The following is a 115,343-nucleotide window of genomic DNA, read 5'->3' on the forward strand; positions in this document are numbered from 1 at the left end:
GTTCGCGCACTGGAAACACGGTGCATTGCCTACCGGTTCAACAGCGGGAGCCGTGTAACGGGAGACTGTTAAGCACGGTTCTGAGAGCGGCGGCGGGTGAGATTCCCGCCGCCGACTCACCTCGTAGGCATCGCCCACCGATCCGATCGAGGGAACCATGCCCGAGAGCAGCAGCGTTTCCCCGAGCCGCAGCGACGTGTATTGGGCGGATTCAACTGGTTGTCGCAACACATTTACGTTCGAGCGATTGTAGGTGATGGTCCATCGCTTCGGCCGGAGTGCGCCAGCCGAGAACCTTTCGTGGTCGCGTGTTGAGCGTGTGCGCGACTGCCGCGAGATCTCTCGCAGTCCAGCGAGATAGGTCTGTTCCCTTCGGAAAATACTGCCGCAGAAGACCATTCGTGTTCTCATTGGTTCCGCGCTGCCAAGGGCTATGCGGGTCAGCGAAGAACACCGCGACACCGGTCTTCGACGTCAGCGCCAGGTGGGCCGACAGTTCCTTTCCCCGGTCCCAGGTCAGGGTCTTGCGCATCGACTCGGGGACCTTCTTCAACGCCGCCGCGAGCGCCTTGTTCATCGACAACGACCCGTAGCCGCTGAGCGCGGTGCCGTTCTTGATCGGCGCCGCTTTCCCCCATCCGTCTTCGCGGGGCAGGTGAACGAGGACGGTGAATCGAGTGGACCGGTCGACGAGGGTTCCGATCGCGGAGCGCTCGGTGCCGATGAGCAGGTCGCCCTCCCAGTGGCCCGGATTCGCGCGGTCCTCGGCCTCGGCCGGCCGCTTGCTGATCAGCACCTCGGGCGTGACATGCGCCCAGGCCACCCGCTTGGCGCGGGCCCGCGGCATGCGCAATGACCGACCGGTCCGCAGATTCAAAATCAGTTCACGATCGAGGACACCGCGGCCGTCGATGTAAAGAGCCTGATAGATCGCTTCATGACTGATCCTCATGGACTCATCGTCGGGGAAGTCGATCCTCAGCCGCCGCGAGATCTGCTCAGGACTCCACGCTTGCGTCCATTGCCGGTCCGAGCGGTGCGGCTTGTTGCGGCCGGTCCATGCTCCTGTCGCCGGGCCGACGGCGACCCTGCCGCTCGCGTCGGCGATCCGTCCCGACAGTCGCTGTTGAACATAGGTCCGAAGTTGTTGATTCTCCAGGAGTTTCGACTTCTTCGGGCGTCTGGCGAACAACTCGGCCTTCCACTGAGCAACCGAGGCACGGTAGTCGAGCTTGCCACTGCGGGTCGCGGCGTTTCGCCGCAACTCACGCGAGATGGTCGACGGGCTGCGGCCCAGCGCCTGGGCGATCTGCCGTACTCCCTTGCCCTGCACCCTGAGTAGCGCGATCTCCTCACGCTCTGCGAACGACAGGTAACGGCCGCCCGGCCGGCTCCAGGAATACGGTGACATCCCGCCAGCTTCCCGGAACCAGCGAGACCCCGCGACCGGTGAAACACCAACCGCGACACCGGCTTCCGTCGGAAGCATGCCATCGTCGATCCGGTCCCAGAACAGCCGCTCCACCGAGCGCTGGTGCCCGGGAGCCCCTGGCGACCTCATCGGCGCTCGTCCGGTGACTTCGCGCATCCACTCCGACGGCCGACCCATAACACCCTCCATGACCTCGGGTGTTGCATCCACCGGTTGAACCTGAGTTGCGACCCGGCATCTGAATGATGAATCGTGTTGCCCTCCAATGGATGTCCTTCCCTGGCCCGCAATGCCGCCGCCTGGCGGATCGCGGAGTTGACGAACGCGGCCTGTTTGCTGGTCGAGCATTCCCAGCCCAGGATTCGCCCGGCATAGGCGTCGATCACGAACGCGGTGTAGACGAACACGCCCGTGATCAGTCGGACATAAGTGAAATCGGCGACCAGCAGCATGTTCGGGGCAGGCACCCGGAACTGGCGATCGACGAGGTCCGGTGCCCGCGAGGCAGCCGGATCCGCTTCGGTGGTGCGGATCTTCTTGCGCCGCACCACCCCTTTCCAGCCGTTGGCCCGCATGAGCCGCTCCACCGTGCAGCGGGCGACCGGGATCTTCTGGTGTTGCAGGTGCGCCCACATCTTCTCGGCCCCGTAGAGCGACTCCGGTGCGCGCCGGCCCTTTTCGTCGGGTTCGTAGTAGCCGGCCAGGATCTCGGTGACCGTGGTGTCCCACAGCGCCCGTTTCGACGGCGCCCGCTTCGCCCAGGCGTGGAAGGTTCTCGGGGCGATCTTGCAGCCGTGCGCGGTCAGCGCACGGCAGATCGGAGCGACCCCGAACCGAGCACGATGCTCGGCGATGAACGCGCAGATTACCGGTGTCGCGGGTCGCTCGCCCGCGCGAAGAAACTTGTTGCGGCCTTGAGAATTTCGACTGTCTGCTCCAACTCGGCGATCTTGCGGTCCTTCTCCCGCAATAGCCGCGCGGTCTCGGTCGTGACCCCCTCGACCTCACCGGTGTCGATCTCGACCTGGCGCACCCACTTACGCAGCGTCTCCGCGGTCATTCCCAGCCGCGCCGAGACCGCTTTGATCGCGGCCCACTCACTGTCGTAGTCGTCACGGTGATCGACGACCAGCCGGATCGCCTTCGCCTTGGTCGCTTCGTCGTACTTCGCAGGCATGATGAGCCCATCCTTCCCAAGAAAGAAGGTGAGCACCAAACCCGGGACGATTCACCGGACCAAGGCAAATAGCCGCGACTATCCGCTCATACCGCGTACCGCGTACCGCGTACCGCGCTGACCGAACCGGCCAGCGCGGGGCATCGGAAGATCTACTGGCCGTGCCGATCCAAGGCCCGCGGAACGTCCGCAACTGCCGAATTGAGTGCGCCGCGCGTTCGAACTTCGCAGTCGTATCGTGGCACCGTCGCGGCGTCAGATGAGCCCGACGACGAGGAGCGCAAGCCCAATCGCCGTGCACAGGATGCTCACCGACAGCGGTAGGAACCAGAGAAGGTGGCCGTTTGGTCTGCCTTCGACACGGAATCGCTCGGGCTCGCTGGAAAGATATCTGACCTGCACGACTTCACCCAATTCCCACGACCTGCCCTGCCACTGCCCGCGCTGGGAATTGGCGACGAACTCGCCATTCTGACGAGTAGCTACCGTGCGAACTACCGCGACGATGGCCGACTCTCGCATTTCACGTCCATCGGCGGTGCGATACGTCACGACAGGAGTCGACCGTTCCTCGATCGTGTCCGAGCCTTCGTCATCGACGACTGTTCGCCGACTCCGCTCGATGTCGACGACCCGGCCAGGAACCACGATGCCATCACGAGCAAAGCGCAAACCGGTTCGAGCGGCTTTGGTGCTCAAAGGCAAACTACCCAGCCCGATCGTGAGAAGGAACAAAACACCGACCCCAGTAACCCACTACCGCCCCCAAAGCGCCTCTGCCGCAAACACAGTGAACCCTATGCTATCGGATCGTATGCTGGACAACACCTCTGTCCCCCAGGGCGCCCAGGAGCGGAGTAGTCCTCCTCGAGGGTCTCAGAGCGGCAGTCGGGAGCCGCTTGCTCTGAACTACAGGTGCCGGCCTACACCGGCTCCGAGTAGGAGGAACTGCACGAATACGCAGGCCGTGAAAGCTGCCGCGCCCAGGCATAAGGCCCGCGATGTACTGTCGCCCCGATCGAGTGCGCTACGGGAGGCGACAAGCGAGGTAATCATCGCCGATACCCAGCCGATGAAGGGGAGCAGTGCGACCGCGGGGAACAAGGAGTCGTTGTGACATCCGCCGTCCCACTCGTCGTCCCCGAACAGGCCATCGGTAACTCCTCCGCAATCCACGCCGAGCGCGGTACCGAGGTATGCGAGAGCGCCCGCACCGAAGAACCCGGCCAAGCCGAATCCGAGGATCCAGATCAGCCAAAACGCCTTCGGGTCAACAGCATTGCCCGTAGTTGAACCATCCGCGACTGGGGGCGTGTCCACACATCGCACAGTAGTTCTCGAGACCGCGCTCCGGTATTCAGCTCGAGTGCGACGGTCTGTTGCCGGATGGAGGGGAGTTGCCTGTGTGGCGTTCGGCGCGGTCCGATTCGGCGTACCTATTCTGGCTCTCGCGCTGAGTCTTTCGGACAGCCGCGCGGACCGCCACCAGCGGAATCTCGAATTCGATCCGACGCGGCGGAACCCGCACGGATGGCAGGGTCGAAGGGCTCATCCCGATTTGCTTTGGCCATTAACGGTTGCGCCGCATCCAGGACCGACGGCTCGGTTATGGCAACAGTGATGTGCCTTTCGGGGCCCCGACAGCTGACTTTCGGCCCCTGTGGTGAGCCGGCATGGCGGGCGATCTTGGATCAGGCAGCGCCGGCGTAGTCGCTGCCACCTCCGGAATGTTCGTGCACATCAGGAGAATCGCATGAGTGACACCACCGCCCAGCCCGCCATCGGCCGCGCCCGGAACGCGGTAGTCTGGCCCGACCCCAGCCCCTTGGACTCTTGGTGGCATAGGGTGATGTACGCCGAAACCAGCTCGGCCTCACAGACACTCCGAACGGCACGCTGACCAGTGATCCTCTGCATGCAAATCGACACCTCGAGCCGAAAAGGAGAATCGGAGATGGTCCGAAAGAAGTGGAATGATCTGAACGTGCGCACTCGCAGGCTGATCGTGGGCGCGGGCGTGATCGACGGCATCGCGAAGATCGCGGCCCTGCTGGATCTGCTCCAACGGCCGCCCGAGCAGATCCGCGGCTCCAAACGCGTATGGGCAACCTCGATCGTGCTGGTGAACTCGATAGGCGCCCTCCCCGTCGCCTACTTCCTCCTCGGACGCCGCGCACCGGGCGACAACGCTTGACCCGCCGCTGTACGTTCCTTTCGATCCCGATGAAAGTCACCGAGAGCGCACTCGATTGCCGATGAGCGATATCAGGGCGAGGGTAAGCGGCTGCGGTCCTACGAGTGCGCGTTCTGCGGCGATACGGTCGATGACATGAGCGCTGACTTTCGTGCCATATCGGTCTCAGGCCCCGAGATACAGGTTTTTCAAGAGCTTTTCGCCACAGGCTCTGCTTGGCCGGTGTGCGCTGCGACCCTCAATTCCACCAACTTATGTCCTCGAAACTACAGTGGTAGACCATAATTGAGCCAGTTTCTCTGTGTTCAGCGGCAGTGGCGACCGCGACCAACGGAGCGAACATCCTCAATTGCCTCCGGTGTCCGAATCGGCCAGCGCGGTGCAGCCGGCAGCAAGACCGACTGCGGCCCAGGACATCCTCTTCGGCCGAGTTGCCGACGATTACCGGCTGTGCCCCGCACTATCCGCCGCCGAACGGCATATTTTGCCAACTCCCCCGCGATAGTGCGGGTTCCTGCCGGTTGATCTTGTTGCCCTTGCACAGTTGACAACGCACTGTCTTGTCGGTGATCGCGCTGACCGAACCGGCCAGCACGACCGCTCGGAAGGTCGGCAGGTAGACCGCCGCACGGCCCGCGCGCAACGCGGTCCCGGCCCGCCTCTGCGGAGTTGCCGCGCACCTGACGCACGCCGCTTCGGGAGGTCCGCGATGATATGGGCCTCCGGGTCGCTCGATTCCACGAACGGATAAGATCGCCTCTGCTGCTCGACCGCTTCATATCTCGTGTTCGTTCACTTTCGGTAAGTGCCCATCGCGTCAGCGCACCTACGACAAGAAGGAGTACGGGGGAGCGGGCCTCTCGAGCGCCGTGATCCCGACCGCCGATGGCCGAGACACCTGTGCCCCATCACATGACCGCCGAGGAGTTTCGTCGTCACGGGAGGGCCGCGGTGGATTGGATCGCGGATTACTGGGGGCGGGTGGAATCGTTGCCGGTGCGGTCCCAGGTGCAACCGGGGTGGGTGCGCGAGCAGCTGCCGCCCGCACCGCCGTACGTGGGTGAGCCCTTCGACGCTGTACTGGCGGATCTCGACACGATTGTGGTTCCGGGACTGACGCATTGGCAGCATCCTGGATTCTTCGCCTACTTTCCGACCAGCACGTCGGGCCCGGCGGTACTCGCGGAACTGCTCGCGTCCGGGCTGGGCGTGCAGGGGATGTTGTGGCAGACCAGTCCGGCGTGCACCGAGTTGGAGCAGCATGTACTCGATTGGCTGGCCGCGATGTTGGCCTTGCCCGAGAAGTTCACCTTCGCGGGCACCGGAGGCGGCGTCATCCAGGACACGGCATCCAGCGCGATACTCGTGGCGCTGGTGGCTGCGCTGCATCGGATCTCGGACGGTCAGGTAGCCCGCGAGGGTATCGAGCGGGGTCGCTATGCCGTGTACACCTCGACGCAGACGAACTCCGCGCTGGAGAAAGGCGTGCGGATCAGTGGTCTCGGCGCGTCGTCGATACGGTTCATCGAAACGCGCTCGGATCTGTCGATGGATCCGGACGCGCTGCGGGCGGTGATGAAAAAGGATGTGGCGCAGGGCATCGTCCCGGTCATGGTGATGGCCACGGTGGGTACCACCTCCACGGGTGCGGTCGATCCGGTCGAATCGATCGGCCGGATATGCCGGGAATCAGAGGTGTGGCTGCATGTGGACGCGGCCTACGCCGGGGTGGCCGCGATGTGCCCGGAGTTTCGGTGGATCCATCAGGGAGTGGCCGCCTACGCCGACTCCTACTCGACCAACCCGCACAAGTGGATGCTCACCGCATTCGACTGCGACGCTTGCTATGTCGCCGACCGGGAGTCACTGGTGGGAGCGTTGTCGGTGCTGCCGGAGTTTTTGCGCAATCCCGCGACGGACTCGGGTGCGGTGGTCGACTATCGGGACTGGCAGGTGCCTTTGGGGCGGCGGTTCCGGGCGCTCAAGCTCTGGGCGGTCATCCGCTGCTACGGGGTCGAGGGTTTGCGGACGCATCTGCGGCACAGTGTCGCGCTGGCACAGCGATTCGCCGCATGGGTGGGTGCGGACGAACGATTCGAACTGATGGCCCCGCATCCGCTGTCACTGGTCTGTTTTCGGCTTCGAGGGGCGGATGAAATCAATCGGCGGTTGCTCGAAGCGCTGAACGCATCCGGTCGAGTCTATCTGTCCCACACCGTGATTCACGGCGCGTTCACGCTTCGTCTGGCGATCGGCGGCACGGCCACCAGACTCGAGCATGTCGCCGCCGCCTGGGATCAGATCAGCCGGCTCGCCGCCGTTTGCGGGTGAGGGTGCACGTGCCGCGAGCAGCCCGATCCGCCGTTGTCCGAGTTCGTGCAACACGATCACCGCGGAAGACCGGCGGGGGCTCGCCACCGTGCGGAGGCTGGGTGCGGTGTCGCCGACGAAGCGTTCGCATACGCCTTCGTGCGCCGCGTATGCCGCGGCGAGTGCGGCATGCAGGCGTTCGACCCCGTGGTACACCGAAGGACTGCCCAGGTCATGCCGACATTGCCGGAGCGCCGCGACCAACGCGCGATGATCGACCGATAACAGTCCGCTGAACCCTGCCGAGGCATGGGGCGGCGCCATGAGCGGGCGTATCTGCTCCCGGTAGACCGTCGCGTTGAAGTTCGCGGTGATGCGCAACGCCGCTGCGCTGGAACGGAACAGGGCCGCGGCGGTATCGAGGCCCGCTGTGGCGGCACTCGGGACACCCCACTGTCCGTGTCGGCAGGCGTGGTGCAGGGCCACCGTCGCCATCTGGGTCAAGACCGCGAAGAGGCGGTGTCCCTGCACCCACCAGTCCAGCGGCGTCCACGGGGTGTCGGCCCGCACGGTCGGCATCTGCGTCAGCGATCGGAAGACCTCCGGGGGCACTGCGGCGGACAATCCAGCGAGAAGGTTCGGTTCGTGCCGGGGCGGGATCTGCGCAGCCAGCCGGGAGGTGAGCTGAGGCAGGCTCCGCCTCAACGCCGTCGACCACAGTGAGGCGGGATCGCGTGATACGCGTTGGATGCCGAAGAACCTGTCGTGCTCGGCCTCGCCCACGGTGATTGGGTGGCTGCCTCCACCCACGAGCGATGCGCTGCCACGGGACCACAACCCCGTCATGGTCTTCGGCAGCATCCCGGGGTGGGCCAGCCACACAGGCTCACGTATCGGTCTGTGCGAATTGTTGCTCATACCGAGGTTGAGCGGGTCCGATCAGAATATGGACAGCGTGCCGGTCAGCGTGGCCTTGGTGACACCCGGACAGGATTGGCCGGATGGGGTCACGGTGTCGTCGTCCGTGGCCGCATGACCGGCGTAGTTGCCCGTGAGAATGGTGATCGGGAAGGCGCCGTGACCTCCGCCGGCGGATTTGCTCTGCACGTTCACGCCGGCGGACATCTCGCTGGCGGAACCGTCCGACCAGGTGATTTCGCCGGTGCCGGAGTGCCCTGACACGTCGCCGTCGCAGGATACGAGTTCGGTTCCGTGTTCACTCAGGTGGACCGGGGTCGGATGTCCTTGATCGACGGCCGGTCCGGTGCAATTGGTGAAGTCGATCCCGGCATTCCACTCGATGGTCGCGGGCACGTTGCCTATTCCAGGGGCAGCCCACGACACCGACCCCGACTCCTGACAGTTCATCGTCGCCTGCGGCACCGGAATGGGCAGTGCCGCACCCTGGGTGATCAGCGGGGGCGTGGCGAGCAGCACGCCGAAAACAGCGACAGTAGCGGCCAGGCGGTGACTCGTAGACAAAGCATGTCCTTTCCACCGGGAAAATACATTCGGTCGGGTTCGGTGCAGCGCTGACGCACCGGTATATGCCGAAGAACGTTCCACATATCCGTCGGTCTGCTCGGAATCCTCGTTGTCGACTGCGCCGGATGAGGATTGCCGGGAGGCGGAACAGCAGACCAGAGGCAATCACGTTAACCCGCCATCCACAGCGCGGTGGGTAACGACGCGGGTCGATCCGGCGCGGCGCGCTGTCTTCGCAGCGCACGGTCAGGAACGTATAGCGTTTCGCTGTCAGGTAATTCGGAGGCTGTAGGTCAGGATGATGGAGGTCCGCCGAGGGCTCACCTGGCGGGGGCTGTCCGACGCGTGCAGGCAATCTGCGGCGAGCTTTGAGACTGCGCGTTGCGCCGTTCCCGAATGTGCGATTTGAGGGACAGTAGACTCGGGATGCTTACCAGAAAGGCTGCGCATGACCATTGATCGGCCTGTCCCGCCCGGGCTGCAAAGGTACTGGAACTCACCAGTCGCACAGTTCGCGCAGATGGAGTGTAACGATTTCGAACCATGGGAGAAAGAGCGCCACAGCATATTTTCCGAGCTTCTATTCGGGCTGATATACGACAAGTGGAACGGCAATAAGTACGGCCCGCTCGGGGACTATGGAAATTGGCGATCCGGTCAGTTGATCGGCAAGTGCGACGGCGAGGGTGTGTCCATCTACGAGGGCGGGACGTACCTCGGTCACAACATCGCGGCGCTCGCGGTGGATCGGGAGGGGCGAGTAATCGACTTCGACTTCAACCATAACGCTGTGTTCGACAGCACGGTCGAGCATGCGGAATCTCGATTGGTACGTCGATTATTTGCCCTGAATCAGATATATGACCCCTGGTACGCGTTGGAGCGCGAGGCGCCCGCGCTCAGGGCGGAGATCCTTCATGCCGAGCGTCCCCGTCAGCGCCGCAGCGTCTTCGCCACCGCGGCCTCCGACCGCTCGGTGCCGTTGCGCACAGGCAGTTATCCCATGATCCAGAATGATGCAGTCCCGCAGGCGCCACAGGAGTATTCGACACTTCTCAAGGACGTGACTATCTATACGTCACTCGAATCTTGCGCCCAATGCTCCGGCATCATGTGCCTCGCAAGCGTGAAGGATGTCGTATACCTACAGTGGGATCAAGGTCAATTCTTGATCGGGAACATGATGCGGAAGGCAACAGCTGGACAGGGCGCGGGCTTCGTTTCTCCGCGTCCGATTCGTGGCGATGAATTCGGCTTTCAATATTTCAACGACCTGAACAGGTTGAGTGAAGAGTTCTCTCGCAATGTGAAATACGAGCCATTCTATGAAGGAGTCGACCGGATAACCGGCCAGGATATCAGAATCACCAGTGGTTCGGTTACTTCTTTTCTTTGCACTGACGAGGCGCGGAATGTTTTCTCGAGGGCTCACGCCGATTTGATGAACCGGAGTCACGCCGAATTTCCCGACGCGAAGCCCGCAGATGTTCCAAACGCCTTCACCAACGAGCAGGTGCTGATCCAAGCGCGCGACTATCTGAGTTGGGTGAAGATGCTGAACAACCGGGGCGCAGCTCATCGGGTTTAGAATTACCCGTTCCGGGAGGATGGTGTGAATGCGCGGGTAAGACGAAAGACGTCAACTGTGGGGACAGGGGGACCGCTATGCCTGCACCCGGTATGGTCCAGTCGGTCACTTCGAGGTATCTCACTATGAGGAATGGGATGTCGAGCTGTGACGACGCCGTCCGGCGCGAGCGGTTCGTTTCTTGGTTATCAGGGAACTTCGAGGACGAGCGGTGACCCTGAGAACCCCGCGGAAAATGGTCCGCGGGGTTCTGTCGTTGCGTGGAGCCACCGTCTTGGTTCTCTCAGTTCTGCATACCGTTGCCGAGCCCGGTGGCTGCGCCGAGCGCGTAACCGACGGCTCCGCCGATGAGCCCACAGGGAATAGCGGTCACTGCACCACCGAGCACACCGCCTACCACAGCACCGACGCCGGCCCCCGCGAGGGCGCCGCCTGCGGCTCCCAAGGGCGCGCCCACCCCCAGGGTCGGAACCGCCATGACGAGGCCGCCCCCGATGCCGCCCACGATCGCACCGATGACCCCCCCGATAATCGCTCCCGGCACGGCCCCGACCACCGCGCCCGGTATAGCGCCGACGGCCGCGCCGATGACGAGACCGGTGTTGCCGCCATCCACCGTCATCCGGGTGACCCTGTCCGAGTAGTTGTCATCGACCGAGTGCAGCCCGCTGCCGATGGAGGCATTGGTTGCGGCTGCGGCGTCTTTCGCCTGATCGAGCACGATGTCGGGGACACTCTCCGGCGCCGGAATGCTGAACGCACCGACCTCCGAGGGCTCGGGCGCGTACAGGTTCTGCGAGTTGATCGCCCGCGTGACCTCCGCATGCGGAATCATCTGGGAGGCCCCGTGGACCATGGAGTCGCCACCGGGCATGCCGCCCGATGCGATCCAGAGCTGTTCGAAGGGCGCGGGAGCCGGGACGCTGGGTCGCGCCGCGGCGTCGCCCGTGGCGCTGAAGCAGGTCACCGCGACGGCCAGCGGTATCGCGCCGACGATCGGCAGTAGGGCGCGTCGCGACGCGCTGGTCTTGGATTCCCTATACCGACGAGTCATGCGACCACCCTCTCGCTGGATTCGACTTGGAACAGCTGCCCTGGCCATCGATCATCGGACGCATGGCGCGTCAAGTGTGATAACTGTCGAGTAACTGTGCCATGCGGATAGGTATGGCGTTCGCATGACATTTGACCATAGGTTGCATCAAACAGCGGTGATAAGCGCGCGATGTGGAGGTTGTCGGTCGTAAGTCCACTGTGTTTGCTGTCCTGCCGCTCTCCTTGTAGGGGTGTCCCTGGCCGCTGACACATCCAGCTTGACGCAGGCCCGGGCGGGTGACCCTCGCCGGTGCGGACCGAGACCCTCAGCTCGCCATCGCGACCCGCCGCGCCGACCGCTGGACTACCGGAATCGGCTCTCGGCGCTCAGAGCGATATGCAATGGTGCGGACATGCTGATCGAATCCGGGGTGTGGGTGGCACGGTTGGCACTGGCGGCGGTTTTCGCGTTGTCGGCCTGGGGCAAATGGACCGATCCGCTCGCGACCAGACAGGCGGTGCAAGACTTCGGCGTGCCGCTCCGCTGGACGCCGCTGGTGGCGATCGCACTGCCCGTGCCGGAGGCGGTGATCGCGGTCGCGGTGCTGCCGCCTTGGACGGCGGTGATTTCCGCGGCCGCCGCAGTGTTGCTGCTCGCGGTGTTCACCGCCGCGGTAGCACGGCTGTTGCATCGGGGACAACGTCCGGTCTGCTCGTGTTTCGGCGCCCTGAGCACGCAACCGATCGGCCCCCGCACCCTGATCCGCAATGTCGTGCTGATTCTGCTCGCACTCGCGGTGTGCTGGGGTTCGGTGCGGTATCCCGGACTGCCGGGCGCCCTCTCGGTCGACCGCTCGATCGGAACCGCCGCGCTGATCGTGGTCCTCGCGATCCTGACCCGGCTGCTGGGTGAGGTCGGCGCGCTGCGCCGCCGTATCGACGAGCTGGCGTTGTCCACGCTCGGCGCCGAGGGCCTGCCGCCGGGTGCGGTGGCGCCGGAGTTCGAACTGCTGAATGCGGCGGGAGGTCGCACCACGCTGGAAACGCTGCTCGGTTTCGGCCGCGCGGTGTTGCTGGTGTTCGTGCACCCGGCCTGTGAGATGTGTGCCGCCCTGGCTCGGGAGCTGCCGCGCTGGCAGGCTCGGACCGAGCGGACGCTCACCATCGCGGTGGTCGGCAACGGCGATGTCGCCGAGCACCTGCGCTGGGGGCGCGAACACGGGCTGGGCGAGATCCCGGTGCTGGTCCAGCAGGGGAACGAGGCGGCATTGCGGTACCGGGTGCGCGGCACCCCATCCGCGGTGCTGATCGATGCCGACGGACGGGTGGCTGCCCCGGTAGCGCGGGGCGCAATGGCGATCCGGGATGTGCTGACGCGAGCCAAGATAGGTACACCTCAGCAACCATCGGACCGAAACGGGCAACGGGTACTGGACGCACGCTGATCCGCGCAATCGCGTACCGCAATGTCTCCCGAAACCGGACATGATTTCAAATTCCCTTGCAGCGCAACATCTTTACCACAACGGGGCATGACGCCTTACCATTGAAGGGCAAGTAGTTCGTTCACCCGACCATCGAGTTAGGGGATCAACGTGGCCTACTTCGCTTTCACCGACTACTCCGGCAAGGAATTCGTCTTCAAGGTCGACAATGAGCAGCGCATCGATGAGGCGCGCCGCATCCTGTCCGGCGAGGAAACGATGTCCGTGCACGTCATGGGCCGAATCAGGAAGCAGCCGGTGCAGTACAACCCCGGCTGGAACTTTCATCTCGATCCGGACACCATCACGTTCTTCACCATGGCGATCGAGGTGTGCGACTCCAGCATCGCCTACACCGAGGACCACCTCGACGAGGTCTGCGGGGCCTTCCTGCCCGGTTGTTTCTGGTGTCCCTGGTCGTCGAAGCTGACGCGGGAGATCAGCGAAAGGGAGGCGGTGCGCGCCTGACACGCACGATTCGGCCGGTACCCCAGCGGTACCGGCCGAATCGGCTCATGACTCCCGTGGCAGTCCAACAACTTTCGCGAGCGAAGCTCGTAGCCACTCCGGAGGTCTTGCAGCGGACCATCTCCAGGCCCCGCCGCCAGCCGTGCACTCGCACGTCAACGTATGCCTCTCCACCGCACCGAATTTCGACGGATGGGTCTTCAGGTGCGGGTAGCGTCGCCGCACCCCACAACCCCGATCTCACAGCACGCCGAATCGTTGCGCGCCTCGGCGATCGAGCCGTCGCGAGATGTACGAAGAAACCCACGAACCGGCCGATGCCGATACATCGTCGTCCAGATCGGCCGACCGCGAGGCGGCACGAAAAGCGCTGTGGGGCAGTCGCGGCCATGAGCGGCGGGCATGACGTTGTGTGTCGGTCCTGCCGTCCGCGGCGCGAAATCCACATCCGGTAGCGGTCGAATACGCGGGAACGCATCCGGATTCCGGCTACAGCGACTCCTTCCTGATTCGTGAGGAGAACGTCGCAGAGGCACGCAGAAGGAGGACGTGGCATGACCGCTGTATCGGTGCGTACCGGCACGTACATATTTCCTTATCCGCCGATGACCGGCGTTCGCGCCGCCGCGCTGTTGATACGGCTGGGTCGGCTCGATTCGCTGTTCGTGTATGACCACGTGCAGGAGTTCTATCCGGCCTGTCTGTGGGACGGGGACTTCACCTGGCTGCACAAGCATCAGCCCAGTCCGCACGAACTCTACGACTACCAAACCCTGCTCAGCGGCCTGGCTTCCAAAGTCGGGCGCATGCACCTCGGCGTCGGCGTCACCGAGTCGGTCCGCCGCCACCCGGTAATGATCGCGCAGGCCGCACTCACCCTGGCGCATGTGGCCAAGCGGGCGCCGATCATCGGCTTCGGCGCCGGGGAAATCCTCAACCTCGAGCCCTACGGCCTGCCAACCGAATACCGTGTCGCCCGCGCGGCTGAGGCGCTCGAGATCATGCGCCTCTGCGTGACCTCGCACGGTCCGATCGACTTCGACGGCAAGTACTTCCGACTCCATCGCGCCGTGCTGGGTCTGCGACCACCACCGGGGCGTATTCCCCAGATCTGGGTCGCCGCGCACGGCCCTCGCATGCTCGAGCTCACCGGCCGCTACGGCGACGGCTGGCTGCCCTGGTCGATTGTGCTCAGCGACCCCGAGCAATACGCCGACAAGCTCGCCCAGATTCGTTCAGCGGCGGTACATGCCGGACGTGACCCCGACGGCATCACCGCCTCCCTGATGGCCCAGATCTTCGTGGCTTCCAGCGAGCGCAAGGCACGCGCCCTACTCAACAGCAAGATCGCACGCTACTGGGCGTTGATGTTCCCCGCGGCCCGCTGGCAGCAACTCGGAGCCGAGCACCCCTTCGGGTCGGCATTCCGCGGCTTCGGCGACGTCCTTCCCGAGAGCTACGACCGCGCCACCCTCGAATCCGCCCTCGCTGCCGTACCGCCCGAGGTAGTCGAGTCCGGCAATCTCGTCGGCACCCCCGAACAGATCATTCGACGCCTGCGTCTGTTCCGTGACGCCGGAATGCGGCACGTGGCGCTCGCCCCGATGTCGTCATATGTGACCAGACGAGACTTCGCCTACACCGCGTGGGCCCTTCAACGCATCGCCCGCTCATTGCGCCGCTGACCCGCGACATCACCCCGTAGCCGATTCGTGTCATCCATCTGGATCGTGATTACAAGAGAGACCGACTTCGCCGGACATCGGGCGGACTGATGTAATTGCTTGGTACCGGCCTGTTTCGGGCTCGAGGTGCGAGTGTGGGCGAGCGGATGGCACGCCGTCGCGCGTCGGTGATCCTCGCGCGCCGACGTGCATCCTTGCCGTTCACCGGTCTCGGGTGCGGGAATCAGCCCAGGCCCTTCCGGAATTCGACGCCCTCCTGGTTCGCTCGTATCGCTTCCACAATGTCGACCACGGGGTAGATGTCATAGTCGGAGAAGAATCCGAATTTGCTGGGAGCGTCGAGCAGGTTGAGCGGATCGTCCGTCTCGACGACCACGAATCCGCCCCTGTTGTCGAGTCGGCCGAGGAATTGGTGGTACGTCAAGCCGGCAACCGGCGTCCACTTGCTGTACGCCTGCAGCGCGCGCTGGATACTCGCTTCGTTCTCGCTTGCGGAGCTGTTCCACTGGTACTGCCAGGAAGCCACGTACTTCATCTCGTCCTCCTGAGGATGCCGCGGACATATAGTGTTGCGGGGATATCGCATCGAGCAGGACCACTTACCGGATCAAGTCTGGATCGCCGGGCGAACTCGCGGCGAGAGCCGAAAGTCCCTTTCGGTTGCCGACGACCCCGCCGATATCTCGGTCGATGCCGTGTGAATCCTTGCCTGTCAGCGACCGCCCCCGCCGCTACCGGCGGACATCACCGATGGCGGTCTCAGCTGACGAGTGCGGCTCAACTGAAACCCGACCCCGGGCGATCGGGCCCCTTCGCACTCGGTATGCTCCGCCCCCGCATGACGAGATCGCCGATCAATGTCGTTCTGCTGTTTCGCGATTCGGTGATAGAGGCAAGGAAAGCAGAAGGTCGACATCGGATACGCGACAGCGCGCCATATCCAGAGGGCTCGAGAGTGACTACCTTTCTCGTCACTGGACCTCGCGGGCCCGGACGCGGCACGGCCGCCGCGCAGGCAGGCGCCAGGATCGCGATTGCCGTCCGAGCGCTCGCTCGTGTGCACGACTCAGGGCCGCGATTGATACCTCATCCGCACGTTCAGCCTCCCCCTCCGGGCGAAGGCTCAACGTAGCGCGGAAGAACGATGGGGACCAACGGACTTCGGACGTCGGGTGCAGAACCGTCCCGCGGAGTCACCCGGGGGACGGTCTGCCCCATCCGTTCCCGCCTGCCGCTGCCGATCGCGTTCGACGATCCGGGCGAACAGCCGGACCACGGCGTCCTCGAGCCGCATGCCGAGGGATTCGGCTCGCAGCGCGGCTATTTCGAGTGCGAACTCCCCGTCGGCGGGAGTGGGGTCGCTGAGGATCTCGTCGAGCGCCATGCCGTCGATGGCCTGTTCCCGGGTCAGATCGCGGCCGGGCAGCCAGCTCAGCGCCCAGGTGCCACCGCCGGGGCCGGGCACCAGGTATGCGGTCTCAGGAGTTCTGTCGCTGGTGATCGCGCGACCGGATATGCGGAGCGCCATGGCCTTTCACCCCCTCGGAGTGTGGGATCACCGAGAAAATTACGGCCGTCGGCTTAACGATCTCTATTGAATTGCTTGCCACCGGCAGCTCGCCTCTGCGAGACTCGCTCGCATTGAGAGAGTCACTCTCACGTACAGAGTCTCCATCTTCGAGGAGGGCCCATGTTGCGGGTTGTCCAGTGGGCTACAGGCGGGGTCGGCAAGGCGGCGATCGAGGCGGTGCGGTCGCATCCCGAGCTCGAATTGGTCGGATGTTACGTCCACTCGAATGCCAAGAGCGGCAAGGATGTCGGTGACATCCTCGGCACAGAGCAGATGGGCGTCACCGCGACCGACGACATCGATGCGATCCTGGCGTTGGACGCGGACGCGGTCGTGTACGCCCCGCTGATCCCGGATCCCGGCGAGGTGGCGCGCATCCTCCGGTCCGGTAAGAACGTTGTCACGCCGGTCGGCTGGTTCTATCCGAGCGATCGCGATGCCCAGCTGGCGCAAGCGTGTCTCGACGGAGGCGTCACCTTGCACGGCATCGGCATCAACCCCGGCGGGACAACCGATCTGCATCCGCTCGTGCTCTCGGCCATGTCATCGTCGGTCACGTTCGTGCGGGCCGAGGAATTCTCCGACATGCGCACCTACGATGCCCCCGACGTGCTGCGCTCGGTGATGGGCTTCGGCGGCACCCCCGAGCAGGCCCGCAAGTCCCCGATGCTCGGACTGCTGAGCGGCGGATTCATCCAGTCCGTGCGGATGTGCCTGGACACGCTCGGATTCGCCGAGGCCGAGATTCGCACCTCGCACGAGCTCGCCGTCGCCACCGCGCCGATCGAGTCGCCGATGGGGGTCATCGAGCCGGGGCGGGTCGCGGCGCAGCGCTTCCAATGGGACGCGGTGGTGGGCGATCGGCCGGTCGTCCGGATCGCGGTCAATTGGCTGATGGGAGAGCGGAACCTGGAGCCGGGCTGGGAATTCGGGCCCGAGGGGGAACGCTATGAGATCGAGATCAAAGCAGACCCCGACACCTTCGTGACCATTCGGGGCTGGCAGCCCGCGAGCGTCGCGGAAGGGTTGAAACGTAATCCCGGCATCGTGGCGACCGCGAACCACTGCGTCAACTCGATCCCGTATGTGTGCGCGGCCGCGCCCGGCATCAAATCCAGCCTGGATCTGCCCGTCGTCGCCGGACGCGCGCACCCCGATCTGGCCGCCCCGCGTGGCTGAATCACTACGCGACAGGCTTCCAGGGTTCCTGCGATCCGATGACCGAAATGCCCGCGATCAGCTGGGATTCGGAGCATCCCCATAGACCGTCAGCCAGATGGCGCGGCCCAGTGACCGGGCCATCTGCTCATCGTCGACGGTGGCCGTGCCCAGCAGGAAGTCGATGGAGCGTTCCACCATGCAGGTGAGAATGATTGCGGTGGAGGGGATGTCGACGCTGTCCGGAATCCGGTCGGCGGTCCGGTCGGCCTGCAGGCGAGTGCATACCAGAGTCACGAAGGCTTCGAGTCGGCCGCGCCAGTAACTGCCCACATCCTGGTCGTAGGCCGCGACCTCCGACAGCGCGCGCAGCAGGTGCGCGTGCGCGCGGGATCCGGCGATCATCTCGCGCATGGCCTGGACTACGCCCGCCTCGCCGTCGGCGTGACTGCTCGTCCACCAGTGTTCGGCCGCGCTGAACTGTTCGTCGGTGGCCAGTTCGGCCATCCGGATCAGCAGCCGGCTCTTGTCGGGGAAGTAGCGGTAGAAGGTTGAGCGGGCGATCTCGGCCTCGGTGGCGATGCGCGCGACAGCGAGTTCGGTGAAAGTCGAGCCACCGGTGAGCAATTGATCGACCGCGGCCAGAACCCGCCGCTCCACCGCCTCGCGACGTTCGTCACGCTGGATCCTGCCGCTCCTGGCGGTGCGCGTCAGCGAGGGCACGAGGACTCCCGGCGTATTGCGAGCCGCAGAGGGTGCACCGCTGTCTCGACCATGTGGCCATTCTGCCGCAATCGGACGCACCCGCAGGGGACACGCGGAATCCATTGACAAGAAAGAGGATTCATCTCACTCTCTTACGTGAGACATAGTGTCCGAACACTGTGTCCCGCGAAGTAGGAGTGCGATGCGCAGCGAAACCGCCGACGTCGTCATAGTCGGAAGCCGATGCGCGGGGGCGGCCGCCGCGATCGAATTCGCCCGGCGCGGCCGTCGGGTGATCGTGCTCGACAGCGCGCGCTTCCCCTCCGACACCCTGTCCACACACCTGCTGTGGCCCACCGGCGTCGCCGAACTGCGCGCCCTGGGCGCACTGCCGCGGGTACTGGAAATAGGTGCGCCACAGTTGAATACGGCACTCGCGGGCGGATCGGGTTACACCGTGCGCACCCCTTTCGCGGCGGTGTATGACATCGACTACGCGCTGTGCGTGCGGCGGATCGGGCTGGACGCGGCGCTGGTGGCCACCGCGCGGGCCCGCGGAGCCGACGTGCGCGAGGGCATGCTGGTCACCGAGCTGGTGTTCGAGGCGGGCCGGGTCGCCGGTGTCCGCTACCGGGATCGCACCGGGGCGACCGCGGAAGTGCTGGCGCCGCTGGTGGTCGGCGCCGATGGTCGTCGCAGCACCGTCGCCCGGCTGGTCGGTGCTGACATCCCGTACCGCAGCGCCGCCAGCGGCCGCGCCTGCTACTTCGGCTACTGGGCCGACGCGGAGCAGGCCTGGCGGAGCACGGCGGCACAATGGCGCACCGGCGAACTGCTCGGCACCGCCTTCCCCTGCGACGACGGGCTGGTGCTGTGCCTGATCCAGCCGCCGGTGGAGCGGGCCGACCGCAGTCCGCGCGCCGCCGCGCGGCTCTACCGCGAGTTCATCGCCGAGATGCCGGAACTGGCCGCGCGCCTGCGGGATTGCACGCCGGTCGGGCGGGTGCGCACCGCTGTCGGTCTGACCTCCTACTTCCGCCGCTCCTCTGGTCCCGGCTGGGCGCTGCCCGGCGACGCGGGCCACTTCAAGGATCCGGTGACCGCCCAGGGAATCCGCGACGCGCTGCGCTACGGCCGCCTGCTCGCCGCGGCCGCCGCACCGGTCCTCGACAATCCGGACCGGTTGGATCGGGCGCTGCGCGACTGGGAATACCGCCGCGAACACGACTGCCTGCCCATGTACCAGTGGACCAACCGGCTCGCCCGGGGCGAGGCGATGACCCCGCTGGAAGCGGAGCTGTACCGCACCGCGGCGAACGACCCGGACCTGGCCGCGCGCGTCCTCGAGGTAATGACGCGAGTGCGGTCCCCGGAGCGGATGCTCCCGCCCGGGCTGTCGGCGACCCTGGCCGTCCGCGCCGCCTGGCACGGGCGCGGCGAGCCGATCACCGTGGCGGACACGCTGTTCCGGGAGGTGCGCGCCACCGCGAGCGAGCGCTACGAACGGTGGACCGCGCGCCGCCACGGCTTGCCGCCCCTGTCGCCATCACCACCCGGGAACGCCGGCGCGCCCGAATAGGGGCTGGTCGCGCGGACTCGTCGGCCCGCGCCGACCCGCGTTCCACCGCCGCCTTCGTCGACCTTCCGTCCTCCGAATCAGCCCGAAGCCGTGCGTCGTCCGCCCGAGGAGATTCCCGTGAACCGCCCCCGCCCCGAACCGTCATCCCACCCGATTTCCCGGCGAACCGTCCTGCGCGGCAGTCTGATTGCCGCCGCCGCGGCTGGGCTGCCCGCGGTGTCGCCGCCGGTGCGCGCTGTCGCCGCCGGCGGCGGTCGCAGCGTGGCCGTCTTCGGCGGCGGCGTGTCCGGGCTGACCGCGGCGCACGAACTGAGCGAGCGCGGATACCAGGTCACCGTGTACGAACCGGTCGCGTTGGGCGGCAAGGCGCGCAGTATGAGCGTGCCGGGAACCGGTGCGGGCGGGCGGCTGGATCTGCCGGGCGAGCACGGATTCCGGTTCTTTCCCGGCTGTTATCAGCACATTCCGGAGACCATGAGCCGAATTCCCTTCCCGGGCAATGCCCGCGGGGTCGCGGACAATCTGGTCCGCGTCCAGGCGGCCACCGTGGCATTCCGTGATCTGCCGCCCGTCGTGACACCGGTCGAGGTCGGCGGCCTCGCCGAGATCACCCCGGAGACCCTGCGCACCACCCTGGCGGCGGCCGTGGGCCTCATCCCGCGCCTGCCGCCCCAGGAACTGGCCCTGTTCACCCAGAAAATGCTGCGCTGGTTCACCAGCAGCACCGAGCGCCGCTTCGGCGAATGGGAGTACCGGTCCTGGGCGCAGGTGATGGAGGCGGACGGCAAATCCGACGCCTACCGCGAGTACCTGGTGAACGCCCTCACCCGAATCACCGTGGCCGCCAAGCCGTATCGCAGTTCGGCCCGCACCATCGGCACCATCGGCGAGGCTCTGGTGCTGGCCGGGACCGGGCTGGTGCCGCAGTACGGGGGCGGCGTGGACCGCATCCTCAACCGGCCCACCAACGAGGCCTGGATCGACCCCTGGGTCGCACATCTGCGCGGCCTCGGCGTGCGATTCGAGCTGGGCGCCAAGGCGATCGGGCTGGAGCTGGACAACGGCCGCATCACCTCGGCCCGGGTCAGCGGTGGCGCGGACGGCCGCGTGGACGCCGACTGGTACATCTGCGCCATGCCGGTCGAACGCGCGGTCCCGCTGCTCAGCGACGACATCCTCGACGCGGACCCGCGCCTGGCCGGAATGAGGGATCTGGAGGTCGACTGGATGGTGGGCATCCAGTACTACCTGACCCGCCCCACCGACCTCCCGGAGGGGCACATCGCGGCGCTGGGCACCCCGTGGGCCCTCACCGCCCTGCGGCAGGCGGCGATGTGGGTGGGGGACTTCGCATCCCGATACGGCGACGGCAGTGTGGTGGAATGCCTGTCCGTCGACGTCTCCGATTGGGACACCCCCGGCATCGTCTTCGGCAAGTCCGCCAAGGATTGCACCAAAGATGAAGTGGCGCAGGAAGTGTGGGCCCAACTGTCGGCCTGGCTGAACAACTCCACCGGCTGGCTCCGCGAGGATGACATCCACTCCTGGTTCCTGGACCCGGGCGTGCACTGGACCGGCGGCGCCGCCACCAACGACACCCCCCTCCTGGTCAACACCATCGGCTCCTGGGACAACCGCCCCGAAGCCGCCACCGCCATCCCCAACCTGTTCTTCGCGGGCGACCACGTCCGCACCCACATCGACCTCGCGACCATGGAAGGCGCCAATGAATCCGGCCGCGCCGCCGCCAACGCTCTCCTCGACGCCGCCGGCGACCCCGGCTCCAGAGCGCCGATCTACCCCCTCTACGCACCCCCGGTCTTCGAACCCCTCAAAGCCCTCGACGCCGACCGCTACCGAGCCGGCCTACCCCACCTGCTGGATGCGTGAGAAACCCTGCCCGAGCGAGAAGGACCGTTCGACGCCGGTCGTCCGCATTGCCGAATTCTTTTCCCCTTTTCTCGAGGTGTGACTCCCCGGCGTTGGGGCGACAGGACCGAGGGCCGCGGAAATGGGCGAGCGCGGCCGGTCGAAGAAAGCGATCGTCACCGGCGAAGGAGACATCGAGATCGGAGGAGCGGACCCATCCCCTCGGAGTAGATGATGCCGGGTGGAACCCGGGGGCAGCGGATCGTGAAGAGGGTCAGCCGGCGGCGTGACCGCAGCGCGGGCAGAACTTTTCCTCTGGATGGTGTTCGAATCCGCAATTCGAGCAGTAGTGTCTCTCGGCATTAGGGTCGACCGACGTCGACGGCTCATGGCCCTCAGCGGGAATCGGTTCGGCCGATCCGACGGTGACCGGTGTCGGATGCGACATCGGCTGTGCGTGGACTGTCTCCGGTCCGCCAACCTGATCGTCTCGGAGACCGGCGGGAGGAACCCGACCCGTAGCGGTAGCTTCGCCGGCCGATGGAGGAGCTGTCACAGGCGGCCGCCGGCGCCGGAACAACAGGGTCGCAGTCGCGCCGGCAATGACCACAGCGGCTACCACCACTCCAGCGACCACCGGAAGGACCGGGAAGCCGCTCTTCGACGCGGGTTGAGTGACCGGTACATCGTGTGAATCCAGGAAGGTCCGTAGATCCTTGGTTTCGGTGATGAAGTTCGTGCCGGCCATCTCCGCACCGGTGCTGGGATTCAGGACGCCGAAGCTGTTGATTCCCACGACCTGACCATTGCTGTTCACGGACGGGCCGCCCGACATGCCTCCTGACATGTCGGTGCTCACCTCGAGCACGGACACTCCCTGAGGCGAAACCTGCTGACTCGACACGGTGCCGGACTTGAACGACGGGCGGGGGATCCGGCCGGGATCGGCGAAGTTCAACACGCTGCCGGGGAACCCGATGGAGGTCAACTGGCTGCCGACCTGCGGAGTCCCATCGGCGATCTGCAGAGCCGGTGTTTCCTTCGACAAGCCCGACGCCTTCAGCAAGGCCAGATCCCCTTGCTCGAACGACCGGAAGTCGACGATCTGAACGGTGGTAGCGGTCGTGAGCACGGCGCCGTTCACAGCCGGCGGCTGAATCGCTTTCACCGCGCGGTCCACCGGCGCCCCTTGCGCGGTCCCCTCCACCTTCCAGTTCATGATGGCGGTGTCCAGCAGGTCGGATCTGCCCTTGGACGAGAGATACTGCTGCAACAGCGCTTTCTTACCGTCCGCCGGATCGACACAGTGACCGGCCGTCATAATCTGGCCGTTCCTGCCGGCGAACCAGCCGGTACAGGTCGAATCCGCCGTCACCTCCTGCGTGAATCCCACGCCCGCCTGATCGTATCTGGGCGGCACGAATATATATCCGTCCCAGCTCGTATCGAGCAGGACGATGGACTTCTCCAGATCGGGTCCGCTGGGCGCACCCGACGCGCTCGCGGCACCGCCGATCACCAACGTGCCGGCCAGCAGAATTGATCCCAGTGGTTTGAGCGATTTATCGACGAACATGATCCGGGTCCCTCCATTTGTGGTGATAACGGCGGTCTGCCGAGGGTGGGGCCTTGCATGGTCGTACCGCCATATTTATTCGGCGTCATGGCGGTCATTGTCTGTAGAATCGCGGGTCCTGTTCGGTCAGGACGTTGATCGTCGTATCCCCATTATGGCGATCGGCGTCTACTGGCAGGTGTTTTCCGGGCGCCTGAACGGTCTTGGGGTCTACGAAATGATGAAAAGGAACAGTCTCCCCGGGTCAGTGCGGCGGTTGGCGGCTGAAGAGCGTCATTTGGGTGTCATTTCCGTTTCGGATTCGCGCACCGGCGGCCGCGACCATCGCAGAGATCATCGACTCGAACTCCGAGGAATATCACGCGTACGGCATGTTCGCCGCGGCGGTCGAGGTTGCCGAGAATGCGGACCCGTTCCTGCGGGCTGTTGCCGCTTCCGGGCGAAACCCGCAGTGGGCGGCGGGCATTCGAGCGTAGTCTCCGATCTCGCATCGCCCGCACCGGCCGCGATCCCCACGGCCGGGCTCAACCGCTTCGCCGACGGCGACCAGGTCGCCGTGCGTACCAGGTATCGGCCCTCATCACGGCGCGACGCCTGAAGCGGTGTGCGCGGTTTTGTCCGCTGGGCTAGGGTATGAGGCGATGACTACCGGGACGGCGTTGCGCCACACACGGATTGGCTACCCGGTGCTCTTCTGAGCATCGCGCGGGCCGGTGTCGGTCCGTTTTTCGATCGAGGAGCCCGCGGTATCGCGCGGGCTCCGCCTCCGTCGTGTTGATCACGGGACATGAACCACGACAGAAGGATTCGACGATGACTACAACGCACGGTATGTCGGTCGACGTGCGGACACCCGATGGTGTCGCCGACGCGTATGTCGCCTACCCCGACGATGGCGCCGCCCATCCGGGAGTTCTGGTGATCCAGGACGGTTTCGGACTGCGGCCCAGCCTGCGGTCGCTGGCCGATCGTATCGCCGCCCACGGCTACACCGTCCTGCTTCCGAACGCCTATTACCGGCACGGGCGTGCGCCCGTGATCGAGCTGCCGGACTTCATCGATCCAGCCGAGCGGCCGGAGATCTTCCACCAGGTCTTCCCGATGATCCGCGAGCTCACACCCGAGCTCTTGCGTTCCGATGCCGGCGCCTACCTCGAGTGGCTGGCGGCGTCGCCGCATGTTGCTGACGGCAAGGTCGGCCTCACCGGCTACTGCATGGGAGCGCGGCTGGCGGTCCTGGTCGCCGCCATGTTCCCCGATCGGGTTGCGGCGGTGGCGGGATTCCATGGCGGACCGCTCGTCACCGACACCCCGGACAGTCCGCACCTGGCCGTCGGAAACATCACGGCGGAGCTGTATTTCGCCCACGCCGGCGAGGATCACCACATGACCGGGGAACACATCGCCCAGTTCGACAAGGCACTCGACGCCGCCGGCGTCCGCCACCGTACCGAGGTCTACGAAGGGGCCCAACACGGCTACACCCAGGCCGATACTTCCGCTTACGACCCTGAAGCCGCCGAACGTCACTACCGTGAATTGCTGGCCCTGTTCGACCGCACTGTGCGCCAGTAGCTGAGGAAATCAAGCCGATCAGCACCCATTGACGGCTCATTCTGGCCGCGTCGATCGGTTCAGGCGCGCTGACGCTCGGCCTGCCGCTGGACCAGCTCCTCGACCGCGGTGGGGAGGGTGGTTTCGAAGTCGATGAGTTTGACCCACGTCGGGGTGATGACAATCCGGACCATGCCGTCGTAGAGCGAGCGGACCTCGGTCTCCCACTCGACGCGCTGCTCGGGGGTCATCTCGTAAGTGCCGTTCATCTGCAGGTACTCCTCCGGGATGCCGTCCACCACGTCCAGCTCCGCTCGACCGCGGATGAGCAGGATCTTCGGCGGGTGTACCTCGGTGTCGATCGTCAGCGCGACCGCGGGGTTGTGCCGCAGGGAGGGCAGCTTCGGGGCGTTCTTCGCGGTGCAGACGACGATCTCCGAGCCATTCCAGGTGAAGGCGATCGGGATGTTGCGGGGCGTGCCGTCCTTGGCGACGTAGGCCATGCGAAGCAGGTCGCGAGCCAGGAGTTCCTGGCTGATCGGAAGGTTCAGGATCGCGGTGATCTCAGTCGGGTGCATGGTGGTCGCTCCTTCGTCGGTGCGGTCGTGCCCAGTTCGGCTGCTCGTATCCTTCGGACGGAGCCGCCCGCGCGTTCTCGACACAGCCGGCGCACGAATTTCCAGATTTTCATAAAACCCGATCGTCGGCCGCTTCGAACGGAGGGTGCCGCGATACCGACGTCGACGTCGCACTGACCGACGCCGATGGTGTCGCGACCCGGACCTGCAGGCTCGTCGTGGGCCTGCGACCGCTGAGGTAACGCGCCGTCCGATACAGGTCCTTCGGAAGTCTGCGCCGACTCCGTTATGGACGATCGGTAGCACTCGAGTCGGCTGGTTGGAGACCGGTGTCAGGGTCGGTCCTGGCCAGGATTCGATCCAGGTGCCCGGGCTCCTGCTTCACCTCGTCACTCGGTGGTGCGGTCGTGAACATGGACGGCGTGGCCGTAGAAGCCTTCGGGCTGCCGAGCCAGGAGTGGAGGAAGCTGGCGAGTCACCGCTGCGACCGGCTCGGAACGGGTGGTCGCGTCGTGTGCTTCCTTATCGATCCACAGCTGTGTCAGCCAGACTGTGTCCGGGTCGTCGAAGGCCGTATTGATGCTGTAGGTGAGCAGGCCGCTGTCATCGCCGCCGGCGCGGAATCCATCGAGGAGCAAGGCGATCAGCTCGTCCCGCCGGCCGGGCAGTGCAGTCATTCGCCCGTAGACGCTGAACATATTGTCGTCGGCCACACTGACGCCCTTTCGCTCGATCGAACCAGGTTCGAGCCTACGCTCCCAACCATCCGAAAACCGCAGGGCTGAAGACACATTCGCCGAACCCGCAGCGGGACTACAGCCAATGGTGTTGGCGCTCGACGTCATTGCCATCTTGACGACCTCGCATACCTAGCCTTCACGCTCGTCGACCATCATCGTCGCGAACCTGACCGGGTGGAGGCGATCGGAAGGGACCGGTGGAAACCGGATACGTTCCTGTCTTCTGGTGCGCGATACTGGGATTGAACCAGTGACCTCTTCCGTGTCAGGGAAGCGCTCTCCCGCTGAGCTAATCGCGCCTGAAAAATCCCCCGTGGAGCGGATGACGGGATTCGAACCCGCGACCCTCACCTTGGCAAGGTGATGCGCTACCAGCTGCGCTACATCCGCGTGCTCGCCCGGCCTTGTGGGCCGATCGGCTTGCGGGACAGAACATTAGCCTATGGGTGGGTGGGTAATGCAAATCGCCAGGAAAATGGGGGATTTCGGGCGTGGCGAAGGTCAGTCGGCGGCGGGTTCCGGGTTGGGCAGGGGAGCGGCCTGGGCGCGGGAAAGGCGCACCGCCGCAACGCACATGACGACGACCGAGGCGGCGACGAAGGCGGTGCCGACCGGACCGGAGCGCAGTCGCTCGTCGAGGACCGTCATGCCGAGGAACGCCGCGCCGAGCGGTTCGGCGACGGTGAAGGCGGGCAGTGATGCCGACAGCGGACCCACCTGATAGCCACGCTGTTGCATGTACAGGCCGAGCATGCCGCACGCGGCCAGGACGTACAGCTCCCAACTGGTCAGGGCGGTGCCGACGCCGACCCGGAAGAGATCGGTGACATTCTCGGTGAGGGCGGCGGAGATGCCGAACAGCAGACCCGCGGCCGTACCCAGCAGCAGAGCTTGCAGGGTGGGCACTCGCACCGTGGTAGCCACCGCGATGCCCGCGAGGATCGCGCCGATCAGCAAGCCCAGTGGGAGCACCCATCGATGCCAGGGCGCGTTGGTCACCCCCGCCGTCGGTTCCCCGATCACCAGGAAGCAGGCCAGCGCGATCGACAGCGCTGCCGCCTGCATCCACATCACCGCCGTCACCCGGCGACCGCTGTAGTGCGCGGCCAGCGGCAGCGCGAACACCAGCGCCGTCACCAGAATCGGTTGCACCACCAGGACCGAGCCCAGCGCCAGCGCCGCCACCTGGAACGCGAACCCGCCCGCATCCCCGATCAACCCTGCCAGCCACCGTGGATTCCGAACCAGCTTGGCCAGCAGGGCATCCCCCTCGGGCACATCCGCCGCCGCCCGCTGCTGCGCCACCGCCGACACCGCGAACAAGATCGCCCCGATGAACGCGCACACCACTGCTGCCACAGGTAGGTTTCCCACCCGGCCAGTCTGCCCGACCAGTCGGTCCCGGTCGTTTGGCAGGGGCTGGTGACCAGCTGAATGTGAGGCGGTCGACAGCGAAGGTCGGCCCGTCACCGTGAAATTCGGGTCGGTGAGGCCCCTACGGTGACGCCGGCGGACGTGGGGCGTCCCTCAGGTGCCTGACCGGTAAGGGCAGCTGTCGACGTGGGAAGCGCGAGTCGGCGACGGATCCCGGCTACGCCCCCCGAATCGCCGTACGCGCGGGTCAGCGATCGATTTCGTCGGCCCAGGCTTGCAGGCCCGCCAGGAAGCCGCGGCGTTCGCCGGCATTCAGGCGGGACATGGCGCGCAGCAGTGCGTCGGAGCGGCGGTTGATGAACGCGGCCACGTCGTCGCGGCGGTCGTCGGGGAGGGAGAGCAGGGTGCGGCGGTTGTCGTCGGGGTCGTTGTCGCGTTGCAGCCAGCCGGCTCGATTCAGTTCTCCCGCAAGCTGACTCGCATTGGTGAGGCTGATGCCGAGGCGGCGGGCGAGGTCGCTCACGCTGAGGCTGCCCGCGGCCAGCACCTGGGCCAGGACCGCGCCGTGCCGGTTGCCCAGCCCGCCCGCCTCGAAGGACGCGCGCAGCGTCGCGGGCATATCGCCGTGCGCGCGGCGGAAATGCGTGGCGATCAGTGGTGCGAGCGCCTCCAGCCGCCGCTGCTCCTCCGCGCTCACCGGTACGCCCGCGGTGTCCGCCGCTCGCTGTGGCCGAGGCACGAACCCTCCGTTCGATGTCGAACTGCCGTCTTGACAGAGTCAGGATACAGGTTCAAAAATCAGAACAGTTCTGAAATCTGAATTATCTGGCAGATGGGCCATGACCTCGCGCCTGGCTCCTGACCGTCCTGGAAAGGCTCACCCATGCGCACCCGCCTGCTCACCGCGGCCGCCCTGCTCGCCACCGGATACCTGTGCGGCGCATTCGGTTACGGCTTGGTCAATGTGGCCCAAGCGTTCAAGACCGTGCCGCTGGACGTCCGCTTCACCTTCCACACCGCGCTGATGAAGGTGAACGGACCCGTCATGCAATCGGCCATGGCACTGGCCGCCCTCACCTCACTGATGCTGGCGATCTACGGTGGCGGGCTCGTCCGCCGTTTGGCCGCAACGTCTTTCGGGTTGGAGGTGACGTCGTTCCTCATCACCCGATTCGGCAATGTCCCCATCAACGGCAAGATCAAGCAGTGGGCCGTGGGCCCCGTTCCCGCCGACTACGCCCAGCTCCTGCACCGCTGGGAGCTGTTCCACATCGCCCGCACGACCACGGCGCTGCTGGCCTTCCTGCTCATCATCACCGCGGCCGTCTTCGCTCATCCGAGCCGCGCGGCTGCGCGTCAGGCAGTTCTGGTGGCCCCCAACTGAATTCGAGCGGCCGGGGCGGCGCCGTGATAGAAGTGCCGCCCCAGCCCCACGGAGAACACCAGGATCCCGTACAGCGCGTGCTCCACCGAGGCGGTGAACAACGACCGCGTCCGCATGTACCGCGCCGCGAACAACCATCCGCCGACACTGCTCGCCGCCACCGAGAACCAGCTCCCGAACACGATGTGCACATACCCGAACGCCGCCGCGCTGGCCGCCACCATGGCCCGCCCGTCCCCGAACACCGGCGCGTACCGGTGGAACAGGAACGAGCGGAAGATCAACTCCTGCGGATACACGCTCAACGCCGGATACAACACCATGACCGCCAGCCAGATCAGCGGATTCCGCCGCGGCAGATCGAAAAGATCCTCCCGCCGCAGCACCGCCGTGGCCGCGGTCAGCGCCAGCGCGTTCGCCCCCGCGGTCATCGCCATCGACCGCGCCTGCTCCGGAAACGCCTCCGCCCGCCACAGCGACCCGCGATCGAACCCCTTCGACCGCCGCAGGTACACCGTCACCCCGGTCCCCAGCACCAGCAACGCCGGAATCGGTGGCTTCCCCCGCAACACCGCGTTGTAGAGAGTCGTCCCACCGAAGAACAACGCCGCGTACTCGGCCGCCAGATACACCCGTCGCCACCGCCGAATCCTCATGGGCTTCACCATAATTTCCCGATCGCGAATGCGCTGATCAGAAGGAACTCTCCCGATTCGGTCTTCGCTGCCGCTGCGGAGAGCAGTTGCTCGAATCGGTCGGGGTAGCTGGGCAATTCGGTCGCCACTTGCGCGATCGACATGATCGGCACCGCCGCCGGTCCGAACGGGATGACATTGATCGGCACGACGGCCGCCACCAACCCGATCCAGGACCGCCACCGCGCGTTGCACGGATGTCCGCTTCGGTTGCACGGCGATGGTCGGCATGAGTGCGCGCAGCGCGGGGCCGAGGATTCCGGCGAACGCTGTCCCGACGCGGCCCGAGAAGAAGCCTCAGTCGGGTAGCCGGCGCATCTCCAGCAGGGTGAGTCCGAGGTTGTCGATGCGGGCGAGAATTCCGCGCATGGCGGTGGGGTCGCTGATCGATCCGAACAGGATCGTCATACCGGGCCGGAGGGGCGCGGTGGACAGCTCGGGAAACGCCGCCAGCGCCCGCTCGGTGAGTTCACCGTCGACAACGAACTGATAGCGAGTCGACATCGTACGGCGGCCTCCTGGTTCCGGTTTCGCGTCATCAGCTCGAGTGCCCCAGGACGACTATCTGCTCGATCGACACCGGATGCCCTCATCCATCGAGGGTGAATTCGGGGGCGCACCCCCTCACAACAGCCCGGTGCGCCGGGCTCGGTCCACCGCATCGACGCGAGAATTGCCACCCAGTTTGGCGTAGATGTTGCGCAGATGGGTCTTGACGGTGTTGATCGAGACCCCCAGATCATCGGCGATCTGCTGGCTGGTGCGCCCCGAAGGCAATTGCCGCAGTACCTTGAACTCGGTGACGGTCAGGCTCGGATGTCGACTGTGCCTGCGCGCCAGGGGATGTCGGCGCAACATCTCGACGAAAGCGTCGTGGTGGCCGAAGCTCCCGGTGAAACGGTCCAGGAGCGCCAGGGTTCCGGGCACATCGAGAAACGGCCTTACGATTCGCTCCTGGGCGGCCCAGCGCACTCCGTTCTCCACACCGGTATGGGCGCCGGTCGTGCCGCCCAGTTCGAAATGCGCGGCCGCATACAGCAGCCATGCGGTGACTCGGTGGACAGGATGCAACGACGTCGAGCCGTCCAGTAGTGGTTCGACCAGTTCCAGGACCCGGCGCGATCTGTGGCCGTCGGAGGCCAGAGCGGCGCGGGCGATGAGGATTTCGGGTATCGCGCCGAAAATCGAACACGCCTGCTCGACCAGCAGTTGCGCCTCGTATGGCTCCCGCACTTCCAGCAACGCCCACACCACGAAGGGAATCAGCCTGGCACTCGTCGTCGCCACCGGATGGAAGGTGAGCAGGCGGGTGAACCCGGTGCGCAGCAGTTGCGCGGCTGCGCTCTTGTCCTCGGTGATCTCGAAGTCCATCAGCGTCCCGATCATGTGCGAGAGCCAGCCGCCGTTCGCGCCGATCGATCCGTCCAGCAGGGTGTTCTCGGCTCGGGCGTAGGCCACGAGTTCGAGGTCGAGGCTGTCGCCTTGCAGATAGGCGCCGAGGACCTCCAGCGCCATGAGCTGCGCGGCCTCCGTCGTTTCGAGCAGGTCATGTTCGCGTGCCACCCGCAGCGCGTGCTCGGCCCGCCGCCGCATCGTCGTGACCGACCCCGTGAGCGCGGACGCCAAGCCGAGCCGGGTCAACGCGCGCAGCCGCAGCTGCGGTAGCGCGCGCACCTCCGCTGCGGCCAAACCCCGTCGCAACCGTTCCTCACCCGCTTCGACCGCGCCGTCGACCAGGAGGACGGTGGCGGTTTCGATCGCGGCGTAGCAGTCCAGATCGGGTTGACCGGTTGCCGGTAGGTGGTGCGATAGACGCAGTGCGTCCGGGGTGAGGCCGGTGGTGGTGGCCAGTTCGCAGTGCACCGCGGCGGTCAGCGCGGTGAGCATGTCGGAGCCGACGAACGATTCGGAACTGCCCGGGGTGTCGGACAGCGTGTCGAAATGTGCGCGGGCGGCGGCGATATCGCTGCGGACCAGAGCGTCGACCACGCGCAGTGTCCGCAGGTAGGGATCCGCTGCCAGCGCCGCGTCCGCCGCGGTCAGGGCGTCGAACAGTGCCGGACCGTATCCCCGGAGAATCAGGTTCAGACCGTGCGCCCGCAGGAAGTCGAGCCTCGCCCGCCGCTGCGGCAGTGCCAGGACGTGGGGCAGCGCCGCGGCGGGTTCTCCGATCGACTGCAGGTGAAGCGCGGTGCGCAGCTGAAGTTCTTCGTCGAGCTCTGGACCGAGCCGGTTGAGCTCCGCGCGGAAATAGGCACGCAGCATCGGATGGTACGCAAACCAGATATGGCCTTTGCGGACAACGGAAGTGAGCGGATAGTTCAGGCGCTCGAGTTCGTGAAGCCGGTGCCCGGCGCCGCCGCCCACCAGATCGTCGGCCAGTTGCTCGGTGAACTCGGCCGGCACACATGTGTAGGTGAGAAACACGCGCAATCCGGGTGGGAGTGCGTCGATGAGTTCTCCGGCCAACAAATCCGACACCGAAGCAGGCAGCCGTGACAGCGCGGTCAAGGCCGCGGCCGAATCCTCGGGCCGGGCCGCGAGAGAGATGGCGGCGATGCGGACCAGTGCCGCCCAGCCGCGGGTCAGCTCCATCAGCATCGTGAGTTCGGGGTCGGTGAGCCGACATCCCTGATCCCTGCACAGGCGGGCGGCTTCGGTGACCGAGAACGCCAATTGTCCAGGGCCCCATCGTCGTAGCCGGGATCCCAGCTCGAGCAGGTGCCAGCGGATCGGCGGCTCGAAGCGTGTCGAAACGACGACGGTGACGCCCGGGGGCACGTGCAGCAGGACGTATTCGAGCCCAGCCAGCGTGAGGGGGGTGGTGATGAGATGCGCATCGTCGATCACCACCAGCGCGGGTTCGCCGCGCGCGGTGAGCGCCTCCACCAGATCGGTGGCGTCGGCGAGCGAGTCGGCCATCGCATTGCGGGCCGAGGGTGCCAGGCCCAGCTGCGGGCGAAGTCGCCGCCAGAGGTTCAGCGCCGGCGTCGCTTCCTGTGCCCGAAGCCATGCCACTCGACCGTGTCGGGTGCGGGTGCGGCGTCGCTCGACCCACTGCGTCAACAGCACCGACTTGCCGGTACCCACGGGCGAGCACACAAGGAGCACACAGCCTTCCGGCGCTTCGGCGGCGGCGTCCAGTTCCGCGATGAGGCCTCGGCGGGAAATCGGGGAAAAGGCCAGCCGTGGAATTCCCGGAACGTCCGTAGCCGGAAGTTGTTCCGGTCCGGGCAATTCCAGGTCGTGCGAAACGGTCATCGCGTCTCCCGTGGCCGGCCGACAGGGTGGTGTGGCGCTCCGATCTGCGCAGTTTAACGGACGAGCATCCTCGAATTGCCAACCGAAATGATCGTGTTGTCGATTCACCGCGGAGGAGACCTCACCCGAATGAGGTGATCCCCGACCCCGGACCACTCGAATACTGTGCACGGCGGTCGCCATTCGAGGCGGCAATTCGATCGAGGCAACCGAGGTGCGCTATGTCATTCTGGGAAGTGCTCTGGCTCATTGTGGTGAGCTTCGCGTTCATCGCCTATCTGCTGATGCTGTTCTACATCGTCGGCGACCTGTTCCGTGATCGAGACACCTCCGGATGGATCAAGGCGATCTGGGTCATTTTCCTGATCTTCCTGCCCATACTCACGTCCCTGGTCTATCTGATCGCCCGTGGAGCCGGCATGCAGGAGCGCGCGACCGCGCGGGCGGAGGAATGGCAGGCCGCGGAAACGGAGTACATCCGCAAGACCGCGGGGACCAATCCCGCCGCGCAGATCGCCGACGCCAAGCGGCTGCTGGGTGAGGGCACGATCAACCAGCAGGAATTCGAACATCTGAAGGCCAAAGCTCTGGCCTGACAACCCGATTCCCGGGGCCGCCACCGTCATTCGGGGGCGGCCCCGGGATGTCCAGTCGGGCCGCGCTGCCGCCCGACTCTCGTAGGACCGAGGTCGAGACTCCCATGGAGCCCGCTGAATCCGGCGCGCTGCCGTGGATCACGATGCGCGGCGCGGCGATCGCGGGGCGCACGTGGAGACGCCGCGCGGTGAGAGAGTCAGCTCAGTTGAACCACCGCGGTGGCACGGCCGAACACCTTGCGGCCCTCGTGCATTGCGGTGATCGCGATCCTGGCCGTGCCGTCCACCGGGTCGACCGACTTGACCTTCCCCGTGAATTCGATGGCCGTGGGCCCCTCGCTGCCGACGTAGACCGGATTGCTCATGCGCACACTCAGCTGCTTCAGCGCACCCGGATCACGCAGCCAGGACGTGACGAAGGATCCGGCATAGGCCATGGTGAGCATGCCGTGCGCGACCACGCCGTGCTTCAGCCCGACCATGCGGGCGGCGTCGGCGTGCCAGTGGATCGGATTCGCGTCACCCGCCACGCCCGCGTAGCGGACCAGATCGCCGATCGTGAGAAAGACCGTGCGCCCGGGTAATTCGTCGCCCTCGGCCACCGCACCGAATGATCGCGACTTGGTGCTCCGGTACCGGGCCACCGGGGGGTTCCAGTCGGCGACCTCGATCCGCTCCGGCGCCCGCTGCACGAACGTCTCCATTCCGCGGTGCACGAGGTCCCCCATCCGTTGCGCGATGTGCGCGCTGTCGTCCGACGACTCCGACCGCGCGATCACACTGGTTGTCCCGACGGCCACGACCTCGCCCCACTGAACGGTCACGACGTTGTCGAAGACGAACATGTCCCCACCGAACGCCTGCCGAAACGACCGCAGCGCCACATTGCTCGTCAACCGATCCCCGACCAGCACCGGCCGATGAATATCCAGCACCTGGTCCGTATGCACCGACACCCGCAGGTCATACCCCGCCAAAATCTCGCTCATCGCATGCAGCACCGGTCCGGCCAGCAGGGACACGAACGTCGGCGACGCAGGCAGCGCCGAATACCCTAGCTCGGCAGCCGCGCCCTCATCCCAATGCGCCATATGGTCGTCCTGCACAGCGGCCGCGTACTCCCGGACCTTCTCCCGGCCCACCTCGTAATACCCCTCGAGCTGGAACCGCCGCCCCAACATCGACTGCGCGTGCTCGATCGCGTCGAGCCCCACTGCCACAGCTCCGTTCATGACCGCGTACCCACCTTCTCCACCGATTCGAACCGAACAATTCCCGAACCATCGATGTCGAGCGACTGCCGCATGACCCGGCAAGAAGAGGTCGAGTGATACGCGTTGCGGCACACGCAGAGTAACCACCCATGCCGTCGTCCTCGCGCAGGACACCCCGAAATACCGGAGCCCCGATCCCGATCCAGGCCTGACCGGCCTGAATCTCGGTGCGCGATACTGAGATCGAGCGCCGCATTGCGGACCGATTTGTCCGGTGAGTTGCGGCCGGGGGTGATTCCCGCCTCGGCCGCGGATATCGCGGTGGCGACACTTCTTGCCCATGCCGCGACCGGCCGCTGGGCCACCGTCATCCCACCGACCTGGCTGCGCACCATACGGCCACCCGGCGGCGACCCGCGACGTGGGGCTGTCGGGCAGCGCGGCCCGCGTCATCCCGATCGCCGCGGCGGTCACGGGTCGGGGTGCAGGCGGTGGTTGGTGACGGCGAGCTGGCGAAGCGTGCTGATGGTGATCTCGGCTACCTGGGCCGGGGTCAACGGTCCGGCCGGTTGACCCCAGTGCAGCGCAACCTGATCGCCGCATCGGGGATCTATCGGGGACCGGCCGTCGAGGGCGATCGTCACTGTCCGAATGCTCGGCGGGCCCAGACTCAGATACCGGCCGTTCCACACGAGCCGACGGCTACGCAGCCGCACCCGTGCGCCGTCGCGCGACATCACGCGGGCGGGTGTGATGCGGCAGTTGTCGAGAATGCTCGAGGCCGTGGACGCCGCAGGCGAGTCGAGCAGCCGACTCCAGGGGTAGACCCCGAAGACATGGAAGGCATGGTTGGGTGCGGCCTCGTCGGCGAGCTGTGGGGTGAGGTGGGTCCAGTAGTGTCCTGCCGCCGGACCCAGGATCGTCAGCAGCCGATCCAGGAAGGCGCTCGGCTCGATTTCCGCGCCGATGCCCCCTCCGTGCCAATACGATTCGACGAGACGTTCATCCAGAGGGTCGGCGATCCCGGTCATCGCGGACATGACCCGCAGGTATGGCCAAGCGCCGGTGAAGTGTTGCGCGGCGGCCCGGATCTGCCGGGCTGATCCGTTCCGCAGCGCCGTCGCGTCCGCCGGCCCGCAATACCCGAGCGCATTCGGCGCATAGGCATACCGCGCGAACATCAGCGTCCCGGCCTCGGGGTCGGGTGAGAGCGTGTCCTGCGCGGAATACGTGTGGGAGCCGGTGATGGCGTGCCTCCGTGTCGTCGGGGAGGAGGTCAGCAGATGCGTGGAAGTTGTTCTCCGGCCGGCAGATCGACGACCCGGGTGCCGCCGAGCGCGGTGTGGGCGGTCACCATGCCGGGGTGTTCGGCGACGCACCGTCCGATGATCTCGGCGCGCACGCCGAGTGGATGGGCGCGCATCGCGGCCAGCACCCGGTCGGCGTCCTCGGCGGGTACGAAAGCCACCAGTTTGCCCTCGTTCGCCACATACAGCGGGTCCAGCCCGAGCAGACCGCAAGCGTCGCGGACCCCCGCGGGGATAGGAATAGTGCTCTCGTCCAAGGCGATTCCCACGCCCGCGGCCCGCGCGATCTCGTTCAGACTGGCGGCCAGTCCGCCGCGGGTCGGGTCGCGCATGGTGTGGACGGTCGCGCCCGTCGCCAGCATCGCCGCGACCAGGCCGTGCAGGGGAGCGGTGTCGCTGCACACGGTGGTCCCGAATTCCAGTCCCTCACGGCAGGACAGCACGGCGACCCCGTGCAGTCCGATCTCCCCGCTGACCAGGACCACATCACCGGGCCGAGCGAGTTCGGGGCGGATGTCCACCCCGGGATCGAGCACACCGATGCCCGCGGTGTTGATGAACACTCCGTCGCCGTGCCCGGCGTCGACGACCTTGGTGTCGCCGGTGACGAGCGCGACTCCGGCGCTCAGCGCGGCGGTGCCCATGGCGGCGGCGACCTCCGCGATCCGCACCAGCGCCGTGCCCTCCTCGAGGATGAAGGCCGTCGACAAGACCAGCGGCCGGGCCCCGGCCATGGCCAGATCGTTGACCGTGCCGTTGACCGCGAGGTCACCGATGGAGCCGCCGGGAAATGTCAACGGCTTCACCACGAACGAGTCGGTGCTGAACGCCAGCCGGACCCCGCCCACCGTGACGATTGCGGAGTCGCCGAGCTCCGCCTGCGCCGCCGCGCCGAACGCCGGCAGGAACAGATGCTCGATCAGTTCGCCGGACATCGCGCCGCCCCCGCCGTGCCCCATCACGATGGTGGGCGAGTCCCGCAACGGCATCGGACAGATCCAGTTCTCGAAATCGATGCCGCCGGAACCGGTCTCGACGATGTCAGGCATGAGCCACCTCCGCGGGAAGATCCAGCCGCCGATACAGGTAATAGGCCGCGCAGGCCCCTTCGGAGGACACCATCGTCGCACCGAGCGGATTGCGCGGCGTGCACTGCTTGCCGAAGGCGGCGCACTCGTGCGGTTTGATCAGCCCCTGCAGCACCTCGCCCGAGCGGCAGATCGGCGATTCCTCGGTGTGCAGGTCGGTGACGGCGAACCGGTACTCGGCGTCGTAGTCGCGGTAGCGCGGTGACAGCCGCCAGCCGCTGTCGGGGATCACCCCGATACCTCGCCAGCCCCGGTCGGTGACCTCGAAGACGTCGGCGAGCATCGCCTTGGCGGCGGGGTTGCCCTCGGCGGTGACCGCGCGCCGGTAGGCGTTGTCCACCTCATGGCGGCCCTGTTCCAGCTGGGTCACGGTGCGCCGGATGCCCTCGAGAATGTCGAGCGGCTCGAACCCGGTGACCACCACCGGCACCCGGTACGTCTCCGCCAGCGGTGGGTACTCGGCGGTGCCCATGACGGTGCACACATGACCGGCGGCCAGGAACGCCTGTACCCGGCAGCTCGGCGATTCCATGATGGCGGCGATCGCCGGGGGCACCAGGACATGCGAGACGAGCAGCGAGAAGTTCCGCACGCCAAGGCGCTTCGCCTGGTAGACGGTCATGGCGTTGGCAGGTGCGGTGGTCTCGAAGCCGATGCCGAAGAAGACGACCTGACGGTCTGGGTTGGCGCGGGCGAGCTCGAGCGCGTCCAGCGGCGAGTACACCACGCGGACGTCACCACCCTCACTCTTGACCCGGAACAGATCCTTCGAACTGCCCGGCACCCGCAGCATGTCGCCGAACGAGCAGAAGATGACGTTGGGCTGGGCAGCGATGGCCAGCGCCTTGTCGATCACCTCGAGCGGAGTCACGCAGACCGGACAGCCGGGGCCGTGGATCATCTCGATCTGGTCGGGCAGCAGCTGGTCGATGCCGTGCCGGATAATCGAATGCGTTTGCCCGCCACAGACTTCCATGATCGCCCAGCGCCGGGTGGTGGTGGCGCGAATCCGCTCGAGCAGCAGCTTCGCCAGCTCCGGATTACTGAATTCATCGAGATATTTCATGGCGTCACCTCCGGATCGTCGGTCGGCGTTGTCTCCGGATTGTCCACCCCGGCCTGGGCCGCGGCGATCGCGAAACCGTCGCCGAATTCCTCTTTGAGCACTCCGAGGTGTTCGAACTCGGCGAGCGTCTGCATCGCCGACTGTTCGTCGAGCCGCTGGATGGCGAATCCGACGTGCACGATCACGTAGTCGCCGACGGTGATGTCCGGAATGTATTGCAGACACACATCTTTCTGGACGCCACCGAAATCGACCACGGACATGCGCGTGCCGTCCCGCTCGTGGACGCTGAGCACTTTGCCGGGGACTGCCAGGCACATCGCTGTTCTCCTTCTGTTTCAGCTCGCCGCGATCGCGAGTAACTGGCCGAACGCGATCCCACCGTCGTTGGGTGGCACGCGATGGTGGGTGAGGACGTGAAAACCATGCTCGCGCAGCAGGTGCAGCGCGGTCGTGAGCAGCAGCGCGTTCTGGAACACGCCTCCGGACAAGGCCACCGGCTGCGCCGGATCGCCGTAGCGCAAGGCCAGATCCAGGACCAGCCGGGCCACGCTCGCGTGAAACCGCGCGCCGATGACGCCTGCGGGCACCCCGGTGCGCACGTCGGCGATCACCGCGGCGAGCACGGGCGCGGGATCGATGGACGCGGTCTCGCCGATGTGGTTCTCGGGCAGGACGAACCGGTATCGGACCTCGCCGGGTGCGGCGTCGCGGGCCAGTCCCTCCCATTCGATGGCGGCCTGAGCCTCGTAGTCGACCTCATGGCGGACCCCGCACAGCGAGGCGACGGCATCGAACAATCGGCCCATGCTGGAGGTGGGAACGCAGCCGAGTCCGGTGTCGAGCTGGTGCGCCAGCACCTGCTGCTCGCGCGGCGGGCACGCACGGACGGACGGGAGATCCGGTGACCAGGTGATGCCCGCGGAACGCAAGTGCGCCAGGGCCATTCGATACGGACGTCGGACGCTGAGGTCGCCCCCGGCCAGCGGCACGTAGCGCAGGTGCGCCAGTCGGCGGAAGCCTTTGTACCCGGCGGCGAGCACTTCACCGCCCCAGATGGCGCGGTCGGGCCCGTAACCGGTGCCGTCGAAGGCGAATCCGAGCACGGTGGCGCCGGCGTCCAGACCGTGCTCGCCCATGACGGCCGCCACGTGCGCGTGATGGTGCTGCACGAGGCGTATCGGCCGGGTCCCCGCGTGTTCCACGGCCCAGGCCGTGGACCGGTAGCGGGGGTGGGCGTCGGCGGCCAGCTGCTGCGGCCGGACCCCGGTGAGCTTCTCCAGATGCCGTTCGGCGGCGGTGAACGCGTGCAGGGTGGTGACGTCGTCCATATCGCCGATGTGCTGGCTCAACCAGGCGTAGCGGCCATCGGCGACGGCGCAGGTGTTCTTCAGGTCCGCGCCCACGGCGAGGGTCGGCGGCGCGGGCATCGGCAATGCCAGTGGCAGCGGAGCGTACCCGCGGGAGCGTCGCAACGGTACCTCGACACCGTCGACCAGCCGGACCACCGAGTCGTCGCACGGCACCAGGATCCGCCGGTCGTGTGACAGTACGGCGTCGGCGAGCTCGGACAGTCGCCGGCCAGCATCGGAGTCGGTATAGCAGATCGGTTCTCCGCCAAGGTTTCCCGACGTCATGACCAGGACCTGCGGACCGGGTGCGTCGCCGGGCAGCCCGAACAGGAGCAGATGCAGCGGTGTGTACGCGATCGTCACCCCGAGATCGCGGTTACGCGGCGCCACCGCCTCCACGGGAGGGGTCGGCGAGCCGGGCTCATCGGGGGCGGACCTGCGGCGGGGCAGCAGGACGATCGGGCGGGCCGGGCCCAGGAGCAGAGCGGCCGCGGTCGAATCCACCTCGGTGATGGCCGCGGCGGTCGCCAGATCGGGCACCATGACCGCGAAGGGCTTGTCGCCGCGGCGTTTCCGGCGGCGCAGTTCGGCCACCGCGCGGCTGTCGGCGGCATCGCAGGCCAGGTGATAGCCGCCGATGCCCTTGACAGCGAGAATTCCCCCGTGGCGCAACACGTTTCGCGCCGCCTCCAGCGGCGCTCCGGTCTCGGGACCTGCGAAGTGCAAGGTCGGCCCGCACTCGTGGCAGGCGATCGGCTGCGCGTGGAAGCGGCGGTCGCCCGGATCGGCGTACTCGCGGGCGCAGGCCTCGCACATCGTGAACTCGGCCATCGAGGTCTGCGGGCGATCGTAGGGCAGTGCGGCGATGATGGTGAACCGCGGCCCGCAGTTGGTGCAGGTGATGAACGGGTGACGATAGCGCCGGTTGCCCGGGTCACGGAGTTCGGCAGCACAATCCGCGCATATCGCGACATCGGGGGAGGCGAGGGTGCGTCCGGACCCCACGGTGGTGCCGGCGATGTGGAACCCCGTCCCGCCGCGGACCGGAATCTCGGTCTGCTCGATCGCCTCGATGACCGCCAGCGGTGGCGGGCGGTCCCGCAGCCGCGCGACGAAGGCGTCCACCTCGGCCGGCGCCCCCTCGATCTCGATGATCACGCCGGAACTGTCGTTGCACACCAGCCCGGTCAGCGCCAGTTCGGCCGCGGTGGTGTACACGAAGGGGCGGAACCCGACGCCCTGCACCACGCCACGGACGCGGATCCGCCGACGGACCCGGGAGGCGTTCACGGCTGCTCACCCGAACCGAGCAGGCGCAGACCGGCCAATGCGGCCGCGGCCCCGGCCGCGTCGGTCTTCTCGACCGCGAAGCCCATGTGGATGATCACCCAGTCGCCGGGTCCGGCCGGATCGTCCTCCAGCAGGCCGACATTCACGGTGCGCTGCTCACCGGAGACCTCGACCAGCGCGATCTGACCGTGATAGCCCTCGACCGGGCCGACGACACGGCCGGGGATGCCCAGGCACATCGCTCACACCTCCTGCCGGTGTCGTAGTGCGGCAACCACGGATTCGACCGCCGCCACCGCGGGGCCGACCGCGGCGGCCACGGGGGCGGTCAGGCCGATACCGTCGGCGACCGAGGCGATCTGGCAGCCCACGATCACCGTGGGCGGAATCGTTCCGCCCAGCGCCCGCACCGCGGCGAAGACCGCCTCCGGGTGCATGGCGTGCGCGTCGAGCCCTCCGGCGCCGTCACCGGGCTCGGCGTGGAAGATGTCCACCTGCCCCGGCGCGCCGCGATCGGGCAGCGCGTCGACGAGCACCAGGGCGTCCCAGCCGTCGAGCAGGTCGTAGGCCAGGTCCATGCCGCCGATACCGTAATCGGTCACGCGCACACCGGGTTCGGTGCTCGCGGACATGCGCCGCACCACCTCGGAGCCGAACCCGTCGTCTCCGAGGAAGATGTTGCCGATGCCGGCGACCAGCACCCGTGTCGTGGGATTCACCTGCTACATGTGCCGCATTCTCAAGTACCGCCGCACATCCGGTATCGAACGGATGCCGACCGCTGCCAGCGCGAGCACGATCAACGCCACGATGATGACGGCGATCACACCTATGGTTTGCATGGCCGGAACTCCTTTCTCGAGATGTCTGGTCCGGGATGCTCAATCGGGTGGGGCGCCGAGCGGCTCGACCTCGTCCGGCGCGAAATACAGGTAGCGGCCATACCATTCGTGCAGTTCGGCGGCGGGATCATCCTCGACGACCACCGCCAGATGCAGGTGCCCGTCGACGTCCTGGTGGACCGAGGCGACGCGTGCGGTGCGGCCCGCGTAGAACAGGTCCTGCGCGTCGGCGCGGCGGGCCGGGCGTAACCGCACCCTGCTGCCCCGGGCGACCGGCGTCCCGGAGATCACGACGGCATCGGAGTCGGGATTCACGGCATTGTCGGCCAGCGGATCCCACCACGGGGTTTCCGGATCGAGGGCCGGCACTACCCGGGCCGGGCCGGGCTCGGCGTCCCGGAGCAGGCCGTGCAGCCCCCGCATCTGCTCGGGTGTCATCGCCTCACAGCGGTCGATCAGCTCCGCGGCGCGGGGATCGGTGGCGCGGGCCTGGTCCTTCTCATCGTCGGTGAGGGTGAGCACGCGCAGGGTCAGGATCTCGTCGATCTCGGTGGAATCGAACAGCGGCCCCTCGCTCTGCTCGGCGATGCGCGGATGGTCGTAGAGGATGATCGGTGAGATCAGCAGCAGGTCATCGGTTCCCGCGGGACCGGCGAGCACGGGAAAGCAGCGATGCCGGGTGCAGGCCGCGGCCGCGGCGGCCGCTTCGGCGGGCGGGTCGAGCAGCGACAGGAAGACGCCGTCGCGCAGTTCGGCGAGCACGTGTGCGCCGAGGAAGGAGCGGGTGAGGGCGTCATCCTTGTCGGCCGCCGGGAACCCGAGATTGCGGACGGTGACGCTGATCCGCTGATAGCGGCCGACCGACTCGACGACTGTCACGACGCTGCCCGTCTGAGGCCGGCGCGTGCGCACCAGGCGGCCGAGGGGCGCGCCGTCGTCGGCCGCGATGTCCTCGGTCTCCACCCCGCCGTCGACGTCGATGCGGAAAGTGTTGTCCGAGAGCGGCATCGGACCCGAGTCGATTTCCTGTTCGACGGCCTCGTCCCACCCCGTCCAGACCCGCGCGCCGGCCCGCAGCTCGGGCACCGTCCGCCCGGCGGCGTCCTCGACCGCGCGCCGCTGCAGTTGCAGAAACCGGACCGTCAGCCGCAGTGTCGCGGTGGGGGCCGCCTCGACCAGGAATTGCGCGCCGAGCTCGGAATCCTCGCCGACGCCCGCCGCGGCCGCGCCTTCGGGGCCCAGGACGCCGAATTGCCAGCGCGACTGATTCTTTCGCGTGTTCGCGTGATACGGATACAACAGGTATCCCTCGTAGAGCACGGCGTCGGCGACCGCGCGGGCCTGGTCGCGCACGCTGCCGGGCACGGGTCCGCCGGTCATGACCGCTCCCGCGACGGGGTGGACAGCAGCTCGGTGACCGCCTGGTCGTAGTCGAGAAATCCGTGGGCGGCCTTGTATGCGGTGAGGTCGTCGACCGTGTCCCGGCGCAGTCGCACCCAGCCGGTGTGCGGGTAATGGGTGTCCATCAGCTGCCGCCACACGGCGACGGGCATATCGAAGCGGTCGTCCCGATCCCACGGAATCTGCTGGACGGCGAAACCCGAAGCGCCCCTGAAGAACACGGTCCCACTGAACAGGAACAGCAGCGGCACCGTACCGTCCCGCAGCGCGTGCAGGTACTTCGACCCGGTCACCTCGAGGTCGAAGGTGCACGGCAGCGGCAGGTCCACCTCGGTGCCGCCGGTGAAGCCGGGCACCATCGTCGTCGTGTGCATCCACAGAAACGAACGCTGAGTGTCGCGCCAGCGCTCGCGGGTGCCGAACAGCTCGAGCAGCCCGCTGCCCTCGGCATCGGTGTAGGGGCGGCGATTGGGTTCGAACCGGACCTGCGCCCGCAGGGCGATGGCATGCACCGGTTCCTCGGCCAGCGCCGCGATGCCCACGCGGGCCGACAGCGCCGGGCCGATCGCGTAGGGCTCGGGACGGATGCCGAGCACCGCGAAGGTGATCGAGTAGGCCGGGCTCATGGCCGCCCACCGCCCCCGGCGCGGGCGTTCATGGCGGCGAAGAAGTCGTCGATGTAGCGACGGGCCTCGGCGCCGCCGTCGAATCCCTTCCACAGCAACCGCATCCGGCCCACGAACTCGTAACAGGTGTCGATGGGCAGCAGCAGGCAGTCGCCGGGGCTGTCCCGTCCGGCGCTGCCGGGCATGCGGATCAAGAGGGCCTCGACATCATCGGCGAGGACGTCGAGCTCGGGATGACTGCGCAGCAGCTCCCGCCATCGCTCGGGCGGCAACTCGGACTCGGTCGCCCCGGCCGGGCCGGGATAGAACGCGACAGTCCGGTCCTGCGCGGAATTGGCGAAGAGGAAGGCCAACCCCACCGGGATCTCGAGTGCATCCCATTCCGCGGTCGTGATCGCGGTCTGCCCGAACGCCACATACCGGTCGGGAACCGCGCGGTAGCGCAATCCCGCCGCCGGTTCGGTGAACAGCAGATAGCAACTGCCGCAGACGCAGTGCAGGTGACGGCTGCCGACATCGACGACATGCCGATGCGGTTCGCCGATGGGTTCGGCGCACATGTCGCAGCGCTCCCCGGCAGGCCGGGGATCCGGCCGGGCCGCGAGTCGGCGCAGCACGGAGAACGAGGCGTTCATCCGGTGGGCTCCAGAGCCGGAACCGCCACCGTGGGCAGGCCGTCGCGTACCAGTACCGGCAGCGGCAGCAAATGACCGTCGCCGTCGAGACGGTCACCGGCGTGCACGGCGTCATAGTGCGCGCGGCAGGTCGGGCAGCGCAGCACGGCATCGCCGACCGGATGACCGGGCCGCCGATGCAGCTGGGCGCCGGCGAGCGAGCGACCGCACGCCGGGCAGCTATCGCGGTACACCAGCAGGTTCTCACCGACCCGGCAGGCCAGCAGGGCCTGCCCCGCGACCACATATCCGGCGACTTCCCCCGGCCTCAGCTCCGCCAGTTCGGGCACTTCGACCCAGCTGGCCGCGGGCCCGGCGTGCACCCGGGTGAACAGGGTCTCGGCGGGAATCACCTGCGATGTCGAACCATCCTGTGCGGCGACGACTTCGATCCGGTCGATCTCCGGCGCCGAAGCGCGGACGGCTTCCTCGACGGCCAGTTCCAGGGTCACCGAAGAGGACGGGCAGCCGCGACAACTGCCCGAGAGTTCCAGCCGCACCACACCGTCCTCGACCCCGACCAGGCGGACATCGCCGCCGTGCGAGCCCAAGTAGGGGCGGACGCTGTCGAGCGCGGACCGCACCCGGGTGGGAAGGTCGTCGGGGTGCAGTCCGTGCACGATCAGCAGGCTGGCCACCAGTTCATCACCGGCCAGGCGGGCCACTGCGGCATCATCGAGCAATTCGACGACCCGCCGCAGTCCGGCGCCGTAGAGCTCGACGAGCTCACCGACGAGTTGCTCGGCGCGCTCGCGGGCGACTGGTCCGCCCGCGGAGCTGGCGTCGAGGAGATCCTCGATCCGATCGCCGGCGTGCCGCCAGTGGTCGTCGCGTGCCGCCGGGCGATCGTCGACCATGGGTTTCTCCCCTCACGGATCGGGCCGTTATCACTGGGCGACGGGGGTCTGGGTGGGCGAGTGCAGCAACTCCAGCGTCTTTCCCCCGCCGAGATACATGTGCACACCGCACGGCAGGCACGGGTCGAAACTGCGCACGGTACGCATGATGTCGATGCCCTTGAAATGCTCCCGGTCGTTCTCCTCGAAGATGGGCGTGCCCTGCACCGCGTCCTCGTACGGACCCGGGGTGCCGAAGCTGTCGCGCGGGTTCGCATTCCACGGTGTCGGCGGGTAGGGGTGATAGTTCGCGATCTTGCCGTCGCGGATCACCATGTGGTGCGACAGCACCCCGCGTACCGCCTCGGTGAAACCACATCCGATGCCCTCGTCGGGTACCTCGAACGTCTCCCAGGTTTTGGTGCGCCCGGCCCGGATCTCTGCGAGCGCCTGTTCCGCGAAGTGCAGGGCAGACGCCGCCGCGTAGGCCTGGAAGTAGGTGCGAGCCCGGTTGCGTTCGATGGTGTTAGAGCCGAAAGCCGGTATCTTCCATTCCAATTCGACCGGACCCCGCAACGCGGTCCGCGGCAGGTTGATCTGCACGCTGTGTCCGGTGGATTTCACGTATCCGGTGTCGACCAGCCCGGCCAGCGCGGTGGCCCACAGCCGGGCCAGCGGTCCGCCGCCGGTGTCGAGGGCCAGATGATCGGTGCCGTCGAACCAGCGCGGCGACATCACCCAGCTGTACTTGTCGTCGAGATCGCGTTTCTGCGGTTTGGGATTGGTGTGCTGGTTCCATGGGTGGCGCCGATCCACCGGATTCCCCAGCGGATCGGTCGTGACGAACATCTCCTGATCGGTCCAATCCTCGTAATAGGAACTGCCCAGCAGGATTCGGATCCCGAGATTGATATCGACGAGGGAGGTGGTGACCAGCTTGCCGTCGACCACCACGCCCGGCGTGACGAACATGCGCCGGCCCCACTCCTCCATGTCACGGTAGGAGAAGTTGCAGGCCTCCGGGTCCTGGAAGGAACCCCAGCAGCCGAGCAGGGTGCGCCGCAGGCCCACCTTGTCGTACCCGGGCAGGGCCTGGTAGAAGAAGTCGAACAGGTCGTCGTGCATGGGCACGACCTTCTTCATGAACTCCACATACCGCATCAGCCGTGACATGTAGTCGGTCATCAACTGGATGGTCGCCACGGTTCCCACGCCACCGGGATACAGCGTCGAGGGATGCACGTGCCGTCCCTCCATGAGGCAGAACATCTCTCGCGTGTAGCGGCTGACCTGCAGCGCCTCCCGGTAGAACTCACCGGTGAAGGGATTGAGCGCACGCATGATGTCGGCGATCTTGCGATAGCCGTGCGCGTCCGCGTGCGGGGCGTCGGTCTTCTCCGCCAGCGCGAGCGCGCTCGGATTGGTCTCGGAGACCATCTTCTCGCAGAAGTCCACGCCGACCAGGTTCTCCTGGAAGATGTTGTGGTCGAACATGTATTCGGCGGCCTCGCCGAGATTGACGATCCATTCGCCGAGGTGCGGTGGTTTCACGCCATAGGCCATGTTCTGGCAGTAGCACGAGCAGGTGGCGTGATTGTCTCCGCAGATGCCGCAGATTCGGCTGGTGATGAAGTGCGCGTCGCGAGGATCCTTGCCGCGCATGAAGATCGAGTAGCCGCGGAAGATCGACGAGGTGCTGTGGCATTCGACCACTTCGCGATTGGCGAAATCGATTTTGGTGTAAATACCCAGACTGCCGACAATGCGGGTGATCGGGTCCCACGCCATCTCCACCAGCGAGCCGGGCTCGATGCGGCGATGCGAGGGTTCCGGAATGATCTGAGTCATCGGAATTCTCCTACCAGGTGCGTCTCGCACCGGTCTCGAGCTCGGTGCCCCGATGCCGCCAGTGCGGCTCCTTGTCGACGGTGCGCGCCGTGATGTGGCGCAGACTGCGGATCACCGATCCGTACAATTCGGACGCGGTCGAGGACAGCTTCCCGCCCGGCGGTTCGTCCATGAACGGCATGAACTTGTCCGGGAAACCGGGCATGGTGCAGCCGATGCAGATGCCGCCGACGTTCGGGCATCCGCCCACACCATTGATCCATCCGCGTTTGGGCACATTGCATTTCACGACCGGACCCCAGCAGCCGAGCTTCACGATGCACTTGGGCGAACCGTATTCGTCGGCGAAATCGCCCTGCTCGTAATAGCCCGCGCGGTCACAGCCCTCGTGCACGGTAGCGCCGAAAAGCCATTTCGGGCGCAGGGATTCGTCCAGCGGAATCATCGGCGCCTGGCCGGTGGCCATGTACAGCAGATAGGTCAGGGTCTCGGAGAGATTGTCGGGCTGGATCGGGCAGCCCGGCACACACACGATCGGGATGTCGGCCTTGCTGCGCCACTGCCAGCCGAGATAGTCCGGGACACCCATCGCCCCCGTCGGGTTGCCCGCCATGGCGTGAATGCCACCGTAGGTGGCGCACGTGCCCACCGCCACCACCGCGGTGGCCTTGGGCGCCAGTCGATCCAGCCATTCGCTGGTGGTCATCGGCTGACCGGTGTCGGGGTTGTTGCCGAACCCGCACCAATACCCTTCGGCATGCAGCTGTTCGTTGGGTATCGAGCCCTCCACGACCAGCACGAACGGCTCGAGTTCACCGCGGTCGGCCTTGAAGAACCATTCCAGGAAGTCATCGGCGCCCCCGGTGGGGCCACATTCGAAATCGATCAATGGCCAGTGGACGGCGACCTTGGGCAGCCCCGGTAGGGCTCCGAGAGCGATCTCCTCGACGCTGGGTTGGGTGGCGGCAGTCAACGCCACCGAGTCACCGTCACAACTGAGGCCTGCGTTGATCCAGAGTATGTGGATCAGCGTCTCTTCGGCTTTGACTGCTTCGCCAGTTGGCATGAATGCCGCCCTTCAGAAGCTGGTGGCCACCTGCGTGGTTCCTGTTGCTGACAGATAGCGGAACCGTATCGCACTGTGGCCCTGATCATGTCAGTCTAGGCTCGGCGTTGACCTTCCTCAAGGGTGCTGAACAGCGCTGATGTCTGTTTCGACAGCCATTCGTACCATTGCGGCATGCCCGCTCCGGTGTTTGCCGAAACCGTCAGCACCGTGATACCTGGGTTGACGGAATTCGCGTATTCGCGGCAGGCCTCCAGGTCGAAGTCGACGTAGGGCAGCAGGTCCATCTTGTTGATGAGCACCAGCGACGCGGCCGCGAACATATGCGGATACTTCAACGGTTTGTCGGTGCCCTCGGTCACCGAGATCACCACGACCTTGGCGTGCTCGCCCAGGTCGAACAGCGCCGGGCAGACCAGATTCCCGACATTCTCGATGAACAGCAGCGTGCCGGGGGCGGGAGAGAGCGCCGTGAGCGCGCGGTCCATCATCGTCGCGTCCAAATGGCACCCGGCGCCGGTATTGACCTGGACCACCGGCCGACCGGTCGCGCGGATGCGCTCGCCGTCGAGCATCGTCTCCTGATCGCCCTCGATCACCGCGATCGGAGTATCGGCGAGCTCCCGAAGCGTGCGTTCGAGCAATGTCGTCTTCCCCGAACCGGGGGAGCTGGTCAGATTGATCGCGAGGATACTGCGTTCGGCCAGTGTGCGTCTGACCGACTGGGCCAGTGCGTCGTTCTTGGCCAGCACCTTCTGTTCGAGGGTCACCGTCTCGGTCGGCGCGAGGTGAACATGCTCGCCCGGGCCGTGCCCGTGCGTGTGCTCGCCCGACTCGCCCTCATGCGGGTGTGGATGGTCATGATCGTGTGAATGATGTTGTGGAACAACGGTGATCACGGCAGCTCCAGCGTCGCCGCATCCGCAGGTGGCACACATTCCCGGCTCACCTCCATCGACCGGATACGCAGCTCGCGCCCAGCGGTGACCTCCACATCGGCGCTGCCGCAGGGACACAACACAATCGGCACGGCCACCTCGAATCGGTTGCCGCAGGACCGACACGACGCGCTACCGCGAATCACCTCGATGTCGAGGTGCGCGCCCGCCGCCACGGTTCCTTCCGTGGCGATTTCGAAACAGAACTCCATCGCTTCGGGGACCACCGCGCACAGAGCCCCGACCTCGACGGTCACGCCGTAGACCCGCCGACCGGCCGCGTGCTCACACACCGCGTCGACAATGCTGCAGGTTATCGCCATCTCGTGCACAGTGGCCTCGATTCGATGACCGGAGAATCCTCACGCTACTCCCTGCCCTCGGATGCGTGGGCACTTTCCTCTCGTAGCCCGCTGGTCCACCGCTGTTCGATCCGGCCGAAGCGCCAACAGGCCAGTGCGACCACCCAGGTGCCGGCGAAAACGCCGATGACCAGGCATCCCAGCAGTGTCGAATCGACTCCTCCCGGATTCGCGGGCGCGCCGATCAGGCCCAGGAGCTCGAATGTGCCCACGATCAGGGCGACTGCCACCGACAACGCCGTCACCGTGAGGTTGTAGTAGATCGTGCGCAGCGGTTGCGCGAATGCCCAGCCGTAAGCGAGGTTCATGAACGTGCCGTCGATGGTGTCGAGCAGGCTCATGCCGGCCGCGAACAGAATCGGCAAGCACAGGATGGCGTACCAGGGCAGCCCCGCCGCCGCGCCGGTGCCGGCCAGCACCAGCAACGCGACCTCGGTGGCGGTGTCGAATCCGAGGCCGAACAGCAGGCCGATCGGGAACATCTGCCATGACCGGGTGATCGCCTTCATCACCGGTCCCAGCAGGCGATTGACGAGCCCGCGCCCGGCGAGCCGGTGCTCCACCTCGGCCTCGTCCAACCGGCCGGAGCGCAGTCCGCGCACCGCACGCAGAATCCCCACCAGCACAACCAGATTGATGATCGCGATGAGATAGAGGAAGGCTCCCGACACGGCGGCGCCGATGAGACCGGAGTAGTGGTGCAGCGCGGAGGAATCATCCGCGACAGGCCCGGCAACCGCTTTCACCCCGGCGGACAGCAACAGCGCCAGCCCGAACACCACCGTGGAATGCCCGAGCGAGAAGAACAACCCGGCCGATAGCGGCCGCTGCCCGTCGTGCATGAGCTTGCGGGTGGTGTTGTCGATGGCGGCGATATGGTCGGCATCGAAAGCATGCCGCAAACCCAGGACATAGGCGGTGAAGCCGACGCCGATGCCGAGCGTCCGATCGCCGAGGCTGAAATGCTGCGGGGCAACGAATCCCACCAGCGCGCCCCAGCCGAGTACATGCAAGGCGACAACCACCGCGACGATGCCGCCCAGTCGCAGCCATTCCTTCCTGGTGATCGCGAACCGATCGGTCAGGAATCGAATCGGCCCACGTCGCTGAACTATCGACGCCACGGTTGGCACACTCTCTGTGACCCGGGTTCCTCGACCGTAGGCCCCCGCCGACCAACGCGGCAAGCGCCCGATCCACGACAGCAGAAAGGCCCGGTGATAACCGGGCCTTTCTGGTCTTCATTTGGTGCGCGATACTGGGATTGAACCAGTGACCTCTTCCGTGTCAGGGAAGCGCTCTCCCGCTGAGCTAATCGCGCGAGAATTTCCTCTTCGAAGAGAAGAGGCGGCGACGGGAATCGAACCCGTGTGCACGGCTTTGCAGGCCGTTGCCTCACCACTCGGCCACACCGCCAAGCAGGCCGTGTCGGCCTCTCGAGCGGATGACGGGATTCGAACCCGCGACCCTCACCTTGGCAAGGTGATGCGCTACCAGCTGCGCTACATCCGCATTTCGTCTCGGGGGCCTCTCGGCTGTCCCGCTGACGAGAGAGAACATTAGCCGACGATCTGCGCAGGTAACAAATCGCCTGGTAGATGGGGGTAAATCTGAACAACAGCCGTGTAGTTCGCGCCGCTTCCCGGGCGCACGGCGGAACCACCTCGAAAACCCGAGGGTCACTCGCGAGGTCGAGCGCCGGACCCATCCCACCCCACTGCGGCCAATTGCCCGTAGCGAGCGGGCGACGCCCCAATGAACCTCGCGCGACACCACAGACCCGCCCGTCGGAGATCGATTTTGTGCCCCTGTGCACGCGATTTGGTGTGACGACCGTGATCTGTGTAAAGTTCTGTCTCGTTCAGAGCGGCGGAAAACGCCAGGAAGAACGAGCCATCCCAGGGTGGCGAGCTACGGTTCTATAGCTCAGCGGGAGAGCACTCGCCTCACACGCGAGGGGTCGCTGGTTCGATCCCAGCTAGAACCACACAGAAACGGCCGGTCATCGCAGTTTTGCGATGACCGGCCGTTTTTCGTGCAATATCGCGGGCGCGACGGCTAGGACCCGCGCGGACACGACGAACGCCCGGTGCGAAGGCGGCACGGACCAGACCGCTTGCCGCGCAACTGTTGCCGTCCCTGAGCCATCAGATCGCGAACGTCGGTGACCCCGCCGACGCGGCGTTGTCGGCGCGGGCCGCCGCGACCGGAGCCCACCACGAGGCGACCCCGGTAGTCCGGCGCTACTGCTCGAGCGGGTGGCCTGGGGCGAGTGCGAAAGCTTGCGACACGGAAGGCTGCCGCCGCGCCCTGGACGCGGTAGACGACGCGTACGAGGAACGCCACCGGGTACCGAGGAACCAGAGTGGGTGTACTGGCTGAACCGCGACGAGATAGGCGTGATGGCGGGCCGCTGTTTCGTCAAGTTGGGCGATGCGGCGCGCGTCGAAACCCTGTTGTCGTTGGCGATCGACTCATGCCCCGCCGAGCGCGTACCGGAGGTGGCGCTGTATCGAACCGGGTTGCCGGCGGCGTATTCCCGGACCGGGGATTGGGATGCGGCGCGTGCGACGATCAAACTCGCGGAAAAGGCTGCAGCGCAGGTGGGTTCGTCGCGGCTGGATCGGCGTATCAGTGAGATCAGCCGGGCTGTCGCCTAGTGAGCTGGTCCTGAGATTGAGTATCAGTTGGCTTTCGCGGTTTGGTTGCGATTGATCTCGGTTCGGGCGTCTTGTGGTGGTATGCCCGGTCCGAAGTCGAAGCCGCTGGTGTTGTCCGAGACCGAGCGGCGGACCCTGGCCGGCTGGGAGTCGCGTCGTTCGACCGCGCAAGGTTTGGCGATGCGCGCCCGGATCGTATTGGCTTGTGCCGAGGGCGAATCCAACACCACGGTGGCGACGCGGCTGAACGTGAACCGCGGCACCGTGGCCCGGTGGCGGTCCCGGTTCCTGCGTGATCGACTCGACGGCTTGGCCGACGAGCCGCGGCCGGGCGTGCCCCGGACCATCACCGACGCGCACATGCCGCTCATGTCATCGCCGAGGTCCAGAGTCGACTTCGGCGAGTTGATCTTCCGCTGCCTGCGTTCGCCACTTCGACCCGCGCGGGTCGCGGCTACTTAGATGAGTACGTTCGCCCTTGTTCACTCGATCACGATGGCTTCCGCTGTGTCCGCCATCGCTTCGGCGCTCCTGTGCCGTCGTCCGCTGGGCAGACCGGCGACTTCGTTGTCGACTTGCGCGTTCAATCGGGCCTCTCCCGTATTCTTGACTACGACTGTCTCTTACATCAAGATTGGATGTGGACACATTCGTTGTCAACACGCGACGCGGGGCATAGCCAAGTGCTACTGCGGCCTGTGCATCAATGTCGATGAAGGAGATCGAAAGCCATGGCAACACCCAATACGGCCAGCGGACTGGGCATACCCACAAAGTCGGCGTGTCCGGTCACGCACGAAGGCGCCCATGGGGGCGGCGCGACGCCTGCCACGCACTCGCCGTCCAAGCGCTTCCCGACGCTGCGGTCGACAGCATCCGCGCTGTACAAGGGCTGGGGCTTCGAGGACGGTATCTACGCTCGCCTCGCCGGACACGACTTCTCCTGTTTCCGGGTGGGATTCCGCCGCTTCGTCGCGGTCACTCGGCCCGAGTACGTCGAGCACATCCTGTTCGAACACCCGGACCGCTACTACAAGTCGATCGACTTCACCGCCGTGGACGGTGCGCTCGGCGTCGGTATCTTCAGCGACAACGGTGACTCGTGGAAGCACCATCGCAAGATCCTCAACCCAATGTTCACCCGCAAGCACCTCGAAAGCGTGTTCGATCTCATGGCCGCGCCGGTCGAGGACGCCGCGGCCGCGCTGCCGCAGCAGCCTGCGGAGATCGAGATGCACGACATAATGGTCGAGCTGACCCTCGACGTCATCGGCAACGCGATCTTTTACCAAAACTTCAAGCGGTACTTCCCCGACGACCTCGGATGGTGGATCACCGAGGGCCTCACCGAGACGATGCAACTCGCACGCTTCCTGATGGTCGCCGAACCGCCCGCCTGGGTGAACAAACTGTTCTGGGGGGTGATTCACAGCCGCGTGCCGGTGCCCCCTCCGCTGTCGAACCTCCAGAAGTCTGCGAGGATGGTCTTAGGGGGCGTCGACGCCATCATCGCTGACCGCGCCGCCGATCCCACGGATACTCCTGACCTGATCAACCTCATGCTGAAATGCATAGACGACGGCACCATGACGCCGGAGCGGGTCCGGTCGGAGGCGACCGTGCACATGCTCGCCGGCCACGAGACCACGGCCACCACCATGAGCTTCCTGTGGCACCTGCTCTCGCAGAACCACTGGGCCCGCGACCGGATGCTCGAGGAGGTTGACACCGTCCTGGAGGGCCGGACGCCCACCGCGGCGGACCTGCGCAACCTGCGGTGGACCGCTGCCTGCATCGACGAGACCATGCGGCTCTACCCGCCGGTCTGGTTCAGCCCGCGTAAGGCGATCGTCGATGACGTGATCGGCGGGCACCGCGTCAAGGCGGGCACGACCGTGATCATGCCGGCCTTCCTGATCGGGCGCGACCCGCGCTGGTGGCCCAACCCCGATGTCTTCGACCCGTCGCGCTTCATGCCTGGTGCCGACGCGGGCCGCAACCGCGGCGCCTTCGCCCCGTTCAGTGGCGGCCCGCGAACCTGCATCGGCCGGAACCTCGCCCTGATGGAGACGGTGCTCATCGCCGCGAAGTTCAGCCAGACGCACACGTTCGAGACGGTGCCGGGGCACCGCATGGAACCGCAGGCAACGCCCAGCCTCCGCCCGCGTTACGGACTGCGGGTGATCGCCAGCCCACGTCGCTGACGGTGGCTACCGGGAGCGAGGTCGTCCTCGTCGTCGGCACCGCGGTCCGGGAGCCGGTGCGGTGGGCGAGATCGACCCGAACAGCGCACTGGTGGTGACCGGTGCCGGCCTGCTGAGCTTCGACGACGTCCGGGTCCCGGTCCGCGACACCATCGGCGAGATCGGCGGTGGCTCTCAACATCAGATGGCCCACGGCGGCATCGGCTACATCGAGGAGACCTGGACGGCCCGGTTCGTTCGCGATCAGCGGATCGTCAGCATCGGCGGCGACGCCGACGAGGTGATGCTCCGCGTCCTTTCCACGATGGACGGCTTCACCGGGTGGGCGGACGACACGCCAGAGGCCGGTTCGGCCGGTGCGAGGAAAGGATCTGAGGAATATGTCCCATGTCGCCAGGTGCGCTGATCTCATCGAAGCGGCGCCCGAGGACATCATCGATGCGCTGCTGGACTTCGAGTCCTACCCGCAGTGGCAGGCCGGGGTGCTCGGCACGAAGATTCTCGAGCGCGACGAGCAAGGCCGTGGCTTGCTGATCGAGCTGAGAGTCGATGCCAAGGTTCGTAAGCTCCGAGTCGTCGTCCGCGCCCTGTACGACGAGTTGGGCAGCATCTCGTGCGAGTACGTCAGTGGTGATGTGAAGGACTATCGGGCGTGCTACTCGTTCGCCCCGCGCGACGACGGCACCACGTTCGTCACCTACGACATCGCCGTGGAGCCTGGCTTCCCCCTTCCCGCCGCGTTGAAGAAGCTGATCGCGGACCGGTCGGTAAAGGACACGATGAGGTCCCTGAAGAAGCGCGTCGAGGGTCGAGAGGGCACGGCAACGCTAGGACGCCTGCGATAAGCCGCCGTGGCAAGAAGGCGCCTGTGGCCGACATGCTCGTCGCGCTGGTCGCGCCCGACGGTGACCTTTGGACGTGGGGGACGAGTCAGTGACGGACCGCGTCACGGGCCCGGCGCTGGACTGCTTCCTTCTCTCGAGCCAGCGCCATCGCCAGGGATGACCTCGCCCCGGTTGCCCAGGGCTCCGACCCAGACGAACGGCTGGACATCGGCCAGGCGTTCGCCGACCCTCCCGGCGCTGGACGCGACTCGGGCAGGTGTTCGGCTCTGGGATAGATCGCTGGTCACCGTCAACTCTCGATAAACTTGACTACAGTCGTTCTTGACTACGGCCGTATCTTACATCAGGATTGAGGTTGACCACTTGCTCTCGATACGACGTGGGACACGCACCGGTCGTTGAACCGCTCGCATCAATGTGGATGAAGGAGATCTAGGACTCATGGCAACCAGTAAGACGGCAGGCAAGCAGAATCAGGCCGAGCCGGCCGATTACGAAGCAAGGTTCCAGCAGGCGCTGCGCCGATTGAGTATCGCCAAGCCGATGCCGCCGTTCGTCCAGGGCAACCGGTCGGCGCCCGTGCCGACTGTCGGCGAGCAGGAGTTGCAGCGGATGACGCGTCAGCTCTTCGACGAGGTCGAAGCGCAGTGCGTGTTCTACACGGAGCGTCTCGGCATGGACGTGATGTGGGTGCTCGAATGGCTGAAGAAGTACTGGTCGGCGTGGAGCGGGGGCGTCAACGAGGACCTGGTGCGCGCGACCGTCGCCGAGAATTGCCAGTACAAGGACCCGTTGTCGTTCGGCCGCACGATTTCTGGCGTGCAGGCGTTCATCGACTACAATCAGGCGTTCTACGACGCGGCTCCGGATCTGGCGTACTACCTGATCCCGGGCGAGGTTTCCCTGCAGGTCTCGCCCAAGGGCGAGGTCATCTTCATGGGCCGTTACGTCGGGTGCGGGCACTGGGACTATCCGTTGCGGATGTATCCGTTCACCCCGGGCTCGCCCGCGATCCCCGGGACCGGCGCGTACATCCAGGGGTACCCCGTCGACCGGTACCACCTGGATCCCGTGACCCACAAGGTGTTCCGGGGCGAGACGCTGTGGGACCCGTTCGAACTACTGCAGATCCAGAAGCTGATGCCGAGTGACACCAGTCTCGCGTTCAAGGCGATGGTCAAGGCCGGCCAGTTCATGACGCCCGCGATCAAGGCGGCCCGCCAGCTGCCGCTCCGCGGTGGAAATTGACCGCGACGCCTCGGTGACCGCGACGGTGGCCGGGCTGTGAGTGGCGACATCAGGCGGCGGGACCGTGAGCGTCACCGTCCCGCTGTCCCTGTTGATCACACATTTCGGGGACATTGACGAGGAACCGCGAGGCGGTCCGGGAACGGATCGGCTCGCGGTTCGGTTCTATGCCCGGGCGGCGAGGCGCGGTATCTCGCACCCGCCGAATGCCTGGTCGATCAGTCGACGGCCGACGCCGATGATCTGCTGGTCGAAGCCTTCCGTCGGGCGGCGACCGATCCGCTCGAAACCGGTATGGCCGACCTGCGCGCAAGGGGCGGAAGGTTGGTGCGGATGGACGCCGGTGGCGGAAACCCCGCTCTGCCGGACCGCACCGCCTTCATGCGCTGCGGCGACCAGCGAATATTAGTGAACTGTGAATGACTAATCGGCCACCTAGCGCTCGCCGCCCAGGGCTCATCCAGGAAAATTACGGCTTGTAACCGCCTAATCCTTACCATCTCCAAAGCAAAGTGAATCTTTATTGACTAACAATCGATCTGCGTGTCATAGTTGGCGCGACGCCAATAGGGTGCGTTCACGACTGGAGGTTGCCGTGCCTGATGCCGATCTGACGGCCGAGTTGGCGGGGTTGTCCGCCCTTGCCCGCGAGTTCTTCGCCAAAGAGGTCGTGCCTCGCTACGAGGAGTTCGCGGCGAACGGTGAGCCCGATCGCAAGCTCTACAACCGGGCTGGTGAGCTCGGTCTGCTGTGCATGTCGATCCCGACCGAGTACGGCGGTGGCGGCGGGACCTTCGCCCATGAATCAGTGCTGATCACCGAACATGTCAAGTCCGGCGACAGTGCTCTGCAGCTCGGCGTGCACACCGGAGTTGTCCCCCACTACCTCTTCGCCTATGCCTCAGAGGAGAACAAACGGAAATGGCTTCCCAAGCTCGCCTCGGGCGAATACGTCGGCGCGATCGCGATGACCGAACCGGGCACTGGCTCTGACCTGCAGAGCATCAAGACCAAGGCTATCCGGGAGGGCGACGAATACGTCATCACCGGCGCAAAGACCTTCATTTCGAACGGCGCCCAGTGTGACCTGATCATCATCGCAGCCAAAACGAACCCCGCGCTCGGCGCCGCTGGCGTCAGCCTGATCGTCGCCGAAGTCAGTGACGACACCCCCGGCTTCACTCGCGGAAAGAAGCTCGAGAAGATCGGCCAGAAGGGCCAGGACACCGCCGAGCTCTTCTTCGACGGCTTGCGGGTTCCGGCCGCGAATCTGCTTGGCGCTGATGAGGGTAAGGGCTTCTACCAACTGATGGAACAGCTGCCCCAGGAACGCCTGATCGTTGGCGTCGCCGGTGCCGCGGTCATCGAGCGAGCGCTAGCGGTGACCGTGGAGTACACGAAGAACCGGGTCATGTTCGGCAAGCCGTTGTTCGACATGCAGAACACGCGCTTCGAACTCGCCGAGGTCGCGACCATGGCGCAGGTTGTGCGCACGTTCGTCGACGACGCACTGGCCAAACATCTGCGTGGTGAACTCGACGTCAAGACCGCGGCGATGATCAAGCTCTTTGTCTCCGAACAGCAGACACAAATCGTCGACCGATGCCTGCAGCTCCACGGCGGCTACGGCTACATGGAGGAGTACCCCATCGCGCGCATGTTCGTCGACGGTCGGATCTCCCGTATCTACGGAGGCGCCAGCGAGGTCATGAAGGACCTCATCGCTCGCTTCCTTTGACTCGCGCAGCGAATCAGATCAGCTCCACCCCCACACCAAGGAATCAACGACTATGTCAACGTTTTCAGAGGCATTCATCTACGAGGCAATCCGGACACCCCGGGGTCGCGGAAAAGCCAACGGAGCGCTCCACGGAGTCAAGCCGATCTCGCTTGTCACCGGACTGCTCGACGAACTCTTCTCCCGGCACGCTGAGCTGGATCCGGCGACGATCGACGACATCATTCTCGGTGTCGTCTCGCCCGTGGGCGACCAAGGCGCGGACATCGCCAAGACCGCGGCCCTGGCGGCCGGGCTGCCGGACACCGTCGCTGGCGTGCAGCTCAACCGCTTCTGCGGTTCGGGCCTCGAAGCGGTCAACACCGCAGCTCAGAAGGTACGGTCCGGCTGGGACCAGCTCGTCATCGCCGGTGGTGTCGAGTCGATGTCTCGCGTTCCGCTGGGTTCCGACGGCGGCGCTATGGCAATGGACCCGAAGACCAACTACGACACCTACTTCGTGCCTCAGGGCATCGGTGCCGACCTCATCGCCACGATCGAGGGCTTCAGCCGCGACGACGTGGACGCGTTCGCCGTGCGCTCGCAACAGAAGGCAGCGGCCGCTTGGGCCGGGGGGTACTTCGCCGAGTCGGTCGTTCCGGTCAAGGATCTGAACGGCCTGGTCGTGCTCGACCACGACGAATTCATGCGGCCCGACACCACCACCGCCGACCTTGCGAAGCTCGAGCCGTCGTTCGCGGCGATGGGCGAGATGGGGGGCTTCGATGCGGTCGCGCTGCAGCGCTACCACTGGGTGGAGAAGATCAACCACGTTCACCACGCCGGCAACTCATCCGGCATTGTCGACGGCTCGGCGCTGGTGCTCGTCGGGAGCGAAGCCGCAGGCAAGGTCGCTGGTCTGACCCCCCGTGCCCGGATTGTCGCCTCGGCCGTGAGCGGTGCCGACTCGACGATCATGCTCACCGGACCGGTTCCCGCAACCGAGAAGGTGCTCGCGACCGCCGGCCTCACGGTCGATGACATCGACCTGTTCGAGCTCAACGAGGCGTTTGCGTCGGTAGTGCTGAATTACCAGAAGAAGCTGCACATTCCGGAAGAGAAGGTCAACGTCAACGGCGGCGCGATCGCGATGGGTCACCCGCTGGGAGCCACCGGGGCCATGATCACCGGAACGATGGTCGACGAACTCGAGCGCCGTGGCGGCCGCTACGCCCTCATCACTCTCTGCATCGGCGGCGGCATGGGTATCGCCACCATCATCGAAAGGGTCTGAAGCCATGACGGAGAACATGATCAAGTGGGAAATCGGCGAAGACCGTGTCCTCGTCCTCACGATGGACGACCCCACACAATCCGTCAACACCGCGAACGAACTGTTCGGCACATCCCTGCTTGCGACCGTCGAGCGACTCGAAGCGGAGAAGGACTCATTCGACGGCGTCATCATCACCTCGGCGAAGGACACCTTCTTCGCCGGTGGTGATCTGCAGATGCTCATGGATGCGGGGCCAGGCGACGAAAAGCGGATCGCCGACATGCTCGACTTCACCAAGGAGTGCGTCCGCCGGATCGAGACGCTCGGCAAGCCGGTCGTCGCCGCGATCAACGGCACCGCGCTCGGCGGCGGCTTCGAGATCGCGCTCGCGACGCATCACCGTGTGCTGCTCGACGGAAAGGGCACCGTCGTCGGCCTGCCCGAGGTCTCACTCGGCCTCCTGCCCGGCGCCGGCGGCGCGACCCGCATCACCCGCATGATCGGCGTCGTGCCCGGCTTCATGAACGTCATCGGCCAGGGCCAGCGCCACAAGCCCGCATCGGCCAAGTCCGTCGGCATCGTGGACGAGGTTGTTTCCACCCGCGAGGAAATGTTCGCCGCGGCGCGGGCATTCATCGCCGCGAATCCCGATGCCGCACAACCCTGGGACCGCAAAGGATTTCGAATCCCGGGAGGCACCCCCGCTGTTCCGTCCTTCGCCGCGAACTTGCCTGCCATCCCGGCGAACATTCGCAAACAGCTCAAAGGCGCACCTATGCCTGCCCCGCTCAACGCGCTGGCGGCGATGGTCGAGGGCAGCCAGGTCGACTTCGCGACCGCGTCGAAGATCGAGACCGCTTACTGCACCGACCTGATCGTCGGCAAAGTCTCCGGGAACATGGTGAAGGCCCTGTTCTTCGACCTCACCGCGCTCAACAAGGGTGCCGCCCGCCCCGAGGGTTACGAGTATCGCAAGCCGAAACGCGTACTCGTCCTCGGCGCCGGAATGATGGGCGCGGGAATCGCCTACGTGCAGGCGATGGCCGGCATGGATGTCGTCCTCAAGGACGTGAGCATCGAAGCCGCCGAGCGCGGCAAAGGCTATTCACAGAAATTGCTCGACAAGGCGGTCGCCAACGGCAAGATCTCCGAGGCCAAGCGTGACGAGGTCCTGGCCCGCATCCATCCCACCGTCGACGCCGCTGACGCGAAGGGTTGCGACTTCGTCGTCGAGGCGGTGTTCGAGAGTCCCGAACTCAAGAAGCAGGTCTTCGCTGAAATCGAGGACTACGTCGACGACGATGCGCTGCTCGGCTCGAATACTTCGACGCTGCCGATCTCCGATCTCGCGACCGGTGTCGAGCGCGAAGAGGACTTCATCGGTCTGCACTTCTTCTCCCCCGTCGACAAGATGCCGCTCGTCGAAATCGTGGTGGGTGCCAAGACCAGCGAGGCGACGATTGCCCGCGCGATCGACTACACGCTCGCGATCAAGAAGACTCCGATCGTCGTCAACGACAGCCGTGGCTTCTTCACGAGCCGGGTGATCCAGCAGTTCGCCGACCAAGCCTTGTCGATGGTCGCTGAAGGCGTGCACCCGGCGTCGGTCGAGCAGGCATGCCTGCAGGCCGGCTACCCGGTGGGTGCGCTGGCGCTCGCCGATGAGATCAACATGAAGCTGCAGCAGAAGATTCAGAACTCGCTGCGGGAGAATCTGCTCGCCGAGGGTAAGCGCTGGATCGAGTCGAAGGCATATCCTCTGGTCGACGCCATGGTCGATGTTCATCAGCGCCCGGGGCGCCTCGAAAAGCGTGGCTTTTACGACTACGCCGACGATGGGACGAAGCTGGGCCTCTGGCCTGGCATAGTTGACCTGTACACCAAAGACGACCACGGCATTGCCTTCATCGACATGCAGGAACGAATGTTGTTCGCCGAGTCGATCGACACCATGCGCTGCTTCGACGAAGGAGTGCTGCGATCGGTCGCCGAAGCGAACATCGGCTCGATCCTTGGCATCGGGTTCCCTGCCTGGACCGGCGGTGTCGTCCAGTACATCAACCAATACGAAGGCGGCCTCGCCGGGTTCGTGGCGCGCGCCGATGAACTGCGTGCCAAGTACGGCGACCGATTCGAAGTGCCGGAATCTCTTCGTCAAAAGGCCCAGGCTGGTGAAATCCTGAGCTAACCTCGAATTTTCGTCGGGCCTTCGGCCTGGCGCTCGCGGGCAGGTTCGGCACGCCAACGCCATCTCCTCGATGGTGACCCCCGTGGCGGCGCTGCACCTGCCGGATGGCCTCGCCCAGCGCTGATGCGGACGGTCGTTGGCGTGGAGCGGTGGATACTTCGCCAAGTCGGTGGTGCCGGTGCGCGATTTCAACGGTGCCGTGTTGCTGGACCATGACGAGCATCGCCGACCCGGCACCACGATCGAGTCGCTGGCGGGACTGAAACCCTCCTTCGCCACGCTCGGCGAGGCCGGTTTCGATGCCGTTGCCCTGCAGAAGTACTCGTCCGTCGAACGCATCGGCCATGTGCGCCAAGGGGGCAACAGCTCGGGCATCGTTGACGGCGCGGCGCTGGTGCTGGTCGGAAATGAACAGGTGGGCAAGCGATTCGGGCTGACCCTCGACGGCATCGACCTGTTCGAGCTGAACGACGCCTTCGCGTCGGTGGTGCTGAAGTTCCAGAAGGACTTTCGTATCCCGGACGAGAAGCTGAACGTCAACGGCGGTGCGATCGCCATGGGGCACCCGCTCGGGGCCACCGGGGCCATGCTCGTCGGCACGGTGAACGACGAACTGGAACGGCGTGGCGAGCTCCGGGCGCTGGTCACGCTGTGCGTCGGCGTCGGCGGCCGCATCGCCACCATCATCGAACGACTCTGAGCAAGAACGGAATTCGGCAATGACGCAGACATCAATCATCGGCTGGGAGCGCGACGGCGACATCGTCGTGCTCACCATCGACGATCCCGCGGCCTCGGCCAACACGATGAGCGACGAGTTCTTCGGATCACTGACGGCGACGATCGACAGGCTGGAGGAGGAGCGTGAATCCGTGCGCGGAGTCGTCCTGACCTCGGCCAAGAAGACCTTCTTCGCGGGTGGCAACCTCGACGACCTGATCGCCACTACACCCCAGGACGGCCCCCGCTGGGTCGAATCCTGCAACAGCGTCAAACGGCAGTTGCGCAGGCTGGAGACGCTGGGAATACCCGTGGTCTCGGCGATCAACGGCGCCGCGCTCGGAGGCGGGCTCGAGCTCGCACTGGCGACCCACCATCGCATCGCCTGCGCCCAGGGCGTGGTCGTCGGGCTGCCCGAGGTGGGCCTCGGCCTACTTCCCGCCGCCGGAGGAATCGTCCGGACGGTGCGGCTGCTCGGCCTGCAACGGGCGTTGAGCGATGTCCTGCTGAGCGGCAAGCGATTCCGTCCGCGCGAAGCGCTCGAACTCGGTCTCGTGCACGAGGTTGTGCCCTCCGTCGAGGACCTCGTACCGACCGCCAAGGCATGGCTCGAGACCGATCCCGACCCCGTTCAGCCTTGGGATGTCAAGGGCTACACCATTCCCGGCGGGACACCGGCCGATCCTGCAGTGGCGGCCCACCTTCCGCTGCTCACCGCTCAGTTGCGCGCCAAGTCCAAGGGCGCCCCGGCACCCGCGCCGCTGGCGATCCTGGCGGCGGCGGTCGAGGGCGCGCAGGTCGACTTCGATTCCGCCGGACTCATCGAGACGCGCTATTTCGTGCCCCTGGTCACCGGCCAGATCGCCAAAAACATGATCCAGTCGGCCTTCTTCGATATCCAGACCGTGCAGAGCGGTGCGAGTCGTCCGGCCGTCGGTACGAAGTACAAGGCGAAGAAGGTCGGAATTCTGGGCGCGGGGATGATGGGCGCGGCCCTGGCCTACGTCTGCGCGCGCGCCGGGCTGGAGGTCGTTCTGAAGGACCTCACCCTCGCAGCCGCGGCCCGCGGCAAGGGCTATGCGGAGGCACTGGAGGCCAAGGCGGTAGCCCGTGGGGCGACCACCGCGGAGAAGTCCGCCCAGTTGCTGCATCGCATCACGGCGACGGCGTCGCGTGAGGACTTCGCGGGCGTGGACTTCGTGGTGGAGGCCGTGTTCGAGGACGCCGCGCTCAAACAGCGAGTATTCCAAGAGATTCAGGACATCGTCGAGCCGAATGCAGTGCTCGGCTCCAACACCTCCACCTTGCCGATCACCGAGCTCGCCGAAGGCGTGCACCGGCAGCAGGACTTCATCGGCATTCACTTCTTCTCGCCCGTCGACAAGATGCCGCTCGTGGAGATCATCACCGGAAAGAACACCGCGCCGGAGACGCTGGCCAAGGTCTTCGACTTCACCCAGCAGATCGGGAAGGTGCCGATCGTGGTCAACGACAGCCGAGGCTTCTTCACCAGCCGCGTGATCATGACCTTCCTCGACGAGGCGGTCGCAGCGGTCGGAGAAGGCGTCGACCCGGCGATCATCGAACAGGCCGGCGCCCAGGCCGGATACCCGGCACCCCCGCTGCAGCTGCTCGACGAACTCACGCTGACCCTGCCCCGCAAGATTCGCCACGAGAAGCGCATCGCGCTCGAGGCCGCGGGTGGCGCCTGGACCGCGCACGGTTCGGAAGCGGTGGCTGACAAGATGATCGACGAGTTCGCCCGCCCTGGCCGATCCAGTGGGAGAGGGTTCTACGACTACGACAAGGCCGGTAAGCGGCTGGGTCTGTGGAGCGGGCTGCGCGACGCCTTCGCTGCCGGGTCCGCCACGATCCCATTCCGGGATCTGCAGGAGCGCATGCTGTTTGCGGAGGCGATCGAAACCGTGCGTTGTTTCGACGAAGGTGTTCTGACCTCCGTCGCCGACGCGAACATCGGGTCGCTCTACGGCATCGGGTTCCCCGCCTGGACCGGCGGCGTCATGCAGTACATCAACGGCTATGACGGCGGCCTGCCAGGGTTCGTGGCTCGGGCGCGGGAACTCGAGGAGCGTTACGGCGCTCGCTTCACCCCGCCGGAGTCCCTGGTGGCCAAGGCCGCTCTTGGTGAGTCCTACCGCTAGCGCAAGCCGCCCGCAAATCTTGACAACGCCTGTATCTCATATCACAATTATGGGATACGAGCGTTGTTGGATACGAGCGTAGTCAATATTGCAACATGCGCTCGCCTCCGCGATCAACGCCGATCATGGAGGTCCAGGACTCGTGGCAATGCCAGGGTGGCGGGAGCTGGAAGTATGCTACGGCGCTTGCTTCGCCCCGTCGGAGTCCCTGGCCAAGCCCGCCCTAGGCGAGTCCTACGGCTAGTGCGTCACCGGAAAGGTTGACACGATCATGACTGAGGACGGCGACCGGCGATGACCGCCGATGAATGGCTTCCGCCCGAAGGTGATGTTCATGTGCGAATCTGGCTGGCCGGCATCGTCTTCGATTACACGGCCACTGCTGCGGCGGCGCGTAATTTGATTCACGATTGGCGTCAAAGGCGTTGGTGTGCAATCGAATTGATATGCGACACCATCGACGACCTGCGGCTGCTGCCGCGCCTGCCGTGTGAGCGGCTGTTCCTTGGTTCGTGACCGGTGTTGACCAGCTTTCTCGGGGGATGGCATCGATGTAAGTCTTCGGCCAGTCTTGACAACGCCCGTATCCTACTAGACGATTGTAGGGTGCAGGTGTTGTCAGGTATGAGCGTTGTCGCGATGCGTTCCACTGTGACTGCCTGCGCGATCAATGTCGATCAAGGAGATCCGGGGCCTCATGGCAACCAGGAAACAAGATCAGGTCAAACAGGACGAGACCGAGGCGAAGTTCCAGGCAGCGCCCGAGCGTCGAACCCTCCGCAAGCCGGCGCCTGCCTTCATTCAGGGCAATCGATCCGAGCCCATTCGTGTGTACAACGAGGACGAACTTCAGCGCATGACGACGCGGTTCTTCGTTGAAATGGAGCAGCAGCTCCGTCGGTGCCTCGTAGTCGTCGACGCCGACGGCGACTACGAGGCACCCGGTTCCGCAATTGCAGCTTCGGCGAAAGAAGTTGCAGTCATTCGGCGTTCGCCGCGCGTCGTACGGCGGCCTCGATCATCGGAACGAAATACTTGCGCGCCAGTGCGCGGGCATAGACATCGGTTTCCATGGGAAGATTTCCGGTCGGTGCGAAAAGCAGGGATGCGAACAGTCGCACCATTACTTCGGCGAGCCCGAGCATTTCGCTGAAGGGCAGGGATTCGGTGCTCAGCGTCGTCGCGATGGCTGTAACGACCATCTCCCGGTTGGTGCTGGTCGGATCGGTGAAAAGGTCTGCCAGCAGTTCCGGTTCGAGTTTCCGGAGGGACGCGAGCAGGTCGTTCTGATATGCGGCCCGAGCGGCGAGCACGAATGCTTCCTCGGTGCGTGCTCCCGGATCGTCGATCGCCAGAATGTCGGTGGTGATGCTCGAGAAGTAGCTGACAGCCTCGTTGCTGATCACGGCACGGAATATCGCGTCCTTGTCGCCGAAGCGGCGGTACAGCGTCGGCCGGGAGACACGGGCTCGCCTGCAGATGTTCCCTACGGCGGCCGTTCGGAAGCCGTGATCCACGAACTCGGTCCGTGCTGCGGCCAATATGCGCAATTGCTCTGGATCGGCCTGGCCTCGCGGGTTGGGCTCTTGGTTTCCGCTCAGCAGTTTCGTCAGATCCATGTGCGCATCCTAGCTGTCGGGCCATCATGGCCTGGCCCGCTGTCGCGTCCGTTCGGCGGTAACGCATACCGCTGCTGGGTAATTGAATTGGTCATTTGCCCACATTTCCTCTCCTGATCGGTGATGTACAACCGTCTGCCTGATGGACTAGCCAGAATCCTTTGCGGCAGCTAGTGTGACGAGCACCACCAATGAAACATCGGAACAATAGTTTTTCAACAGTTCAGATCAAACCAGCGTTGGGTCAGCCGCTGGATCCAGGGGAAAAATGTCCACAGGCACAGAAGTAATGCTGCCGGCGGCCGAATTCGTCGAACGGCCCTCGGTCAGGCGCGTCATCCGGAAGAACGTCTCCGACACCGCTGTGTCTGCGTTGCGGACCTTCGGCCGAGCGGTCGAACTGGGGTGTCATTCCGCAATAGGCGCGGTCGGCGATATCGCGCGCCGACGCTTCCAGTGGCGTGAAACCCTTTTTCAGGGTTGGTATTTCGTCTCGGTCACCGCTTTGCCCGCCATTCTCATGGCGATTCCGTTCGGTGTCATCGTGTCGGTCCAGGTGGGCAATCTGATCCATCAGCTGGGTGCGGATTCGCTCATCGGCGCGGCCGGCGGACTCGGGGTGATCAAGCAGGGTGCGCCGGTCGCGACCGGTCTACTGCTCGGCGGAGCCGGTGCGGCGGCGATCGGGGCGGACCTCGGGGCCCGGACCATTCGGGAGGAGATCGACGCGCTGCGGGTGATGGGCGTCGATCCGGTGCACCGGCTGGTCATTCCACGTGTCGTGGCGATGGTGCTGATCGCGCCGCTGCTCAATATCTTGATCATCTTCGTGGGCGTCACCGCCGGGTATCTCGTCGCGGTGACCGCCCAGGGGGTGACCTCCGGCAGCTACTGGCTGACCTTCGGCTCGTTCACCGTTGTCGCGGATGTCTTTGTGTCACTGGCGAAATCAGCGCTGTTCGGCCTACTTGTCGCCGTCATCGCCTGCCAGCGCGGCCTGGAAGCCAAGGGCGGTCCGCGCGGCGTCGCCGACGGTGTGAACGCCGCGGTGGTGCTGTCGGTCGTCGCGCTGGTCCTGGTGAACTTGGCCATCACACAGCTCACCGCGATGTTCCTCCCCGTGAGGCTGGCGTGATGGCCGCGGCTCCCTACACGCCCAAGGGCCTCCGCCACCTCGCGCGGTTCATGCGATCGCACAACGTGGCGTCCCCGGTCGAGAATCTCGGGTTCGCCGCCGAATTCGCATGGCAGGTACTCACGTCGATTCCGTTGGCGGCGCGCCATTATCGGGCCCAGACCATCCGGGCCATCACCGATATGACGTGGGGGAACGGCTCGATCATTGTCGGCGGCGGCACCGTCCCGATGCTCATCGTGCTCGGTCTGGCGATGGGCGCCGGTACGGGCATCGAGTCCTTCGCCACGCTCGACATGCTGGGTATGGGCCCGCTGACCGGCATCATCTCCTCGTTCGCCAACACCCGGGAGCTGGCCCCGATCGCCGCCGGTATCGGGTTCGCCGCACAGGCCGGTTGCCGGATGACCGCGGAGATCGGCGCGATGCGGATCTCGGAGGAGATCGATGCGCTGGAATCACTTGGGCTGCGATCGATTCCATTCGTGGTCAGCACGCGGGTGATCGCGGGCGCGGTGGCAGTGGTGCCGACCTTCCTGGTCGCGCTGATTCTCGGCTACCTGTCGTGCCAGACGATGATCGTGGCCCTGCACGGCCAAGCCGCCGGAGTGTACGACCACTACTTCTTCCAGTTCGTCAGCGGATGGGACGTCATAGCCGCGACCATCAAGGTGCTGGTGTTCGCCACCGCGGTCATCCTGATCCATTGCTATCAAGGTTTTTTCGCCAGCGGCGGCCCCGAGGGCGTGGGTATTGCCTCCGGGCGGGCGGTGCGGGCGAGTTTCGTCGCGGTGATCGCGCTGGACATGGTGCTGAGCATCGTGCTGTGGGGCGTGCACTCGTCGATCGAGTTCACGGGGTAGAGCAGATGCCGAATTACACCATTCCCGGAATATCGACCTCACGGCGCCGGGTGCTCGCGATCGGTTCCGCGGTGGCCGCGGTGATCGTGGGGGTCGGTCTGACCTGGGTCGGCTGGCCCAGAGACGACGGGCACATGCGCGTGGAACTGCTGACCGAGCAGATCGGCGACGGCATCGTCGTCGGCTCCGGAGTCCGGATCGACGGCGTGGTAGTCGGAACCGTCGACAACATCTCCGACGCGGGCTCGGGTCGACAACGGATCACCCTGGCGTTCAACGACTCCGGGATTCCTGGACTCACCGATCAGCTCGCGGTCGACTATGTCCCCAGCAACCTGTTCGGAATCAGCGAGCTCGAGTTGTCGCGCGGACAGGGCGGTACCCCCGTGCACGGCGGGTCGGTCGTGGATCTGACCCGCACGCACGCGAATCGAGTGCACGACGCCACCATGGGGGCGCTGTTGCGGTCGCTGTCGGACGTGCTCCCCAATGTGATGACGCCGCATCTGACCCAATTGCTGACCCAGGTCGCCGCCGATGTGACCGCCTTCGCCCCGATCCTGGAAGCGCTGATCACCACCACGCGTCTCGCCGCCGAAACACAGCGCCTGGTGCCCTCGGAGCTGGTCGGGAACTACGCCCAGGGCCTGTCGGGCTTCCCATCGCTGCTGTCCGGAAGCGTCGTGCAGCTGAGCAGCTTCGGGCATATCGAGGTATTGCGCAACGACCGCGAATGGTTCGACAACGGGGTGGACCTGGTGGCCAGTCAGCTCTTTCCCGCCATCGGCGCGACCGGCGCGGTCGCGAATCGGTACCTGGGGCCCTACACCGACATGCTCGCACCGTTGTTCACGGCCCTCGCGCATACCGTTCCGGATCCGCAGCGTTCCAGCGCGGAACTGCGACAGCTCCTCGATTCGATCGGCGGTGCCTTCCAGCAGTCTCCGGACGGGCCGGTATTGAATCTGGACGTGACGCTGCGCGGGATGCCTGGTCTGGCGCAACCCTTGCTCGGCGCCGTGTCGGGCGCGCCCGGAGGTGGACGATGAAGTCACTGTCGGGTGTCATCTGGCGGTTGGCGCTGTTCGTGGCGGCGATGGCCGTGCTGGCGACGGTGATCGTGCAGGCCATCGAGCGTCCCGTGGCCGGTCGGGTCGACCACTACACGGCGTTGTTCACCGACGCCAACGGGCTCGAGTCCGGCGATGACGTGCGCATGTACGGGGTGCAGGTCGGCAAGGTGGATTCGCTCACTCTCGACGCCGGCAACAAAGCCCGTGTCCAGCTCACGGTGCGCGACGACCGGCCGGTGTACGACACGAGCACGCTGGCCATCCGCTACCAGAGTCTGACCGGACAGCGTTATGTCGATGTGCGGCAACCGGATCGGCCGGGTATCCGGCTCGCCGCGGGCGCGACCGTCGGCGTCGACCACACCACGCCGTCATTCGACATCACCAAGTTGTTCAACGGGCTCAAACCCGTCCTGGCCGAGTTCTCACCCGAGGCGCTGAACCAGTTCAGCACCAGCCTGCTGGCCGTCATCGAGGGCGACGGCAAGGGCATCGGCCCCGCACTCGACGCCATCGACAAGCTCAGCGGCTACGTCAGCGACCGGCAGGCGGTGATCTCGGTCTTGATCCACAACATGCGCGGCGTCGCCGACCAGCTCGGCGGCCGGTCACCGGAGACGGTCACGCTGCTCGGGGGACTGGTGCAGGTGTTCGTGGTGCTGCGGCAGGAGGTGGAGGGTGTCGTCGACCTCGCCGATACCGCCCCCTCGGTGCTGGAACCGCTCGATGAGCTGGCGGCGACGCTCGGGCTGACCCCGGGCGCCAATCCGGATCTCGACAGCCTGCTGCGGGCGGTGTTCCCGGATCCCCAGGCTGCCGTCGATCTGCTCGGCAGGCTGCCCGGACTGCTGGAGACCTTGAATGCACAACTGCCCGCGGCGAATTCGGCCGCGACACCGCCCTGCTCGAAAGGAAACGCACCGGTGCCCACAGCGCTGCAGGTGCTCATCGCAGGACAAAGGATTTCGATATGCAACGGCTGAGCCGACTCTGGACGGGACGGATGCGACGCGGGCAATTCCCGGTCGATCACGCGGCGGCACGAGCGCATCGCGAGCTGCGGTTCGGGATTGTCGGCGCGGCCGTCGTGGTGGGGATCCTGATCGCCGCCGGTGTCGTTTACGTGGTGCCGCTCGGTAAATCGACCTATACGGCCGAGCTCGCCGAAGCGGGCTCGGTGAAGGTTGGTGACAGCGTGCGGATAGCGGGAGTCCCGGTGGGAGCGGTCACCGCGCTCGACCTGCTCGACGACCGGGTGCGCATGAAGTTCACCGTCGACTCGCATGTCGCCGTCGGCGACCAGACCACTCTCGAAATCCGCATGCTCACCGTCGCCGGCGGGCACTATGTCGCCGTTCAGCCATCGGGGACCAAGGCGCTGGGGTCGAAATCTATCTCTGTCGACCGTGTTTCGCTGCCGTACAGCCTGGTACAGACCTTCAGGGACGCGGCCGCGCCCATCGGGAACATCGACGCGGGCACACTGCGTGAGAACTTCACCGCTCTGCGAGACGCGCTGACCACCACACCCGACGGCATCCGCCAGATGGGCACCGCGCTGGACTCGATCGTCGCCATCCTGCAGCACCAGAACGCCGACATCTCGCGGACGCTGACCGTCGCCTCCGAATTCGCCACCACGCTCGACTCGGTGAAATCCCGGGTCGGTCAGCTGATCGGCAGCATCGGAGAGATCGAGACCGTCACGGCCGCCAAACGGTCGGAGATCCGTCGGGCGATGGTCATGACCGCCGACCTCACGTCGCGGCTCGCCGCACTGGAACCCAGCTGGAACACCACGTTGAAGCCGATGTCCGATGCTTTCGTCGCTGCCCTGCCGCAGCTGCAGGAGCTGGGACAGCGTCTCGACGGAGTGATCACCTCACTGAGCGCCATGGGGCAGCATCTGCAATCGCTGATAAGCCCCACCGGAGACATTACGGTCGACCGGTCCGCGACGACGGTCTCGCTGCCCGCGGTATGCATTCCGCTTCCCGGACAGGGGTGCTGATGCTGTACCGCTTCCTCGCCTCGCGCGGGTTCATCTCCATGCTCGGCGCACTGGTCCTGACCGCGGCCGCGACCGCGGCGTACCTGACGGTCGTGACACCGCCTCGGGCAATGCAGAGCTATTGCGCGATCATGCCCGACGCCATCGGACTCTATCCGGGCAACCATGTGACGATGCTCGGGATCACCGTGGGCTCCGTCACCGGCATCCGACCCGAGAACGGCACGGTACGAGTCGATTTCGCGGTCGAACGGGCTCATCCGCTGAGGGGCGCGGTGAGCGCGACGACCGTGTCCGACACGCTCGCCGCCGATCGCAACCTTGCTGTGCTGTCCGACGGGAAGGCCGCGAATCGCTGGAATCCCGGTGAGTGCATCACCAAGACCCTGACGCCCAAGAGCATGACGAGGACCCTCGCCGCTATTACCGATCTGTCCAAACAGCTCAACGCCGATGGCGGTGGCGCGGTCGCGGGGGGAATGAACGCCCTGAACGACGCGACGTCGGGCACTGGACCGCGGATGAACGAAATGATCCGCACGCTCGGTGCGGCCTTGAATTCCCCGGATGCCGCGATCGGCCACATCGGCGAACTCATCGACGCGCTGGCGTCGCTTTCGTCCAGCGCGCTGGCCAACTGGCCCGAGATCAAGGCGACCCTGGCGGGATTCGGTCCGCTCTTCGACCTGACCGACAACGATATTCTCATGCAGGGCTGGGAAATCGGAGAATCGCTGCGCTTTTTGGTGCCGTGGCTCAACGGCCTCGCCCGGCAGTACGGTGGGCCGCTGCTCGGTGGAATCGATGCCGCCGCACCGTATCTGCACCTGCTGGCCGCGCATATCGGCAGCGTCCGTCAACTGATCGGCATGGTACCGACTCTCATCTCGGCATTTCAGCAATCGACGGATCAGGCGACCGGCATGCCCAAACTGATCTACGCGGCCCCGCACGTGGCCATGCCGCAATCCGACGCGGATCAGATCTGCGCGGCGTTGAACGCGGTCATGCCGGGCAGATGCGCGGACGCGGGCGGGGGACTGGCGGGTATGAATCTGGCGGGAATCGTGCTCGGAATGGCGGGTGCCCGATGAAGAGCAGCAAAACTCTTGCAGCAGTGCGTTTTTCGGCGCTCGCCGTGGCGGTGAGCGTGGGTTCGGCTCTGGCAGGCTGCGGCTTCGATCCCACGTCGATCCCGGTGCCGGGCAGCACTGTCTCCGGCCCGACCTACCGGGTGCACATCGAGTTCTCGAGTGCGCTCAACTTGCCGGCGCATGCCAAGGTCACCGCCAACGGGCGCACCATCGGCAGCCTCGACAGCGTCCGCGTGATCGACCCGTCCGCGAACGGCAAGGGGTATGTCATTGCCGACGTGGACATCTCGCGGGGAGTCCGGCTACCGGCCTCGACCACCGCGCAACTGCGCCAGAACACGGTCCTGGGTGACATCTACCTCGCGTTGACCACGCCCCCGGACGGATTCGGCGCGACGATACCCGACAACGGTCTCATCCCGCTCGACCGAACTCGCCCGCCGCTGCAGATCGAGGACCTGCTCAGTGGCTTGGCGACCTTCGTCGGCGGGGGAGCGGTCACGCAGTTCCAGGACATCGTCAATCGGCTCAATGCCGGCCTGCCCGCCGACCCGCGTGAGACCGCCAGCCTGTCGAGTCTGCTGGGGACCGATTTCACCGACCTCGCGACCCATCTGGATCAGGTATCGGCGTTGGGCCGCACACTGGAGGCCGATGTGGATTCGATCGCGCAGGTGCGCGACGGTCTGGCCGAGCTGCTGTCGAAGGACGGCGCGACGCAGGTCACGGTCGCCACCACCTCGATCGCGCGCATGCTGGGCCTGCTGGGGGCGATCGGCACCATCCTCCACGGCGTCGATTGGCTCCACTCGATCGTCGTCTCGGGTGACGCCGCCGCTGAAGCGCTTGTCCCGCTGCTGTTCACGGGACGGCCGCTGGACCTGAACGCGCCCTCCAACCTCAATCGCCTGACCTCGCTGCTGCGCGATGTGGTGATTCCGTTCGTCGAGAAGGGCCCCAAGGTGAACATCACCGGCTTGCATATCGCGGACGCCGCGCCGATCCCCGGCGATGACCAGGTGGATCGAATCCTGGCCACCCTGCGCATGATCGGAGCCGTGCGGTGAAACCGAGTTCGTTGCTGTCTCTGGGAGCGATCACAGCCGTCTTCGTGGTCGGCGTGTCCTACATGAGCTTCGGCGTCGTCCGAGTCGACTGGCTCACCCGATACGACACCTTCACCATGGCGCTGCCGGATTCGGCCGGGCTGGTTCAGCATTCCGCCGTGCTGCTATCGGGCGTGAAGATCGGCGAGATCACAGCGGTGTCGGTGGTAAGCACCGGCGCGCAGGTTCAGCTGCGCGTCCGCGACGAATACCGCGTTCCCGCGGCGAGTTCGGTGTCCATCGAGCAGCTGTCCGCGCTGGGTGAGCCGTACGTGGAGTTCGCACCGAAAGGTGCGGGCGGTCCCTACCTCCGCGACGGACAGCGCATCGACACCGCGAAACTGACCGCACCGCCTTCCATCCCGGAGATGGCGCGTGCCGTCACCGGTCTCCTGGCCCAGGTCGATCCGAAAGCCATTTCCTCACTTGTCGATACCTTCCTGCAGGGCTTGTCCGGCACCGAGCAGATCGTGCCCGAGCTCTCGCGGTCGACCGACCTTCTCGCCGCCACCCTGCTCAGCCGCACACCCCAACTGCGGGAGTTGATGAGCAATCTGCAGGCGCTCGGCGCCGATATCGACTGGATGGGACCGGACATGGACGCCGGCGGACCCTACTGGGGGCAATTCGGCGTGTGGGTGAAGCGGGTCGTGGACAAGGTCGAATCGGTCTTGCGTATCGGCAAGGTTCCCGACGACTACGTCACCGGCACCGGGCTGTTGCCTTTCCTGCAGCAGCTCGACGGTCGGCTGGAGAAGATCGGACCCGATCTGCTCGGGCTTGCTCCGGTGCTCCAGCCCGCTGTCACGGACGCGACCGCCGCCGCGGGGCGAATCGACCTCGGCAGCCTCATCAGTCAGGCGCTGCACGCCACCGGCGATGGCCGGTCGTTGCAGTTGTCCATCGACGTCAAATGATCCAGACGTCAGATGATCCATCGGTAACAGTAAGGCGGACAGATAATGACTACCGAGACCCTCGAATCAGCGACCGACGCACACGAGGAAGCCCCCGCGGCACCACATTCCGGCGCGCGCTGGACCTTTTCACTGCGGTTGTCCACAGTGACGACCGCGGCCGGGGCCCTGCTCGCCGTCGCCGCGATCGTGGTCCTCGCGGTGCTGCTGTGGTCGACCCGTGACGATCTCGCTGCGCGCGATGCTGTCGTCCGCGACAACGGAAGGGCCGAGCAGGTCGCGTCAGACTATGCGGTGGGCGCGTCGACGATCGACTACAAGGACGCCGCTGCATGGCTCGGCAAGTTGCAGGCGGGCACCTCGCCGCAGCTGGCCGACAGGTTCAAGAGCACCGCCCCGCAACTGCAGGCGATTCTCACTCCGCTGCAATGGAGTTCGACAGCGACTCCGATCACCGCGAAGGTCATGTCGGAATCGAGCGGAATCTTCAAGGTCAACGTGTTCCTCAACGTCACCTCGACGAGTGCGCAGACACCCCAGAGCACCCAAACCACCGTCACTTACAGCGTCACCGTGGACCGGAACTCCGATTGGAAGATCACCGATGTGGGCGGCCTCGATGGTGCCTTGCCTGTGAAATGACGGACGGGAAAGAGCTGCGGGCCTCGGGACTCGACTACGTGAGCATTGCCAGCGCGACCGATGGCCCACTGGCATCCCAGGATTCGTGCCCCGGCTCGGATACCGGGCACGAATCCTGGGTGTGCGGTGCCTTGGGCGGAGAGCACACCCGATTCGAGTCCACCGGCTGAGATCTTCTGTCTGCGGTGGTGGGGGAGGTCTCGCGGGCGCGAACGAGAGGTCGCGCCCGCGAGACCGGGGCACTGCCGTTGCCGGGGGTGCGTCGTTGCAGTGACCCATGCGCAGTGTGTGACCCGAGTATCGCGTTGCTCGGATTGGTCGATTGTGTTGTACACAGGCAGGATTCGTTTTCGGGATAGGACTGTTCGCGAAGTGGCTGGCGTCGGTCCGAATACGTGGCGGCAAACCGGTAGGGGAAGTGACGAGAATGCTGGCTCGAGGTGGAAAATCCATTGGCGGACGGGCGATGGTACCCGTCTCGCGGACCCGGTCACAGGTCAGCGAGACGGATTCCGGCGTCGCCTTGGTGAAGAGTCTGGTGATCGATCATCGCCTCGTAACGTGCGATCCGCCGCGGGTCGTCCTCGACGTGGGCACGGTCGAAGTCGGGGGCTTCGACGGTTGGCGAGGACCGGAGGTGGCGCCGATCCGACCCTGAACAGGGTCGGATCGGCGTATCGGTCAGATCGCGCTCGCCAGGCGGGTGGCCTCGTCGATGGCGCCGACGGCGTCCAGTTCGGCGGCGATATTGGCGCCGCCGATCAGCCGGGTTTCGATGCCGCGCTCGGCGAGCGCATGGTGAAGCGCGCGATTGCTCTCCTGGCCCGCGCACACGATGATCGTGTCGCACTCGTGAACATGGGTCTGGCCGGCCACGGTGTAGTGCAGGCCCTCGTCGTCGATGCGGTCGTACTGCGCGCCGGTCACCTCGGCGACGCCCGCTTTGCGTAGTCGACTGCGCAGGATCCAGCCAGTGGTCTTGCCCAAGCCGCGGCCCATCGCTTCGGGTTTCCGCTGGAACATGGTGATGTCGTGGGCGGGCCGGGTCTCCGTCGACGACTCGGCCAGGTCCCCGCGCCGACCCGAATCCGGCTCGGCCACACCCCATTCGCGGAGGAACAGCTGGGAGTCGAGCGACGATCGTGGATTGCCGACGAGGAATTCGGCGGTGTCGAATCCGATGCCGCCGGCGCCGATAACGGCCACTCGTGGCCCGGGCGTGACGCGACCGGACAGGACCTCGACGTAGGACACCACCTTCGGGTGGTCGATGCCGGGCACCTCTGGTCGCCGCGGTGTCACACCCGTGGCCAGAACGATCTCGTCGTATTCCTCGGCGGCCAGTTCATCGGCGTCCACCGGCTTGCCCAGCCGCACGTCGACACCGACGCGTTGCAGACGGACACGGTGGTAGCGGATGGACTGGTCGAATTCGGATTTGCCGGGAACGACTTTGGCCAGGTTCCATTGTCCGCCGAGCTCGTCCGCCGCATCGTAGAGGGTCACGGCATGGCCGCGCTCGGCGGCGGTGAGCGCGAACGCCATACCGGCCGGTCCGCCCCCGACGACTCCGATGCGCTTGCGAACGGCGGCCGATTCGGTGAGGAACTCGAGCTCCCGCCCAGCCCGCGGGTTGACCATGCACGAGGCCGTGCGATCGGTGAAGATGCGATCCAGGCACGCCTGGTTGCAGGCGATGCATGTATTGATCTCGTCGGCGCGGCCGGTGCGCACCTTGAGCGCGAAGTCGGGATCGGCCAGCAACGGGCGCGCCATGGAAACCAGATCCGCGGTCCCGTCCTCGAGCAGCGCCTCGCCGACGTCCGGATCGTTGATTCGGTTGGAGGCGATCACGGGAACGGAGACCGCCGCCTTGATACGACGGACGGCGAAGGCCCACGCCGCGCGCGGAACGCTCGCCGCGATGGTGGGCACGGCCGACTCGTGCCAGCCGATGCCGGTATTGATGGCGTCGGCGCCGGCCGCCTCGACCCGGCGGGCGAGTTCGGTGATCTCGTCGCCGGTCATGCCGTCCTCGACGAGCTCGGTCGAGGAGATGCGATAGATGAGAAGGAAATCGGGACCGAGGCGCTCGCGAATCCGGCGCACGATCTCCACCGGCAACCGGAGCCGGCCGTCGAGATCGCCGCCGAATTCGTCGGTGCGATCGTTGGTTCGCGGGGAGACGAACTCATTGATGAGGTAGCCCTCGGAGCCCATGATTTCGACGCCGTCATAGCCGACCCCTCGCGCCAGCTCCGCGGCGTGGACGTACTGATCGATGATCTCCCAGATCTCGGCGGTGTCGAGTACCCGCGGCGCGTACCGGTTGATGCTGGCGCGTTGCGCGGACGGGCCAACGCACTCGGGCACTTTGGCGTAACGACCGCCGTGCAGTAGCTGCAGCACGATCGAAGACCCAGCCTCGTGCACCGCCTCGCACATCGCGCGGTGTGTGTCGAGCTCGTGCGTGTCGTCCATGACACCGGAGTCGTGGGCGTCGAAGCGGCCGTCGGGATGAGGCGAGTAGGCGCCGGTGATGATGAGCCCGACTCCGCCGCGGGCTCGTTCGCCGTAGAAGGCGGCCAATCGCTCCGCCGGTCGGTCGAGGGTTTCCAGGCGGGTGTGGATCGCGCCCATCACCATGCGGTTGGGCAGCGTGACCGGGCCCAGGCGCAGCGGGGCCAGCAGGCGCGGATGTGAAACGGTTGACAGCGGTCGCGTCACGAGGACTCCAGGGTAGGGCTGGTCGGGCGTGGTTCGACTCGACGGCGGGGGTGAGCCGGGAGGTAGGTCAGTACGACTTCGGCAAGCCCAGGCTGTGCTGGGCAACGTAATTGAGGACCATCTCGCGATTCACGGGTGCGATGCGCAGCACGCGCGCGAGACCCCATAGGGGGATCAGGCCGTATTCGACAGACATCCCGTTGCCGCCGTGGGTCTGAATGGCCGCGTCCACGGCGGCGAGAGCGGCTTCCGCGGCGGCGTACTTGGCCATGTTCGCCGCTTCTCCCGCGTGCTCGCCCTGATCGTGCAGCCATGCCGCGCGGGCGGTCATCAGCGCCGCCGCCTCGACCTCGATCTTCGCCTTGGCCAACGCATGCGAGACACCCTGGTGCTTTGCGATGGGGCTGCCCCACACGGAACGTTCGCGGGCGTAATCCGCGGCTCGCTGCAACGCGTAGCGCCCGATGCCGACACACAGCGCCGCACCGAGAATGCGTTCGGGGTTGAGCCCGTGGAAGACCTGGACGAAACCGTCCCCTTCGCTTCCGACGAGCCGGTCGGCGCCGACCCGGACGCCGTCGAAGAAGAGGGTGAACTGCTTCTCGGGCAACTGGGCGGCGACCGGCAACGGCTGGCGGACCAGGTTGGGCGCGTCGGAGTCCACGATGAACAGTGTCAGCTGTCCCCGTCCGGTATCCGGATCGATTCCGGTTCGGGTCACCACCAGCACCGCGTCGGCTTCGTCCACGCCCGAGATGTAGTACTTGGTGCCGCGCAGGATCCACTCGTCGCCGTCGCGTTCGGCGGTTGTCGAGAGCTTGTGTGAGTTGGATCCGGCGTCCGGTTCGGTGATCGCGAAAGCCATCTTCGTGCGGCCGGAGGCGAGCGGCGGCAGCCAGCGCGCACGCTGTTCCTCGGTGCCGTAGTGGGCGATCACCTCACCGCAGATCGCGCCGGACACCAGGAGCAACAACAGCGGACAGCCCGCGCTGGCCGACGCTTCGGTGACGATCGTGAGTTCGGCGAGTCCGGCGCCGCCGCCGCCGCAGTCCTCCGGCAGATTGACCCCGATGAAGCCCGCATCACCCAATGCCTGCCACAGCTCGGTGGTGGGCTCGCCCGCCATCGCCTTGGCGGCGTAGTAGTCGCCACCGAACTTGCGCACGACATTCGTCACCGCTTCGCGCAGTGCGCCTTCGTGTTCGGTCTCGATGAACTCCATCAGTACTCCTTCCCAAGGGGCACGCTGAACACAGTCGTATCCCGCTTCGTGCAGAACATAAGTTACTTTAAATTCACTAAGACTGGTAGTCCTGACTGCGGCTCCCGTGTCGGAGCGGCCTCGGGTGGCGATCCCTTAACGATGTGATGCGAGCGCTGATCCTGGTTGTGAAGGCGATCGCATCGTGCTAACTTCCGGAAGTGAATTGAGATTTACTAACTCGAAGAGGGCTGCTCGGCTTGCGGGTGTCCGGCGAGAAGGAGTCGTATGAGCACGGCCATCCGGTCCGAGACGAGCCCCCTCCGCTCTCATCTCGATACGAGCTCGCAGAGCTACCGCACCAACGTGGAAGCCCAGCTGCGCAATATCGCGGAACTGAACGAGCAGCTCGAGCTCGTGCTCGCGGGCGGTGGCGAGAAGTACGTGCGCCGGCACCACGAACGCGGACGGTTGCTCGCCCGCGAGCGCATCGAGTTGCTGCTGAATCGCGACGCGCATTTCCTCGAGCTGTCGAGTTTGGCGGCCTGGGGCACGGAGTTCGCGATCGGCGCGAGCGTCGTCACCGGAGTCGGAGTCGTCTCGGGCGTGGAAGTGGTTGTCATCGCCCACGATTCGACCGTGTGCAGCGGCGCCATGAACCCCTGGTCGCTGAAGAAGACCGTGCATCGTTTCGAGGTCCCCGACCTGCCCGGCATTCGAGTCGACTCCGGTATCCGCTCCGGTTTGACGGTCGGCGTGCATTACGACCCGATGCTGGCCAAGGTCATCGCGCACGCCGCCGATCGTGAGCAGGCGGTGCGGCGCCTGGCGCGAGCGCTGTCCGAAACGGTCGTGCACGGTGTGACCACGAACCGTCAGCTGCTGGTCTCGATCCTGCGCGAACCCGAATTCCACTCGGGCGCAATTGATACGGGATATCTGGAGCGCCATGACCATGTTGCGATGAGCCGCAGCGGCAACCCGCGCACCGATGATGTGCACCTGATCGCGGCCACCCTCGCCGGCGCTGCGCGCAGGAGACACAACGCCACCGTGCTGCCTCAACTCACGGCTGGGTGGCGCAATGTCCCGAGTTGCGCGGCGTGGGCGGCGTTCCGGACCGAGGATGACGCCGAACATCGCATCGACTATGACCTGCGGCGCGGCGTTGCCACCGTCGACGACACCGACTACGCGGTGAAGGTCCACGAGTGCGATGCGAACGCATCGATCTCAGCATCGATGGCGTACGCGCTGTCGTGCGGTTGTGCCGTGTCGACGACACCGAATTCGTCGACAGTGGGCTGGGTTCCTCGACACTGTTCGAATCACGACGCTTCACCGACCCCGCCGGGGTGCAGGAGCCGGGTTCGCTTCTCGCCCCGATGCATTCGACCGTGAGCCGAGTGGCCGTCGAGGTGGGCGATTCGGTCAAGGCCGGCGATGTCGTCATCGTCCTGGAGGCCATGAAGATGGAGTACACCGTCACTTCGCCCTATGCCGGTGTGGTCACCGGTCTTCCGGCAGCGGAGGGATCCACCGTCGAAGGCGGCGCGATTCTGGCAGTGATCGAGGAGAAGGACGAGCAATGAGTGGCGCGGTGAGATGTACACGCCGAGGCCCCGATTCGGCATCTGCGATGGTGCGCACCTTATGGAAGGGCCATGATGGCTTTTGACATATCAGGTCTCTGCGATGATCTGCGCGTCGAAAGCGCAGGATTGATCGCCGTATTGGAGGGCCTCAGCCCGGATCAGTGGCGGTTGGATACACCGGCGGTCGGGTGGACGATCGCCGACCAGATCAGCCACCTCGCCTATTTCGACGACGCGGCCGCGCTGGCGCTGACCAGCCCGGAACGTTTCCGCGCGGCAGCGGCCGCGCTCGTCGCACGCGGTGACGATTTCACCGAATACGTTGCGGCCCAATACCGTGCGTGGACCGGATCCGACGTGCTGATCTGGTTCGCCGACGCGCGGGAGTCACTGCTGACGACGTTCGGCGAGGTCGATCCCGCTCGGAAGCTCCCATGGTTCGGACCGCCGATGAGCGCCGCCAGCTCGCTGACCGCTCGGCTGATGGAGACGTGGGCTCACGGCGTCGATGTTCGCGATGCTCTCGGTGTGACGCCTGTCGGCGGAGCGCATCTTCGGCACATAGCGCACCTCGGCTATGTGACAGTCGGATGGAGCTTCGTCGTGCATGGCCGCCCGAAACCCGAACAGCCACTCCGGCTCGAACTCACCGGCCCGGACGGGGCCCAGTGGCAATGGGGACCGGTCGAAGCCGAGGATCGCATCTCTGGTTCCGCGCTCGACTTCTGTCTCCTGGTCACCCAGCGCCGGCATCGGGACGACCTCGACCTGATCGTTGATGGTCCTGTCGCCACCGAATACAGCGCCATCGCTCAGATATTCGCAGGCCCTCCGGGACCCGGCCGAGCGCCGTCCTCGGATGCGACACAAGGTTGATCAGGAGAGCAATGAACCATACCCTCTCGACGAGAACCGAAGGTTCCCTCCACGAACCGCTGCGTCCGGTGCGCATCGCCAACTGTTCGGGCTTCTACGGCGACACACTCGCGGCGGCGCGAAACATGGTCGAGGGCGGGCCGATCGACGTTCTCACCGGCGACTATCTCGCCGAACTCACCATCTTCATCCTCTACCGGGCACGTCGCAAGGATCCGGCGGCAGGCTATGCGAAAACGTTTCTGACACAAGTCGAGGACGTGCTGGGAACGTGCTTGGACCGTGGCGTTCGTATAGTCGCGAATGCGGGCGGCCTGGCTCCGGCGACATTGGCGGAAGAGATCGGCAAGCTTGCCGCGAACCTGGATCTCTCGCCGAAGATCGCCTACGTGGACGGCGACGACATCGTCGATCGGCTGGGCGAGATGCGTTCGGCCGGTGAGGAGTTCAGGCATCTGGATACCGGCAGACCGCTGTCGGATCGGACTGATTCGCCGGTGACGGCCAACGCCTATCTCGGTGGTTGGGGGATCACGCAGGCACTGCGCGCCGGTGCGGATGTGGTGGTTACCGGACGGGTCGCCGACGCGGCGCTGGTTTCCGGCCCGGCGGCCTGGTGGCACGGCTGGGCGCACGACGACTTCGACAGACTCGCGGGCGCGATAGCCGCCGGACATGTGATCGAATGCGGTCCGCAGGCGTGCGGAGGCAACTATCCGTTCCTCGATGAGATCACCGACCGGCGCTATCCCGGCTTCCCGCTCGCCGAGATCGCCGCCGACGGCTCGTCGGTGATCACCAAACACCCTGGCACCGGCGGCATCGTGTCGACGGGTACGGTCACCGCCCAACTGCTCTACGAGATCGGCGATCCCGCCTATGCGGGCCCGGATGCGGTGTCGCATTTCGACACCCTCGAACTGACCCAGCAGGCGCCGAACCGCGTCGAGATCAGCGGGGTGCGCGGGTCGGCACCGCCGGACCGGCTGAAGGTCGCGATGAACTTCCTAGGGGGTTACCGGAACACGATGACCTTCGTGATCACCGGCCTTGACATCGAGGAGAAGGCGCGATGGGCGCGTCAGCAGATGTTCGAACTGCTCGGCGGCGAAGAGCGGTTCGACGAGGTCGATGTTCAGTTGCTGAGGTTCGACCACGCCGACGCCGACCGGAACGCGGAGGCCACCGCGCACCTCCGCGTTACCGTCAAAGGCTCCAACGAGCGCGTAGTAGGCCGCGAATTCTCCGGCGTGGCAACCGCTATGGCTGTCGGCGGCTACGCCGGCCTGCATACCACCACACCTCCCACCCCGGCCAGCGTCTTCGGGGTCTACTGGCCGACACTGCTCCAGCGGGACCTCGTCGATCACCGCGTCACCTTTCTGGACGGCAAGTGCCACCTGGTGCCGAATCCGCCCGCAGGAGGCTCTGATTCGGGCGGGAGGGCGTCCATCGACCTCCCGGAACCGCCTGACGGCCCCACACGCCGCGTGCCGCTGGGCACGGTGGTCGGTGCGCGCTCCGGCGACAAGGGCGGCAACGCCAACGTTGGGCTGTGGACGCGCGACGAGGTCTCGTATTCGTGGCTGCGATCGTGGCTGGATGTGGAGCGCTTCCGCGAACTCGTGCCCGAGGCGGCCGGCCTCGAGGTGCGCCGCTACGAGCTTCCGAACCTGCGCGCACTCAACTTCGTCATCGTCGGATTGCTCGGCGACGGGGTCGCCGCCTCCACACGTCCCGACCCGCAGGCGAAGGGCCTGGGTGAATATGTTCGCTCGCGCTACGCCGAGATTCCTGAGTCCCTGCTGGACACCGGTCCTGACCGGCACCGGCCCGGCACGCCGACGCGGCCCGATATCGTGGGGCCATGAGCGTCGACAACGAGCCCGCGACTCGGGTGCGCGATCCTGAACGGGCCTCGAAGATCCTCGACGCGGCCGCGGAACTCTTCGCGGCCAAGAGCTTCCACACCGTCAGCCTGGCCGAAATCGGCCAGGCCGCCGGCATCGTCGGATCCGGGATATACCGCCACTTCTCCAGCAAGTACGCAGTCCTCGTCGCACTGCTGGACGATGCGATGACCCGGTTGGCGGCCGACGCCGACGCCATCCTGTCCGACGGCTCCGACAGCGCGGTCACCATGCGTCGGTTGATCGACAGCCAGATCGAGTTCTGTCTGAATCGCCGCCGCCACGTGCAGTTGTACCGCAACGAGGCCAACGCGTTGCAGCCCGAGGACGGGCGCCGCTTGCGCAGAATGCAGCGGCGGTACAACGAGGACTGGACCACGACGCTGCTGGAATTGCGGCCCCAGCTGAGCGAGACCGCGGCCCGTGCGCTGGTCTACGCCGCGATCGCCGCCATCCAATCGTCGGTGACCTACGACAGCGGATTGAGCACGCAAGAGCAGAAGGTGATCCTCGCCGCCGTCGCCGAGACCTGTCTGCAAACGGCCTGGTAGTTGCTCGGTCGCCCCGGGCACGCTGCTGAGATTGGTTGACACCCTTGATGGACAAGTGTCTAGACTCATGATCGCTTTGTGTTCGGATGGCGCTGTGTTTCGGCACGCCCGGAAAGAAGGACATCTCCGATGGTGGTCACAGCGCTGAGGTTGACGATGACCAATACCCCTGGCGCCGATGATATGTCGCGCTATCGCGCGGCTCTCGACATGGCCGAGTACGCCGACGAGCACGGATTCACCGCCGTGGCATGCGAAGAGCATCATCTCGCGCGCAATGGGTGGCTGCCCTCGCCGTTGATCCTGGCGGCCGCCGTGGCCGGGCGTACGCATCGGGTGCGCATCACTGTGTCGGCCTTGCTGGTTCCGCTCTACGATCCGGTGCGGCTGGCCGAAGACATCGCGGTGTTGGACAACCTCAGCGGCGGGCGATTCAGTTTCGTCGCCGGCCTGGGCTACCGGGAAGCGGAGTACCGGGCCCTGGATCGGCAGTGGTCGCAGCGCGGCAAGAGCATGGACGACTGTCTGGGCATTCTGATGAAGGCATGGAGCGGCGACCCGTTCGAACGCAATGGGCAGACTGTGCGGATCACCCCGCTGCCCTATACGAAACCGCATCCGATGATGTTCATCGGCGGGATGAGCGCCGCCGCGGCGCGCCGCGCGGCCCGCTACGGGCTGCCATTCTACCCGCCCATGGCCATGCCCGAGATCGAACAGCTCTATCACGACGAACTCGCCCGCCACGGCACCAGCGGCTTCGTCTACCGTCCTTCCCGCGGCAACACCAGCACCCTGGTCCACCCCGATCCGGAGACCGCCTGGCACGAACTCGGTCCGTACCTGCTGACCGAAACCGCCGAGTATGCCTCCTGGAAGACCGACGGCGTCCCCCGACCCAACGAAGATGCGCTGACCCTCGACGAATTGCGCCGCGGCAGCGCCATTGAAATCGTCACGCCCGACCAATGTCTGGCCGCCATCACCGCCGGCGTCGATCAGATCGTCATCAACCCGCTGGCGGGCGGGATCCCGCTGGACGAAGGCTGGAAAATGTTGCGGCTCTTCACCGAACACGTCCTTCCGGCAGCGGGCTCGGTTGTGGCCACCACCCGCGACTCCTGACCACGCGCACAGTGTCGCGGCGTCTCTCTGGACCGGAACGAAATGCTCGCTGATGCCGCATGTCGATACTCGCATCGCCGAGGGTACGGCCGACCGGGGAAGGGAGTACCCGGCCGGCCGCGATGTCCGGCGGTTGCAGGTTCGCCGGATGTTCTGTCCCGCAGTAGGAGTGCGTGATCGCTACTGCCGGAGCGAGGCGTTCGAACCGGTGGCCGGTTCACGGACGTGGGTCGGGGGATCGCTCTCGTAGAGCTCGTCGATCTCGATCGCGTACTTCGACGCGATGACCTTGCGCTTGAGTTTCATGGTGAGGGTGATCTCATCGCCGCCCACCTCCCAGAAGGTCGGCAGTATGCGGAAGCGCTTGACCTGCTCCACCCGCGAAAGCTGTTCGTTCCCGGTCGCTACTCCGACTTCGATCGCTCGGATGATCGTGGGGTCGGCTGCCAGGGTCGCCGCGGATGAATCCGCCAGTTCACGCTGCTGCGCGTAGCGCTCGACGGTCTCCGCGTCGAGGACGATCAGGGCCGTGTTGTAGGCACGTCCGTCGCCGATGACGGTCATCGCGCCGATCAACGGGGTGGTGGCCTTGATGGTGTTCTCGATGTGGGACGGCGACATGTTCTTGCCCGCGGCGTTGATGATCAGTTCCTTCTTGCGGTCCACGACCGCGAGGTACCCGTCGTCGTCGATGGTGAAGACGTCACCGGTCGCCAGCCATCCGTCGGCGTCGATCGCTTCCCGCGTCTGGTCGGGCAGTCCCCGGTAGCCTTTCATCACCAACGGCCCGCGCACGTGCATTTCGCCGTCGGGACCGAGGCGGCATTCCAACCCGGGCAACAGCTTTCCGACAGTGCCCAATCTGGCGTGGTCGGGGTGGGAGACGGTGCCGACGCACGACAGCTCCGACATGCCCCAGCCCTCGGCGATCGGAACTCCCAGTCCGGCGAAGAATCCCAGCGTTTGCGGAGGTATGGGAGCCGCCCCCGACAGCGCCCACCGCAGGCGGTCGAAGCCGAGCACCGCTCGCAGGTTCCGTAGTACCCGCTCGTCGGCGAGCTTCCAATCGGCGGTGACGTCGGCGGGTTCGGGTTCGCCGGCGAGCCGGTAGCGGCCGCGGATCGCCGCCACGGACAGCGCCCATTCCATCACCGCACGGCGCTCGGGGTCGGTTTCGTTGGCCACCTTGAATTCGATTGCCGCCTTGAGTTTCTCCCAGATCCGCGGCACGGCTCCCCAGATGGTCGGGTGCAGGTCGACCACCGCCGCCGCGATGTCCTTGGCGTCGCGGACGCAGGTCACCTGGGTACCGAAGACCTCTTGCGCATAGAGAGCGCTGAACCGGTCGGCGATGTGCGCGGAGGGAAGAAACGACGTGATGGTGTCGCCGAACTCGAAGCCGAGCACGTCGGCGACGGCGTACATCTGGAACATCAGGTTGGCGTGGGTGGTTTCCACGCCCTTCGGATTGCCGGTGGTGCCCGAGGTGTAGATGAGCGTGGCTATGTCCTCGGGCTGGACCGCGCGCCATGCGGCGTCGAAATCGAAGTCGGCCGTCCCCGCCGCGATGAGATCCGCTACCGACAGGGTTCCTTCGGGCACGCCGTCGAGGCAGACGATGTGGTCGAGGACGATGTCGCCGGCGCGCAGGCGCGCCACGTACTGCGATTCGCAGATCACCACGCGCACACCGGCATTGCCGAGCACATAGGCCAGTTGTTCGGCCGGCATCGTGTTGTACACCGAGAACGAGGTCGCGCCCAGATGCTGCGCACCGACCTCGAGCGGATAGAACTCGATCCGGTTGCTCATCATCAACGCGATGGTGTCGCCGCGGCGGACGCCGATGCCGGCGAGCCCGGCCGCGACCGCGCGCACCTGGCTCGCGTATTCGCGCCAGGTCATCGTCTGGGCGTCGCCGGGGGTGCGCAGCGCGACCGCGTCGGGGGAGATCGCCGCGGTGTGCTGGAATGCCGCGGGCAGAGTTTCGAAGCGAGATGCGGGCATCAGCGGATCCTTCCGTGCAACGCGGAGACCAAACGGTCGACAATGGCGTCGGTGAGGGGTTTGCGGGCGAACGTCGTGAGCGCCAGCGGCAAGGGGAAGCGTTGCCACGTGGTCGATTTGGAGTAGGTGAATTCGCGGAGCCCGTCGGGGCCGTGCACGCGCCCGAATCCGGAAGCGCCGACACCTCCCAACGGCAGGTTCGGTACGGTGGCGTGCGCGACGAACGCGTTGATCGAGGTGCCGCCGGTGTGGATCCGGTCCGCGATCTCCCGTCCGTGGCGTCGGGCGAAAACGGTTGCGCCGAGGCCGTACTCACTGGCATTGACCAGTTCGACCGCTTCGTCCATGTCGGCCACCCGGGTCACGGTCAGCGTCGGCCCGAACGTCTCCTCGGTGACCGCCGAACAGTCTTCGGGCACGTTCACGAGGATGGTGGGCTGCACGAACTGGCCGTCGATGGCATCCGGCCCGCCGATCAGCGCACTCCCGCCCCGTGCCAGGGCGTCGCCGAGATGACGCCGGATGACGTCGAGCTGCTTCGGCATGGTGATCGGGCCGATCTTCGCCGGCTCGTCGCCCGCACGCAGGTCATCGGTCAGCGCCAGGAGCTTGGTCAGGAATTCGTCGTAGACCTCGGTGTGCACGTAGACGCGCTCGACACCCAGGCACGTCTGCCCGGCGTTGGACATTCCGCCCCAGATCGCAGCGTCGGCCGCCGCGGTCAGATCGGCATCCGCGTCGACGAGGAGCGCGTCCTTGCCGCCGCATTCCATCAGCACGGGGGTGAGATTCTCGGCGCACGCGGACATCACGCGTTTCCCGGTCTCGGTCGATCCGGTGAAGCCGATCTTGCCGACCCCGCTGCGGCACAGTGCCGCCCCGGTCTCGCCCGCCCCGGTGATGACCTGCAGGACAGGAACTTCCGGCACAGCCCGCCCGAAAGCCTCACCGAGCCATACGCCGACGCCTGGGGAGTATTCGCTGGGCTTGAACACGACCGCGTTTCCGGCGGCGAGTGCGAACGATATCGAGCTCAACGGTGTGAAGACCGGGTAATTCCAGGGGCCGATGACGCCGACAACCCCGAAGGGACGGTATTCGACGCTGCAACCCTGATTGATCGTGAGCAGGCTCGCACCCACCGTCCGGCGGGCCAGCACCCCGCGTGCGTTGTGCGCCGCCCACTTCAAGTGCTCGAGGGCCATGACTATCTCGAGTTTGGCGTCGGAGATCGGTTTACCCATCTCTTCGTGCATCAGGTGTGCGAGATCGTCGCGTCCCCGGGTGATCTCGGCGCGCCACCGGTCCAGGTGCCGACGGCGCTCCTCGAAATCCAGAGCGGCCCACCAGGTCCCGGCCGACCGGCCGCGTGCGACGGCGGCCGTGACGTGGTCGGCGGTGTGGACCGGATACTCGCCCACCGCGATGCCGGTTGCCGGATTGCGCACCTCGAACGAGGTCGTTGTGCGAGTAGTCATCGACCGGCCTCTCGTGTCTCCCACTGTGCCCCGTCGGCGAGGCCCTTCGCGATCGCCTTGGTGACGGACCGGGCCACCGGACTTGCCGTGGCCAGCAGCGGCCGCAGCACCGCCTTTCCCTCGAGGGCGAATGTCCAGGTCAACCGAGTCCCCGTCGAGATCTGCTCGAGCTGAATGTCCTCGGCGAACCGATTCAGTCCCGGGATCGACGCGGACTTGACCGCGAATGTCATTCGGGACCCGTCCTGCCAGCGGTAGAACCGCTCCTCGAGCCGGATGAAGCGCCCCACGGTAACGACACGGGTGGTGCCGATGCCGAACGGGCGCGTGGAGGTCCACCGCACCGCGGTGATGACCGGGGACCAGGACACCAAGGCGTCGTCCGCGGTCAATCGGTTCCACACCGCCCGGGAGTTCTGGGGGAGGTCGACGACATGCCGGTAGCGGTGGTCGGCGTCGCGCAGGAAGGTATCGCCGGCTGAAGCGAGTGCGAAGCGCTCGGTCATAGGTGAGATGGCCTTTCATTGGCAGGGATCCAGGAGAGAACAGGTGGCGAGCACACCGCTTCGCCTGCCTTCGGGTTCACTGACCGATGCCGAACCGGCCCAACAGCTTTCGTGTAGACGCCCCCACGGCGGTGGCACGCATCAGGGCGTGGAACTGCCGACTGTCATCGCGGGGCAACAGCATCGACGACTGCAACCCATCGAGAATGTCGAACAGGGTTTCGCCTTCGCACATGCGACCGGAGCTGTCGAAGTGGTAGCGGTCCACCGCCGAGACCTGCACGAATCGACCCGTGCCCGGGATCGCCGGTGCCGAGTCGTCGTACGGGTACAGGCGGAGTGGCCCGTCCCAGTGGCCGCTGCCGACGTAGCGGACCGCGAAACTCACCCGTCCCTCGGGTGTGACATCGAGGTACACCTGACCCGGCAGCGGGTCGTAGCGCCAATCCGGGATGGCGTCGAAGAAGCAGTAGTTGTACTTCACGAACTCGGGGATCCCGACCATCGTCCGGCCGAACGAGGATACGTCCTTCCAGCGCACGTCCGGCGTGTACAGCTCGTCGGCGACGCTCATGTCCCGTTCGAGCCAGCTCCACCAGTACTTCTTGGTCCACTCCAGCAGCCAGCTCAGTTCGACCCCGAGCTTCTCGTAGAACGCGAGCTTCGCTTCGAACTCGGCGAACCACTGCAACGCGTTGGCGGTCAGCTGGTCTTCGGACATCGAGCGCACCGGAGCGCCGCGATTGCCCGTCACGAATTCCGGTGCCGGCTGCCGGTACCGGCGCTTCAGCAGCGCCTGTTGAAACTTCTCTTCCGAGTAGTTCGAAGCGGGCTGCGGGGGAGTGGTCTTTCGTGCCATCGATTCCGTCTCCATTGATCGGCTGGGGCACCGCACGGTGTTGACAACGATTGTGTCCTACAGTGATCCTGATACAGGAGACGGTTGTAGTCAAGATGAAGGAGGTTCTCGATGAGCGCGGAGCCGACAACGAAGTCGCTGGTGTGCCCAGTCGATCACGGCGGGGGTACGGCGCAACCGACCGAGCGACGCGCAGTACCCGCGACACGCTTCAGCACCCGCACGATGACCAGCGAGGTTCTGCGCAGAGGGTTCGGGCGCGAAGACGGCATGGTCGCTCGCCTCGAAGGACACGACTTCGCCCGCTGGCGCATCGGGCAGCGGCGCTGGGTGTCCATCCAGCACCCCGACGACATCGACCACGTTCTGCACAAGCACCGGGAGAATTACCCCAAATCTCCGGACTACGAGCCCTTGCGGGGAGTGCTGGGGCTCAGTCTCTTCACCGACGACGACCCGTCGTGGTCGCGGCACCGCAAGATGCTCAATCCCAAGTTCCAGAAGCGTCATGTTGATGCGTTGTTGCCGCTGATGGTGGGGACGGTGCTCGAATTCCGCGAAACGCTCGACAACCTCCCCGATGGGAGCGAGGTCGAAATGGTCGGGCTGATGACCGATCTGACGCTGGAGGTCGCGGGCCATTCACTGTTCAGCCAGAGCTTCCGCGGCTACTTCGGCGACGACACCGCGGAGTTGATCACCGAAGGGTTGCGCAAGGGAACCTGGCTGTCGCGGATCTTCTTCCTGGTCGACCCGCCGCGCTGGATGTCCAGCGCCGTGTGGAAGGTGATGCACAGCCGGAAGATCCCGACACCACCGCCGTTCAATCGATTCCAAAAGGTCGCCCGGGTGATCGATGGCGCGGCGGACAAGGTACTGCGCGAGCGCCTGGCGCACCCCTCGGACTCACCGGACCTGCTCAACCTGCTGCTGGAAGTGGCCGACGACGACGGCCCGCTGACGCCCGATCGCACTCGGGCCGAGGCGATCTCATTCATGCTCACCGGCTACGAGACCACCGCGAACGCGATGTGCTGGCTGTGGTATCTGCTGGCGTTGAATCCGGATGCGCGCCAGCGGATGCTCGACGAGATCGATTCCGTGCTGCAAGGTCGGGTGGTCACCCTCGAGGACGTACCCAAGCTGCAGTGGACCACGGCCTGCCTGGAGGAGTCGATGCGAATCTTCCCGCCGGTGTGGATGATCACTCGCGAAGCGGTCGAGGACGACGTCATCGGCGGGCACCCGGTCAAGGCGGGCGAGACGGTCGCCATCGTGATCGAGCACGTCCACCGCGACCCTCGATTCTGGCCAGATCCAGGGCGTTTCGACCCGTCACGATTCCTGCCGGGTGCCGATCGCGACCGTCCGCGTTCGTCGTATCTCCCCTTCGGCGGCGGTAAGCGCATCTGCATCGGACGCAACTTCGCGCTGCTCGAGGCGGTCATGCTCACCGCGACGCTCAGCCAGAACCATGTCTTCGACCTCGTTCCGGGGCATCAGGTGGAGGCGGAGACGACCTTCACCCTGCGTCCCCGGCAGGGAATCCAGATGATTGCGAGGCGTCGTGACCAGTGAACGACTCCGTGTCGCGATCGTGGGTGCCGGCCCGGCCGGTATCTACGCCGCCGACCGGCTCATCAAGGAAATCCCGGATGTGCGCATCGATCTGCTCGAGCGGCTACCCGCGCCGTTCGGTCTGATCCGGTACGGCGTCGCTCCCGACCATCCACGCATCAAGGGCATCATCCGCACGTTGCATCGTGTCCTCGACCAGCCGCAGGTCCGGTTTCTGGGAAACGTGGACTACGGCATCGACGTGGACCTGGAAACGCTGCGCAGCAACTACCACGCGGTCGTCTTCGCCACCGGAGCTCTGAAGGACCGTCCCCTGCGGGTGGCCGGAAACGACCTGGATGGCTCGTACAGCACGGCGGAGTTCGTCTCCTGGTACGACGGGCATCCCGACGGCCCGCGGACCTGGCCCCTGCACGCCCGGAAAGTGGCCGTGATCGGCATGGGCAACGTGGCTCTCGACGCGGCCCGGATGCTGGCCAAGACCGCGGATGAGTTGGCGCACACCGAGATTCCTGACAATGTCTACGATGGGCTGGCCGCGAACGCCGCGACCGAGATCCATGTCTTCGGCAGGCGCGGTCCGGCCCAGGCCAAGTTCAGCCCGATGGAACTGCGAGAGCTCGACGAGTCGCCGAACATCGATGTCATCGTCGACCCGAACGACATCGCCTATGACGATGCGTCGATCGCGGCGCGCACGTCCTCGAAGATCACCGATCAGGTTGCCGCCATCATCGAGGACTACGCGGCGCGCGGCAGTCAGGGGCGAGCGCACAAGCTGGTGCTGCACTTCTTCGAAGAGCCGATCGAGATCCTCGGAAACGACGGGGCCGTAACCGCGCTGCGCACTGAGCGCACCAAGCTGGACGGGACCGGAAACGCGGTGCGCACAGGTCAATTCACCGATTGGCCGGTGGAGGCCGTGTACCGCGCCATCGGCTACCTCTCCGATGAGCTCCCCGAATTGCCGTTCGATACACACCGTGGCGTCATACCCAACGATGAGGGCCGGATCGAAGGCTTGCCCGGCGTCTATGTCACCGGCTGGGTTCGCCGCGGTCCGGTCGGCCTGATCGGCCACACCCGCAGTGACTCGGCCGAAGTCATCGCCGGGCTGCTCGCCGACTACAAAGCCGGGAAGTTCTCCGATGAGGTCGGCCCCGACATCGTGGAGATCCTCGACGCCCGTGGCCATCTCTACACCACCTGGGATGGCTGGCACCGGCTCGACGCCCATGAACGCGGCCTCGGTGCCCAACGCGGGCGCGAACGCACCAAAGTCGTCGAGCGCGCCGACATGATCGCGGCTGCCCAGGCTCTCGACTGACCATTCCGCAACGATCGCGAAAGGAGATCACGATGAACGACTACAAGGTGTACGTGTGTACGCAATGTGGCTTCGAGTACGACGAGGCCAAGGGCTGGCCGGAGGAGGACATCGCCCCCGGCACGCGCTGGGCGGACATCCCCGACGATTGGAGCTGCCCGGACTGCGGTGCCGCCAAGGCCGACTTCGACATGGTCGAGGTCGAACGAGCCTGAACCCGTTGAGGGAGCCCGGATGCTGAGCATCCGGGCTCCCTCTCGTTGTCTCCCTGCTGTTCCGAATCGCTTCCGCTGCGATTCGGTTGGTATGCAATGCCATTCGACCCCGCGCGGGCGGCGGGGTCGAATGGCCGTGTCAGGCTTCGGCCTCGCACGCCTCCAGGGTCACCGGGACACCGTTGAGGTGGGCCATGCCTCCGAGCCGCTCGATGTCCTCGAAGGCCGTCGACATCAGCTGATTGACGTTGGCGCCGCCGGACTTGTTGGCAAGCTCCCAGGACCCGCCCGCATGTCCCCATCCGTGAGGTACGGCGACGGTGCCCGGGCCGACATCGTCGGTGAGCAGCGCGATCGTCTGGATCTGTCCGTGGCGGGAGCGGATGCGCACGGGTGCGCCGTCGGCGATGCCGGCTGCCGCGGCGTCGGCCGGGTTGATGCGGGCGGAGTGGCGACGATTGCCCTTCATCAGGCTGGGGGCGTTGTGGTGCCAGGAGTTGTGGGAGCGCAACTCGCGCAAGCCGATCAGCTTGAGCGGGAAGTCGGCGTCGGCGTACGGTGCGAGCCGGGCGAGTTCGTCGGCGATCTCGGGTGGGTCGAGCCGCACCTTGCCGCCGCGGTGGCGCAACACCTGATCGAGGCGACCGGTCGCGGCGTGCTCGCTCAACACGATGCCGTGGGGGTTCTCTCGTAGTTTCCGGGGGTTGAGTCCACCACGGCGCAGGCCGAACAGGTCTCCGTGCGGCCCCAGGCGCAGGAGCGCCTCCATCATCGGTCGCGGCGTGAGCCGGGCTGGGATCTTGGTGGTCAGACCGGCGAGGTGACGCAGCGGACCGAGGTGGAACATGCCGATGCCGGCGCGGCGGGCGATGTCGTCGATGATCTGCCATTCGGGCCGGGCCTCGCCGTACGCCGGTAGGACGGCCTCGGTGGCCTGGATGAACGGTGTGGGCGAGGCGGAGGTGACGCCGATGGGGTAGTCCTCGCGTTCCAGCCACGTGGTGGCAGGGAGGACGTAGTCGGCGTGCCGATTGGTCTCGTTCACATAGAGATCGATCGACACCAGGAGATCGAGTCGGCCGAACGCCTCGGCGAGGGCTTTGCCGTTGGGCACCGAGAGGACAGGATTGCCGGCGGTCACGAAAAGCGCGCGCAGTCGGCCCTTTCCGGGTGTGGTGATCTCGTCGGCCATGAGAGCGGCCGGGTACGCGCCGAGCACCTCGGGGAAGCCGCCCAGCCGCGATTTCGAGTGGGCGTAGGTCGCGATGCCGACGCGCTCGGCGATCTCCTCGGCGGGAATCACGCCGCGGGAGAACAACGTGCCGCCCGCTCGGTCGAGATTGCCGGTGACCAGCGTGAGGACGTCGATCAGGAAGCCCACCAGGGTCGCGTAGCGCCCGAGGCACGAGCCCGTGCGCCCATATGCCGTGGCGCTGGGAGCGGCAGCGAAATCGCGAGCCAAGCGGCGGACGTCGTCGGCGGGCACGCCGGTGATCGTCTCGGTCTTCTCGGGCGGGTGCGCGGCCGCGGCACGACGGATCAGGGCGACGCCGATGGACTGGCGGGCGATGGCAGCCTTGTCGACCAAGCCCTCGGAGAACAACACGTGTAGCAGCGAGAGCAGCAGCCAGGCGTCCCCGTCGGGGCGGATGGCCACATGCTCGTAGGCGCGCGCGGTTTCGGTCCGTCGCGGATCGACCACGACGACTCTTCCGCCGCGTCGCACGATCGCGGAGAGCTGATCCTTGATGCGCGGGGCGCTGATGGCGCTGCCGTGGGAGACGAGCGGGTTGGCTCCCAGCATCAGCACGAAGTCGGTGCGGGGCAGATCCGGGAACGGCAATTGGGCCACGCTGCCGTACAGCAGGCTGCTGGCCACGAACCGGCTGTTGATGTCCTGGGAGCCGGGGCCGTAAATGTGTTTGGTACCAAGTCCGTTGGCGAAACCGAATACCCACAGCGCATGGGAGTAGGAAAAGGCCGACGGATTCCCGAAGTAGATCCCGACCTCGTCGTGTGGGATCGTGCGCAGTCGAGAGGCGATGTCCTCGAGCGCTTGGTCCCAGGTGACCTGTTCGAACTCGCCCGCCGCGTTGCGCCTGAGTGGGTGCAGCACCCGGCCGGGGTCGTTCTGGATCTCGGTGAAGGCAATGCCTTTGGGGCAGGCCTGTCCCCGGGAGAGCGGATGTTGCGGGTCGGGCCGCAGTGACTGGAGCCGACCGTTCTCGACGGTGGCGACCAGGCCGCAGAGGGGCTCGCAGATCCGGCAGTAGGTCACATGCTTCTCGATCGGCATGCTTTGTCTCGCTTTCACTTTGGATATTGACACTGCTGCGACCGGCTCCGCGAAGTCGGCAGCTATCGCCGCCGGATCAGCCGCTGCGCGGCCGCGCCGACACTGCCCGCCCCGACCAGCGCCCGGAACACGGGACTCCTGTCGCTCGGTAGCAGATTCGACATCTGCATCGCTTCGAACGCGTCCCACATCGTCTCGCCCCGTTGCAGCTGACGGTCGGTGTTGAAGTGGTATCGATCGACGGCGGGAGCCTGCATGAACGCGCCGGTCGCGGGCATCGCCGGCGCGGACTTGTCGAACGGGTACATCCGCAACGGCTTCTCCCAGAAGCCGGTCCCGACGTAGCGGCCCATGAGCCGCACCTCGCCGTCGCGCGTGACGTTGATGAAGAACTGGCCGGGCAGCAGGTCATAGCGCCAGTCCGGGATCGCGTCGAAGAACGCCTGGTTGTAGTCGATGAACGCCTGGATCCCGACCATCGGCCGACCGAAGGACACCGGATCCTTGTACTCCACATCCGGTGCCAAGAGCTCCGGAAGCGCTTGCTCGTCGACGCCTTGGTCCCACGCCATCCAGTACTTCTTGAACCAATCGTTGAGCCACATGATGTCGTGGCCGAGCTTCTCCGAATAGAAGCTGGTTTGCTCTTCCAGTTCGAGGAACCACTGCCGTGTGAGGCGGTTCAACTCGTCCTCGCCTAGCGCGCGCTGTCCGTATGACCTGTTGCCCTGGACGAACCGCGGGGCCGGTTTCCTGAGCCGTCTGCGGTCGAGTGCGCGCTGGAGCCTGGCTTCGAATTCCTCTGTGCCGCTCGCTGATTCGGAGGCTCCCTGGCCTGCCATCGTCTCGTCTCCATTGATCGGGCGGGGTGCGCTCCACGCTTTATTGACAACGCTTGTGTCCAACAGTGATAGTGATGCAGGAGACGCTCGTAGTCAAGATGTTCGGGGTCTCGATGAGCTGTGCCGACAACGAGTCCGAGAATCACGAAATGAGCCGATCATGAACGCTCTGACCCTGCTGTCCCAGGTGGTTACCCCGTGGACACGCGATTCCGATCGTGTCGATCTCAAGGGTCGGGTCGCGTTCGTGACCGGGGCCGCGCAAGGCATCGGGTTCGCTACGGCCGAGGCACTGGTCGCCCGGGGCGCGCGCGTCGTCGTGGTCGATGTGGAGGGCGATGCACTGGAGAAGGCCGTCACCGCGCTCGGTTCGCAGGCAGCCCACGGCGTGACCGCAGACGTGCGCGACCGGCACGCGATGGCCGACGCGGTGGCCGAAGCCGTTTCACGGTTCGGCCGGATCGACGTGGTCGTCGCCAACGCCGGTGTCACGCCGCCGCCGGCTACCTTGCGCTGCGTCGACCTGGACGACTTCGATCGGGTGATAGCGATCAATCTGACCGGTGTGGTCAACACGGTGAAACCGGCACTGGAGCAGGTGATCGAGCACGGGGGGCATGTCGTTGTGGTTTCCTCGGTGGCCGCCTTCGCCCCGGGCTTCGGAGGTGCGTCCTATGCGGCCAGCAAGGCGGGTGTCGAACAAGTCGGCCGAGCGCTGCGGATCGAGCTCGGCAGCACAGGGGCGACTGCGGGCGTGGCGTATTTCGGCGTGGTCGACACCGCGCTGGTGAAGCACGCGCTCGACGATGACCCGCTCGGACACCGGGTGGACAGGCTGATGCCGGCGCCGATCCGCCATCGAATCACGGCCGCCCGAGCGGCGGAGGTGCTCGTCGACGGCATCGTCAACCGATCCGCCCGCACGATCGCGCCTTCAGCCTGGGAGCCGTACTCGTTGTTCCGCGAGGTCCTGAATCGTCAGCTGGACAACCTGTTTCGATCCGATCCTCGTGTGCAGGACATCGTTCAGGCGGTCGAGCGCCGCCGCCGTGCGATGCGCTGAGCCGAAGCGGTGGTCGCGTGGCCACGCTGATGAATCCCCTTCTGAAGTAGGTCGACCCGAGGGTGATCGGCTCCCGGATCACCATGTCCGACAGTGATTCGTCGGAACGGCGGCGCAGCTGCCGTGGATCGAGCGCGCACTACCACGTTGCCGACGTCGCTGCCCGCGGGATCGCGGCTGTCCGGAGCGGGGTGGCTATTACATTACATGAGAAGGATGGGGCGGAGATGGACTGGTCCGGGATCGTGGCGGACCTTCGTGAGGACTGGTACCTCTACGCGGTCATGCCGGTCTTCGCGGCCGTCATCGGATGGTTCACCAAATTGGCGGCGGTCGAAATGCTGTTTCGGCCATTGGAATTCAAGGGTATTCCGCCCTACCTCGGCTGGCAGGGGATCATTCCTCGCTATTCGGCGAGGATGGCCACGGTCGCGGTGGACCTGATGATGTCACGGCTGTTGGATCCGCAGGAGATCATCGACCGCATCGATCCGGCCGAATTGGCCGAGCACGTCCAGGAGCCGATGCTCGAGACCGTCGAGGGCATCGTGCACGAGCTGATGATGCGGTACCAGCCTGGACTGTGGGAGCGGCTTCCAGAACCGGTGCGGCGTATTATCGTTCGCCGCATCCAACATGACGCGCCGGCGCTCATCGGGCGCATGATGGACGACCTGAAGAACAATGTGGACGTCGTCTTCGACATGCGCACGATGTGTATCGACGCGTTGTTGCGCGACAAGGCGCTCACGGTGCGTTTGATCCGCGATATCGCGACTCCGGAGCTGCGGTTCATCGTCCGCTCCGGTCTGATCTTCGGATTCATCCTGGGCATCGTGCAAGCCGCGGTGTGGGCGCTCACGCACTCGACCATCGTCATGCCGCTGTTCGGTGCGTTCGTGGGGTACTCCACCGATTGGCTCGCGCTGCAGATGATCTTCCGACCCATTCATGAGAAACGCTACTTCGGCGTCTTCCGTTGGCACGGCTCGTTTCACAAGCGACGCAAGCAGGTGGCCGTCGACTACGGCACTCTCATGGCCACCGAAATCCTCACCCCGGCCAACATCATTCATGCCATGCTGACCGGAGCCCAGTCCGACCGTCTTTTCTCCCTCATCGAATACGACATCCAGCGTGTCATGGATCAGCAGATGGGCCTTGCCAAACCGGTCGTCGAGCTCGCTTTCGGGCGCGGCACTCTCGCGGCCATGAAGCACGATATCGTTGCCATGGTCCGCGAGCAGGTGCCCCGAAGTTCCGCGCAGATCGAGCATTACACGATGCGGGCCCTCGATGTCCCCGGGCTGATCATCGAGAAGATGGGGATGCTCACCAACGAGGAATACGAGAATCTGCTGCGTCCCGCCTTCAAACAGGACGAGTGGAAGATCGTGACGGTAGGCGCCGTCCTGGGCTTCCTCGTCGGTGAACTCCAAGTGCATCTGCTGCTGCACTGACCGCCAACCTCAGCGAAGTGGGGGACCCAGGTCGATCACTGAATTCCGGTGAGACTGCGACGTAGTCGGGCGGCCGTGTTGGGGACCTCGAGGACCTTCATGAGCAGTTTGAACTGCAGCGAGCCGGCCTTCGGGAAGACCCCGGCCCCTTGGAGGCCTTCGAAAGCGTCCCAGATGGTTTCACCGCGGTACAGCATGCCGTCGGCGTTCCAGTAGTAGCGGTCCACCGCTGAGCACTGCATGAATGCTCCATTGCCGGGCAGTGATTCGGCGGTCTCGTCGAAGGGGTACACCTTCAACGGGCCGTCCCAGTGGCCGGTGCCGAGGTAACGAACCATCATCTGCACGGTGCCGTCAGGGTTGATCTGGAGGAAGGACTGGCCGGGCAGCGGGTCGTAGCGCCAGTCGGGGATCGCGTCGAAGAACGCGATGTTGTAGTCGATGAACTCCTGCAGGCCGACCATGGTCTTGCCGAAGGAGACCGGATCCTTGTAGGTCACGTCCTGGGTGCAGAGCTCCGCGACGGCGTCCAGGTCTCGGACCAGCCACGCCCACCACCACTTCTTGGTCCAGTCGAGTACCCAGTGCACATCGTGGCCGAGCTTCTCGTAGAAGCCGATCTGCTCCTCGAACTCGCGGAACCAGATGCGCGCATTTTCGTTGAGCTCGTCCTCGGTGAAGACTCGCTCTTCCTGGGACCTGTTGCCGCAGAAGAACTTCGGTGGGGCTTTCTTCAGCATCCTGCGGTCCAGGGCCTGCGCGAACTTCGCTTCGGAGTAGTTCGAAGCCGGCTGTTGGGAAGTGATTCTCCGTGCCATCGTTCCGTCTCCATTGATCGGCGGGGGGTGTGCCCACATCGTGTTGACAACGGTTGTGTCCAATAGCGATGGTGATACAGGAGACGGTCGTAGTCAATATCGGATCAGCGTCCGAACCGCAGTGACACCTCGTCCGAGACGGGCCGCGCCCGGCAGGTCAGCACATAGCCCGCGTCGATCTGATCGCGGGTGATCGCCAAGAGGGGATCCGGCGCCATCTCCACATTCCCGCGTTCGACCATGGCCAGGCAGGTTCCGCACGAGCCGCCCAGGCACGAGTACGGGAGATCCGGGCGCAGTTCGAGTGCGGCGTCGAGAATCGGTGTGCCCTGTGGCATTTCGAAGACGAGATCATCGCCGTGTCCGGTGAGCGCGACGCGGCAACGAGTCTGTGCTGCGGCGGGCGGGGCGCTGATCTCCCGTGTTTCGAACAGTTCGATCAGGATCCGAGATCTGTCGATGCCGCGTTCCCTGAGCGCCTGGTGCATATCGGTGACGAGTCCTCGCGGTCCGCACAGCATCCATAGGTCGGCGTCGTGCGCGGCGATCTGTGTCGCGGAGATGCGCCCATGGCGATAGTCGATGGCTGAGCCCTTCCGCGGTCGGCGAATGGTCGACTGGCGGGATAAGTGGTGAACGACGCGGAGGCGATCTCCGAACCGTCGTGTCAGGGCGACGATTTCGGTTGTGAGCATGGTGTCGTCGAGGTCGCGGCTGCCGTAATGGAGGACGAAGGTGCTCGCGGGCTCGGCCTCGAGCGTTGTCGCGATGATCGAGACGACCGGAGTGATGCCGCTCCCGCCCACGACGGCACAGTATGTGCGGGTCGAGTGGGCGCCCGGCGGAGTGAACACGCCTGTCGGTTCCGAGACGTACAGGTCCGTGTCCGAGGGGAAATGATCGACAGCGTAGGGCGAGAACGCGCCGCCGTCCCGGCGTTTGACGGCGATCCGCAGCCGCCCGGACCCGGCGGCGTCGCACAGCGAATAGCTGCGGCGAACCGGCCGGCCGTCTCGCGTTCCGTGGATGACGACATGCTGGCCCGCCGAGAAGCGATATCGGGGTGCCAGCCGGGCGGGCACATCGAATTCGATCACAACGCTGTCCGGGGTGTCCGCCTCGATCGAGCGAACTCGCAGACGGTGGACACCTCCGACTCGAACGCATGGCAGCGGGTCGAATTCGGTGCTGGAATCCCTTGTCGCCAAGGACAGTCCGGCAAGAATGCTCTGCGCTCCTGCGAGGCCGAGGCTGCCCATCGCGGCGGTGGCACGCCCGAGCATCGCGGGACGCAGCGCCGCGGACGGGCGGTCGAGCAGTGCGGCGATGCGCGAGAACTGTTGTCCGACAGCCGCATCCCGTTCACCGAGCGCCATCGCGAGCTGGGTGAGCGGACCCAGGACCCGGATGTGCTGCCCGCCCCGGGTGCTCACATGCGGCATGGCGAGGTCGAACAGCCTGGTCATCGCCCACGCGTTGTCGATTGCCCGCGCGTTCGCGCCGAAGAAGCGCCGAGACAGGTCGTGGTCGCCGCCCGCGAGGGCACGCCGCAGTTCGACGGCCTGCATCGCCGACACCGACATGCCCTGCCCGAACGCCGGGCTGAAACTGCAGACCGCGTCACCGAGAACCAACAGGCCCTGCGGGAATCGGGCCGAGCGCTCGTACCGGCGACGCTGATTGGCCAGGTAACGATAGGTGGCGATGTCGGTGATCGGTTCGGCGTCGATGAGCGCCTCCCACACATCGCGGGGCGCGACCGAAGCCGCGAAACGCCAGAAACCGTCCTCGTCGCTCGGCGGATGATCGGCGCCATATCCGATCAAGGTCAAGGTGTGGCGCTGGCCCTCGATCGCGAACAAGGCGAGGCCGCGGGCGGGGTCCCGGTTCGCGATCACGATTTCCTTGTCCCCGCGAACCGATTCACCGCGCAGCCGCACATACCGGCTGGCGTACTTCATATCGATCCGCAAGCCCTCCTCGGCGGGCCGCTCGAAACCCAGATCCTCCAGCCATTGGTTCACCGGTCCGTGCCGACCCATGCAGCTGACTACCAGGTCGCCCTGGATCTCCTGTGTCCCATGGGAATCGGACGCGACACGCACGCCCGTGACGCGATCACCCGCATGATCGGTCATCAATGACAGGGCCTCGCAACAGTCGATGATCTCGACGTTCGCCAGCGAGCGAACGCGGGAGCGGACACGCCACTCCAGGAATGGGCGGCTCGCCTGCAACAGCGAGTATCCGGCATCGGATTGGTGCAGAGTGTGCCCGTAGATCGTCATTCGCAGCTCCGACATGGACCGGCACTCGATCGCGCCGTCGGTCAGCAATGCGGCGGTGATGCCGGGGAACAACTCCTCGAAGATCTGTTGCCCGCGGGCCAGCAGGGCGTGGACGTGTCGACCCTGTGGCACGCCCGGCCGGTCCCCGGGCATGGACAGATCATCGCGTTCGACAATCGTGACTTTGTCGAACGTGTCGCTCAGCACCCGTGCCGAGAGCAGGCCCGCCATGCTCGCTCCGAGCACGATCGCATGGGTTCGCGATCCGACAGGTGCGGAGCGCGGTTGCCGGTGCTGTCTCACTGGGGTCCTCCGAAACCAGGGAAATCTGTTCAGGCGCGTTCGATTTCGACCATGTCGAAGTCGGCCTTGGCCACGCCGCAATCCGGGCAGCACCAGTCGTCGGGGATGTCGTCCCATCGGGTGCCGGCGGCGATGTCCTCGTCGGGCCAGCCTTTGGCTTCGTCGTATTCGAAGCCGCACTGTGTGCACACGTAGACCTTGTAGTCGTTCATGGTGGCCTCCTTTTCGCATTCGGTCCGGAATGGACAGCGGGGTCCGCTCAGGCGGTGAATCCATCCATACTCGACAGGACTCGGAGCATGACTTCGTCGGCGCCGCCGCCGATGCTGGGCAACCGCTGGTCGCGAACGAACCTCGAGGTCCAGGTCTCCTCCATGTAGCCGATGCCACCGTGCACTTGCAGGCACCAGTCGCCGACCTGACGAATCAGGCGACAGGCTTTGAGCTTGGCGATGGTGGCCATGCGGGTGATGTTCTCCCCGGCCATGTGCGCGTCGACCATCGCATAGCCGTACTCGCGCAGCAGGTCGACTTCGGCGGCGAGCTCGGCATAGGTGTACTGCAGGTACTGGTTCGCCGCCAGCGGCGCGCCGAACACCTTACGTTGCAGCGCATAGGCTTTGGTGCGCTGCAACGCCTCGGTGCAGGCCACGTGGACGTTGTAGACACCCCAAGTGCGCTCGACGACGAACTGCACCATCTGCTGCTGAAACCCACGGCCGATCTCGCCGATCGTGTTGGCGACGGGGACCCGCACGCCGTCGAAGGTCAGCAAGCCGGTGTCGGATGCCCGCATGCCCAGCTTGTCGAGCTTCTCGGCGCAGAAACCGGGCGTGTCGGTGGGCACGATGATCTGGCTCATGCCCCGGTAGCCCCCCTCATCGGAGGTGCGTGCCAGCACACAGACCCAATCGGCCTGGATGCCGTTGGTGATGTACATCTTGGTGCCGTCGATCACCCAGTCGTCGCCGTCTCGGCGCGCACGGGTGCGGATTCCGGCCACGTCCGAGCCGGCGTCGGGCTCGGTGACCCCGATCGCGGCCACCATTTCCCCGCTCATCGCCGGCGCGAGATAGGCGGCCTTCAGCTCGTCGCTGCCGTGCGCGTGCAGCGACGGCGTGGCCATCGAGACCTGCACGCCCAACGCCAGGCCGAAGGCGCCGATCGCACACCGGCCCATCTCCTCGCCGAGCACGACGGTGTACGAGTGGTCGGCCCCTTGGCCGCCGTAGGCCGGGTCGTACTCCAGGCCGAGCATGCCGAGATCGGCCATCTCCTTGAAGATTTCGTGGAGCGGCATCATTCCGGCGCGTTCCCACTCGTCGGCGTGCGGGTTGATCCGCTCCTCGATGTACCTGCGGACGGTCGCGCGGAACGCGTCGTGTTCAGCGGTGAATTTCATTGTGATTCCTTGGGTGTCGTTGATCGTCGACTCCGCGCCGTGACGACTTCGGGAATGGGCGCGAGGGCCGGATGCGCCAGCATCGCGGCCGGAATGTTGATGTGCAGGTCGAGAAGCTGTTGGGCGGCTGCTTTGCCCTGCGGGTCGATGCGCAGCGAGGCAGCGCCGCCGCCACCGAGTCCGTTGTGCAGCAGGAAGTTCACGGAGTGACTGCCGGGCAGCATGAACCGTTCGATGTGCGTGGCGCCCAGGTGGTTCAGATACACACCGACCCTGCCGACGGTGAGCTGGGCGTGGATGAGGGGTTCGAAGTCGGGGTGCCGGGCGGCGATGCCGATGTTGACGTTGTCGCCTTTGTCGCCGCTGCGGCCGTACGCGATCGCGATCAACGGCAGCTCGACACCCGCTTCGACGGGCAGGTCCGTATCGATATCGCTGCCACGGGGACCGTCCTGAACGCACAGCGATTCGGGCACGTCGCCCCACTCGGAGTCCAGCAGTTGACCATCGACAGTGATCTCGGCAGCCACGAGGTCGCGAGGAACGAGGAACGATTCCAATCGCAGCACCGGTGACGGCTTGGGCAACCCGCCACCCACCCCGCCCATCCCGCATGGGCCGCCCACTCCGATCGACGGGAATTCACGCACGAACGCCGTCAACGCGGCTGGGTTGTCGTGATGGACCGCGATGCGCACCCACACCTCACGTGGCGTGAGTTCCTGGGCATTGGCGCCGTAGGTGTCCTCGGCGCCGACGACCTCGACGAGAGTGTCGCGAAAATCGGTGAAACCCCTGTCGGCGAACATCTTACGAGTGCGAGTCAGCAGATCCTGGGCAGCCCGGCGGCCGCGGCGTGCCGCATCGCGTCCACCGAGGAAAAACTGCACCTGAGTCCGGTGACCGTCGAACACCTGGGCACACGCCTTCAATGTCGCGGTCGGCGCGACACCACGCGCACCGCTCACCTCGACCCGATTGCGCCCGATCTCGCCGACCACCACCTGAGTCCAGTCACAGGTGACGTCGGGCAGCAGGTAGGCGGCCGGGTCGCCGATCTCGTAGAGCATCTGCTCGATGACCGTCCGCCGGTCGACCACCGCGTCGGTGCCGACGGGCGCGGTGATCTCGAAGCTCCCGTCGGCGCGCACCATCGCGATCGGGAACCCGCTGTTGACCCAACTGGGCGTGTCTTCCCAGTCGGTGAGCAGGCCACCGGTGGCCTGGGGGCCGCATTCGATCAGATGCCCGGCCAGGCTGCCGCCGGAAAGCACATCGAATTCCTCTGGACCCCAACCATATTCATGGATCAGCGGACCAAGTGTCAATGCGCTGTCGACGCAGCGGCCGGTGATCACCACCTCTGCTCCGGCGGCCAGCGCGGCCGCGATCGGCCTAGCCCCCAGATACGCGTTCATGCTGATCGGGCGGTCCGGGATCGCGGTGCCGCGACCCATCTCGCGAATGTCGAGTTCCCGCAACCGGTCCAGCCGCGGCATCAGGTCATCGCCATCGACGGCGGCGACGCGGACCTCGACACCGGACTCGGCCGCGAGCGCGCGCAGCCGCGCGGCGGCGGCCCGCGGGTTGACGCCGCCCGCGTTCGTGACGACCTTGACACCCGAGTCCCGCATCTGACGCAGGTTCGCGCCGATGGTCGAGATGATGTCGTGCGCGTACCCCTGGTCCGGATCCCTCATGCGTGCCTTGGTCAGGATGGCCATCGTGATCTCGGCCAGCGCGTCGTAGATCAGGTAGTCGCAGCGGCCGTCGGCCAGCAACTGGGGGGTCGCCAGATACGAATCACCCCACATACCGGCCGCGCCGCCGATGTTCACGCTCCAGTCGTTCATGTCGGCTCCTTCCGAGTCGGATCTATCGGGCCGCAACGGGAACCACCACGGCTGACTGTGTGCGTAGTGAGTCATTGGGCCTCGGTTGCCTTTCGAGTTCCGGCGATCAAGCCAGGCATTCGACGACGGTGCGCAGCGCGCGCAGGTCCCCTTGGACGACGAGGGTGGTGGTGAGGGTGTCCTGACGGGCCCGCAGATCATCGCGGATCTTGGCGGGTGGACCGACGAGAGCGATCTCTTCGACCATCGCGGTGGGGATCGCCGCGGCGGCCTCGTTCTTGTGACCGTCCAGATACAGCGATTGGACCTTGTGCGCGATGTCTTCGTAACCCATCCGCGCCATCACATCGAAGTGGAAGTTCTTGCCCTTGGCGCCCATCCCGCCGACGTAGAGGGCCAGAAACTCGCGCACCGGGTCCGCCGCCGCCTCGACGTCGTCGTCCACGACCACCGGGACGGGGTTGATGACCTCGAACTCCGCGGCGGGTCGGCGAGCGCTGCGTCGCGCGAACCCCTCCTCGAGAGCGGCCCGGTAGAAGGGCTCGTTGCGCGGTCCGAGCAGCATCGCGATCCACCCGTCGGCGATTTCGGCGGCGAGCGCGACATTCTTGGGTCCCTCGGCCGCCAGCAACACCGGCAGATCGGGGCGCAACGGGTGCGCGATGCTTTTGAGCGCCTTGCCAAGTCCCGTGCCGCCGGGCAGGGGGTGCTGATAGAACTCGCCCGCGTACCGCAGCGGCTGCTCGCGGGCGATCACCGCGCGCACGATGTCGACGTACTCGCGGGTGCGCGCCAGTGGCCGCTCGTAGGGCTGGCCGTACCAGCCCTCGACCACCTGCGGTCCGGATGCGCCCAGGCCCAAGGCGAACCTGCCGCCGGACAGGTGGTCGAGAGTCATCGCGGCCATAGCGGTGGCGGTGGGTGTGCGCGCGGCCATCTGCACGATCGAGGTCCCCAGGCGGAGTCGACTGGAGGTGGCCCCGAACCATGCCAGCGGTGTCAGGCAATCGAATCCGTAGGCTTCCGGCACCCAAATGGACTCCACGCCCATCGCTTCGATCTCGGCGATGGTCGCAGGGGTGATGAGTGCCGGATCGGGGATCGAGAACCCGATGTTCATGTCGACTCGCTTCTTGTTCATTTCGCCCACGGTGGCGCGGTCTTGCGCAGGAAGGCGTGCATGCCCGCGCGTGCTTCCTCCCCGGTGAAGAGTTGCGTCGACAGCGTCACCATCTCCGGGCCGTAGGCGTCGAGGTCGGCGCGCAGCGCGCGGTTCAGCAGCCGTTTGGTCGCGGCCACCGCTCTGGGCGCTGTCCGGCGGAAGCCTGCGAGCATCTCCGCGAGGCGCGTGTCGACATCGGATTCCGGTACGGCCTCGGTGATGAGCCCGATCCGGACGGCCTCGTCGGCATCGAAGCGCGCGGCCGACAGGAAATAGCGGGCTGCGGCGCGGGCATCGATCTTGGCCAGCAACGGAATCGAGATGATCGCCGGCGCCACCCCGATCGCGACCTCCGCGAAGGCGAAGTCGACGTGATCGGCGACCAGCGCGACGTCGGCGGCGGCGACCAGTCCGGTTCCGCCCGCCCGCACGGGCCCCCGCAGCACCGCGATGACGGGCTGCGGGGCGTCGATGATCTGGTGGAACAGGCCCAGCGCGGCCCGGGTCCCGGTCGAGGCGTCACCGTTGGATGATTCGGACAGGTCGGCGCCCGAGCAGAACACGGTACCGGTGTGCGTGAGCACCACGAACCGGGTCGTGTCGTCGCCGGTGGCTGTCGCCAAGTGAGCGGACAGCTCCTCGGTGAGCTGACGACTCAACGCGTTTCGATTGTGCGGCGAGTCCAAAGTGATCGTGGCTACGCCTTTTTCGATACTCAGATGGACGAGCTCGGTCATGACTCATCCGTCCTCTCGGCGACGATGGCGAGGATGGCGCCGGCGTCGACCTGCTGGCCCACCACCACCTTGATCTCGGCGATGCCGTCGTCGGAGGCGGAGATGGTGTGGTGCATCTTCATCGCTTCCAGCGTGATGAGCGGATCGCCGTTGCTGACGGCATCGCCATCGGCGGCGTGCAGCGCGGTGACGGTGCCGGGCATCGGCGCGAGCAGGGTGCCCGCGGCGTGCTGTTCGGCCGGATCGGGGAATCGGTTGATGCGCTCGAGCGTCACCGCACCGGCAGAGCAGTCCACGCAGACCCGGTCGGGGTAGGTCGCCACCGTGAAAGTGGTTCGCAGACCGTCGACTTCGAGAGTGACCAGCGCGGGGCCGAAATCGACGACCCGTAGCCTGTCGAATCCCTCGAGCTGTATGCCGCCACGGGTCCACTGGTACTCGATGGCGATGGTGGTCGCGCCGACGGCATATTCCTTGCGCTGGGGGACCGCGGGCACATTGCGCCACGCTGATGGCAACCCGGCCAGATCCGCGACCTTCGTGCGGTTGACCGCGGCGTCGGAGAGCGCGGCGGCTGCGGCGCACAGGCGCTGCACCTCGGGCGTGGCCAGTGGGCTCGCGAGTGTCTCCAGGCCGTGGCGGCCGAAGAAGGAGGTGTCGAAATCACCTGCGCGGAACTCCTCGTGGTGCAGCAGCCGCACCAGCAGGTCCCGGTTGGTGGTGACACCGTGCAGGTGGGCTTCCCCCAGAGCTCCGGCCAGCCTCGCGATGGCTTCACCGCGATTGGGCGCCCAGGTGATCACCTTGGCCAGCATGGCGTCGTAATGGGTGCTGACGGTGTCGCCGCTGCGATACCCGGCATCGACGCGCAGTCCGTAACGCTGCGGACGGTCGAAACACGCAGCGGGGCTAGGGAATTCGAAACGGTGGAGATGGCCGGCGGTGGGCTGCCAGTCGTGCGCGGGATCCTCGGCATACAGCCGGGCCTCGATCGAGTGGCCGTCGAACGGCGGTGGGCCGTCCTGGGGGAGGGGCTCGCCGAGGGCGATCCGCAGCTGCCAGGCCACCAGATCCAGTCCGGTGACGCATTCGGTGACCGGATGCTCCACCTGCAGGCGGGTGTTCATCTCGAGGAAGTAGAACCGGCCCGCCTCGGTGGCCAGGAATTCCACGGTGCCCGCGCCGACGTAGCCGACCGCTTCGGCCGCGGCTACCGCTGCGCCGCAGAGCCTTTCGCGCATCTCGGGGTCGACCATCGGCGACGGCGTCTCCTCGATGATCTTCTGGTGGCGGCGTTGGATGGAACACTCCCGCTCGCCCAGCGCCCAGGTGGTGCCGTGCTCGTCGGCGAGGATCTGCACCTCGATGTGGCGACCGCGCTCCAGATACGGCTCGCAGAACACAGTGGGGTCGCCGAACGCGGAGGCGGCCTCGGAACTGGCTGCGGCCACCGTGTCGGGCAGCTCGGCCAGCGAGCGGGCGACCCGCATGCCGCGCCCGCCGCCGCCCGCGGATGCCTTGACGAGCACCGGCAGTTGGTCGTCGGTGACCGCGGCGGGCTCGAGTTCGGTCAGCACGGGAACCCCGGCGTCGTCCATGAGCTTCTTGGAGCGGATCTTCGAGCCCATCGTCTCGATCGCCGCTGGCGGCGGACCGACCCAGGTCAGCCCGGCATCGATCACCGCCTGCGCGAATTCGGCGTTCTCGGAGAGGAATCCGTATCCGGGATGGATGGCGTCGGCGTCGGTGCGCCGAGCGGCTTCGATGAGAAGGTCGGCGCGCAGATAGGTCTCGGCCGGCGTGTTGCCGGGAAGCCATACGGCGGTATCGGCCTGTTCCACATGCGCGGCGGCGGCGTCGGCGTCGGAGAACACCGCGACGGTCGAGATGCCGAGGTCGCGGCAGGTCCGGAAGATCCGGCAGGCGATCTCGCCCCGGTTGGCGACCAGAAGTCGGCGAATCATATTTTCACTACCTCACATTCGGAACACGCCGAAGCCGTCTTTGACGCCGGCGACGGGGGCGTTGTGGGCTACCGACAGGCACAGTCCGAGGACGGTGCGGGTGTCGCGGGGGTCGATGATGCCGTCGTCGAACAGGCGCGCGGACAGGAACGGGGCCAGCGATTCGCGCTCGATCTGTTCCTCGATGTTCTTGCGCATCGCAGCATCCGCGGCCTCGTCGAACTCCAAGCCCTTGGCGGCGGCGGCCTGACGCGCCACGATGGACAGCACCCCGGCGAGTTGTTCACCGCCCATCACCGCGGACTTGGAATTGGGCCAGTTGAACAGGAAGCGCGGATCGTAGGAGCGCCCGCACATGCCGTAGGTGCCCGCGCCGTAGGACGAGCCCATGTTGATGGTGATGTGGGGGACGCGGCTGTTGGAGACGGCGTTGATCATCATCGCCCCGTGCTTGATGATGCCGTCGCGCTCGTATTCCGCGCCGACCATGAATCCGGTGGTGTTCTGCAGGAACAGCAGCGGGGTGTCGGTCTGGTTGCACAGCTGGATGAACTGGGATCCCTTGTGTGCTTCCTGGCTGAACAGGATGCCGCGGGCGTTGGCCAGGATCCCGATCGGATAGCCGTGTACAGACGCCCAACCGGTGACCAGGCTGCTGCCGTAGAGGGGCTTGAACTCGTCGAACCGGGACCCGTCGACGATGCGGGCGATCACGTCCTTCGGGTCGAACGGCCGCTTGAGATCGGTCGGGATCAGCCCCAGCAGCTCCTCGGGATCGTGCAGCGGCTCCTCGGCCGGGCGCGACGGTCCCGGACCGGCCTTGCGCCAGTTGAGATTCGCTATGATCTGGCGACCGCGACGGATGGCGTCGATCTCGTCGTTGGCCAGGTAGTCGGCCAAACCGGAATAGCGGGCGTGCATTTCGGCGCCGCCGAGGGTCTCGTCGTCGGACTCCTCTCCGGTCGCCATCTTCACCAGTGGAGGCCCGGCCAGGAACACCTTGGCGCGTTCCTTGACCATCACCACGTAGTCGCTCATACCGGGCACGTAGGCACCACCGGCGGTGGCGTTGCCGAACACCAACGAGATCACCGGACGATGCGCGGCCGAAGCCCGCGTCATGTTACGGAACGTGGCACCGGCGGGGGTGAAGATATCGGCCTGGGTGGGCAGATCAGCACCGCCGGACTCGACGAGATTGATTGTCGGCAGCCCGTTCTCGGCGGCGATCTGCTGCAGCCGAAGACCCTTCTTCAGCGTGTAGGGGTTCTGGGTGCCGCCCTTGATGCTCGGCTCATGCGACATGATCGCGCATTCGACGCCCTCGACGATGCCGATGCCGGTGACCATGCTCGCACCGACGTGGAACTGTGTGCCCCACGCCGCCAACGGCGACAACTCCAGGAACGGGGTATCCGGATCCAGCAGCAACTGGATCCGCTCCCTGGGCAGCAGCTTGCCCCGATCACGGTGGCGCTTCACGTAACTCGGGCCGCCGCCGTCGATGGTCTTGGCGTGCTCGGCGTCGATCTCGGCGATCTTGTCCAGCATCGCCGCGCGCAGTGACGCATAGTCGTCGGAATTGGTGTCAATGGTGCTGCGTAGTACCGTCATTGGAATCCCAATCGTCTGGCCGGCAGGCCGGTCATGAATGTGTGCTCTCGCCGATTCGGATCGGTCGGGCTATCGGCTTCACGCGAACTGCCCCGGTGTGCGTCCGGCTCCGGGCGGGCCCGCGAAGGCTTGGGCGATGTTCAGCCACTCGTCGGCGATCGGACCCTCGGCGACCAGCGCGAGGTCTTCGCGGTGGCGGCGCTGGGTCGCCAACAGGCAGAAGTCCAGCGCCGGACCGGTCACCCTGTTGAGCGCGTCCGGCTCGCCCCAGCTCCAGATGTCCCCGTCGGGTCCCTTCAGCTCGACGCGCACCGGACTCTCGGGCGGATACTTGTCGTTGGCGGTGAACGCGTAAGGCATTGCGCGCACACCGATGTGAGCGACATGGCGCAGACGCGCGGTCGGTGTCCGCACGACACCCAAGGCATCGGCGACATCCTGGCCGTGCGCCCAGGTCTCCATCAAGCGCGCCGTCGTCATCGATGCCGGGCTCATCGACGGACCCAGCCACGGCAACTTCGATTCCGGTGCCACCGCGGCCAGCGCCGCGGCCAAACGCTCGCGGCCCGCGCGCCAGCGCGCCAGCAGCATCGCCGGAGCTTGGCGCGCCCCGAATTCGGTGCCCGCGTTGACGAATTCGTCGACACCCGCGCCGGCCAACCCTCTGCCCAGCTCCGACCGGAACTTGTCGGCGTCGGTCGCGGCCAGTGCCGCGAAGTCGTCCGCCCATGCCAGGTGTGCGATCTGGTGCGCGATCGTCCAGCCTTCGGCCGGTGTCGCGGTCCGCCACCCGGACGGATCGAGCCCGGCGACCAGATTATCGAGGTCCGCGCTCTCCGCGGCCAGGTCACGCAACACAGCTATCAGATCGGCCATCTCCGCCTCCGAGTTAAATTAATGAGCGCTAATATACATAGTGATAGTATGCCCGGCAATACCCTCACGACCCAGGAGAGCCATGGCAGCCACTCGACCGCGACTACGTCCGGATTCGCCGCTGCGCGGACCAGGACGCCCCAAGGCGGCAGACGGTCTCGACACTCGTGAGGTCCTGTTGCGGGTCGGGCTGCGGCTCTTCGCGACGAAGGGCTTCGCGGGCGTCTCGGTGAACGAGATCGCCGAGGCCGCAAAGGTTTCCGCGCCGGTGATCTACCAGCGCTTCGGGAGCAAGGCGGGCCTGTTCGTGGCCGTCGCCGAGGACGTGTACGCGCGCGGACTGGGGCACCTGGAGTCGAGCATGGCGGGCGTCGAAAGGTTCGACGAGGCGATCGACCTTGTGTTGCAAGGGTTCGCCGAGCTCTATCGGATGGACCGTGAGCTGACCGCCATGGTGCTGACCGTGCTCGTGGAGGTGAGTCGCGACGACGTGCTGGCCGACGAGCTACAGCCGACGCTGCGTACGTTCCGGGCGTTCTTCGACGGCATTGCCGCGCTGGCCCCGCCCACGATCGCATCGGACGCGCGTTCCCGGCGCGACCTGTCCCGCGCCCTGGTCGCCATGTGCAGTGGTCTGACCAGCGCAGCCGTCATGACCACCAACGCCGCCGATTACGAGAGCATGGTGGAGATCATGCGGACCATCATCACGGTGCGTACACGTGAGGTGACCGGTGTCCAGGATCTGTCGGCGACCGAGAATTGCCAAGCGGCTCAGTATGAATGATCCGGGCGCTCATCCCGCTGTTTTCGGGGTCGGCGGGGCGAGCGCCCGGACGCTCAGCCGATGCGATCCGATGCGGCGGTCGAAATCGCGCCGTAGGTGAGCCGTGCTATCTTCTCGACGAGTTCGGCACGGCTGACCTGGAGATCGCCGGAGAGGTAGGCGATGCAGAGCTGGACGAGCCCGCCGGCGATGAAGAGCGCGCTGGTGCGGTCGACACCGATGTCCGCGGCATTCACGTCGCTGGTTATCGCGGTGGTGACGATATAGACGAGCTGCTGCAATTCTTGGCGCACGCGTGGACTGCCCGCGGAGACCGCGACGATGAGGTCGGCCTTTCGCGGGTCATCCACGAGTGCGCCCAGGACCGTATCCAGACCTTGCCGCAAGCGGTCGAGTATCTCTTCCGCGGATGCCGTTCTCGGGTCGGGCAGCTGTTTCGCGTGCAGGGCGGCCATACCGGTCTCGAGCAGCTCGGTCACGACCTCGCGCAACGCCTCGACCAGCAGATCGTCGATGCTGGTGAAGCTTTCGTAGAAGTATCGGCTGGACAGCTTCGCCTGCGCGGTGACGCTGCGGACGCCGAGTGCGGGCAGGCCACCGGTGTGGGCGAGGGTCAACGCGGCGTCGATCAGCGCTTCCTTACGGCGTTGGCGTCGCTCATCGGGAGTCTCGCCGAGAAAGTTTCGTGATTCGACCATGTCTTCCAGCTTTCCATGGGTGGGGTGCGGCCGCGCCGAGGGTGCCCGCATTTGATGGGGCGCCGTGGCCTGTCCGGTAACGGCGGACGCGTGCTGTCGCCTGTTTGCCAGAGCTTCGCGTCGATGAACTCCGAGGTCGGGCTGTTGTCGTCTCGGGGAGGTGTGCCGATCCTGCCTCGTTGCTGGGCGTTCGTCGCCGACTGATGTTGACAACGATAGTCTCCTACTATGTAGGATACTGTCGTATTCAACATTGGAGGAGTGCAATGACGCACACACCCGCGATCGATGAACGGCCGTCGCGCATACGGTGCTCCGACGCATCGTCCTCCCGTGTCAGCGGCCGGAGGATGATCTCCGCTCAGGCGATCGGCCCGGGGCGGCATTGGATTCGGATCGGTCGCCGCCCCTGCGATGACCTGGTCCCGAGCCGGGAAGGGGGATCGCGATGAGATCCCGTGCATCACGACGGTCGCGTACATTGCGAGCGGTGGCGGCGGCGACGATTCAACCGATCGCGGCCGCGGCGCCTGTCGAAGAGCGCACGCTGCCGGTTGCTCGCCGAATTGTCGACCAGGTCATGTGTTCGGTGGCTCCGGTGCTCGACGGCACGACGGTCGAACGTATCCGCGACGGGGTGGACGGGGAGCTCGTGTGTGCCGAGCTGGTGCGTGCCGCCAACGTCGGTGATCCTTCGGCGGCAATCTTGTACGTGCACGGCGGCGGTTTCGTGGCCGGTTCGGCCCGCGGTTATCGCGGGTTCGCGTCTCGTCTGTCGATGGCGACGCGGTTGCCGGTGCTCGTCGTCGACTACAGGCTGGCCCCCGAATATCCGAGCCCGGCGGCGCAAATGGATGTCGTGGCTGCCCACCAGTGGTTGCTGAACCGGGGGTACGACCCCGACCGCGTCATCATCTCGGGCGATTCGGCCGGAGGATTTCTCGCGACCGACTTCGCTCTCACGAACGCGCGAATCGGCGCGCTGGCTCCGCTGGGGATGGTCTTGTTCTCCCCGATGGCGGATCTGAGGCTCGGGCTGGCGAGTGCCGCACAGCGACGCAGCCGGGACGCATTTCTGTCTCATGCCTTGTCGGCGAAAGCGATTCGCCACTTCACCGCTCACCCCGCCGAGTTGCGCATCGAGCCCGGCCTGGCGCTGCCGCCGACGCTGATCCAATACGGCGGCGCCGAGTTCTTCGCGCCTGACGCGGTGGCGCTGGCCGAGCGGCTGCACGCCGCCGGTGCCTACTGCGAGCTGCAGGAGTGGCCGGATCAGACACATGTATTCCAGATGATGCCGGCACTGGTGCCCGAGGCGCGGTTCGCCTTCGGCGCGGTAGGCCGGTTCACCGACGCGGTTCTGGCCTCTGCCGAGGCGTCCGCAAGCTGACATCGAAGCCGCTATCACGTTGGGAAGCAACGATTCCCGAGTTCGTGGTAGCGGAGCTAACGAAGGATGGAGCAAGAGAATGACCAGTGCGGACGCAAGTGCTCGCCAGCGGGCCGAAGGATTGCCCGAGCGGGTGCGAGTGCTGGTGATCGGCGCGGGGTTCGGGGGGCTCGGCGCGGCGATCAAGCTGCGGGAGAACGGGATCACCGATTTCGTCGTGCTCGCCCGTGAATCGGACGTCGGCGGCACCTGGCAGGTCAATACCTATCCCGGCGCGCAGGTCGATGTCCCGTCGCTGCTGTATTCGTATTCGTTCGCGCCGAATCCGTATTGGACCCGACTGTATCCGCTGCAAGCCGAAATCCAAGCGTATCTGCGCCGGACCGCTGAGCGATTCGGGGTGCTGCCCCACATCCGCTTCGGATGCGAGATCGAGCAGTGCGTCTGGGACGAGGACGCTCAGCACTGGATCGTGCGGACCGATGCCGGGGTCGTGCACGCGCAGTTCGTGATCGCAGGATTCGGTCCGTTCAGCGCCCCATCGATTCCGAAATTCCCTGGTATCGAGACTTTCACCGGGACCGCATTCCATTCCGCCCATTGGGATCACGGCCACGATCTGACCGGCCGCCGAGTCGCGGTGATCGGCACCGGAGCATCGGCCGTTCAGTTCGTCCCGCAAATCCAGCCCCGAGTGGAGCACCTGTCCGTTTTTCAGCGCACTCCGATCTGGGTCATGCCGCATCCGGACCGCCCCACCAATCCGGTGACGCGCGGGCTGTGGCGACGCGTCCCGGGGGCGCAGCGAAGTGCCCGGCAAGCGTTGGCGGTGCTGTTCGAATCGCTGGTGCCGCCATTCACGAAGCATCCGGATCTGCTTGTGGGACTGGAGAAATCGGCACGATGGAACATTCAGCGCAGCATCGAGGACCCGCGTCTGCGGGAGGC

Annotated in this window: 100 protein-coding genes, 6 tRNA genes and 4 pseudogenes (1 of these 110 running past the window's edge); 50 read left to right on the forward strand and 60 right to left on the reverse strand. The window is 65.9% G+C overall.

Features of this window, described 5'->3' with window-relative positions:
- Nucleotides 1-211: 211 nt before the first annotated feature.
- The 3 genes and pseudogenes from GLP40_RS28370 to GLP40_RS28380 form a co-directional block, all read right to left on the reverse strand.
- Nucleotides 212-1,588, reverse strand: coding sequence for an IS30 family transposase (locus tag GLP40_RS28370; protein WP_230330041.1), 1,377 nt, complete (start codon nt 1,586-1,588; stop codon nt 212-214).
- Between the two features lie 68 nt (nt 1,589-1,656).
- Nucleotides 1,657-2,609 (reverse strand): annotated as a pseudogene (locus GLP40_RS28375) (IS3 family transposase); the annotation flags it as partial.
- A gap of 255 nt (nt 2,610-2,864) precedes the next feature.
- Nucleotides 2,865-3,308, reverse strand: a complete 444-nt coding sequence (locus GLP40_RS28380) for a DUF3592 domain-containing protein (RefSeq protein ID WP_196054824.1) — start codon at nt 3,306-3,308, stop codon at nt 2,865-2,867.
- 1,255 nt (nt 3,309-4,563) lie between these two features.
- Between GLP40_RS28380 and GLP40_RS28385 the strand changes: the two genes are divergently transcribed.
- Together GLP40_RS28385 and GLP40_RS28390 are read left to right on the forward strand one after the other, a co-directional pair.
- Nucleotides 4,564-4,803 (forward strand): hypothetical protein, encoded by a 240-nt coding sequence (locus tag GLP40_RS28385; protein ID WP_154791097.1) that lies wholly within the window; start codon nt 4,564-4,566, stop codon nt 4,801-4,803.
- An 885-nt stretch (nt 4,804-5,688) separates the two neighbouring features.
- Nucleotides 5,689-7,134, forward strand: coding sequence for an aminotransferase class V-fold PLP-dependent enzyme (locus tag GLP40_RS28390; RefSeq protein WP_230330028.1), 1,446 nt, complete (start codon nt 5,689-5,691; stop codon nt 7,132-7,134).
- A gap of 918 nt (nt 7,135-8,052) precedes the next feature.
- On the opposite strand, the gene GLP40_RS28395 is transcribed toward GLP40_RS28390, so the two are convergent.
- A complete protein-coding gene (locus tag GLP40_RS28395) occupies nt 8,053-8,595 on the reverse strand; it encodes a hypothetical protein (protein ID WP_154791098.1) in 543 nt (180 codons plus the stop codon).
- Nucleotides 8,596-9,046: 451 nt separating this feature from the next.
- On the opposite strand from GLP40_RS28395, the gene GLP40_RS28400 reads away from it, so the two are divergent.
- On the forward strand, nt 9,047-10,186 hold the full coding sequence (locus tag GLP40_RS28400; protein WP_154791099.1) for a hypothetical protein: 1,140 nt from the start codon (nt 9,047-9,049) through the stop codon (nt 10,184-10,186).
- Nucleotides 10,187-10,469: 283 nt separating this feature from the next.
- Here GLP40_RS28400 and GLP40_RS28405 read toward each other — a convergent pair whose 3' ends face one another.
- On the reverse strand, nt 10,470-11,240 hold the full coding sequence (locus tag GLP40_RS28405; protein WP_154791100.1) for a hypothetical protein: 771 nt from the start codon (nt 11,238-11,240) through the stop codon (nt 10,470-10,472).
- Nucleotides 11,241-11,634: 394 nt separating this feature from the next.
- Between GLP40_RS28405 and GLP40_RS28410 the strand changes: the two genes are divergently transcribed.
- From GLP40_RS28410 to GLP40_RS28420, 3 genes are all read left to right on the forward strand, one after another.
- A complete protein-coding gene (locus tag GLP40_RS28410) occupies nt 11,635-12,666 on the forward strand; it encodes a MauE/DoxX family redox-associated membrane protein (protein ID WP_154791101.1) in 1,032 nt (343 codons plus the stop codon).
- A 150-nt stretch (nt 12,667-12,816) separates the two neighbouring features.
- On the forward strand, nt 12,817-13,173 hold the full coding sequence (locus GLP40_RS28415; RefSeq protein ID WP_230330029.1) for a BP74-related protein: 357 nt from the start codon (nt 12,817-12,819) through the stop codon (nt 13,171-13,173).
- A gap of 554 nt (nt 13,174-13,727) precedes the next feature.
- Nucleotides 13,728-14,858 (forward strand): LLM class flavin-dependent oxidoreductase, encoded by a 1,131-nt coding sequence (locus GLP40_RS28420; RefSeq protein ID WP_154791102.1) that lies wholly within the window; start codon nt 13,728-13,730, stop codon nt 14,856-14,858.
- Between the two features lie 223 nt (nt 14,859-15,081).
- Here the strand turns inward: GLP40_RS28420 and GLP40_RS28425 are convergent, their stop codons facing one another.
- Both GLP40_RS28425 and GLP40_RS28430 read right to left on the reverse strand, forming a co-directional pair.
- Nucleotides 15,082-15,393, reverse strand: a complete 312-nt coding sequence (locus tag GLP40_RS28425) for a DUF3303 domain-containing protein (protein WP_154791103.1) — start codon at nt 15,391-15,393, stop codon at nt 15,082-15,084.
- Nucleotides 15,394-15,981: 588 nt separating this feature from the next.
- Nucleotides 15,982-16,386, reverse strand: a complete 405-nt coding sequence (locus GLP40_RS28430; RefSeq protein WP_154791104.1) for a hypothetical protein — start codon at nt 16,384-16,386, stop codon at nt 15,982-15,984.
- A 162-nt stretch (nt 16,387-16,548) separates the two neighbouring features.
- On the opposite strand from GLP40_RS28430, the gene GLP40_RS28435 reads away from it, so the two are divergent.
- Nucleotides 16,549-17,607 (forward strand): NAD(P)H-dependent amine dehydrogenase family protein, encoded by a 1,059-nt coding sequence (locus GLP40_RS28435; RefSeq protein WP_154791105.1) that lies wholly within the window; start codon nt 16,549-16,551, stop codon nt 17,605-17,607.
- A gap of 57 nt (nt 17,608-17,664) precedes the next feature.
- Here the strand turns inward: GLP40_RS28435 and GLP40_RS28440 are convergent, their stop codons facing one another.
- A complete protein-coding gene (locus tag GLP40_RS28440; RefSeq protein ID WP_328290775.1) occupies nt 17,665-18,309 on the reverse strand; it encodes a TetR/AcrR family transcriptional regulator in 645 nt (214 codons plus the stop codon).
- 184 nt (nt 18,310-18,493) lie between these two features.
- Between GLP40_RS28440 and GLP40_RS28445 the strand changes: the two genes are divergently transcribed.
- Nucleotides 18,494-19,870: an NAD(P)/FAD-dependent oxidoreductase gene (locus GLP40_RS28445; RefSeq protein ID WP_154791106.1), complete on the forward strand. Its 1,377-nt coding sequence runs from the start codon at nt 18,494-18,496 to the stop codon at nt 19,868-19,870.
- Nucleotides 19,871-19,987: 117 nt separating this feature from the next.
- Nucleotides 19,988-21,760, forward strand: coding sequence for a hydroxysqualene dehydroxylase (locus tag GLP40_RS28450; protein ID WP_328290776.1), 1,773 nt, complete (start codon nt 19,988-19,990; stop codon nt 21,758-21,760).
- Nucleotides 21,761-22,013: 253 nt separating this feature from the next.
- Here the strand turns inward: GLP40_RS28450 and GLP40_RS28455 are convergent, their stop codons facing one another.
- Nucleotides 22,014-23,315: a trypsin-like peptidase domain-containing protein gene (locus GLP40_RS28455; RefSeq protein WP_154791108.1), complete on the reverse strand. Its 1,302-nt coding sequence runs from the start codon at nt 23,313-23,315 to the stop codon at nt 22,014-22,016.
- Nucleotides 23,316-23,596: 281 nt separating this feature from the next.
- Here GLP40_RS28455 and GLP40_RS28460 point away from each other — a divergent pair, with 281 nt between their 5' ends.
- Both GLP40_RS28460 and GLP40_RS28465 read left to right on the forward strand, forming a co-directional pair.
- Nucleotides 23,597-23,791, forward strand: coding sequence for a hypothetical protein (locus GLP40_RS28460; RefSeq protein ID WP_154791109.1), 195 nt, complete (start codon nt 23,597-23,599; stop codon nt 23,789-23,791).
- Between the two features lie 337 nt (nt 23,792-24,128).
- A complete protein-coding gene (locus GLP40_RS28465; RefSeq protein WP_154791110.1) occupies nt 24,129-24,890 on the forward strand; it encodes a dienelactone hydrolase family protein in 762 nt (253 codons plus the stop codon).
- 59 nt (nt 24,891-24,949) lie between these two features.
- Here the strand turns inward: GLP40_RS28465 and GLP40_RS28470 are convergent, their stop codons facing one another.
- From GLP40_RS28470 to GLP40_RS28495, 6 genes are all read right to left on the reverse strand, one after another.
- Nucleotides 24,950-25,447, reverse strand: a complete 498-nt coding sequence (locus GLP40_RS28470) for a pyridoxamine 5'-phosphate oxidase family protein (protein WP_154791111.1) — start codon at nt 25,445-25,447, stop codon at nt 24,950-24,952.
- A 389-nt stretch (nt 25,448-25,836) separates the two neighbouring features.
- Nucleotides 25,837-26,292, reverse strand: a complete 456-nt coding sequence (locus tag GLP40_RS28475; protein WP_230330030.1) for a putative quinol monooxygenase — start codon at nt 26,290-26,292, stop codon at nt 25,837-25,839.
- Between the two features lie 119 nt (nt 26,293-26,411).
- Nucleotides 26,412-26,486: transfer RNA gene (locus GLP40_RS28480), tRNA-Val, on the reverse strand.
- A 15-nt stretch (nt 26,487-26,501) separates the two neighbouring features.
- Nucleotides 26,502-26,577, reverse strand: a tRNA-Gly gene (locus GLP40_RS28485).
- 111 nt (nt 26,578-26,688) lie between these two features.
- Nucleotides 26,689-27,561 carry a DMT family transporter gene (locus tag GLP40_RS28490; RefSeq protein ID WP_407671690.1) on the reverse strand — a complete coding sequence of 291 codons (873 nt, stop codon included), beginning with the start codon at nt 27,559-27,561 and terminating at the stop codon, nt 26,689-26,691.
- 247 nt (nt 27,562-27,808) lie between these two features.
- Nucleotides 27,809-28,300, reverse strand: coding sequence for a MarR family winged helix-turn-helix transcriptional regulator (locus tag GLP40_RS28495; RefSeq protein ID WP_328290778.1), 492 nt, complete (start codon nt 28,298-28,300; stop codon nt 27,809-27,811).
- 144 nt (nt 28,301-28,444) lie between these two features.
- Between GLP40_RS28495 and GLP40_RS28500 the strand changes: the two genes are divergently transcribed.
- Entirely contained in the window at nt 28,445-28,945 is a 501-nt protein-coding gene (locus GLP40_RS28500; protein WP_154791112.1) for a DUF1772 domain-containing protein, read from the forward strand.
- Here the strand turns inward: GLP40_RS28500 and GLP40_RS28505 are convergent.
- The 4 genes from GLP40_RS28505 to GLP40_RS34925 form a co-directional block, all read right to left on the reverse strand.
- On the reverse strand, nt 28,918-29,601 hold the full coding sequence (locus tag GLP40_RS28505) for a CPBP family intramembrane glutamic endopeptidase (protein ID WP_154791113.1): 684 nt from the start codon (nt 29,599-29,601) through the stop codon (nt 28,918-28,920). The genes GLP40_RS28500 and GLP40_RS28505 overlap by 28 nt on opposite strands.
- Nucleotides 29,602-29,606: 5 nt before the next feature.
- The gene (locus tag GLP40_RS28510) at nt 29,607-29,801 is read right to left on the reverse strand and encodes a hypothetical protein (protein WP_154791114.1); all 195 of its coding nucleotides are present in this window, start codon (nt 29,799-29,801) and stop codon (nt 29,607-29,609) included.
- Nucleotides 29,802-29,937: 136 nt separating this feature from the next.
- Nucleotides 29,938-30,144, reverse strand: a complete 207-nt coding sequence (locus GLP40_RS28515) for a hypothetical protein (protein ID WP_154791115.1) — start codon at nt 30,142-30,144, stop codon at nt 29,938-29,940.
- A 120-nt stretch (nt 30,145-30,264) separates the two neighbouring features.
- Nucleotides 30,265-33,009: a LuxR C-terminal-related transcriptional regulator gene (locus GLP40_RS34925; RefSeq protein ID WP_154791116.1), complete on the reverse strand. Its 2,745-nt coding sequence runs from the start codon at nt 33,007-33,009 to the stop codon at nt 30,265-30,267.
- A gap of 113 nt (nt 33,010-33,122) precedes the next feature.
- Here GLP40_RS34925 and GLP40_RS28525 point away from each other — a divergent pair, with 113 nt between their 5' ends.
- On the forward strand, nt 33,123-33,497 hold the full coding sequence (locus tag GLP40_RS28525) for a PLD nuclease N-terminal domain-containing protein (RefSeq protein WP_154791117.1): 375 nt from the start codon (nt 33,123-33,125) through the stop codon (nt 33,495-33,497).
- A gap of 197 nt (nt 33,498-33,694) precedes the next feature.
- Here GLP40_RS28525 and GLP40_RS28530 read toward each other — a convergent pair whose 3' ends face one another.
- From GLP40_RS28530 to GLP40_RS28625, 21 genes are all read right to left on the reverse strand, one after another.
- Entirely contained in the window at nt 33,695-34,729 is a 1,035-nt protein-coding gene (locus tag GLP40_RS28530) for a fused (3R)-hydroxyacyl-ACP dehydratase subunits HadA/HadB (RefSeq protein ID WP_154791118.1), read from the reverse strand.
- Nucleotides 34,730-35,181: 452 nt separating this feature from the next.
- Nucleotides 35,182-36,090 carry a DUF6390 family protein gene (locus tag GLP40_RS28535; RefSeq protein ID WP_328290779.1) on the reverse strand — a complete coding sequence of 303 codons (909 nt, stop codon included), beginning with the start codon at nt 36,088-36,090 and terminating at the stop codon, nt 35,182-35,184.
- Nucleotides 35,988-37,067, reverse strand: a complete 1,080-nt coding sequence (gene hypE / locus GLP40_RS28540) for a hydrogenase expression/formation protein HypE (protein ID WP_154791120.1) — start codon at nt 37,065-37,067, stop codon at nt 35,988-35,990. The genes GLP40_RS28535 and hypE overlap by 103 nt, the downstream gene beginning before the upstream one ends.
- Entirely contained in the window at nt 37,060-38,172 is a 1,113-nt protein-coding gene (hypD, locus tag GLP40_RS28545) for a hydrogenase formation protein HypD (protein WP_154791121.1), read from the reverse strand. Before hypD ends, hypE begins: the two co-directional genes overlap by 8 nt.
- Entirely contained in the window at nt 38,169-38,492 is a 324-nt protein-coding gene (locus GLP40_RS28550; RefSeq protein ID WP_154791122.1) for a HypC/HybG/HupF family hydrogenase formation chaperone, read from the reverse strand. The genes hypD and GLP40_RS28550 overlap by 4 nt, the downstream gene beginning before the upstream one ends.
- An 18-nt stretch (nt 38,493-38,510) precedes the next feature.
- Nucleotides 38,511-40,814: a carbamoyltransferase HypF gene (gene hypF, locus GLP40_RS28555; protein WP_328290780.1), complete on the reverse strand. Its 2,304-nt coding sequence runs from the start codon at nt 40,812-40,814 to the stop codon at nt 38,511-38,513.
- The gene (locus GLP40_RS28560; protein ID WP_154791123.1) at nt 40,811-41,053 is read right to left on the reverse strand and encodes a HypC/HybG/HupF family hydrogenase formation chaperone; all 243 of its coding nucleotides are present in this window, start codon (nt 41,051-41,053) and stop codon (nt 40,811-40,813) included. The genes hypF and GLP40_RS28560 overlap by 4 nt, the downstream gene beginning before the upstream one ends.
- Before the next feature lie 3 nt (nt 41,054-41,056).
- The gene (locus GLP40_RS28565; protein ID WP_328290781.1) at nt 41,057-41,533 is read right to left on the reverse strand and encodes a hydrogenase maturation protease; all 477 of its coding nucleotides are present in this window, start codon (nt 41,531-41,533) and stop codon (nt 41,057-41,059) included.
- 3 nt (nt 41,534-41,536) lie between these two features.
- Entirely contained in the window at nt 41,537-41,656 is a 120-nt protein-coding gene (locus GLP40_RS35150) for a DUF6893 family small protein (protein WP_407671692.1), read from the reverse strand.
- 39 nt (nt 41,657-41,695) lie between these two features.
- On the reverse strand, nt 41,696-43,036 hold the full coding sequence (locus GLP40_RS28570) for a hypothetical protein (RefSeq protein ID WP_154791124.1): 1,341 nt from the start codon (nt 43,034-43,036) through the stop codon (nt 41,696-41,698).
- Nucleotides 43,033-43,683, reverse strand: coding sequence for a DUF6084 family protein (locus GLP40_RS28575; RefSeq protein WP_154791125.1), 651 nt, complete (start codon nt 43,681-43,683; stop codon nt 43,033-43,035). Before GLP40_RS28575 ends, GLP40_RS28570 begins: the two co-directional genes overlap by 4 nt.
- Entirely contained in the window at nt 43,680-44,318 is a 639-nt protein-coding gene (locus GLP40_RS28580) for a DUF5947 family protein (RefSeq protein WP_154791126.1), read from the reverse strand. Before GLP40_RS28580 ends, GLP40_RS28575 begins: the two co-directional genes overlap by 4 nt.
- On the reverse strand, nt 44,315-45,214 hold the full coding sequence (locus GLP40_RS28585; protein WP_154791127.1) for a NifU family protein: 900 nt from the start codon (nt 45,212-45,214) through the stop codon (nt 44,315-44,317). Before GLP40_RS28585 ends, GLP40_RS28580 begins: the two co-directional genes overlap by 4 nt.
- Nucleotides 45,215-45,244: 30 nt before the next feature.
- Nucleotides 45,245-47,041 carry a nickel-dependent hydrogenase large subunit gene (locus GLP40_RS28590; RefSeq protein WP_154791128.1) on the reverse strand — a complete coding sequence of 599 codons (1,797 nt, stop codon included), beginning with the start codon at nt 47,039-47,041 and terminating at the stop codon, nt 45,245-45,247.
- Between the two features lie 10 nt (nt 47,042-47,051).
- Nucleotides 47,052-48,107, reverse strand: a complete 1,056-nt coding sequence (locus GLP40_RS28595; protein ID WP_154791129.1) for an NADH-quinone oxidoreductase subunit B family protein — start codon at nt 48,105-48,107, stop codon at nt 47,052-47,054.
- Nucleotides 48,108-48,202: 95 nt separating this feature from the next.
- A complete protein-coding gene (gene hypB / locus GLP40_RS28600; protein ID WP_154791130.1) occupies nt 48,203-49,045 on the reverse strand; it encodes a hydrogenase nickel incorporation protein HypB in 843 nt (280 codons plus the stop codon).
- A complete protein-coding gene (locus GLP40_RS28605) occupies nt 49,003-49,377 on the reverse strand; it encodes a hydrogenase maturation nickel metallochaperone HypA/HybF (RefSeq protein WP_328290782.1) in 375 nt (124 codons plus the stop codon). The genes hypB and GLP40_RS28605 overlap by 43 nt, the downstream gene beginning before the upstream one ends.
- Nucleotides 49,378-49,412: 35 nt before the next feature.
- Entirely contained in the window at nt 49,413-50,531 is a 1,119-nt protein-coding gene (gene nicT, locus GLP40_RS28610; RefSeq protein WP_328290783.1) for a Nickel transporter NicT, read from the reverse strand.
- A 122-nt stretch (nt 50,532-50,653) separates the two neighbouring features.
- Nucleotides 50,654-50,728: transfer RNA gene (locus tag GLP40_RS28615), tRNA-Val, on the reverse strand.
- 24 nt (nt 50,729-50,752) lie between these two features.
- Nucleotides 50,753-50,823: transfer RNA gene (locus tag GLP40_RS28620), tRNA-Cys, on the reverse strand.
- A gap of 23 nt (nt 50,824-50,846) precedes the next feature.
- Nucleotides 50,847-50,919: transfer RNA gene (locus GLP40_RS28625), tRNA-Gly, on the reverse strand.
- Nucleotides 50,920-51,322: 403 nt separating this feature from the next.
- On the opposite strand from GLP40_RS28625, the gene GLP40_RS28630 reads away from it, so the two are divergent.
- The 13 genes and pseudogenes from GLP40_RS28630 (at nt 51,323) to GLP40_RS28690 (ending at nt 64,943) form a co-directional block, all read left to right on the forward strand.
- A tRNA-Val gene (locus tag GLP40_RS28630) sits at nt 51,323-51,394 on the forward strand.
- A gap of 382 nt (nt 51,395-51,776) precedes the next feature.
- The gene (locus GLP40_RS28635; RefSeq protein ID WP_154791132.1) at nt 51,777-52,067 is read left to right on the forward strand and encodes a hypothetical protein; all 291 of its coding nucleotides are present in this window, start codon (nt 51,777-51,779) and stop codon (nt 52,065-52,067) included.
- Between the two features lie 81 nt (nt 52,068-52,148).
- Nucleotides 52,149-52,421, forward strand: a pseudogene (locus GLP40_RS28640) (helix-turn-helix domain-containing protein); the annotation flags it as partial.
- A gap of 377 nt (nt 52,422-52,798) precedes the next feature.
- Complete coding sequence (locus GLP40_RS28645) at nt 52,799-54,271, forward strand: cytochrome P450 (protein ID WP_154791133.1); 1,473 nt, start codon at nt 52,799-52,801, stop codon at nt 54,269-54,271.
- 190 nt (nt 54,272-54,461) lie between these two features.
- Nucleotides 54,462-54,590 (forward strand): annotated as a pseudogene (locus tag GLP40_RS35155) (acyl-CoA dehydrogenase); the annotation flags it as partial.
- A 61-nt stretch (nt 54,591-54,651) separates the two neighbouring features.
- A complete protein-coding gene (locus GLP40_RS28655) occupies nt 54,652-55,116 on the forward strand; it encodes a type II toxin-antitoxin system RatA family toxin (RefSeq protein ID WP_154791134.1) in 465 nt (154 codons plus the stop codon).
- A gap of 441 nt (nt 55,117-55,557) precedes the next feature.
- Nucleotides 55,558-56,364, forward strand: coding sequence for a hypothetical protein (locus GLP40_RS28660; RefSeq protein ID WP_154791135.1), 807 nt, complete (start codon nt 55,558-55,560; stop codon nt 56,362-56,364).
- 595 nt (nt 56,365-56,959) lie between these two features.
- Nucleotides 56,960-58,102 carry an acyl-CoA dehydrogenase family protein gene (locus tag GLP40_RS28665; RefSeq protein ID WP_328290784.1) on the forward strand — a complete coding sequence of 381 codons (1,143 nt, stop codon included), beginning with the start codon at nt 56,960-56,962 and terminating at the stop codon, nt 58,100-58,102.
- 52 nt (nt 58,103-58,154) lie between these two features.
- A complete protein-coding gene (locus GLP40_RS28670) occupies nt 58,155-59,375 on the forward strand; it encodes an acetyl-CoA C-acetyltransferase (RefSeq protein WP_154791136.1) in 1,221 nt (406 codons plus the stop codon).
- A gap of 4 nt (nt 59,376-59,379) precedes the next feature.
- Nucleotides 59,380-61,545 carry a 3-hydroxyacyl-CoA dehydrogenase NAD-binding domain-containing protein gene (locus tag GLP40_RS28675; RefSeq protein ID WP_154791137.1) on the forward strand — a complete coding sequence of 722 codons (2,166 nt, stop codon included), beginning with the start codon at nt 59,380-59,382 and terminating at the stop codon, nt 61,543-61,545.
- A gap of 139 nt (nt 61,546-61,684) precedes the next feature.
- Nucleotides 61,685-62,245, forward strand: a pseudogene (locus tag GLP40_RS28680) (acetyl-CoA C-acyltransferase); the annotation flags it as partial.
- Nucleotides 62,246-62,264: 19 nt separating this feature from the next.
- The gene (locus GLP40_RS28685) at nt 62,265-64,427 is read left to right on the forward strand and encodes a 3-hydroxyacyl-CoA dehydrogenase NAD-binding domain-containing protein (RefSeq protein ID WP_154791139.1); all 2,163 of its coding nucleotides are present in this window, start codon (nt 62,265-62,267) and stop codon (nt 64,425-64,427) included.
- Between the two features lie 294 nt (nt 64,428-64,721).
- Nucleotides 64,722-64,943: a hypothetical protein gene (locus GLP40_RS28690; RefSeq protein ID WP_154791140.1), complete on the forward strand. Its 222-nt coding sequence runs from the start codon at nt 64,722-64,724 to the stop codon at nt 64,941-64,943.
- A 464-nt stretch (nt 64,944-65,407) separates the two neighbouring features.
- Here GLP40_RS28690 and GLP40_RS28695 read toward each other — a convergent pair whose 3' ends face one another.
- Complete coding sequence (locus GLP40_RS28695) at nt 65,408-66,046, reverse strand: TetR/AcrR family transcriptional regulator (RefSeq protein WP_154791141.1); 639 nt, start codon at nt 66,044-66,046, stop codon at nt 65,408-65,410.
- Between the two features lie 289 nt (nt 66,047-66,335).
- Here GLP40_RS28695 and GLP40_RS28700 point away from each other — a divergent pair, with 289 nt between their 5' ends.
- The 10 genes from GLP40_RS28700 (at nt 66,336) to GLP40_RS28745 (ending at nt 75,057) form a co-directional block, all read left to right on the forward strand.
- Complete coding sequence (locus GLP40_RS28700; RefSeq protein ID WP_154791245.1) at nt 66,336-67,181, forward strand: MlaE family ABC transporter permease; 846 nt, start codon at nt 66,336-66,338, stop codon at nt 67,179-67,181.
- Nucleotides 67,181-68,044, forward strand: coding sequence for an ABC transporter permease (locus GLP40_RS28705; protein WP_154791142.1), 864 nt, complete (start codon nt 67,181-67,183; stop codon nt 68,042-68,044). The genes GLP40_RS28700 and GLP40_RS28705 overlap by 1 nt, the downstream gene beginning before the upstream one ends.
- 5 nt (nt 68,045-68,049) lie before the next feature.
- Nucleotides 68,050-69,093, forward strand: a complete 1,044-nt coding sequence (locus GLP40_RS28710; RefSeq protein ID WP_154791143.1) for an MlaD family protein — start codon at nt 68,050-68,052, stop codon at nt 69,091-69,093.
- Nucleotides 69,090-70,100, forward strand: a complete 1,011-nt coding sequence (locus GLP40_RS28715) for an MlaD family protein (RefSeq protein ID WP_154791144.1) — start codon at nt 69,090-69,092, stop codon at nt 70,098-70,100. Before GLP40_RS28710 ends, GLP40_RS28715 begins: the two co-directional genes overlap by 4 nt.
- The gene (locus GLP40_RS28720) at nt 70,088-71,128 is read left to right on the forward strand and encodes an MlaD family protein (protein ID WP_154791145.1); all 1,041 of its coding nucleotides are present in this window, start codon (nt 70,088-70,090) and stop codon (nt 71,126-71,128) included. Before GLP40_RS28715 ends, GLP40_RS28720 begins: the two co-directional genes overlap by 13 nt.
- Entirely contained in the window at nt 71,128-72,222 is a 1,095-nt protein-coding gene (locus GLP40_RS28725) for an MlaD family protein (protein ID WP_196054825.1), read from the forward strand. The genes GLP40_RS28720 and GLP40_RS28725 overlap by 1 nt, the downstream gene beginning before the upstream one ends.
- Before the next feature lie 23 nt (nt 72,223-72,245).
- Complete coding sequence (locus GLP40_RS28730) at nt 72,246-73,289, forward strand: MlaD family protein (protein WP_328290785.1); 1,044 nt, start codon at nt 72,246-72,248, stop codon at nt 73,287-73,289.
- On the forward strand, nt 73,286-74,245 hold the full coding sequence (locus tag GLP40_RS28735; RefSeq protein ID WP_154791148.1) for an MlaD family protein: 960 nt from the start codon (nt 73,286-73,288) through the stop codon (nt 74,243-74,245). The genes GLP40_RS28730 and GLP40_RS28735 overlap by 4 nt, the downstream gene beginning before the upstream one ends.
- 147 nt (nt 74,246-74,392) lie before the next feature.
- Nucleotides 74,393-74,887 (forward strand): hypothetical protein, encoded by a 495-nt coding sequence (locus tag GLP40_RS28740; protein WP_328290786.1) that lies wholly within the window; start codon nt 74,393-74,395, stop codon nt 74,885-74,887.
- The gene (locus tag GLP40_RS28745; RefSeq protein ID WP_154791150.1) at nt 74,884-75,057 is read left to right on the forward strand and encodes a hypothetical protein; all 174 of its coding nucleotides are present in this window, start codon (nt 74,884-74,886) and stop codon (nt 75,055-75,057) included. The genes GLP40_RS28740 and GLP40_RS28745 overlap by 4 nt, the downstream gene beginning before the upstream one ends.
- A gap of 511 nt (nt 75,058-75,568) precedes the next feature.
- Here GLP40_RS28745 and GLP40_RS28750 read toward each other — a convergent pair.
- Together GLP40_RS28750 and GLP40_RS28755 are read right to left on the reverse strand one after the other, a co-directional pair.
- Complete coding sequence (locus GLP40_RS28750; RefSeq protein WP_328290787.1) at nt 75,569-77,614, reverse strand: NADPH-dependent 2,4-dienoyl-CoA reductase; 2,046 nt, start codon at nt 77,612-77,614, stop codon at nt 75,569-75,571.
- 67 nt (nt 77,615-77,681) lie between these two features.
- Nucleotides 77,682-78,836, reverse strand: coding sequence for an acyl-CoA dehydrogenase family protein (locus GLP40_RS28755; protein WP_154791151.1), 1,155 nt, complete (start codon nt 78,834-78,836; stop codon nt 77,682-77,684).
- A 267-nt stretch (nt 78,837-79,103) separates the two neighbouring features.
- Between GLP40_RS28755 and GLP40_RS34150 the strand changes: the two genes are divergently transcribed.
- The 6 genes from GLP40_RS34150 (at nt 79,104) to GLP40_RS28785 (ending at nt 84,872) form a co-directional block, all read left to right on the forward strand.
- On the forward strand, nt 79,104-80,216 hold the full coding sequence (locus GLP40_RS34150; RefSeq protein WP_154791152.1) for a carboxyl transferase domain-containing protein: 1,113 nt from the start codon (nt 79,104-79,106) through the stop codon (nt 80,214-80,216).
- Nucleotides 80,217-80,221: 5 nt separating this feature from the next.
- Complete coding sequence (locus tag GLP40_RS28765; protein WP_196054826.1) at nt 80,222-80,407, forward strand: biotin/lipoyl-containing protein; 186 nt, start codon at nt 80,222-80,224, stop codon at nt 80,405-80,407.
- Nucleotides 80,408-80,482: 75 nt separating this feature from the next.
- Nucleotides 80,483-81,286 (forward strand): TIGR03084 family metal-binding protein, encoded by an 804-nt coding sequence (locus GLP40_RS28770; protein ID WP_154791154.1) that lies wholly within the window; start codon nt 80,483-80,485, stop codon nt 81,284-81,286.
- A gap of 11 nt (nt 81,287-81,297) precedes the next feature.
- On the forward strand, nt 81,298-83,157 hold the full coding sequence (locus tag GLP40_RS28775) for an acyclic terpene utilization AtuA family protein (RefSeq protein ID WP_154791155.1): 1,860 nt from the start codon (nt 81,298-81,300) through the stop codon (nt 83,155-83,157).
- Entirely contained in the window at nt 83,154-83,747 is a 594-nt protein-coding gene (locus GLP40_RS28780; RefSeq protein WP_154791156.1) for a TetR/AcrR family transcriptional regulator, read from the forward strand. The genes GLP40_RS28775 and GLP40_RS28780 overlap by 4 nt, the downstream gene beginning before the upstream one ends.
- Nucleotides 83,748-83,903: 156 nt before the next feature.
- A complete protein-coding gene (locus tag GLP40_RS28785; protein WP_154791157.1) occupies nt 83,904-84,872 on the forward strand; it encodes an LLM class flavin-dependent oxidoreductase in 969 nt (322 codons plus the stop codon).
- A gap of 180 nt (nt 84,873-85,052) precedes the next feature.
- Here the strand turns inward: GLP40_RS28785 and fadD11 are convergent, their stop codons facing one another.
- From fadD11 to GLP40_RS28805, 4 genes are all read right to left on the reverse strand, one after another.
- Nucleotides 85,053-86,879, reverse strand: coding sequence for a fatty acid--CoA ligase FadD11 (gene fadD11, locus GLP40_RS28790; protein ID WP_154791158.1), 1,827 nt, complete (start codon nt 86,877-86,879; stop codon nt 85,053-85,055).
- The gene (locus tag GLP40_RS28795) at nt 86,879-88,357 is read right to left on the reverse strand and encodes an aldehyde dehydrogenase family protein (protein ID WP_154791159.1); all 1,479 of its coding nucleotides are present in this window, start codon (nt 88,355-88,357) and stop codon (nt 86,879-86,881) included. Before GLP40_RS28795 ends, fadD11 begins: the two co-directional genes overlap by 1 nt.
- Nucleotides 88,354-88,863: an SRPBCC family protein gene (locus GLP40_RS28800; RefSeq protein ID WP_154791160.1), complete on the reverse strand. Its 510-nt coding sequence runs from the start codon at nt 88,861-88,863 to the stop codon at nt 88,354-88,356. The genes GLP40_RS28795 and GLP40_RS28800 overlap by 4 nt, the downstream gene beginning before the upstream one ends.
- Nucleotides 88,864-88,939: 76 nt before the next feature.
- Nucleotides 88,940-89,722, reverse strand: a complete 783-nt coding sequence (locus tag GLP40_RS28805; RefSeq protein WP_154791161.1) for a nuclear transport factor 2 family protein — start codon at nt 89,720-89,722, stop codon at nt 88,940-88,942.
- A 225-nt stretch (nt 89,723-89,947) separates the two neighbouring features.
- On the opposite strand from GLP40_RS28805, the gene GLP40_RS28810 reads away from it, so the two are divergent.
- The 3 genes from GLP40_RS28810 to GLP40_RS28820 are packed head-to-tail and all read left to right on the forward strand — an operon-like array spanning nt 89,948 to nt 92,842.
- The gene (locus tag GLP40_RS28810) at nt 89,948-91,300 is read left to right on the forward strand and encodes a cytochrome P450 (RefSeq protein ID WP_196054828.1); all 1,353 of its coding nucleotides are present in this window, start codon (nt 89,948-89,950) and stop codon (nt 91,298-91,300) included.
- Entirely contained in the window at nt 91,290-92,627 is a 1,338-nt protein-coding gene (locus tag GLP40_RS28815; protein WP_328290788.1) for an FAD-dependent oxidoreductase, read from the forward strand. Before GLP40_RS28810 ends, GLP40_RS28815 begins: the two co-directional genes overlap by 11 nt.
- 32 nt (nt 92,628-92,659) lie before the next feature.
- Nucleotides 92,660-92,842 (forward strand): rubredoxin, encoded by a 183-nt coding sequence (locus GLP40_RS28820; RefSeq protein ID WP_154791164.1) that lies wholly within the window; start codon nt 92,660-92,662, stop codon nt 92,840-92,842.
- A 139-nt stretch (nt 92,843-92,981) separates the two neighbouring features.
- On the opposite strand, the gene GLP40_RS28825 is transcribed toward GLP40_RS28820, so the two are convergent.
- Nucleotides 92,982-95,138, reverse strand: coding sequence for a molybdopterin-dependent oxidoreductase (locus GLP40_RS28825; RefSeq protein WP_154791165.1), 2,157 nt, complete (start codon nt 95,136-95,138; stop codon nt 92,982-92,984).
- A 62-nt stretch (nt 95,139-95,200) separates the two neighbouring features.
- A complete protein-coding gene (locus tag GLP40_RS28830) occupies nt 95,201-95,824 on the reverse strand; it encodes a nuclear transport factor 2 family protein (RefSeq protein ID WP_230330031.1) in 624 nt (207 codons plus the stop codon).
- 316 nt (nt 95,825-96,140) lie between these two features.
- Here GLP40_RS28830 and GLP40_RS28835 point away from each other — a divergent pair, with 316 nt between their 5' ends.
- Nucleotides 96,141-97,043, forward strand: coding sequence for a short-chain dehydrogenase/reductase (locus GLP40_RS28835; RefSeq protein ID WP_154791167.1), 903 nt, complete (start codon nt 96,141-96,143; stop codon nt 97,041-97,043).
- Between the two features lie 227 nt (nt 97,044-97,270).
- Nucleotides 97,271-98,503, forward strand: a complete 1,233-nt coding sequence (locus GLP40_RS28840) for a DUF445 domain-containing protein (protein ID WP_154791168.1) — start codon at nt 97,271-97,273, stop codon at nt 98,501-98,503.
- Nucleotides 98,504-98,538: 35 nt separating this feature from the next.
- On the opposite strand, the gene GLP40_RS28845 is transcribed toward GLP40_RS28840, so the two are convergent.
- The 10 genes from GLP40_RS28845 to GLP40_RS28890 form a co-directional block, all read right to left on the reverse strand.
- Nucleotides 98,539-99,321, reverse strand: a complete 783-nt coding sequence (locus GLP40_RS28845; RefSeq protein WP_196054829.1) for a nuclear transport factor 2 family protein — start codon at nt 99,319-99,321, stop codon at nt 98,539-98,541.
- A gap of 104 nt (nt 99,322-99,425) precedes the next feature.
- The gene (locus GLP40_RS28850) at nt 99,426-102,029 is read right to left on the reverse strand and encodes a 2Fe-2S iron-sulfur cluster-binding protein (RefSeq protein WP_154791170.1); all 2,604 of its coding nucleotides are present in this window, start codon (nt 102,027-102,029) and stop codon (nt 99,426-99,428) included.
- Nucleotides 101,942-102,124 carry a rubredoxin gene (locus GLP40_RS28855; RefSeq protein ID WP_154791171.1) on the reverse strand — a complete coding sequence of 61 codons (183 nt, stop codon included), beginning with the start codon at nt 102,122-102,124 and terminating at the stop codon, nt 101,942-101,944. The genes GLP40_RS28850 and GLP40_RS28855 overlap by 88 nt, the downstream gene beginning before the upstream one ends.
- A 47-nt stretch (nt 102,125-102,171) precedes the next feature.
- Nucleotides 102,172-103,314 (reverse strand): acyl-CoA dehydrogenase family protein, encoded by a 1,143-nt coding sequence (locus GLP40_RS28860; protein ID WP_154791172.1) that lies wholly within the window; start codon nt 103,312-103,314, stop codon nt 102,172-102,174.
- Complete coding sequence (locus tag GLP40_RS28865) at nt 103,311-105,242, reverse strand: acyclic terpene utilization AtuA family protein (RefSeq protein WP_230330032.1); 1,932 nt, start codon at nt 105,240-105,242, stop codon at nt 103,311-103,313. Before GLP40_RS28865 ends, GLP40_RS28860 begins: the two co-directional genes overlap by 4 nt.
- Nucleotides 105,243-105,273: 31 nt before the next feature.
- A complete protein-coding gene (locus tag GLP40_RS28870) occupies nt 105,274-106,308 on the reverse strand; it encodes an LLM class F420-dependent oxidoreductase (RefSeq protein ID WP_230330033.1) in 1,035 nt (344 codons plus the stop codon).
- The gene (locus tag GLP40_RS28875; RefSeq protein WP_154791173.1) at nt 106,305-107,066 is read right to left on the reverse strand and encodes an enoyl-CoA hydratase-related protein; all 762 of its coding nucleotides are present in this window, start codon (nt 107,064-107,066) and stop codon (nt 106,305-106,307) included. Before GLP40_RS28875 ends, GLP40_RS28870 begins: the two co-directional genes overlap by 4 nt.
- Entirely contained in the window at nt 107,063-109,030 is a 1,968-nt protein-coding gene (locus tag GLP40_RS28880) for an acetyl/propionyl/methylcrotonyl-CoA carboxylase subunit alpha (RefSeq protein ID WP_154791174.1), read from the reverse strand. The genes GLP40_RS28875 and GLP40_RS28880 overlap by 4 nt, the downstream gene beginning before the upstream one ends.
- Before the next feature lie 12 nt (nt 109,031-109,042).
- Nucleotides 109,043-110,644 (reverse strand): acyl-CoA carboxylase subunit beta, encoded by a 1,602-nt coding sequence (locus GLP40_RS28885; protein ID WP_154791175.1) that lies wholly within the window; start codon nt 110,642-110,644, stop codon nt 109,043-109,045.
- Between the two features lie 78 nt (nt 110,645-110,722).
- Nucleotides 110,723-111,520 (reverse strand): TIGR03084 family metal-binding protein, encoded by a 798-nt coding sequence (locus tag GLP40_RS28890; protein ID WP_154791176.1) that lies wholly within the window; start codon nt 111,518-111,520, stop codon nt 110,723-110,725.
- A gap of 82 nt (nt 111,521-111,602) precedes the next feature.
- Between GLP40_RS28890 and GLP40_RS28895 the strand changes: the two genes are divergently transcribed.
- Nucleotides 111,603-112,307 carry a TetR/AcrR family transcriptional regulator gene (locus tag GLP40_RS28895; protein WP_154791177.1) on the forward strand — a complete coding sequence of 235 codons (705 nt, stop codon included), beginning with the start codon at nt 111,603-111,605 and terminating at the stop codon, nt 112,305-112,307.
- A gap of 53 nt (nt 112,308-112,360) precedes the next feature.
- On the opposite strand, the gene GLP40_RS28900 is transcribed toward GLP40_RS28895, so the two are convergent.
- A complete protein-coding gene (locus GLP40_RS28900) occupies nt 112,361-113,005 on the reverse strand; it encodes a TetR/AcrR family transcriptional regulator (protein WP_196054831.1) in 645 nt (214 codons plus the stop codon).
- Nucleotides 113,006-113,495: 490 nt separating this feature from the next.
- Here GLP40_RS28900 and GLP40_RS28905 point away from each other — a divergent pair, with 490 nt between their 5' ends.
- The gene (locus GLP40_RS28905) at nt 113,496-114,395 is read left to right on the forward strand and encodes an alpha/beta hydrolase (RefSeq protein WP_196054832.1); all 900 of its coding nucleotides are present in this window, start codon (nt 113,496-113,498) and stop codon (nt 114,393-114,395) included.
- Nucleotides 114,396-114,474: 79 nt separating this feature from the next.
- Nucleotides 114,475-115,343 carry the 5' portion of a flavin-containing monooxygenase gene (locus GLP40_RS28910; protein ID WP_154791180.1) on the forward strand. The gene runs 661 nt beyond the window's last position, so only the first 869 of its 1,530 coding nucleotides appear in the window; the start codon lies at nt 114,475-114,477; its stop codon lies off the right edge, out of view.

This window comes from Nocardia aurantiaca (assembly GCF_009708175.1).
Taxonomy (GTDB): Bacteria; Actinomycetota; Actinomycetes; order Mycobacteriales; family Mycobacteriaceae; genus Nocardia; species Nocardia aurantiaca.

Coding starts and splice junctions, on each gene's coding strand:
- GLP40_RS28715 (WP_154791144.1), top strand. CDS start 69,090: ATGAAGTCACTGTCGGGTGTCATCTGGCGGTTGGCGCTGTTCGTGGCG.
- GLP40_RS28840 (WP_154791168.1), top strand. CDS start 97,271: ATGGACTGGTCCGGGATCGTGGCGGACCTTCGTGAGGACTGGTACCTC.
- fadD11 (WP_154791158.1), bottom strand. CDS start 86,879: ATGCCCGCATCTCGCTTCGAAACTCTGCCCGCGGCATTCCAGCACACC.
- GLP40_RS28410 (WP_154791101.1), top strand. CDS start 11,635: ATGCTGATCGAATCCGGGGTGTGGGTGGCACGGTTGGCACTGGCGGCG.
- hypB (WP_154791130.1), bottom strand. CDS start 49,045: ATGTGTGCCACCTGCGGATGCGGCGACGCTGGAGCTGCCGTGATCACC.
- GLP40_RS28420 (WP_154791102.1), top strand. CDS start 13,728: ATGACCGCTGTATCGGTGCGTACCGGCACGTACATATTTCCTTATCCG.
- GLP40_RS28570 (WP_154791124.1), bottom strand. CDS start 43,036: ATGACCGGCGGACCCGTGCCCGGCAGCGTGCGCGACCAGGCCCGCGCG.
- GLP40_RS28860 (WP_154791172.1), bottom strand. CDS start 103,314: ATGAAATTCACCGCTGAACACGACGCGTTCCGCGCGACCGTCCGCAGG.
- GLP40_RS28875 (WP_154791173.1), bottom strand. CDS start 107,066: ATGACCGAGCTCGTCCATCTGAGTATCGAAAAAGGCGTAGCCACGATC.
- GLP40_RS28885 (WP_154791175.1), bottom strand. CDS start 110,644: ATGACGGTACTACGCAGCACCATTGACACCAATTCCGACGACTATGCG.
- GLP40_RS28710 (WP_154791143.1), top strand. CDS start 68,050: ATGCCGAATTACACCATTCCCGGAATATCGACCTCACGGCGCCGGGTG.
- GLP40_RS28900 (WP_196054831.1), bottom strand. CDS start 113,005: ATGGTCGAATCACGAAACTTTCTCGGCGAGACTCCCGATGAGCGACGC.
- GLP40_RS28755 (WP_154791151.1), bottom strand. CDS start 78,836: ATGGAGTTCATCGAGACCGAACACGAAGGCGCACTGCGCGAAGCGGTG.
- GLP40_RS28505 (WP_154791113.1), bottom strand. CDS start 29,601: ATGAGGATTCGGCGGTGGCGACGGGTGTATCTGGCGGCCGAGTACGCG.
- GLP40_RS28455 (WP_154791108.1), bottom strand. CDS start 23,315: ATGTTCGTCGATAAATCGCTCAAACCACTGGGATCAATTCTGCTGGCC.
- GLP40_RS28690 (WP_154791140.1), top strand. CDS start 64,722: ATGACCGCCGATGAATGGCTTCCGCCCGAAGGTGATGTTCATGTGCGA.
- GLP40_RS28695 (WP_154791141.1), bottom strand. CDS start 66,046: ATGGATCTGACGAAACTGCTGAGCGGAAACCAAGAGCCCAACCCGCGA.
- GLP40_RS28470 (WP_154791111.1), bottom strand. CDS start 25,447: ATGCACCCGACTGAGATCACCGCGATCCTGAACCTTCCGATCAGCCAG.
- GLP40_RS28445 (WP_154791106.1), top strand. CDS start 18,494: ATGCGCAGCGAAACCGCCGACGTCGTCATAGTCGGAAGCCGATGCGCG.
- GLP40_RS28725 (WP_196054825.1), top strand. CDS start 71,128: ATGCTGTACCGCTTCCTCGCCTCGCGCGGGTTCATCTCCATGCTCGGC.
- GLP40_RS28385 (WP_154791097.1), top strand. CDS start 4,564: ATGGTCCGAAAGAAGTGGAATGATCTGAACGTGCGCACTCGCAGGCTG.
- GLP40_RS28855 (WP_154791171.1), bottom strand. CDS start 102,124: ATGAACGACTACAAGGTCTACGTGTGCACACAGTGCGGCTTCGAATAC.
- hypD (WP_154791121.1), bottom strand. CDS start 38,172: ATGAAATATCTCGATGAATTCAGTAATCCGGAGCTGGCGAAGCTGCTG.
- GLP40_RS28675 (WP_154791137.1), top strand. CDS start 59,380: ATGACGGAGAACATGATCAAGTGGGAAATCGGCGAAGACCGTGTCCTC.
- GLP40_RS28770 (WP_154791154.1), top strand. CDS start 80,483: ATGGCTTTTGACATATCAGGTCTCTGCGATGATCTGCGCGTCGAAAGC.
- GLP40_RS28880 (WP_154791174.1), bottom strand. CDS start 109,030: ATGATTCGCCGACTTCTGGTCGCCAACCGGGGCGAGATCGCCTGCCGG.
- GLP40_RS28745 (WP_154791150.1), top strand. CDS start 74,884: ATGACGGACGGGAAAGAGCTGCGGGCCTCGGGACTCGACTACGTGAGC.
- GLP40_RS28850 (WP_154791170.1), bottom strand. CDS start 102,029: ATGGGACGACATCCCCGACGACTGGTGCTGCCCGGATTGCGGCGTGGC.
- GLP40_RS28425 (WP_154791103.1), bottom strand. CDS start 15,393: ATGAAGTACGTGGCTTCCTGGCAGTACCAGTGGAACAGCTCCGCAAGC.
- GLP40_RS28400 (WP_154791099.1), top strand. CDS start 9,047: ATGACCATTGATCGGCCTGTCCCGCCCGGGCTGCAAAGGTACTGGAAC.
- hypE (WP_154791120.1), bottom strand. CDS start 37,067: ATGCCTGACATCGTCGAGACCGGTTCCGGCGGCATCGATTTCGAGAAC.
- GLP40_RS28870 (WP_230330033.1), bottom strand. CDS start 106,308: ATGAACAAGAAGCGAGTCGACATGAACATCGGGTTCTCGATCCCCGAT.
- GLP40_RS28775 (WP_154791155.1), top strand. CDS start 81,298: ATGAACCATACCCTCTCGACGAGAACCGAAGGTTCCCTCCACGAACCG.
- GLP40_RS28655 (WP_154791134.1), top strand. CDS start 54,652: ATGTCCCATGTCGCCAGGTGCGCTGATCTCATCGAAGCGGCGCCCGAG.
- GLP40_RS28500 (WP_154791112.1), top strand. CDS start 28,445: ATGCGCACCCGCCTGCTCACCGCGGCCGCCCTGCTCGCCACCGGATAC.
- GLP40_RS28670 (WP_154791136.1), top strand. CDS start 58,155: ATGTCAACGTTTTCAGAGGCATTCATCTACGAGGCAATCCGGACACCC.
- GLP40_RS28810 (WP_196054828.1), top strand. CDS start 89,948: ATGACCAGCGAGGTTCTGCGCAGAGGGTTCGGGCGCGAAGACGGCATG.
- GLP40_RS28865 (WP_230330032.1), bottom strand. CDS start 105,242: ATGACTCACTACGCACACAGTCAGCCGTGGTGGTTCCCGTTGCGGCCC.
- GLP40_RS28435 (WP_154791105.1), top strand. CDS start 16,549: ATGTTGCGGGTTGTCCAGTGGGCTACAGGCGGGGTCGGCAAGGCGGCG.
- GLP40_RS28430 (WP_154791104.1), bottom strand. CDS start 16,386: ATGGCGCTCCGCATATCCGGTCGCGCGATCACCAGCGACAGAACTCCT.
- GLP40_RS28780 (WP_154791156.1), top strand. CDS start 83,154: ATGAGCGTCGACAACGAGCCCGCGACTCGGGTGCGCGATCCTGAACGG.
- GLP40_RS28550 (WP_154791122.1), bottom strand. CDS start 38,492: ATGTGCCTGGCAGTCCCCGGCAAAGTGCTCAGCGTCCACGAGCGGGAC.
- GLP40_RS28525 (WP_154791117.1), top strand. CDS start 33,123: ATGTCATTCTGGGAAGTGCTCTGGCTCATTGTGGTGAGCTTCGCGTTC.
- GLP40_RS28805 (WP_154791161.1), bottom strand. CDS start 89,722: ATGGCACGAAAGACCACTCCCCCGCAGCCCGCTTCGAACTACTCGGAA.
- GLP40_RS28390 (WP_230330028.1), top strand. CDS start 5,689: ATGGCCGAGACACCTGTGCCCCATCACATGACCGCCGAGGAGTTTCGT.
- GLP40_RS28475 (WP_230330030.1), bottom strand. CDS start 26,292: ATGACGTCGAGCGCCAACACCATTGGCTGTAGTCCCGCTGCGGGTTCG.
- GLP40_RS28705 (WP_154791142.1), top strand. CDS start 67,181: ATGGCCGCGGCTCCCTACACGCCCAAGGGCCTCCGCCACCTCGCGCGG.
- GLP40_RS28370 (WP_230330041.1), bottom strand. CDS start 1,588: ATGCGCGAAGTCACCGGACGAGCGCCGATGAGGTCGCCAGGGGCTCCC.
- GLP40_RS28585 (WP_154791127.1), bottom strand. CDS start 45,214: ATGGTCGACGATCGCCCGGCGGCACGCGACGACCACTGGCGGCACGCC.
- GLP40_RS28660 (WP_154791135.1), top strand. CDS start 55,558: ATGGCAACCAGTAAGACGGCAGGCAAGCAGAATCAGGCCGAGCCGGCC.
- GLP40_RS28820 (WP_154791164.1), top strand. CDS start 92,660: ATGAACGACTACAAGGTGTACGTGTGTACGCAATGTGGCTTCGAGTAC.
- GLP40_RS28800 (WP_154791160.1), bottom strand. CDS start 88,863: ATGACCGAGCGCTTCGCACTCGCTTCAGCCGGCGATACCTTCCTGCGC.
- GLP40_RS35150 (WP_407671692.1), bottom strand. CDS start 41,656: ATGCAAACCATAGGTGTGATCGCCGTCATCATCGTGGCGTTGATCGTG.
- GLP40_RS28590 (WP_154791128.1), bottom strand. CDS start 47,041: ATGACTCAGATCATTCCGGAACCCTCGCATCGCCGCATCGAGCCCGGC.
- GLP40_RS28575 (WP_154791125.1), bottom strand. CDS start 43,683: ATGAGCCCGGCCTACTCGATCACCTTCGCGGTGCTCGGCATCCGTCCC.
- GLP40_RS34150 (WP_154791152.1), top strand. CDS start 79,104: ATGAGCACGGCCATCCGGTCCGAGACGAGCCCCCTCCGCTCTCATCTC.
- GLP40_RS28835 (WP_154791167.1), top strand. CDS start 96,141: ATGAACGCTCTGACCCTGCTGTCCCAGGTGGTTACCCCGTGGACACGC.
- GLP40_RS28845 (WP_196054829.1), bottom strand. CDS start 99,321: ATGGCACGGAGAATCACTTCCCAACAGCCGGCTTCGAACTACTCCGAA.
- GLP40_RS28515 (WP_154791115.1), bottom strand. CDS start 30,144: ATGTCGACTCGCTATCAGTTCGTTGTCGACGGTGAACTCACCGAGCGG.
- GLP40_RS28580 (WP_154791126.1), bottom strand. CDS start 44,318: ATGAACGCCTCGTTCTCCGTGCTGCGCCGACTCGCGGCCCGGCCGGAT.
- GLP40_RS28795 (WP_154791159.1), bottom strand. CDS start 88,357: ATGACTACTCGCACAACGACCTCGTTCGAGGTGCGCAATCCGGCAACC.
- GLP40_RS28530 (WP_154791118.1), bottom strand. CDS start 34,729: ATGAACGGAGCTGTGGCAGTGGGGCTCGACGCGATCGAGCACGCGCAG.
- GLP40_RS28595 (WP_154791129.1), bottom strand. CDS start 48,107: ATGCCAACTGGCGAAGCAGTCAAAGCCGAAGAGACGCTGATCCACATA.
- GLP40_RS28645 (WP_154791133.1), top strand. CDS start 52,799: ATGGCAACACCCAATACGGCCAGCGGACTGGGCATACCCACAAAGTCG.
- GLP40_RS28700 (WP_154791245.1), top strand. CDS start 66,336: ATGCTGCCGGCGGCCGAATTCGTCGAACGGCCCTCGGTCAGGCGCGTC.
- GLP40_RS28825 (WP_154791165.1), bottom strand. CDS start 95,138: ATGCCGATCGAGAAGCATGTGACCTACTGCCGGATCTGCGAGCCCCTC.
- GLP40_RS28785 (WP_154791157.1), top strand. CDS start 83,904: ATGACCAATACCCCTGGCGCCGATGATATGTCGCGCTATCGCGCGGCT.
- GLP40_RS28685 (WP_154791139.1), top strand. CDS start 62,265: ATGACGCAGACATCAATCATCGGCTGGGAGCGCGACGGCGACATCGTC.
- GLP40_RS28890 (WP_154791176.1), bottom strand. CDS start 111,520: ATGGCCGATCTGATAGCTGTGTTGCGTGACCTGGCCGCGGAGAGCGCG.
- GLP40_RS28720 (WP_154791145.1), top strand. CDS start 70,088: ATGCAACGGCTGAGCCGACTCTGGACGGGACGGATGCGACGCGGGCAA.
- GLP40_RS28405 (WP_154791100.1), bottom strand. CDS start 11,240: ATGACTCGTCGGTATAGGGAATCCAAGACCAGCGCGTCGCGACGCGCC.
- GLP40_RS28895 (WP_154791177.1), top strand. CDS start 111,603: ATGGCAGCCACTCGACCGCGACTACGTCCGGATTCGCCGCTGCGCGGA.
- GLP40_RS28560 (WP_154791123.1), bottom strand. CDS start 41,053: ATGTGCCTGGGCATCCCCGGCCGTGTCGTCGGCCCGGTCGAGGGCTAT.
- GLP40_RS28465 (WP_154791110.1), top strand. CDS start 24,129: ATGACTACAACGCACGGTATGTCGGTCGACGTGCGGACACCCGATGGT.